Below are 93,196 nucleotides of genomic sequence, written 5' to 3' on the forward strand. Positions count from 1 at the left end.
AAAAAGTCGACTGCCAGGTACCCGTGGTTGACCAGGATATCCAGGTGCCCGGTACCCAGCGGCTCGGTCAGGTGAAAGGTTACAACGATAATGGCAGCAACACCACGCAAAGCATCCAGCACAAGATAGTGCGGCTTGGTATAAAGGTTATTATTATTCATTCTTCCTGGAATATTGGGTTCAGGGGGTTATTATAAATGAATTGACATTACCCGGTATCCGTTCAGCAAGCTCCTGCATGTGAAGCTATTTGCCGGCAGCATATCTGATCCCGGGATCGACCGGTGTTTTTTGTTGCTGCAGGCAAAATCTGCCAACCGTATATAAACAGGCCAAAACCGCGCATCTCTCATCTTCATATATTCGTTTAATGATCGTGTACCAATTGCTGTTCAACAGATCTGCAAACTTAGGTAAATAACCTGTCCGGCTGCACTTATTGATAAATGCCAGTATGGAAATGCTCGGGAAAGTTGATCTCTTTTGATCTATTAAGCCCGGAAGACCCAAAAATCCCGGATAAACGCACCGCGTTTACAACATTGCTTACAACCCAATTAATGTGATTCAATTTCATAATGCGCTCATTTCATCTATGCAGCCCATTTATCCTGATCACTGCCGTCAAAGCCGGACAGATCGGACACTTTTAAAATAGAGGACTGGTAAAATTTTATGAGCAGGTAACGGGAATGCCGGTGCTCCGATACACTCCTGACTTTGCCGAATTGCAAACCCCAACAGCAACGCTGGCAATAGGAAGCACAGGAACATTACAGTTTTTGGGTGGTAATAGCGTCGCTGAACCTTTACAGAACCGCAGTGCCATTATTGAGTTTAGGGTGGAGAACGTTGACTGGGATTATGAGCGATTGGCTGATTTTCTGCAACCATATATCGTTCAGCACCCAACAATAATGCCCTGGGGAAACAAATCGCTTTTATTCAGAGACCCTGATGGTAACCTGGTCAACCTTTTTACACCCGTTATGCCGGAAGCCATTAAAAAGTTTGAAAGCAAAGAATAAATACAAATGTGCCCAATCCCAGATGAACTTATATTATGTAGCCTTGCTATATCGCTTCGTCCCCCTCCTTCTTAATTAATGAAACACATCGCCGGAGCTTGCAGCCCCCCTATCTCACTGCATATCCGCCCGCCCGGTTTGCCATAGACAAGATGGGAAGGGATACGTTGGAGCTACACTTTTGCACCACAGCAGGAAGCTATTGCCCCCATTTTTTTCTCAGCCATTTGCGAACGGGTTCATCATACCATTTCAAACAGGCATACGCCAAAACTATGCTGCCGGTCAGGATCAGCAATGCATAGGGCCAGGCCTGCGCAAGGGTTACCCCCTTATGGTTGCTGATCCAGGCCACATAAAAACACACCACCGGAAAATGCACCAGGTATAGCGGATAAGATATATCACCCAGGAATTTACAGATCCTGCCCTCCGCAGGAGTATGTACCATACCACTGGCCCCCAGGTAAACAATGAGGGGGAAAATAATAATGATACATACGGATTCATACACCCCGTTCATCCAAAGATGCTCAGCACCACCGATGCGGGGCATATATAAGACGAGGGCGATCAGGAGGCTGCACCATAAAAAGGCATGCCTGATACGGGTAGGTTTTGCGATCCTTGAAAGCAACAACCCTGCAAAGAAGGGGTACATGGTACGGGTAATACCCACGCGTACCTGTTCCCCGTTTAGCGTCCAGCCACCGCTGACATCCCCGTTGGTGATAGCCAGATGAGCGAGCGCTACGGCCGCGATCAGCACCAAAACACCCAGCGCTGTTTTTGAGAACTTCCGGATGCCGATGGCGTAAAGGATATTGGCGATATACTCAAAGAACAAGGACCAGCCTACGCTGTTGAGCGGATGCATTTCCTCCCAGCCCCGGATGTCCAGCGATAAGGGCACCGGCAGGATCGTATAGCCGATGAGCATTACCAGCAGCATTTTCCAAAGGGGAATGGTGTGAATAAGCGGCCAGATGGCAGAATCTGTGAAATAAAACCCGATGGCCCCGAGGGTCATTCCCAAAACCACCATCGGCTGAAGCCGTTCGACCCGGCGCTTAAAGAAAGTACCGACAGACATCTGATGCCAGCGGTCATCATAGGCATAACCGATCACAAAACCGGACAACAGGAAGAAAAAGTCGACTGCCAGGTACCCGTGGTTGACCAGGATATCCAGGTGCCCGGTACCCAGCGGCTCGGTCAGGTGAAAGGTTACAACGATAATGGCGGCAACGCCACGCAAACCATCCAATATCGGGTAGTGCGGCTTTGATGAAAGGCTATTATTATTCATGGATCTTTGGATCAGGATCAGGGTTTATTAAAAAGGGTATAATTGATGTTATACCCGTTTCAGAAGGCTCCCACATTGCTGCCGCCGGCGGCAGATGCATCATCAGCCGGTAAGCCTTCACTTTCATTCCGGTGCGCCGGAACATAAACAGGATAAAGTCACCGGAAGTCTCCATCTTCATATGTTCATTCAATGATCGTTTATAAATTGTTATCGGAAGAAGCGGTAAAATTAAGCAAGTGTCTTGTTCAAATGCAACCAAATCGTATCAAAATCCAGACAGATCGTCTCATTTTTACACACAGCCAGGGTTGTATGTTCCGCTGAAACTGCCTGCGCCCTGTAACCTGCACCGGGCGGCGGCAATATATAGCCCCATCCCTTCCCTGTCCTTTAAAACTGCAAAAGATGCAGGCAGTCCGCTTTTTTGTAATCCACCGGAAGCTCCCAAAGCGGGAAGACAATAAAAACAAGCTGTAAATCAATCTAATGCGGCTCATGTTAAAGCCGGTAAATGCGCTGCATTGCAAAATCGGCCGTTCCGGGAACGAAAAAGCCAAAGCAGGCAATCGTAATTATTAAAAGCCGGATTTTTTGAAAACGACGCGCTGGAAAATCATTAAAAAGAATGAGAAAAAAAACAAGACTGACACTTAATTTGCAATAACAGAAAAATGTAATTTGGGGAATGGGAAAACTATCGCTTATACTCATTGCACTCCTTACCGTCTTTACGGGGTGGAGCCAGTCGGCCATGAATAAAGACAGCCTGCTAAAAGTGCTGAAAACAGCAAAGGACGACACGGCCAGGGTATTGCTGTATATCGATATAGGTTATCAGTACGAGCAGGACGACCCGTCAACCGCCGGGCAATATTATCTGATGGCCGGCGAACTGAGCCAACGCCTGCATTACAAAACGGGTACTATTAAATTTTTGACCAACTACACAGGCATCCTGAATGGAAGGGGCGCATACGACAGTGCTTTAGCGCTCAATAAACAATCTTTTCAACTGGCCCGGGAAATACATAACGATCTGTATATCGGAAAAACAGCAGCCAACATCGGCAATAGCTTTAATTATTTAAGTGAGTATGACAGTGCCATTTATTATTATGAAATGGCCGGAAGATACTTTGAAGCAATGGACAACAACTATCTTCTTGCCCGGATGTATGAAATGGAGCAACTCGTTTATCAAAATATGATGCAGTACAAAAAGGCGCTGCAGTATGGCAAAATGGCCGTAAAAGAGTTAAGATCTTCAGGAGATAGCGTTGATTTAAGCAGAAGTCTGCTTAACCTTGCCAACAGCTATCAGAATAACAACTTTATTGATTCGGCATTAAGCTGCTATAAAGAGGCACTAACGATTTCCCGGAAACTAGATTTTATCTCGGGCGAAGCAGCAAGTCTTTTGGGTATCGGCAATATTTATTTTCATCGTTACGATGCAGATGCAATGAAGCCTTACTTTGAAAAAGCACTGGCATTGTCAAAACAATCCGGAGACCCAAACGGAGAAGCAATAGCATCCAGGGGAATGGCGCTGTACCACCTTTTAAAAAAAGAACTGGATAAGGCAAAAGCATTTTGCATCGTTTCTTTAAAATTAACCGATAGTGCCGGTAGCAAATATGACAGGTATGAATCCATGAATACATTATCATCCATCCTTTATGCGCAGGGCAATATTATTGAAGCAGAGAAAGTAAGATACAAAATGCAGCTATTGGAAAACGAAATAAGGGGAAGCGAATTGCAACAGAAAACCATTTCGATTGAAAAGAAATTTGAAACCGAAAAAAAAGAGGCACAAATAAAATTACAGCGGTCGCAACTGCACCAGAAAAACACACTCAACTATATTTTATCCGGCAGCGCAGTAGCCTTATTGCTCATTTCGCTGCTCGCCTACCGCAACTACAGGCACAAACAAAAACTACAACAGGCAAAAATTGATGAACTGGAAACCGAAAAGCAATTAACCGCCACTGAAGCCGTGCTGAAAGGTGAAGAACAGGAACGTACCCGGCTGGCCAAAGACCTGCATGATGGTTTGGGAGGAATGCTCAGTGGCATAAAATATTCTCTAAACAATATGAAAGGGAATTTAATTTTAACGGCCGAAAACGCCCGGGCTTTTGAACGCAGCATTGATATGCTGGACAGCAGCATACAGGAAATGCGCCGCGTGGCACACAATATGATGCCGGAAGTTCTGGTAAAATACGGGCTCAATGTAGCCGTTGGGGAGTTTTGCAGTGAAATAGACCGGAGCGTTGCGCTGCACGTCACTTACCAGCCCATAGGTATGGAGCAGGTCGCAATTGATCAGACCATTGCGGTTACTATTTACCGGATAGTACAGGAACTGGTCAACAATGCCATTAAACATGCCCACGCGCAAAACCTGCTGGTTCAGTTGCAGCCATCCGCATCCGAAAAAATGCTGATGATAACCGTGGAAGATGATGGCAAAGGCTTTGACACTGCTGCACTACCCGCTTCAAAAGGCATAGGATGGAGCAATATCCAAAACCGGGTAGAATTTTTAAAAGGCAAAATCGACGTACATTCCGAACCGGGCAAAGGCACTTCTGTTTTAATAGAAGTCCATATCTGAAATAAGCCCGCGAAGAGGGTTCAATGAAAGTCTGCAAACATCAGCAAACATGAAAGCAAGCGTATTTATCGTAGACGACCACTACATGGTAATAGAAGGCATCCGTTCCTTATTACAGAACGAAGCAGGCATTGACTGGATGGGACATGCCACCAATGCCGCTTCCTGCCTTAGTTTTTTAAAACAGCAGCAACCGGATATTATACTGATGGATGTAAACCTGCCGGATGCCAGCGGCATTGACCTGTGCAAGGAAGTGCGGAAGCAGTACCCTTCTGTTTTTGTATTGGGATTAAGTACCTTTAATCAACAGGCCATCATCCGTAATATGACAGACAATGGTGCATCGGGCTATGTATTAAAAAACGCTACGCGGGAAGAGTTGCTGGAAGCCATCCGGACGGTTGCTTCCGGCAAAACCTATCTCAGTCCGGAAGCAGCATTTACGCTTAAAGACACCGGCAGCAGCACACCGGTTATTACGCGGCGTGAAAAAGAGGTATTACAGTTAATAGCCGCCGGTCTCACCAATACCGAAATATCGGAGCGGCTTTTCATCAGCGTTCCCACCGTAAATACCCACCGTAAAAGCCTGCTTGAAAAATTTGATGCTAAAAATACAGCGATCCTTATTGCAAAAGTCATCCGCCAGGGAATGATATAGCCGCATATGAAAGAATTTTATGCTCCGCGGCTTTTATCCGGAAAAGATCGGGGGCACCGGCTTCAGCTGCCCGCCTATAAAACCCCGGGGAATATGAAGGATAAGAACGGAACCAGCCCGGGGCTGCCCCCAACAATTTTCGACCTTAACCCCCAACCCCGCCATTGACCGGTGATGCGCAAAACGTATACGGATCAAATCTCAAACCTGAAATCAAAACCTCAGCCTTCCAGCTCCATCAGCTTTGTAAAAACGGCTTCATAGTCTTTTTCCAGTCGCTCATTTTCTTTGGCAGCGGATGCATATTCCTGCTCGGCTTTCAAAAACCGGGTCTTGTCTGAATAGATCTGCGGATCCGCCAGGTCTTTTTCCAGTTGCAGCATCAGGGCTTTATTCTTATTCAATGCCTCTTCAGCCTGCTGAAACAATTTTTGCTGGCGCTGGATCTCTTTTTTCAATTCCTTATTAACAGGAGCGTTAACAACCGGTGGCGGGGCGGGTGCTTCCACCGCTGCGGGTTTTGCTTTCTGATGCCCCTGTTTTTCGGTGGCGCCGTTCTTACGCATCCGCTCATTCCAGGCCACCCATTCATCATAAGGGCCCTTAAATTCCTTGATCTTTCCGTCTACGATCTCCCAGATCTTGTTAGCGGCCTTGGATATAAAGTGACGGTCGTGGCTTACCAGGATCAGCGTGCCCTCGTACCGGTTCAGCGCACTGATCAGCAGATCCACACTGTGCATATCCAGGTGGTTGGTAGGCTCATCCAGCATCAGGAAGTTGGCTTTGCTCACAATGGTTTTTGCCAGTGCCACCCGGGCCTTTTCGCCCCCGCTCAGGATCCGGATCTTTTTATCGGTATCATCGCCGCTGAATAAAAAACAGCCCAGCAGCGCCCTTAGCTCCAGGTCGGTCATCTGGCTGCCGCAACCGCGCATTTCGTCCAGTATGGTATTATCAAGGGCCAGCGCTTCCAGCTGATGCTGTGCATAGAAACTTTCATCCACGTTATGTCCCCATTTGCGGTTGCCGGTATAGGGTTCTGCATCGGCAATGATCCGCAGGAGGGTTGACTTTCCCTTGCCATTGGCGCCGATCAGCGCGATCTTATCGCCCCGCTCGATCTCCGCTTTGGCGTTGCTCAGGATCACATTGTCGCCAAAAGCTTTTGAAAGATGATCCAGCTCAACCAATACCCGCCCGGGTACTTTATCAACCCTGAAGTTGATCCGAAGGTCGGGCCGTTCGATTGCCACATCTTCAATACGGTCCAGCTTATCCAGCTTTTTCATAATGCTCTGGGCCATGGCGGCTTTGCTGGCCTTGGCCCTGAAGCGCTCTACCAGCCGTTCATTCTGCCGGATATAGTCCTGCTGGTTCTCATATGCTTTTTGCTGCATCTCGATCCTTACCGCTTTCTCCTTTTCATAAAATTCATAATTGCCATTATACATATGAAGCTCCCGCTGGTAAAGCTCTACGATCTTTGTTACCATACGGTTCAGGAAAAATTTATCGTGGCTTACGATCACCACCGCTCCCTGGTAATGCTGCAGGTATTTCTCCAGCCATTCGATGGAGGGAAGATCGAGGTGGTTCGTAGGCTCATCCAGCAACAGCAGGTCCGGCTTGGCCAGGATCATTTTTGCCAGCAGCACACGCATCCGCCATCCGCCGCTGAACTCCTTGTACGGGCGGTTGAGATCGGAATTGGAAAACCCGAGCCCCTGTAATACCTCCTCCGTCTTATGCTGAATATTGTAGCCACCAAGCAATTCCATTTCATGCAGCTTATCCGTATACTCAAGCAATGTTTTTTCATCGCCGGTACGCTCCAGTTCCTTTCCCAGATCTTCTATTTCTTTTTCGAGCCGGATCACCTTTTCAAAAGCACTCATCGCCACCTGCAGGATAGAATCGTTGGTATCGAAGCTCAGCAGGTCCTGATGCAGGTAGCCAATCGTCGTTTCGCGGCCCCGCTCAACCGTGCCTTCCGAAGGGCTAAACTGGTTAACAAAAAGTTTTAAAAGGGTGGACTTTCCGGTACCATTATAGCCGATAAGCCCAATGCGTTCATTGGGTTGTATATGCCAGGTGGCATCTTTTACGATCACTCTTGCGCCGAATTCAAATGTAACGTTCTGTAAGCCGATTAACATATCTTCTGCTGATTTTATCCTTCAGTTTAAAATAATTGATTGTTTATCAGTATTTTTGTTTTCCTGAAACCTGCAAATTTAGTTAATACAAACGAGTAAATAACATTATAGGTCAGTATGAAAAAGCTTTTAGTAGTCATTGTGGTAGTGATCGCTGCCTTCCTGGTTTATAAATTGATAAAAAAAGACAACCCACCCCGGGAGAAGCCGGTGCCTATTGCCGTAAGCAAGCATAGTGATGTATTCAATCACTCGGTGGATGCCGTACTGGCCAGCTACTATGTAATGGCCGATGGGTTTGTGAACTGGGATACTGCGGCAGTAAGTAAAGCCGCACTGACCCTCCAAACGGCGCTTACTGATTTTAAGGTAGAGGAGCTCAAACAGGACAGTGCTATTTATCAAACGGCCAGGTACCCCCTGGAAATGGCAAAAACGAACACCGGCATTATTGTGAATGCGCGTGACTGGGCAGAAAAAAGACATGCGTTGAACGATCTTTCGGATGCGCTGCGTATGCTGCTGCTGACGGTAAAATATGACCAGGCATTGGTATACTGGCAGGAATGCCCCATGGCCTTTGGCGAAGGGCAGCCGGCCAACTGGCTGAGCGGCAAAAATGAAATTGTTAATCCCTATCTTGGAACCAAAGACCCGAAATATGGGCAAACCATGCTGAATTGCGGCGAAAATAAAATGATCATTGATTTTACCAAACCAGATTCTGCACAGGCAAAATAAATCACTTATATTTGCAGCCCGGATAAAAAAGACTACCCTGTTCCGGGCTCCCGTAGTGGCTGTAAGGGTAGCAAAAAATGACTCCTTAGCTCAGTTGGTAGAGCTACTGACTCTTAATCAGTAGGCCCAGGGTTCGAGTCCCTGAGGGGTCACAGTAAAAGAGCTAATCGCAAGATTAGCTTTTTTATTTAATACTACCTGGATGCAAAAGAAAGGTCGGCCCGGGTTGACCCAATTCCCCGGCAGGATCAAAAAACAAACTAACATATGAGAATTGCGGTATTCGGTGCACACAAAGTTGGCAAAACCACATTGGCTGAAGAACTCCTGGAGCATCTTCCCGGGTATACCCTTGAGCAAGAGCCCTACTATCAACTGGAGTCATCAGGTTATGAATTTTCGGAAAATCCAAACGCAGAGGATTTCATTGCGCAGTTTAATTATTCAGCCAAACTGATTTCCCAAAGCGGAAAGAATGTGCTATTTGACAGATGCGTCATTGACATCTTAGCTTATCTTCATGTCCTTGATCCACACAGAAATATTCAATTCCTCTTTGAAAAAGCACAAACAATAATTGCGGAAATTGATCTTTTTGTGTTTGTTGCTATTGAAGAACCGGATCTGATACCGGGCTACCAGACAGATCGGCCAAAACTCAGAAGCCAGGTTAACGATTTACTCCATGACTGGATTGAGGATTTCGGAATAGAGGTAATTGAGGTGAGCGGTACATTATCGAATCGCAGAGACCAGGTACACTCCTGTATTTCTGCGTAAAATCTGGGCTATTCTCAATCAGAAATGCCAGTTTTTTCAAATTGGTTATAAAGGATTCAAATTCTATACGCTGAAGTCCACAAACAACAATGCCTTCAAATTTATTGATTTTAAAAGCCTTACAATGCCCAGCCTGAAGATATTAACAAGGTCCAATCATCCTCAACTAATAGAGAAGTTATAGTGAGTCCGGGTATCACAAGAACTGATTCATTGCTCTTCAAAAGCTATTACCCGGCCGAAGATACCGGTCGGCCAAAATCTCTGCGCTCCAGCCTCCTCTTTCGTTATCGTTTATTCCATGCAGTTTCCCGAGTACTATTCCCAAGGTTCTCTTTTATAAAAAATCTGCAGTATCCCTGTTGAACGGGAATATTGAAGTCTTGCCTCAAAGACATAATTATAGTTAATGTAATGTATTTACCGATCATTCCAATCACTAATTTAAAAGGGATAAAACGATATTCACCATCCGGCAAAATGGCGCTTTGCCGGATGTTCCGGAGCAATCACATCCGGTATTGTTGTAAAATGTTTCATTATCTCCGTTATTCGTTCTCATTTTGTTCTTACCGGTTTTTTTAAATTTGCAGCATATAAAATGCAGCAACTTCAGAAAATGATAAAAACCTACAATATACCGGCATTTCTTAAATATCTGAACATTAATGCTTCAAACAGTGATACCATTCAGGTTGTTTTTTATGATGAACATCCCGAAAAATTATTGAAATCTATACCGGTTAAAATAGATTTTTATCTGCTGGCCCTGAAAGATAAAATTGAAGTGCAGTCGCCGGTTGAAGAGATGTCTGATTCTTATTTATTCCTGGACAAGCCCGGAAACACTATCGAATGGGATCTGAAAGAACCATTTGAAGGATTCGCCATTTTGATCAGTGAAAAACTGCTGAACAAAGCAGTAAAGGACGTCTCATTTGCGGACTACAACCGTCACGAAGCACTGTTTTTGACAAAAGAAGAAAAGGAAACTTTGTATGATCTATTCAGGAAAGCATTTGCTGAATTTCAAAAGAAAAACTCCGCTACAGAGGTGCTGGTTTCCTATACCTCGCTCATACTTTCCTACACACAGATCTATTACGAACGCCAGTTTGAAGCCCGGAGCAATGTTTACAACAGGGTCGTTGCCGACTTTTACAAACAGCTGGACAATTATCTCAACGAGCCAAACGAAAAGTCAGGGCTGCCTTCCGTCGCCTATTTTGCCGGACAGGCTAATTTATCCACCAACTATTTCGGGGATCTGATCAAACACTTTACAGGCAAGGCTCCCATCGATCATATACACGAAGGGATTATTCAAATAGCTAAAAGCAGGTTGCTGAAAACAAAGCTGTCGGTTGGTGAAATCGCATACAGTTTAGGCTTTGATTACCCGACTTACTTTACGAGGTTCTTTCGTCAAAAAACAGGCATATCGCCGAAGGTGTTCAGGAATCAATCATAAATCAGAAATACATTCTTTCAGCATACAGCCAATGAACTTCGCATCACGGTCCACGCTTGCGGCAATACATCGCAGGCGGTAGTCTTTTTATCCAATGGCACTGAAAAAATCTCTGAGTTTCCCTTTGTCGAGTTTTCCGTTTGTTCTTACACCACTACAAAGATCAAGTCCAAACGGCTGTACAAATTCTATTGCCTGTTTTACATTATCCTTGTTTAGTCCGCCTGCAAGAAATAACGGAATTGAGATTGATTTTCTAATTTCCCTGCTTAAATCCCAATTGTGCGTTCGCCCTGTTCCTCCTAACTCTTTAACCGGTAAATTCGGATTGCCGCTGTCCAAAAGAACGGCATCAACATACTTTGAAATCTCAACAGCTTCTTTTACCGAGTTATCGTCTATAACGTGAATAACCTGTACCAACTTTACATTTGGCAATGCGCTGCGGATTATTCCATATTCTCGTTCCGCTAACGCGTCCACTATTTGAATTGTTGTTGTATTTACCCTTTTATAATGTGCGATTATTTCCAGGGGCTTTGTCTCACTTGTGAGCAGAAAAGATGAAACAGGTGGGGGAACGATCCTTGCGATCTGGTTAATGAGTTCATATCCGATTACACCAGGGCCGCTTGGCATATGACCAACCAAACCTAATGCAGAAGCGCCGTATTCAATTGCAATTCCGGCTTCTTCAACACTACTTATACAGCATATTTTTACTCTTGGCCTCGTCATATAATTATTTTATCCTCAATACCCTCCATCATGAACTCCCAAATATACGAACCATTTCCCTCATACCAGGACAAGAACACACCTGTTTAAAAGATTTAGAGGGTACGGCAAAACTGAAGACCTACTATTTTATTTAACAAGCCGGCCCCAATGGTCCTGTATCTGTAAAAAGTTTCATTTTTAACCTAATCTGTTTTCCTTTACCCCCCTTGCCGGATATAGTTTTGAACTATCAACAATGATACAATTAAAAAGTAATTCAAAATGGAAAAACAGATCAATTTAGCGGGAATGGAGCATCAGCCCACAGCCACAGCAAGAATATCTAAAGAATTATTGGAAACAGCCAAAAAACAAATGGATGTAATTTCGGAAAAAGATTATGCTAAAATCATGGGGATGGTCAACGTCTGTAAAAGGGCATGACGCAGCATCCTTAACAAAACCCCGGACGATTGGCGTAAATAAGCCCGCTTTTTATTAAAATTCAGATGCCATGCGAAAAGAAAGATTTGAAGCTATAACAGATGCGATACTGGCAATCATTGCAACATTAATAGTATTGGAGATCAAATTAGGAGACTTGTCAAATGAAGGTATTCATCGTTTCGTTGTTCAAATACTGATTTACGTAGTCAGCTTTACATATATCGCTATCCTTTGGCTCAATCATCACAATATGTTCCGTTATGTAGAGAAGGCAAATGCAAAGATCATCTGGATCAATTTCTGGCTGCTGTTCAGCACATCCCTGATACCCCTGGCTACTGCAACCGTTAATGAATCATTTTTTAACCACCGGAGCCATGATAACGGGGGCTTCACCGCCTTTCAGAAAACACATATCTAATTGATTTACAGTCAATTTTAGCTATCTTAGTCGCTAAAGACTTCCCGATAAAGTATCCGGGTTTTACTCCAATGGGGCATAGAACAAACTTCAACCCTAGCTGAGGCTAATTTTCTGCTTTATTGTATTCAGGGGTTGACACGCCTTCCTGTTTGATCGTCATTATCATTATATAAACCTATAAGCTTCTGAGCCGGAAACAGCAATGCTGCGCACCCGCAACAGGCGCATTCAGAACGTTTGAGAATTAAGAAATAAAAAACATACCGCTAATTTATTTATATCGGAATTAACTTATATTCGTTGTAATTAAATTTCTTCACTAAAACCCGAATCAAATGAAAAAAGTTCTGGCCATGATTGCCATTGCTGCGTTTGCTTTTGCATTGCCGTCCTGTAAAGGAAAAAGCGACGCAGACATCAAAACAGAAGTAGACGCGAAGTTAGCAGCCAACCCTGATTTTGCACAACTCACTTCTGATGTTAAGGAAGGGGCTGTTACAATTTCCGGTAACGTCAAAGATGATGCTACCAAAACGGCCGTTGATCCTGCCGTAAAAGAAGTAAAAGGTGTAAAATCTGTTGTAAACAATGCTACTGTACCTCCTCCTCCCCCGCCTCCAACCATCAATCCTGACGACCTGTTAAATACAGCCATTAAGGATGCGATCAAGGACCATCCCGGCGTAAAGGCTGAGGTAAAAGAGGGTGTTGTAACACTCACCGGCGACATTAAAAAGGCAGACCTGGCTACTTTAATGCAGAAAGTAAACGCTATTCACCCCAAAAAAGTGGAGCAAAAATTAACCGTAAAATAAAAGGAGGACCTTACTATGGCACTGGAAGAAAAATACAAAGCATTAATTGACGCGGCAAATACCGCCGGAGTTGCTAACCTTGCAGTAAGAGAACAGGATGGCGTTTTATATATTGATGGCGATGCGCCCAGCGGCGCTGTAAAAGACCAGCTCTGGACCATCTATGATCAGATTGACCCCAATTATACCAGCGGGGATCTGATCTTAAACGTTAATGCCAAAGCCGAAGCAGGCTCCAAAGTACGGGTAGCCACCCAGGAAACGGCGCTGAACATCCGCAAAGGACCCGGTACGGATCAGCCAATCGTGGGTAAGGCCCAGAAAGACGAGATCATTACTTTGATCAGCCAGGCAAACGACCAATGGTCTTCCGTTCGTACCGATGACGGTACTGAAGGGTATGCCTACTCTCAATACCTGGAACCTGTAGCATAACAGGATCCCGGGATCTTTTTTTAAACCGTTCCACAATCCGGAACGGTTTTTTTTATGAATTCCCGGGAGAAATAACTTCCGTTAACCACCCGGCTTTCCTACAAAATATGAGCGAAGATCTGCGGGTACCTGCGCCCGCGGTGGCGTCACCGGGAGACTTCCCCCACCAGAAAGATACTTCCGCAAACCAGTACCAGGTCATTGGTATGGGCCTGCGCTTTTGCGGCAACGAGCGCTTCGTTAACATCCGGCCACACGGTTCCCTTAAGCCCCCATGCGGTTGCCTTCAGCATCAATTCAGCAGCAGGCAGGGCACGGGGAAGCTTTGCATTCGTAAAATAATAAACTGCGGTAGAGGGCAACAGCGATAATACCTTGTCCACGTCTTTGTCCTTCACCATTCCCAGTACCAGGTGCAGCTTCCGGTAAGGAGTCAGCTCCAGCTGGCTCAGCACCTGCCGCATCCCGTCCTCATTGTGGGCTACATCCAAAACAATACGTGGGTTCCGGTGTATGGTTTCCCATCGGCCATGCAGGCCGCTTAATCTTTTGGTATGCGCAATACCTTTTGATATGGAAGCTTCATCAAGCGCGATACCACATTGCCGCAACTGCCGGCAGGACTCCAGCACGGTCAGCAGGTTTTTTACCTGGTAGGCGCCCGAAAGCTCCGGCTGGTAACGATAGTGATCCACGGCGGTATCTTTTGACACTTCTGCAACAAGTGCTTCATCCTCATAAAACCAGTTCTCCACATGGAATACCTGGTCTGCAAAACTGATCGGGGCCTGTTGTTCCCTGGCCTTGCGGATAAATACCGGTGCCGTTTCCTCCTGTGTTTCCCCGATGATTACCGGGGTTCCCTCTTTAATAATCCCCGCTTTTTCCACAGCAATTTTGGGCAGCGTATCCCCCAGCAATTGTACATGATCCAACCCGATATTGGTGATCACCGAAAGAAGGGGATGTATAATATTCGTGCTGTCCAGCCGTCCCCCCAGCCCTGTTTCGATCACGGCAAAATCCACTTTCTGCGCCGCAAAATGGTCAAAAGCCAGGGCCACGGTGATCTCAAAAAAACTGGGCTCATATTGTTCAATAACCGGTCGTACTTTTTCAATAAAGTCAACGACCTCCTGTTCACTGATCATGGCTCCATCGACCTTTACCCGCTCCCGGAAGTCGGTAAGATGAGGAGAAGTATACAATCCTGTTTTATAACCCTGGGTCTGCAATACAGAAGCCAGCATATGGCTTACCGACCCCTTGCCGTTAGTTCCTGCTATATGAATAAACCGCGTTTGGGCCTGAGGATCGCCCAAAGCCCTGCAGAGTGCATCAATATTATCAAACCCGTTTTTTATTGCCGATGCCCCTACCCGGCTAAACATCGGAAGCCGGTCATAAATAAAATCGAGGGTTTCCTGGTATGTCATGATTTAAAAACACAAAGATAGGCACCACACCTGCTCAAAAGCCGTTACCGGCAGTTTCACATTATTTAAAAATAGACGGCACTACTTGTAGTATAAATGAAGTCTTTTACCTATTTTCGCAATCCTTAAACAGGCAACCAGGGTGAAGTTCCCGGTTCCGTGACAGTTGTCGGCAGGCACTGCCCGGTAGCAACAAAGAAAGTTCTTTATTTCAAAAGGAAGCTTTTATAGGTTCCATCTTAATATTGCCCGGGTGGCGAAATTGGTAGACGCACCACCTTGAGGTGGTGGCGCTGGTAACTCGGCGTGCTGGTTCGAATCCAGTCTCGGGCACAAAACCCCTCTTTTGAGGGGTTTTTTTATGCCTTGGAATGCAGTACTGACGCGTATTACAGCCCATTTGTCAGATTCTCGTTTCCTTTCAAAACACCTTGGGTTGACATTTTTTTGTTACCCCAACGTACCTGGCGAGTATCATTATATTGAATTTTTCATACCTTGGTTTTGAAAATCCACTAAAAGGAAACAAAACGCAATGAGTGTTACTCTTAGAAAAAGAAAAAATGCTGATGGCACAATAATCGCTGTTTCTGTTATTGTCGGTTCGTTTGCGTAAAGCAATTCCGACACCATTTCCGGAGTTAATTTAATAGCTGCTATTTCTTCAATCTGTGCAAGCTTTCCTGATAGCAATTGGCATGCATGTGTCAACCTGGCGACGTCGCTGTCATATTGGATCTTATTGAACGATACTAAAATTGGCTCCATGTTATATTCTCATTAATTTCATTACTGCATCAAGTTCTTCTTTTGTGGGATCTCCTGCGGCTTGGTGGGGCCTGGGCGCTTATCTCTTTTATAGCCCTTTTCCTCTTGCCCCTCATCGAAAGAATTAATATACTCCCTGGCAGAGAGATACTTACCCTCCTGAGTTTTCACATATTCACGGGATATAAACTGCAAAAGATCCGGCTTTTTATCAGGGTCAGGTAACGCTATACTTGTTAATACTTCACCCAGATTGTATCTAGCCATAAGATTCTATTTTATTGTTTAAAAAGGCAAATCATCCGCCTCAGTGAGCGGAGACGCCGGGCCCCGCATTACCGGGTGTGCAGGTGGTGCAGATGACTGCTTGAAATCGTTGACCGCAATCAGGAGATTGCCAATATTTCCATAAAAATATTTCAACTATTATCCGGCGGCAACCGCACGTAAATAACAGTTTGAATTTTTATAGCAATGAAAAGCCAGGTTCAGAGAAAGGAAAGGGTTTTACGGGGAAATATGTTGCGCCGCAGGTGAGCGATGGTTAATAAATGCAAGCGATACAGCACACCCGTATCACGATTTCGTTAATTATTTTTCGTTTTTGTGAACTTTTAATATCTTTGTGGTCCAATGGTTGTCATTTCAAAAGCAAAATTGATTGAGTTCTACGATGCTGAACACCGGGCAAAGGAACCGCTGCTGAAATGGTATTATGAAGTGCTGAGTTGCGCTTGGAGTGGCTTTGCGGACGTTAAAAGGACTTTTAACAGCGTGGATGCCGTAGGTAACGACCGGTTTGTATTCAATATTGGAGGAAATAAATACCGGCTGGTAGCAATGATCCATTTTAGCAGACGTACCTTGTAGGTCCGGTTTGTGGGCAAGCACAAAGAATATGATGCCATTGACTGTAAAACAATTTGACCATGAGCAAGACAATTACAAAAGCGGAATTTAAAAAGGCGGAGGCCGAAATGGAAAAACTGCTGGCAAAAGCTACTGCAAAGGGCGGCTTTGATGCGCTTACCCCAAAAGAAAGCAAATTGCTGGATGGCTATACAGAAACTGTTCGGGTGTATGAAGAACAGCATTATGTACTTCCGATGCCGGATAGCCTGCAGGGGATTTTACAGCTTAAAATGTACGAAAACCAATTGAAGCAAAAGGACCTGGCAAAAGTACTTAATACCACCAGTACCCAGTTATCCGAGATCATGCACAATAAGCGCAAGCCTACCCTGGCATTTTTAAAGTCGCTGAATCAGAATTTGGGAGTGGATGGCAACCTACTGCTAAAGCTGGCATAATACGCCAAAAATGAGCAAAACTTAAAAATTTGTTCCGCTATTGTTCCTCGCAGCCAGTAAAACATTTATAATAATTTGATAATCAAATAACAAAAGTATTGTGCCAGTCCCGGGCACACAAGAGCGTTGTAAGTTAAGTTAACTACTTACAACCTTCTTGCTTTAACGCGTGCCCGATAATGTTGCAGTCCCTTCTTTTGACATTTTTGCCCGAAAAACGATGCACTGTTGCAGGCATACAGGCCGGAACAATGTTCTTTTCCACTGACCACTTATAAAAATCCATAGTCTGCCCGCTCCCCCGAATCTCTTTAACTAAAAAAGAGTACTTTGCAGCATGCCCGGGCTTTATCTCACCTCTCTTAATTCAGGCAGTAATGGTAACTGTTATTATATCGGCAACGATGAGGAAGCTGTATTGATAGATGCGGGCTTATCCTGCCGGGAAACAGAAAAAAGAATGTCCCGGCTGGGGCTGTCCCTGAAGAAGATAAAAGCAATATTCATATCCCACGAGCATAGCGACCATATCAAAGGTCTCGAGGTACTGTCCCGTAAACACCAGCTCCCCGTATACATTTCTCCTGAAACGCTACGGCATGCGGGTCTTGAACTGGACCCAGGCCTGGTACGGCCGCTATCTGCAGGGACACGCGTTCCTATCGGCGCACTTATCGTCAGTGTATTCCTGAAACATCACGACGCGGCAGACCCGCACAGCTTTACCGTAGAAGATAACCACACCTGTATTGGCGTTTTTACGGACATCGGGAAAGTATGTGACAATATCAGGGCCCATTTTCAAAGATGTCATGCGGCTTTCCTGGAAGCGAACTACGATGAGGTATTGCTCGAGAATGGCCGGTACCCCTATCACCTGAAAAAAAGAATCCGCGGCGACAGGGGCCATTTGTCCAATAAAGACGCCCTCGACCTTTTTCTTTCCTGCCGACCAGTGCATATGAGTCACCTGTTCCTTTCCCATCTCTCTGCAGACAACAACGATCCGGAACTCGTTCATAAGTTGTTTCATGAACAGGGCACAACCACTAATATCATCATCGCATCGCGGCACGAGGAAACACCGGTTTATACCATTTGTGGCAGCGACGTATCTTACCCCGGCATTCCGCCCGCACCCGAACAACTGACATTATTTTGACAAAGCATTGCAACAGCACCAGGCAAATATCCTGCAATTGGCAGAAAAAAGCTTATGGCACCCGCCCACCATTTTGCCTCCATAGCAAGGTAAAAAAACAGGGGTAGAAACCCCCGCTGCTTTACTATTGAAAACCTACTAAATATCAAGCCTCCGCCCAATGAGAGGCTTTTAATTTCTTTATCCTGTACGGTTCAGTATTATTTGATACCGGGAAGAAGGTACTGCCCGCGCTCTTTCCCCGTTCAAGAAGACAATGGGAACTATTATTATTTTCGTACACTTCATTAATTCGGCTGAAGCATATAAAATGATCTAAAAGGCTCTGTAAACAATGGACGCAAAGGTAAACAGATAAAATGGAATCCTATTCTTATTTCGCGTTTTCACCCATCAAATACCCTTTTTTATTTTATTAAATAAACAGATCCATTTGCCGGTTGCCTGTCAGGTTGTAATTTTGATTTTTGAAATGCTGCGATGCGGGCCAATACCTTTATTAAAACAGGGGGTATTAAAGACGAAGCAATAACTATATTGCATTATTTTTTTACCCCATCCTCCGGTCTTTTGAAATGAATACATTTGCAACAGACCTTGTCATCATTACAATGCCTGTTACAGGTATCCTGAGGAATCGCGCGAACAAAACAAAGTATATGAAAAAAATAAGCTTATACCTGTATAACGGGTTAGTATTATTGTTAACAGCAAACCTATTATACGCGCAGACGGAGAAACCCGTGATCCGTTTTGGGCTCATTGCTGACCCCCAGTATGCAGATGCTGATTCCCGTGGTACACGATTCTATCGCAATTCCCTGAAAAAGCTGGAGGATTGCGTAATAACCTTCAACCAGGAGAAATTGCCTTTTATGATTAACCTGGGAGATATCACAGACAGGAACCCCGCCGACCTGGACCCGGTATTACAGGTACTTAAGCAGCTACGCAGCCCGGTTTATACAACGCCCGGCAACCACGATTATACAGGAGTTGCCAGCAATGAAACATTATACAAAAAGCTGAAGATGCCGGCCCCCTACTATTCCTTTAAAAAAGGAAACTGGCGTTTTATAATGTTAAACACCAATGAAATTGCATCATACTCCAATGTGGCCGGCACCTGGAAAGAGCAGGAGCTGAACGTCATGCTGAAAAACATCAACGAACGCCATGGGAAAAATGCGCAGGAATATAACGGAGGTATCAGCAGCCGGCAATTACAATGGCTGAAAGCGTTACTGCAGCGCTCGGAACGCAAGGGAGAAAATGTGCTGATATTCTCTCATCATCCATTTGGCTGCGCTACAGGCTTAACAGCCCTCAACGATAAAGAAGTAATCGCTGTTATTGCTCCTTTCAAATGCGTCAGGGCATTGATCGCCGGCCATCATCATGCAGGAGCTTTTTGCGAGATTGGTACGCTGCCCTGCATTGTGGCCGAGGGAATGGTTGAAACGCCGGATCAGAACTCTTATGGTATTGTGGAATTGTACCCGGATAAACTAATGCTTAAAGGATACGGCAGGATGACCACCCGCACAATCTCTTTTAAGACAATTAAGAACCGGTAAGTGTTCCCCGGTGTTCGTCATAAACCCTCCCTCCGGGGGCTGAACCATGCAATAACCTGGTCCTGCGCTAAGGGCCTTCCGCTGCGGGGAATATTTGTACCAGGAAGACCCCGGTAAATATCCCAAAGTTACAAAAGCCGTTTTATGAGGCATAGCCGTACGATCCGTCACAGATACATCTATTGGCGAATAACCACTGAAACAGTCCCGGCCCTTTACATGCACTGCCATGCCCCTCCCTGCAAGCCCATCCGGTTAACTGCATGTGAACCGCTTTTACTTCTTCAGTGAGTCCCGGATCTCCATCAGCAGCTTATCTGTTGACGATGGTTCAGCCGGCGCCGCCGAAGCTTCTTCCTGTTTCCTCTTCAGGGCATTCATGCCCTTAACCAGCAGGAAAACACAGAATGCAAGCAGGAAAAAGTTGATGGCTACCGTGATAAAGTTTCCATACGCAAGAATTACGGCGTCATTTACTTTCCGCGCATCGGCAAGGGCCGTGCCCGCAGGAACATTTCCTTTAAGCACAACGTACAGATTGCTGAAGTCCGGCTTACCGATAACCGCCGCAACAACCGGCATAATCAGGTCGGCCACAACACTATCAACAATCTTCCCAAACGCGCCGCCAATGATCACACCAACAGCCAAATCCATTACATTGCCCTTAACGGCAAACTCTTTAAATTCTTTAATAAATCCCATAACACTGATTGTTTAAAAACAGATCGATCCTACCGGCCACAGGTCCCGATGCATCAGCGAATTTGGCGAATCGGCCACCGCTAAAGAAAAAGACACAGGGGCCACAGATCAAAATGGTACTGACGAAATTGCGCAGAAGTTACGATAGTACGATCCTCCCGCGGCCCCTCTTGCCGGAAGATTCGCCTTTTCACTTATTAAATACCTTTTTTTATCATTTTATAATTTCAAACAGCAGCATTTAAGTTGTTCCTTTGCATTGATGTGCTTATGGCGCTACTGAGCCTGTTAAAGTTTTCATACCGTTGCCCCCTATGAAATTCATTTATTTTAACTACCATTAAAGAAAGCCAATACTTTTGCCGGATGCCAAAGACCGTTACCAATAAAGAACCCCTTCTGAAGAATTCGCTGAAAGTGTTCTTAAAAAACAGGGGGTACCACACTACCTTATCTGGGCTGGCGAAAGCAAGCGCCCCTTTTTATTACTCCTTCAAAAACAAAGAAGACCTGATGAAAGCAATATTGATCTACGCCCGGCAGCATATAATCTTTCCAGAATAATATGAGTGCAGCGATAAGATCCATTGGGATATATGTGCCGGAGCGGCAGGTCCCGAACCAATACTTTGAAACCATCCCGGACACTTCCGATGAGCGGACCAGCAGCCGAACGGGAACCCTTTGCACCACAGCAAAACCAACCACTATGATAAAAAGAAAATTCCTTACCGGCCTGATGCTCCTTTTTGTTACAACATCCGTTATAAACGGCGCCTGCCAGCCGGCGTCTGCCGGCAAAGCGGACAAAAAGGCAAACGCGCCTGTCATCCGGCCCGGCTTTCAAAAGTATTTTAAAGAATGCCAGGTCAATGGAGCTATTGTTATTTATGACAATGCCAAAGCGCGATGGATCGTTTCTGATACAGTAGCCACAAAAAAAGCAACGCAGCCCGCCTCTACCTTCAAAGTGATCAACCTGCTCATTGCGCTGGAAACCCAAACCATTCCGGATGAAAACTATATCGTTAAATGGCCCGGCTGGACCGATACGGCAAAGTATGGTTACCGCCCGGATATTTACCATGATATTTCAGTAAAAGAAGCGTTTGAAGTTTCTGCAGGCTGGGCTTTTGTTGAGCTGGCAAAGAAGATCGGCCGGGATCGTTATAAGAAGTATCTTACCGCATGCGGGTATGGGAACGGGAACCTTTCTGAAAAGGATGCCGACTTCTGGAACTTTGGTCCTTTCGCTATTTCGCCACAGAACCAGGTCGCTTTTTTAAAGAAGGTCTATGATGGCAATCTTCCTTTTTCAAAGCGCAACCTGGATATCCTGAAAAAAGTAATGGTAACAGATACCCATCCGGGATACACCATCCGTTCCAAAACCGGGTGGACAAGAGACAAGGGCATTAATACCGGCTGGTGGGTCGGGTATATAACCACAAAAGACAATGTTTATTTTTTTGCTACCCGGCTGCTGCAGGACCGGAAAAACAACCGGGCCGATTTTGGCAGTTGCCGGAAGGAAATAACACTGGCTGTATTAAGGGACCTTGCCATTATCCCCTGATTCTAAATTTGTGATAACGGCGCCGACCTTATTCCCGGCAGCCTGCGGGAGCCCGGCTGTCGAAAACAGGGCCGGCTTCCTTTGGCTTACCGTGCAAAATAAAAAGGGTCATTACAGGCCACAGGAACCCATTGCCATTGGTCTGCATTTTTACCGATATACCCGATACCGGGCCATGGAAAATGAAACCAGAGGCACAACCCCAACGGGACAACATATATAAGCCTCAAATACAGCATCCCGGCAGACAAGGCCCGGCTTCTTATTGGGAAACCCAAGGGAAAATATGCAGCAACGCTTATTTACTCCGCCGTTCCCTACTGACCGGGGTTCGCCAGGGCGAATTCCCTGCGGGGGCTATCCTGTTTATATACCTGCTGCCGGGCAGCCATTTGCCGGGCGGGCCGCCGATTTTTTTTAAAAACACTGTAGCGCCCCTGTATTAAAATGTGACAGGGACGCTTATTTTTGTACCCGTAAAAAATACAAACAATCACCGGCCCATCTTAACGACCCAGACCCATCAGCATGAAAGAGCCTCAAGTATTCCAGCACACCTGCACACCTCAAAAAAACCACCAGATCAGTGTAAGGACCATCAAAGAGCTGCTGAACCATATGCCCCGCCAGCTCCACCAGCCACACCGGTCAAATTTTTGCATAATACATCTTTATACGGAAGGCCATGGCATACACCAGGTCGATTTTAAAGACATAGCAGTAAAGCCGGGCCGCATGGTATTTATCTCAAACGGACAGGTGCATAACTTCGACCCGCATGCGGACTATGACGGGTTTGCGCTGATGTTTACAGATGCCTTTTTTAGCCGCGCTGATTTTTACCGGCAGTTCCTGCACAAAAGCGCCATGTATCATGATCCCCTGCAACCCTTCTACTTTGATACGGGAGACCGGTTTGAAGAACTGAGCAGCCTGCTGGGATACATGATGCAGGAGCAAAAACGGCGGGTAGATGAGTTGCAGGAGCTGACCCTCCATAATTACCTTGCCAATATTTTATTCATAGCAGAGAGGAAGTACGGGCCCCTGCAAAGAAAAACGCATTCGCCCGGCGATAATGGCGTTGTAGCGCGGTTTAAGACATTGGTAAATACCCACCTAATGGAGCAATGGCCGGTAAAGCAATACGCCCGGGAACTCAATATTACCCAGCGCACGCTTGAGAACGCTTTTGTAAAGGCCGAAGATACCACTCCGAAGAAATGGTTAACAGAACGAACCATACTGGAGATCAAACGGCATCTTTGCTATGAAGAAGCGCTTCCTATAAAGGGAATATCCGACCGGCTCGGGTTTAAGGAAGTTTCCAACTTTGTTAAATTCTTTAAAACAGAAACGGGCCTTACTCCTGCCGGCTTCCGGAGTTCCTTAAAACAGGTACAGGAATAATTCCTGCAGCACCTTCGTGACCCTATCCTATTATTTCGCAATTTCATAATAAATAAAACAGGAAGGATGGCAGAACTTCATCCTATTTGAGATGTAGCTCAAAAGTAACCTTACAGCGCATTGTCATTCTGACCCGATAGCGATCAAATGTGTCTCTGGGGATTTTGGGTAACCAGGGCATAGAATTGGTACTGTTTCCATATAGAACTGCCAAACCGCTGTTTTTCCCGGGCGGCCATCATAAACCCGCAGGGGGTTGTATCTGATTCACCGCGCGTGAAACGCGGGGTGAATGATCCGGTTCCTGCTTAAACCTCTGCCGGAGGTGACCACTGAGGAACACGGTCCCCGGCGGTATCTAAGAAGTCCTATAAATCGCTCCCAGGACCTTTGTCAGCTGGTCTTCTAAATCTTTGTCGCCGGTATAAATGATCTGTTTCATTGTATCAACCTCTAAATGTAAAAAATGAATGGCTTTGGCTTTGACATTCCCGGGATCACGCAGGAGAAGGAAAGCTGCAGGGATGGCCCTGCTCCTGGCAGCCTTTATTGCCGTTACCACGATCAGCTGCAGCAGGAACAACGAAGCCATCACTGCCGGTGAAGATTACTAGATAAGGGTTGCACAGGTAGATAAGGATGGAGCTACTACCTACTCGAAAATCGTAAAAGTGCTGAAGGATTAGCAATCCTGCAAAATACCTGTATAAAGGATCCTCTGTATCATATATTACCACGCGCCCGGAGGCAAAGCCCTGACCGGCAGGACGTTCTTATGTCTTTTTTTATTTACTTTGCTCCTTATGAAAAACCGGTTTGTATTATTGATGGTCCTTTTGCTTTTAAATAGATCCGCTCCGGCACAGTTTGAGGGATATTACATCGCAAAACCTATTGACGGCAGTAACGAAAAGACGCATTTCATTCTTGAAAAAACGGGGCGCTTCCATATCTTCAGTGAAGACCGGTACCTTGAGGGAACATGGAAAGCCGTTGAACGGAATAAAGCCCGTTTCGTATTCGGGGCAACCGACCCGGTGGATCTTTTTGTATCCGGAGGAAACGGCCATGCCGGGCAGATCTGTTTCCGGGGTTTTGGAAACCGGGAAGCGTTCGTGCGCATCGGGCCGTCCGGAGAATCATTCCGCCCAATTTATAAGGAAGCGCCCCGGTGCGCCTATGAATACTATACCTACATCCCTGTTAACAGGAAAGAATGCCATGAAATAACGATCGCTATAAAGCAGCCCGGCCAGGACAGGAATGCCCCTGCTTTTTTATATACCTACCAGATCCCCGAGACCTATGATGAAATATATGCCGTTGTGAACGACAACACGGTCTCCCGCGAACGTAACCTCAGCATAGAATACCGGGATGGGCACTATAAGATAGGGTCCGTTGAACTGGAAAAGCAGCAGACCGGACCATCATCCCTTACACAGGTGCTCCGGGAGCGGCGGGAGCAATTAAGCAGGCACCAGATCAAAGCCTTCCGGAAGGAGCTGTATATAAAAAAGGGAACGGTGGAAAAGATCCTGCCCGGCAGAAGCCGTAAAACCATCCGGGTGGCCGGCAATCCGGTTATAGAAGTCGTTTGTCCGGATGAAAGCCAGCTGCCGCAATTGACCCTTCCTCCACCCCGGATACAGCCCTGACCCGGCCGTATTGTTCGCCATTTCATTACAATATTTCGCTTTAACCTAAGGCAGTTCCTTAATAAAGCTAAAACAACCCCGGCGCTCTGTTGCTGTTTGCAGCCCCGGGCTGCTGCGGCCTTTTACCCCTGTGAAAAGTAACCTATGAATAGCAATACAGCCCTGTATAAAGCAGACATTTCAGGGGGCCGATCCGGATATCCGGCGCCTCTACTTCGGGAAACGGAGGTTAAAAGAGGAACAAAAATAACCGGGCCTTGCTGCCCCAAACAGCAAAATGCAGCAATAATTCGGCACATAAAATTGAGTTTCATAGCATTAGATCAGAATCAGCTTTTTTACCTGTTTTGAAGTATTTGCAGGATTTTAAAAATATATCAACCCGATATATCTTATTATTAATCGATGTTTTGCTAACTTTATTACGTTATTCTAAATTTCACAACATAACCCATTATCATGGCAACAGCGAAAAAATCTGCTGCAAAGAAAACAGCACCCAAAAAAGCGGCCGCTAAGAAAGCAGCTCCCAAAAAAGCAACAAAAGCTCCTGTAAAAGCGGCCCGCCCTGCGGCCGGGAAAGCAGCCGTAAAAAAGGCAGCTCCCAAAAAAGCAGCCGCAAAAAAAGCAGCACCTAAGAAAGCAGCTCCCAAGAAGAAAAGAAAGATCAATCCTGCCCTGCTGGTGCCCCTTACGCCCAGCGCTGCACTGGCAGCTGTTATTGGCAACAAACCAGCATCCCGCCCGGATATAATTAAAAAAATATGGGCCTATATCAAAAAACAGGGACTGCAGGATACAGCCAATAAAAGGATGATCAACGCCGATGATAAATTAAAAACATTGTTTGGCGGTAAATCACAGGTATCTATGTTCGACCTGGCCAAGATCGTAAGTGCTAATGTAAAATGAGCTATGGCTTAATTGCAAAAAAGGGGAGCAAAGCAGCTCCCCTTTTTTGTTGCAATCATGACGGCAACCAATGAAACAATCAGTAGCCCTGCAGGATACCGGCCCATTGTCCGTATTCATAATCCTGCATCACCAGCCGGATTCCTGCCAGGAAGGCCTGCCGGACCTCTTCCGGTACCCGTACAGATCCGGGGAAATATCCTCCAAACAGCCACACCCCGCCACCGGGCAGGTAGTCGTTTATAATTACCGGTGAAGAAGCCCTTTCAAATGTTACAGATTGTAACGCGCTGCACCCGTTCAACGTGTACTTGCCAATGTACTGCAAAGAAGGCGGAAACGATATTGTCTTTAGCGAGGCTGAAGAGATGACCGCTTCATTGGAAGCATTGGATACGAGCTTCTCCAGCTGGCTGTTTGCTGCAAAAGCAAATTGGATGAGCTGATCACATTGTTCAAAACTGACCGGATCCAGTTGTTTGATCCCGGGAGGCAGGATGATAGAGGTAATGGCAGCAAACTTAAAAGCGCCCGTTCCTATTTTCTCCACGGATTCGGGCAGGATAAATTCTTTAACTGCTTTTCCTGAAGGGAACCCCGGTTTACCCGGCTGGTTTAATCCGTTGGCCAGCACAAACCAATCCGGGATGGTCTTTACCCCTTCAGGGATGACCACTGTCGTTGTTCCCTCCGGGGGCGCACAGGACAGCAGGTTGCCAGCCGCATCAATGTTAAACCACCCCTGGGGTGAAGGTTGCACCCACCGGGCATACAAAGTAAGATCACTGACGATCTTCGTGTTCATATTATAGATATTCGTCAGGCCCTCATCGGCATACCAGCCCACAAAAACATACCCTTCCCGGCCCGGCTTCTGCAATGACAGCGTGCGGCCTTCTATCACATCTACCGGATCGATAGCGCCGCCGCCATTCATCCGGAAGGTTACCCGGTGCAGCGGATAGATCCATTTGGCATACAGCGTCAGGTTCCCCGTAACAGGGGTGTCAAAATTGAAGCTGTCTTTTAACCCTGCATCTGCAAACCATCCTCCGAACTTACCTCCATCCGCAATGATGGGGTCCGGGAACAGCCTGTTTAACGGGATCCGCTCTCCGGACCGGACCTTAACAGGCGCTATATTCATGCCTCCGTTGGATTCGATGCTTACTGTAAATAGCGGGACATCCGACTGCTTTTTGCAATGCGTAAAGCCCATGCAGCAAAGCAATAACATTGAGATCATTTTAAACTGTTGCATACTTGTGTTATATTAGAAATCGTTTTTAATTACATTCCAGATCCTGTCGCTGATATTCTTCATGCCCTTATCGGATGGATGATTGGCCACCCCTTCGTTTTCGAACTGCCCGATGGCGGCATTTGTTTTATCATTGGCAAACAGATCTTCAATAGGCACATGCGGTAAACTATGTGCCTGTGCATATTTCCTGAGCATGGCGTTTACAGGGGTTGGCCAAAAGCCTTCCGCAATAACGATCTTCGTCTTATTGAGCGGCGTAAGCGCTTTCACCAGCTTATCAAAGCTTTCAATAAATCCGGCTTCCATGCCGGCTTCATATTTTACGTTCTCCGATATTTTAATAATCAGCAGGTCTGCATCTTTGTACCTTGCAACCTGCGACAGGTCATAGGTGTTGTAATTGTTTTCATAGGCTGCTATACTTCCCCATACCACTGTTGCACCGGGGGCCTTCTGCTGAATATCTTTCTTAAGCAGGTGTACAAAATCGCATTCCCTGCAGCTTGCCGCCATTCCCCAGTCGTGTAACCAACCAATTTTTTCGCTTGGGGGGTGGGCTACAATGCTGTTGCCCAAGATCACCACGCGTTGTATTTTTCTGTGCCGGCCTACCGCCCCCCGGTCGCTGACGCAGGAAAGGCTTCCTAATAAAAGGAACAGGTATGGCCATATTAAAAACCGTTTTGTTATCATAACTATTTTATTTTTTTTACCACCAGGTGTCCCGGTCGGCTGTTTCAATAGTCCGGGGAAGCCATACCTGGTAACGGTCTTGGGGATCCCAGCTATTTCCGGCCGATCCAAAATCGCAGAATTGAATTTTGCGGAAGAACCCCGGATCATCGTGATAGATACCCGATAGCGCCGTTACCGAAAAGTTCATCCAGGCAAACCCGTTATCGGGTCCGGGGGTCAAAACGACTCTGTTGTCTTTTGAATGTTCAATAGCAACAGAGGCATCTACAAACCCATCGTTAAACCGGCTGTCCCGGGCCAGTACTACCGGGCCTCTTACAAGGGCAACGTGGTTATTGAGCACAACCAACCTGCCTTCCAGTTCCAGCTCCAGTTTTACACGGTCGCCTTTTTTCCAGCTGCGGTTGAGGCGGGCGTAATTCCCCGAAATATCCGGGTTGTTTATTTTTTCCCCGTTTACATAAACAGTGCAGGTCCTGCTCCAACCCGGGATCCGCAGTGCCAGCGTAAACCCGGCGGGTTTTCCGGCATCGATCGCCAGTTCAACGGTTCCCGTTTTCGGGTACCCCGTCCGCACACGGATTCCTATCTTATTCTTTTTATTCAACGCAACTGCTGCATCCAGATCCGTGTAAAGATTTACGGTAACCAGGTCCTTACCAACTGCCAATGCGGCACCTGGCAAAGCCGTAAAACCTCTTGGCCCGTTTGCCTCACAGCAATTCATATCCATACCACATTGCCGTTCTCCCGATCTTCTGAAACCGCCTAAAGAAATATAGGAGGCAATCGCCCGGCCGTCGTTCTTCATGGATGCCTGGAGGGCGTTGTAAGCTGTTTTTTCCAACTCATCCATATAGACAGATTTCCCCGTCAGCTGGTATAGCCGTTCACAAAACTGCATCCAGGTTACGGTAACGCAGGTTTCATTGGATGCAAAAGCCGCCACCGTCTGGTTCTTTGCCCCATGCCAGAAACACTCGTTTGCGCTGGCATTGCCGGCAACCGTTAGTTCCTGTTCCATGATCTGCCTTGCCGTATTTTCGGCCGCGGCCAGGAAACGCTGATCGCCTACGATCTTATAAAGCTCCAGCAGCCCGATGTAGCAGGACATCATCTCATAGGCCTTGCTTCCGTTCTGGGTCCATTGCGCGGCCTTGGGCACCGGCAAAAAACGGGATGCTACCGGCGTATTGTTCAACGCCTTTGAGATAAGCTGCGGGCCTGTTTCCGTTTCCCACTGCCGGACGATGTAGTTGGCAAAATCCAGGTACTTTTGATCGCGTGTATTCCGGTACAGGTAAACAACCGGTTCCAGAACAGAGCCTGCAGCCATGCCCCTGTAATTACCCAAAGTTGCTATATTGGCCCGCCCGGGACCTACCTGGGAAAGCAGGTGATCTGCCATTTTTTTACAGGCTTCCAGGGCTGCCGGATCGCCGGTAATGGCATAATAGGCCTGCAGCCCCAGTAAACTGTATTTGCGCCCCCATACATCCCATTCTGCCAGGTATGATGAAGACCGGTAATTGCCGATGTAGCCATTGGAAAGCTGTGTTTTCATCAATGCTTTGGCCCCCTGCCTGATCTTCCGGAGCAGGGCTTCGCTCCGGTTGTACCGGTACGCTTCACAGGCGCCCAGGGTCCACTTTCCCCAGAATTCGCTCTGCCATTTTGAGGTTTCATTTTTATGCCGGAAAGGTTCTACCAGGTAATCCGGGTCCTGGGACAGGATCCTGTTGGTAATGCATTGGTCGATCCTTTGACCCAGATACCCTTCCAGCCGCAACGATGTTACCTGTGCACTGTCTTTATCACGGGCCTGCCCCGGAATACCGGCCAAAAGACCTGTCACCAGGAATATAGTTCTGATCATTTTCATATTTATACCGGTTTCTATTTCGCTAATACTTTTTTTATGGCATCCAGCCTGGCCGCTCCTTCTTTTTTGGTAGGTGTAAGCCAACTCCCCTCGCCATTCTCATTCCAGGCGTATATGAACAGTAAACCGCCCAGTACTTTTGACCGGTTCTGTTGTGCCCAGTTGACGGCATCCGTCAGATGACCGGCGAGCTTTTGCGGTGTAACACCCGTATACCAATAATCGGAGGCGGGTATGGCCGGGTGATCTTTTGCCCAGGGGCGCATGTCATACCCCGCACCAAGGGTTGGTACATAAGGCAGGTCGGATGCTGCACTTATTTTTGTCCAGACCTTCCGGTCGCCCTGCACCAGGTTCTGATAACCGTTTTCACCTGGCTGCAGCCTACCGTCATCCGCATTGTTATACGTGGTAATAAAATCGAACCCGCTTGCTTTGATCCTGGCGGCGGCCGTGGGATCGGAGGGAATGGTCCTTGCACCAATTAACAGATCCCCCGCCCCCGCAGCCTTTGCCTGCTGCCGGTACCGGGCAAATGCGGCTTTTGTACCTGCTTCGCCTCCCAATCCCTTTATGACCTCATCGGTATTAAAGAAAACAATGATCGGCCTGCCCTCAACTTTTAAATAGTTGGGCTCTTTGAACAACCGGACCGTTCGGTTACAAACCGTTTCCCAATTAGCGGCAGACACGGGATGGCAGGACAAAAGAAAAAAATCCAGCTCGTTCTTATTGGGCGCGCTGAGAAAAAGATCCAGGGCCTTATTCAGGTTATCCATATAAGCGGAGTTGGCCACAAGACTGTTCTCATACCAGCAGAATCCCCAAAATGACAACCCTGCGTCGTGTGCATAGCGGATCTGGTCCTTCATAACGCCGGGAGCATCCTCCCGCCAGCCCCAAACGGGCTCCCGCTCTGCATAGCTGCTCACCAGCGTTGGGCTTATATGGAAGGTGTGACCTGCCGCATCATCCGGAGGAAAGCTCCATCCGCCAAAATACCAGGCCCCTACCCGCACTTTACCCGCATTGTCTTTTACGGGAGGTGCTTTTACCTGCGAATGGGAACAGGACCCGCAAAAAAACAGCATACTGTGTACCAGGAAAAATAGCTTTTTCATAACTTTTTGATTGTTGGCGGTTAGTAACCGGGATTATTGGGTTTCAGGTTAGGATTGGCTATTTCATCTTCTTCCGGCACCGGGCTCCAGATCTTCTGATCGGTAATATTGCTTACCAGCTGGAGCGCCCCGTTCCTGTTCCATACACCAAAAGTGGTAGACAAAGATTTGATCCCGGATTCATACCGGTTAAACCGGACCAGGTCAAATTTCCGTTGCTGCTCAAAGCACAGCTCTCTTGAGCGCTCTTCTAAAAGCTCCGAAACAAAATCCGTTCTGCCGTACAGACTTTGCAGGTCTTCCACTTTGTACCCTGCATTTTTAACCAGCGCCCTGGCCCGGATCTTTTTCAGCACATCGCGGCCTTTTGCATCGCCCTCAAAATGTGCTGTAACTTCCGCTTCCAGCAGGTACAGATCCGCCAGACGCAAAAGAGGATAATACCCTACATAATAATCATCATGTTTAATGGTCGTTTTTACATACCGGAACTTGGTAACACAGTAGTCGCCATCATACGCTTCCCCTCCCGCGCCCACATGCAATTCCTTTGGTATGATATACGTGTTACCATCAATAACCTGGGTTTTTACGTCCCCATCTGCCAGCCCGCCAACCACCCAGTTTCCTCTTGCATCCATATTCCGGTTATAGTTGGAATACACTTCCTGTGTAGGACGGCAGGTGCCCCAGCCCCCTCCTTCGCTGCCCACCGGCAACTGGTAATACATAAGCCCAAACCCGATTCTTTTATTGGGAGAAGGCGCAATAGTGAGCAGGATCTCTTCCTTTTGCTTATCGAGGGAGCCTTCCACGAACAGGCTCCTGTAATCATCTGTAAGTTTAAACGGGCTGTTGGTTTCAATATCCCGGATCAGCTGCCCGGCTTTTGTATACATTTCATCTGCATTTACCCAGCTGAAACTATTCAGGCCAAACCCCAGGGTACCGCCCACATTGTATTTTTTACAGCTGGCCAGGTAGCAATACAATTTTGCCAGGTAGCCGGCGGCGGACCATTTGGATGCCCGGGTAATATCCAGGGGCCTGCCGCCGCTGATGTGCTCATACGCATATTGCAGGTCTGTGATCGCCTGGTTCATGACCCCTTCCAGCTTATCGCGGCTTTTATCCGCAGCATGAGGTACATCGGTATAAACCGGAACACCACCAAAGATCATACCCAGGTACATATAATGCCAGCCTCTTAAAAACCGGGCCTCGGCTTCGATCTCTGCTTTGCGGTCTGCATCCATATCAATACCACCGGTATGGTGCAGCAGTTCATTGGCAGCATAGATCCCCGTATACATTTTTGACCAGATATCCCGGATGTTTTTATTGCTTTTCACAACGGTTCCATTGATGAACTGGTCCATATTGGATTCGGGATCGGGGGTCGAATAGGGATTGCCGACAATTTCATCGGTGCCCACATTCCCGATGAGAAACATACCGCTCCTGTAATTGACAGCATAACTTTCTCCCAATATCCCATAACAACCGGTAAGTGCCACTTCCAGATCGTTAGCATTGCGATAAAAGTTCGTGTTGGAGGTAAAGTCCAGCGGTTTGGAGTCCAGGAATTTTTTACAGCCGGCCAAAACGGTCAGCAGCAGCATCACGCCAAAATAAAATATCTTTTTCATTGCTTGCATTCTTAAAAGTTTATCGTTACACCTACCTTATGCGAAGTAGCTCTCGGGTAGCCAATAATATCAAATCCGGTCAGCAGCGGGCTGCCTGAATCCACCTCCGGGGTATAACCGCTATAGGAGGTTACTGTAAACAGGTTATCGGCCACATAGTAAAACTTACAGCTGTTCACTCCCAGTTTTTTAGCCAGCGTTGGCGAAATAGTATATGAAAGGTGTACATTTTGCAACCTTAAAAAAGTGGCATCCTCCACATAGTAGTCGCTGGGCAGGGCTGCCAGGGAGTTATAATACCCCGGATCGGAATACGCCGGTCTTGTGTTGGTAGGGTTATCCGGTGTCCACCTGTTATTCCAGAAATCCCTGGTTATGTTATAATACTCCCCGGGGAACCCGCCTTCCAGTTCAAACTTTGTGGAGTTAAATATTTTTCCACCCAACGCATATACAAAGAAGAACCCGAATTCAACATTTTTATACTTAAAATTATTCCCGATGCCCCCGTACATTTTAGGATCGCTTCTCCCGATGATCGTTTTATCAGCCTCTGTTATTTTGTTATCGGCCGAGCCATCCAGGTTTTTGAACTTCATGGTTCCAGGGCGCGCTTTTCCCAGGTTACCGGGATCAACGATCCCTTTCTTAAGAACCCAATCCCGCTCCTGCCAGGGTATATCGGGATCATTGGGAGCGCGGACGCCCATTTTATCAACCCATCCGTCAAAATCCTCCATCTGGTAGATACCGTCCATCCGGTAACCATACATAATACCGATTGGCTGCCCTACCATGATGCGGCCAACATCGTTGATCTTGATATAGGAAGAGCTCCATGAATTGGCGCCGATAGGTGCTACCTTTAAACCATTGCCGATATCCACCACCCTGTTCCGGTTGGAACTGAAGGTCAGCGATGAGTTCCATTCAAACCGGCTGCGGGAGATATTCCTGGTGTTCAGCGACAGCTCAATGCCTTTATTATTGATCTTCCCGAGGTTTTGCCACTGGGTCTTAAATCCGGATTGAGAGGGAATGATCGCCTCATAAAGCATATCCGTGGTACGCTTGTCGTACAGGTCAACCGTAACTCCCACCACTCCTCCGAAAACAGAGAGGTCCATCCCCAGGTTGTATTGTGTGGTGGTTTCCCATTTCAGTTCCGGGTTGGGCATGGATGCAGGAATCAGCCCCAGCTGGTCTCCATAAAATGCATTGCCCATGCGGGTCAGGTAGCGGAACTCGGGAATATTGGAATTACCGGTCATCCCATAGCTTAAGCGAAACTTCAGGCTTTCGAGGTTTTTCCAGTTCTTTAAGAAAGGCTCGTCGGATGCGATCCAGGCCAGTGCCGCGGAAGGAAAATACCCCCAGCGGTTGGCTGTTCCAAAGCGGTCGGACCCATCCGCACGGATGCTCGCCGTTAACAGGTACCTGTTAAAGATGCTGTAGTTAACACGCCCCAGGTAAGAGGCCGCCTTCATTAAACCGGCACCCGAAGACGCCTGCTGTATGATGACCCCCTTATCCAGGTCATAGATCCCCGTTGTTTCATCATCAAAATTACTTTTCACAATCACGTTGTTCTCATACCGGCTGCCATTGAGTTCAAAGGCGGTTAAGACATCCAGCTTTGTTTTGTTCTTAAAGGCTACATTGTAACTCAGGCTATTGGTATTGCTCCATCCCATCCAGCTGGCGTTTGATATAGCCGCCCGGCCTTTCAGGTAATATCCCCAGGGCGTTTCCTTTCCATAGAACTCGGCCGTTTTTGAAGGCACGATCGTTCCGCTTATTGTAGAGGCCAGGTAAAGCCCGTTCAGTATCCGGTAGCTCAGGGTGGTGTTGGCCGATACATTGGGAGAAGCAGTGGTCTTATCTACATGCTCCAGGTTGGCTGTGGGCATCTTCCATCCCCCCTGGGTCTGAACCGCAAGCGGGTTCGAAAACACCAGGGGTTTTGAGATCAATGCCGTCTGCAAAATGCCCATATTATTATAACCGTCGCCGGATTGTGCCGCGCCGTTGTATTGTGAATAAGAGGAGGAAAGCCCGAGTGAGAACCGGAACCGGTTCTTGCTGTGGTCCATTTTCAAACGCATATTGTACCGGGAGTAATCATTTTTTTCAAGGATCCCCTGCTCTTTATTATACCCCAGGCTTGCCGAATACTTTGTATAGTTTGTGCCGCCGGTCACGGACAGGTTATGGGCGGTTGAAATGGCAGTCCGGTACATTTCGTCCTGCCAGTTATATTCCGGCAATGCATAAACATCACGGGGCTCCAGTTTGGAGAGATCTCTTTCACCGGCATTTAAAAAGAACAGCCAATCTGTAAAATACCCGAATTCATACCGCTTCCTGTCCGGCATCAACGTCCAGTCCTTCCTGTAATCCAGCCACTCATCCCCATTCAGCATTTCGATGGTCTTTGACCGGTAGGCGATCCCTACATTTCCATCGTAGCTGATAACAGGCTCTCCTGTTTTCCCCTGGCGGGTGGTAACAATGATAACGCCGTTTGCGCCCCTCGACCCGTAGATGGCCGTGGCAGAGGCATCTTTGAGCACATCGATCGAAACGATATCTGCCGGGTTGATCGAGTTGAGCGGGTTGCGTTGCGCACTCTTTCCAAAACGCGAGGATGCGATGGGGGCTTCACTTTCATTGACCTGCACACCATCGATCACAAAAAGCGGGGTGCTGCTTCCTGCCAGGGAATTAGCTCCGCGGATCAGCACTTTGGATCCCGTTCCCGGTTCGCCGGACCCGGTGGTGATCTGTAGCCCTGCTACCCGGCCCTGCATACTGTTGAGGAACGAGCTGCCCTTTGTTTCCTGCAATACATTCTCCTTGATCCCCGCAACAGCTCCCGTCAGGTCTCTTTTTTTAACGGTACCATAGCCGATCACGACCAGGTCTTCCATTTTCCGCTCTGCGCCTTTGAGCTTTATGGCCATCACCTGCTGTCCGGCTACGCTAACTTCAAGGGTCGTATACCCTACATAGGATATCACCAGTACGGCTTCTTTCTCCACGTCTCTTAACTGGAATCTTCCATCCCTGCCGGTTGTCGTCATCCGGGCGGTGTTCTTAACCGCTACCGTGGCGCCATAGAGCGGGGCCTGGGTCTCTTCATCGGTGACCACACCGGTCACCATAATATTGTCCGGCAGGGTTATTCCCGCTTTTGTCTCCGGCAAAGGCGCTCTTTTTTTCAAAACGATCATATTATCAATCAGCTCATAGGACAGGTCTGTCCGGCTAAAGAACACATCAAGTGCTTCCTTTAACGGCACGTTCTTCAGGGATACCGGCGAACGGAAATTCCTGTTAATAACCGCATCCCGGTACACAAATTCCACATTGGCTTTCTGCTCAATGATTTTCAAAAACTCCTTAATTGAAACCTGATCCTTTTCGATCGAGATCTTTTGCGCATTTACAGCGGCAAACAGCTGCAGGGAACCAAACAACATCAATGCAATTGTCATTTTCATAATCAGAACCATTTTCAGCAACAAATGCCGGGCGGCACGATTGCTATAAGCAAGCATTTTCATACATTTGACACATGGGTTTGTTAAAATAATAATTATCGGCTTCGAGATTATAGCAAACGAATCCTACTGCCGGGGGTGTTGGCCCACCTCCGGCTCATTCATTGCAAACAATCTTTTATTTTATACGCTGTTTAAACTATTTCTTTCCTTTTATTACAACAATCCTGTTCCCTTCTAAAAGGAAATGCACTTCCTCCGTTTGCTCCAGTGCATTCAGTATGACATTGGCATTCTTTTTCCTGGATATGGATCCCGAGAAACCGTATTCAGGCACCGGCCCCCGGTATGTTATTGCTACGTTATACCACCTGCTGATACATTCCATAATATGCTGTATCCGTTCATTGGAAAACCGGTAGCGGCCTTCTTTCCAGGCCAGCACCTCGCTCAGATCCGGCTGGTCGATCACTTCCCTGTTACTTTGCTGATCATACCAGTACCGCTGTCCTGGTTTTATAAACCTCTGCTTTGCATCCCGATCAACCCTTACCGATCCGGAGATCAGCGTAGTCTTAACCTGTTCCGGGTGATACGCCTGTATATTAAAAGAAGTACCCAGTACCGTTACATCCAACGCGCCGGTCTTCACTACAAATGGTTGCCGGCTATTGTGCACTACTTCAAAATACCCCTCGCCTTTAAGCTCCACGATCCTTTGCCCTCCTTCAAAATGATCCGGGAATTTCAGCTCCGAAGCAGCATTGAGCCATACCTTGCTGCCATCGGGCAATTGCATCCGGAAGAATCCCCCGGGCGGAACATGAAGGGTATTACAGGCCGCGGTACAGCCTGCATTACCGGTGTTATAAACAAGTATACTATCCTTCAAACGGGCCAGCAGCCGGCCCTCCCTCGAGCGCACCGTATCCGCCTGCCCTTCCAGCGCAACGGATTCTCCGCCCGGTAAGGTCAGATAAGCTGTTCCCCCTGCCGGCCGGATATCCGGCGCTTTTACCATGGGCAGGCCCTGCTCTTTTGAAGGAGTAACACCCGCATTTTCCCAGAGCAGTGCAGCACCGGCAATCAGCAATAGCATTGCGGCAACTCCGGACAGCCAGCGCAGGACCAGGGTCCTCCTTCCTGTTTTCCCCGGTTCCTTTTTTTGAACACCGGCCGCGGCTATCTCCTGTAGTATCCTGCTATATAACCGGTCCCCGATCTCCTGCGCCGGAAGCTGCAGCGGCTCACCCGATTCCACTACCCGGGAAAACCACGCTTCCACAAGCAGCTTTTCCTCTTCGCTACAGGTACCGTTAAGATAACGTTTCAATATGGACGAGGCAATTTCAGGATTCATGATCTGCATTCATATATATAGTCAGGTAAAGGACAGCCAGGGGGTAAATAAAATGATTATTTTTTTTGCCGTCCATTGTTATAATACCCGGCAACACTCCCATAACACCCACAGGGGAATGGCACTACAGGCAAGCGCCTCCTTTATTAGTTTCAGCGCATGCTGGATATGCTTTTTCACCGTTTCCGCCGAAATGTTCAGCAACTCGGCAATCTCCTTATGACTGAGTTGCTGCTGGCGGCTCAGCTGGTACACCTCCTGCATTTTTGGAGGCATTGCATCTACCGTTTTGCCAATCAATACGTTCATTTCCTTTAAACGCAGTGTTAGTTCAGGAGTAAGATGCGCCGATTGAACAGCTGTATCTGCAAACAGGGCAAGAAAATTTCTTTGGGTAATATGCTTTTCTATGTAATTAATAGCTTTGTACCGGACACTGGTCTCCAGGTAGGCAGCAAGTGAGCCCCTGAGGCGGATCTCCCTGCGCCGGTTCCACAGGGAAAGAAATACTTCCTGCAGGATATCCTCCGCATCCTGCTGCTCACCAATAGCTCTGAACGCGGTCGTGTATAATTTTTTCCAATAGCGGTCATAGATGAGCGCAAATGCCTCCTTATTATCCTGAGCGATCAGCTCGATCAGCACGTCGTCCGGGTATGTCTTTTCTCTTAAAAGCATTTAGCAGCCAAAGTAAGCGATAAAGGTACGGGATTCCGGATACAATTTTTTTGTCCCTACGGTACCGGGTGCATTACCTTTTTATCATACGCGGCTTTAGGGTTTAGTTTCAGCCGCCGGGAGCGCCAGGTTAAGGATCGCTGCCCCGCTGGTTATTGACATACATCGTTATTGCGCTCTTTTTTCCAGCGCCTCGCGCGGGGCTATCAGCAATTGCCCGATGGCGGTACCTTTTTTAAAGGACCGGGCCCTCAGCTGGTAGCAGCCCCTGGGAACCAGGATAGGCGTGCCCGTGTAGCGGGCAGCTGTGGTATCCGGGTTGGTATTGTCCAGCGTATAATAAATATCCAGGTTATCAATGTCTGTACCCAGTGAAACCAGGAGCTGTTTTCCAGCATCATGCTTTGCCGTTGCCAGTATATCAAAAGCGGCCCGGGAGTAGTGCACCCCTTCAGCATCCAGCACTTTAAACTGGGGCTCCAGTTTCTCCTGGAAACGGCTCCAGTTTTGTTTATCCTTTGGCGACCAGAATACTTCGGCCAAAGCCAGCGACCGGGGCCAGGTCATGTATTCTGCATGCCGCCCGCCGGGCACCGATTCTGTCCACAGGTTGCCTTGTCCTCCCAGCACCAGAGCTCCGTTTACCCCTTGCGGAACAGGGTCCCACTGGTAGCTCGTTTTTAGCCGCAGCATGCTGTAGGTATCCGGCTCCAGCAGCGGATCTCCCTGGTAAAGATCCAGGTATACATTGTTATTAGGCGTAAGGATCACCTGGTGCCCCTGTTTGGCAGCCTCAATACCGCCCTGTATGCCGCGCCAGCTCATTACAGTAGCATCCGGGGCAAGCCCGCCTTCCAGGATCTCATCCCAGCCTATCAGTTTTTTGCCTTTTTTCTTCAGGATCTTTTCCACCCGTTTTATAAAATAGCTCTGCAGTTCGTGCTCCGTTTTTATTCCCTGTTGCTTCATGAAATCCTGCACTACGGCCGAACGTTGCCAGAATAATTTGGTACACTCATCGCCTCCGATGTGTATATAGGTGCCGGGGAACAGGGCGGCCACTTCTGTAAAGACCTTGTCCAGGAAGCCATATACCCGCTCATCCGCCGGGTTTAAGGTGTTATCTTCAATATTATAAAATTTACTACCGGGGTTTACGGCATATAGATAACCAGTTGCCGACAAATAAGGATATGCCGCAATGGCAGCCAGCGAATGCCCGGGCACATCAATTTCCGGTACAATGGTGATATGCCTTTCAGCAGCATAGGCAATGATCTCCTTTATATCTTCCTGGGTATAATATCCCCCATAGGTAGGTTTTTCACCCGGCTGCGGCGGATCATAGGACCACCACTGGCCTGTCCGGGGCACCCGCCAGGCGCCGATCTCCGTTAAACGGGGCAATGATTTTATTTCGATACGCCAGCCCTGGTCATCTGTTAAATGCCAGTGAAAAATATTGAATTTATAGCGGGCCATGTCATCAATATATTTTTTTACAAACTCCTTCGGGAAAAAATGCCGGCTTACATCCAGCATCAGTCCCCGCCACCGGAACCGGGGATAGTCTGTAATTTCCAGTACCGGCAGCTGGCGGCGATGCTGTGTCTCCAATGCCGATGGAAGCTGAAGCAGCTGCCCGATGGTTTGTAACCCGTAAAACAAGCCGGCTGCTTTGCGTGCTTTAAGCATTACACCATGTTCCGTAATGGAGAGCTGGTATCCTTCATCATGATCCGGCGTTGTAAGCGCCGGGTCCAATACCAGCCGGATGGCCTGTTGCCCGCCGGCAGCGTCCTTCTTTACCGGAAGGCTCAGCCCCGTTATTTCCCGGAGCCATTCCGGAGCATAGCGGTCCAGACCGGTACCTGGCGAAACTGTTAAAGAAGTTTGAGCATCCAATACGAACGTTCCCCTGCCCAGAACCATGGACACCGGTTCGGGTACAATGGCTGGTTTTATTTGTGCTACAGCCTTAGCACAGGACCCCATCCATAATAAAGCCAGCAAGCAAAAGCCGGTTACAGCAGCATTCTTTTTCATATATAAAATCTCCGTTCTGAATTGAAGTTATCAAAGGTACATACTTTAGCTTTCAGACGATAGACTATACCTGCTCCGGGTTTCAGGTTGTAAGTCATTCATACCCGGGAAAAACAAGGGCTATCAATAAAAGACTCCTTTTTATCGGGCGGCTGATTTTTTCCCAGTTTTCAAACCCGGGCAAATGCATCTGGTTGCCGCTTTGATCCGCACCGGTTCACCATAAAAACGATACATCAGCGGCTGGAGCGGGAAGGCGACCTTTTTAAGCCCGTGCCGGGAAAAGGCATCAACACGCTGCAATGCCTCAAAAAGCTGGAGCGGTAACAAGCCCGTAACCTGCAGGCCGCCCCTTTCGGCTATCTGCTCCGGCAGCGGGAATTCCTGCAAAAAATGATGCAGGAAAACTCCGGGTGCTGTTTATCTTCCTCAATGGCGATCTCATGATCTTTTATACACTGCAGGTATGCCCTTCCCCACTTCGGGAAACCCGCTGCACGACATGCAGGGAATAGATCGTATATAGCAGCTGTTACTCTTTTAGCAATGCCGTTATTTTTGTGGCCGCTACTGCTGTTACAGGATCAAACCTGTTGCTGTCCATATAGCTTAAAAGGCTGTGCAGCAGCTGTCTTGCTTCGGGTCGCTTTTCCGAGCCTGTCAGCAGGTCAATACCGCTGATGAGTAATTTCCCTTTGCCGATGGTACACTCTGTTATCAACCCCAGCGGCCTTGCCGTTACCCAATCGTCGATCACTCGTACAATGGGTTTGAGTCCTTTTGAGATCGAGTCCATGATGATGGCATTGGAGTGGCTCATCGCATCCCACCATTGCCAGTTACTATAATACTGTGTTGGAAATTCTTTTAAGGCAGGATGCCGCGGATCACAGAGAATACCCAGTGTATGCGGCGGTTGGTTATGCGTCCATGCCGTGTTCCAGAAAATGCTGGAAAAACCAACGGCTATATTGCCGCCGGCCGCATCTTTCAGTGTGCCCTTTTTCAAACTCAGCAATACCTTGCCCCCGTTTTGCAATACACCTATGGCCGCTGCATCGAGTTGCTGTGTTATATGCACATCGGCGGGCGCTGCGGGCAATACAGAAGGATATACAAAAATATCCCAGGAGTTCCTGTAGCTGCCAGCGCTTACGGTTACGATCAGCCGCGAAGGTGTAAGAACCGATGCCAAAGCCTGCGTAATGGTGCCCAACTGCACCGTGCTGCCTGCAGGGATAGCGGTTGTTTTAAAGTCGCCTTCAAACAGGATACTTCCCGCTTCACCGGCGATCGTCCATTTGATGCGGCTGCCGTTCAATATGCCCGGGCCGAACTGGGCCAACGCCACCGGTACGTTCAGGGTTTCATTGTTCCGGTAGATCATTTTAGGGAACCGGGCCAATGGCACTACGGCATTACAGAAACGGCTGTACTCGGCCCCGGTAACATATCCTTTTTCTTCCCAGAAGGGGTTCAGCACTCCTACAAGAGCCGTTCCCTGGCCGGGAAAATCATGGAGATCCAGCAACTGAAAGCCCGCAAAGCCCGGTGTGCGCAATGCCGCCTCTATATCGGCTTTGTAGCACAGTGTCTGCAGCTTTCCGGATGCCAGCAGGAAGCTATCTGCCAGGTGCAGCATCCCGTTCTTTGCCAGTTGCTCCCGGAATATTTCAAAGTTCTTTGCCTTTAATACACCGGTATACTTTTTTATCTCCTTAAGATCGGGATATACACACCACTGGCCGATCTCATGACTTACCGTAGGCTGTTTCCACGGGGAAATCACCGATGCCCAGTCATAATCGGTCCGTGGCGGCTGACCATTGATGACGCTCTGCAAGCCCTGCCCCCAGCCCTGCACGCGCGGATCAGGAGTGCTGTTATAGTCGCTTTCGGGCGCCACAGGCCACCCGGCCCCGGTGGTATACAGGCGGCGGGGATCTTTCTGCTGCCAGTATTTTACAAAATTGACCAGGTAGTGCTTCATCCCCGGGCCACCGGGCTCATTGCCATATACCATCATCACAAATGAAGGATGATTCCCGTAGCTTTTTACCACGCGGTTGCTTTCTTCATAGATCCAGGTATCGAGGGGATCGCCGCTCCCGATCCTTGAATCCTGGTTGGCCCAGGAAGAACATTCTACCTGCAGGTAAAAACCCAGTTCGTCTGCCGCATCGAACGCTGCTTCCGGCGGCGTCCACGAATGAAAACGGATATGGTTCAACCCGAAAGAACGGGCTTTTTTCAGGATCCGCAACCAGGATGCTTTATCGGTAGGGGGATAACCGGTAAGGGGGAAAATAGCGCACTCCAGTGTGCCCCTTAAAAAAGTGGTGCGCCCGTTAATGGCAAACCGGGTCCCTTTTACCTCAAACGCGCGCATACCAAAGTTAACGTGGCGGACATCCTTACCCGAGGGCGTGCGCAGCGCCAGTTGCATGGTATAAAGATGGGGAGCGAACTCGTCCCAAAGCAGGGGCCGCTGCCCCATGGGATAAACCAGTTCCAGCCGGGTGGTATCCCCGCTGACGGTAACCCGTTTTGTAAGCTGCTTCAGTTTTTCAGCGCCTGCATTTGTAGTTACCGCTAAAGCCTCAAGCGTTACTGCCGTGCTTTTGCCCCCAGCATTGACCAGCACCGTTTTTACGACTACCTCCTTTTTATCAATATCCGGGAAAAGCTGTATATCGTCTATAAAGACCCGGGGCCTTGCCACCAGTTGCAGGCGCCCGGTCATCCCGTTCCAGTTGCTTTGGGTATGATCCGAAATGCTATGCGAGTTCTCCCCTACGTTAAAAGTTTTTACCCGGTTATCTACCCGTATGGTAAGCTGGTGCGTGCCTGGGGTAAGGATCCCGGACAATACCCAGCTATGAGGGGTGCCCAAACTGTTTTGCATCCCTGCTTCTTTGCCATCGATCCACACGGTGGTTTCCCAGTGGCTCCGCTCGATAAAGAGCTCCACTTCTTTTCCGGACCAGGATACCGGGATCGTTACTGTTTTCTGATACCAGGCCGCTCCTTTATAGTATTTTACCGGCTGCAGCCAGAAGGGGATCTTAATATTGCCCGCAACCCGGTAAGGAGCATATTCCGCTTTTTTAAACCAGGATGAATCCGCGATGCCACCGGTCCAGGGAGTATGCAGGTCTACCTCGTTGCCCTTTCCGTTCGTGGTCATAGACCCGGGCAGGATGACCTGGTCTCCCAGTTTACGGCTGAACCATTTTCCGGTAATACCCCGGTCGAGCGAATCGATGGCAAAACGCCACTTACCGGAAAGATCGATCCTGTTATCATTGTTATGCTGTGCATGGACCATCATTGCAAAGAATAACAGCAGCAGGGAAAAAACATACCTAACGTAGCTTCTCATAAATATACTTTTTACTTTTTCAAAATTATAGCAGCGGCAACAGATCGTTGTATTGACAAGAACCTGCAATTACACCCTGCTAAGATGAGGCATCAGCACCGGTTAAAAAATGGAGAAGATCCTGAAAAGAATAGCTTTTATTACGATCCGGCCACGATATTTATGTTCCAGGTTTGAAGTTTAAGGTTGCACGTCAGATCCGGTTTCATACCTGGTACATTTCACGCCCGAATGTTCGCATGCGCGTCAGGCTAATTTTAGGAATTTAGTGGTTAAAGGCCAAAGCTGCAGCGCAGCGTCGCTCTTATTCGCAACGAACACGGGATGGAACAGCGGTGCAGCGCACCGGTACTATAAGCCTCCCCCGAAAAGATTCCCGCCGCGCTGCGGCTACGGGTAAGTCCCTGGAAGTTCTGGTTACCATTATTTGCGGCGCGCTGCGCCTGCTATCAAAAGATCTGGTCTTTTTTGGCCTCCAAAGGCTTATTCATGCTACATTTTATGGCCATAGACCTGTTTTTTATCTTGACGCGCACAGAGCAAACGCATCTGATTTCAGCATTGTTCAGCTCCGGAGGAGCAGCGTGTTTATAGTAATCTGCTGTTTTATCAACCCGGCTCCTGTAGAAGCCGCGTGTTTGTTGGGCCCGAAATTTTACGCGGCTCCTGCAGGAGCCGGGGTTTCCCCTTTAGAGCCTGTTTAAATTTTATTGATGGAATTTATTATGAAGCTATTTTGGAGCGAAACAAGGAAAATTTTGCAGGCATAGCAGGCCACTATGGCGAAAAATTTAACGCAGTTGCAGCCCAAAACAGCCATAATAAAGCCATTGAATGAATTTTAAACAGGCTCTTAATATCCTGCTATAAACACGCGGCACTTACAGTGCCTGAAAATGCTCCTGGTGTGCTCTTTTTACCCAATTTAGATGCGTTTGCCCTGTTGACGCGCATGCGAACGTTCGGGATTCAAATTATTTGAATTACATTGCGATGAATAATTGTCTTATGAAAAGAACCATCATTGCGACTGCCTGGTTTATCGCACTGTCATCTACCCCATCCCGGGCGCAGAACATAGAACGTTATTATGATACGCAATGGAAAGAGACCCAACCGGCCGATGCCCGTTATTATTCCCGTATTCAAAAAACAGATTCAGGGTGGCTTCTTAAGAATTTTTTTATCAGCGAAAAAAGCCTTCAGATGACCGGTCTTTACAGTGATGAACAACAAAAGATCAAAAACGGGGAATTCATTTATTATCACTCCAACGGACGCCCCGAACGTAAAGGGAAGTACATCCATGATAAAAAAGAAGGGATATGGGTGAGTTTTCACCGGAACGGGATGATGGCTGATTCCGCTTTTCATAAGAATGGCCAGGTGCTCGGAGGCCATAAAAGCTGGTCGCCCGAAGGCTATTTAACAGATTCCTCTTTTTTCGGGACGGACGGCAGCGGGTTTAAAATTGCCTGGTTTGACAACGGTTCCGTATCTTCTGCGGGATTATACGGTCCGGGCTACCGGAAAAAAGGGAAATGGAAATATTATCATAAAAAAGGCCAGCCAAGCTCGGAGGAATACTACGAGAACGGCCAACAGACCGGTAAGAAATTTTTTAATGAAGACGGAACCCCAAAGGCCGACAGCACCAACCCCGAAAAACCGGCGGACTTCCCCGGAGGTGTCCAGGCCTGGTACAAATACCTTAAGCACCGGCTCTATTTTCCTCCTCAATACAAGCTGAAGAACGGCGACCGTGCAACAGTGGTCATCAGCTTTATCATTGATGAATCGGGGAAGGTATCCGAAGCATTTGTAAGCGATCCGTTTCATCCGGCTTTTGATGTGATCGCACTCCAGCTGATCCAAAAATCACCCGACTGGGTGCCGGCTACCGATCAGCATAACCGGCATGTAAAAGCCTACAGAACGCAGCCGGTCACCTTCCTGCGCTAGAAAGGAACCTTCCGCTGGTCACCGGCCGGCTTCCATTCACCGGTTTTTATATTCAGCGTCCAGGGTTGCGGCTCCGGCAGCCACAGGCGGCCTTCACCTATTTGCAGCGGCATCCAGAGATAGCGCGAATCCCACTGCGTTTTAGGCTTCCACTGATCTGCCATAAAAATAACCGTAACCGCTTTTGTTCCTTCTACCTTCAGCATCATGGTAGACTGTGACCCGTAGGTATTGGTTTCCGGGGGGGCAATGTCTTTAAATTCCGACCAGGGACCGGCCAGCGTTTTTGCTGTTGCATATTTGTTCGGATTAGGGTTCCAGCCGGTAAGTGCAGAGCCAATAGCATAGTACAGCCCTTTATAATGCACTACGGCACCGCCCTCCAGCGGCGACCGGATAAAGCAGACCTCCTTTACCACATCCAGGTAATCATCCGACAGGCCGGCAATATAAAAACCTTTGGTAGGCCGGCTTTCAAAAATAAGGTACGGTGTGCCATCATCATCAATAAACTGACCGATATCGCGGCTTTCCAGCCCAAGCGGCCGGAAGCTTTTCAGGTACTTAAAGGGCCCCTGCGGTGTTTTGGAAACAGCCACCCCTACCCGGGCGAGCTTGTAACGCGCATCATCCAGGTGAAAATACATGACATAGGTTCTATTCTTCTTGTGATAAAACACTTTCGGGCGCTCCAGCACCCACCGCTGCCCCAGTTGCTCAGGGTCGGAAAGCTTTAATGCATGGCCACGGCTCTTCCAGTGAACCAGGTCTTCCGATTCATAACACCCCACATACCGGTAGCTGGTATCATTATCGGCGCGCCGGGCCTCCCCATACCAATAATATTTTTTTCCCAGCTTAATAATACCGCCGCCATGGGCCTGTATATGTTCGCCCTTATCATCGGACCATACCCCACCGGGGGTGATCACATTTTGTGAAAAAAGCAACGCCGGCACTACAAGCAGGCAAAGCATCGTTATTCTTATCCTGTTCATTTTAAAGACGGTTTTAACCCGATGCGCAAAAATAGGATTAAATGCCGCTAAAACGCAGAAGCACCGGTCTTTTAGCGCAATAGCAAGGGTCCGGCGCGCCGGTACCCCTATTTACCGCCGAAGCACTGTAGAAAAGATAGGAGCTCCTTTTTCATGGGCGGGCAACCCGCCGGAATTTTTGAATCGTATTCCCTAAAATATCACCCACATAAATATTGCCGTCCCGGTCAACAGTCAGATCATGATACCAGGACACAGCCCCCCTGTAGGAACCGCTCCTGCCCAACCGCGTTTGCACGGTGCCCGTTGTATCAAAAATGAAGACATCCGAGCCGCGATGCTTCAGCTTTAAGAAACGGAGGTCATCAACCGCCAGCAACTTTGCGCCCGTGGGATCCATTGCAACGGCGGTCATTGCCCCAAACGAGCGGTCTGCGAACTGTTTCATAAAATGACCCGCAGTATCAAATACCTGTATCCGGTTATTTTCCCGGTCTGCCACGTAAACCTCCCCGTTGCTGCCCAATGCTATTCCGTGCGGTATATCAAACGCGCCCTCCCCCTGGCCCTTCCGGCCCCATTCAAATAAATAATTCCCGGTTGCTGAAAATTTTATCACCCTGCTGTTCCCATAACCATCCGCTACATAAAATGAGCCATCCTTTGCAACAGCAATATCTGTGGGCCTGTCAAAATGCCGGCGGTCATTGCCGGCAACCCGGGCTTCACCAAGCGTCATTAAAAGCTTTCCGTCATGACTGAACTTAAAAACCTGGTTCAATCCGCAATCCGTAACCCAGATATTATCCTGATCATCCACATCCAGGCCATGCGGCATCACAAACAGGTGATCGCCCCAACTACTTAACAGCTCTCCGTTATTCCTGTTGATCACCAAAATGGTTTTATCAGAGATCGGCTCACCGGGCATTGCGCCTGCCAATGGCCACTCCCTTGATCCCCTGTGGAAAACGACCAGGTTCTGAGCGGTATCCATATCCATACCTGTTGGGTTACCCAGCTTCAGCCCCCCCGGCAGGTGCAGCCAGCCCGCTGCCTGCCGGTACTTCGTTATTAAATCGGCGCCACGCCCCTTTTTCTGCGGCTGTAAAACATAGCCGGCCAGTAGCAAGCCTGTTACAGTCAATAAAGCAAGCACCCGTTTCCTGGTCATTTGTGCATATTTTTAGCGATACCCTGCTCCTTCGGAAAAATCAATGGGCAAAACCCTTATGGTTCAACAAGCCCATATGAACATGGTAACAGGAACTTCAGTTGTTTCAGAAACAAAGTTATGCAGCCGGTATTACAAAACGCTCATGAACGCCCGTCCCCTCGGGGCAAACGCATCTAATTTCAGCATTGTTCAGCTCCGGAGGAGCAGCGTATTTATAGCAAATGTGTCTTTTTTATCAACCCGGCTCCTGTAGGAGCCGCGTGTTTCCCCTTCAATATCTTGCTATAAACACGAAGCACTTACAGTACCTGAAAATGCTCCTGGTGTGAAAAGACGGGCAGGTGCTGCAGATCATATCCCCGGCGCAGGTTCCAACCGGCAGCCAGGAGCCTGTTCCGGAAAAAAAATTGCGCAATCATTTAATTGCGTATATATTTGCAATCATATCATTGCATATTATGATTATCAGACGCGACGTGTTCCAGGCAATAGCAGATCCTATCCGGCGGCAGATCATCGACCTGGTAGCTTACCAGCCACTGAACCTGAATGCCATTGCTTCAGAATTTGAGGTAAGCAGACAGGCGGTTTCTGTACATGTCAGGATCCTGACCGAGTGCGGGCTCCTGGTGGTGACACAGAAGGGCCGGGAACGGTACTGTGAAGCGCGCCTGGAGCAGCTAAACGAGGTATCCGACTGGGTGACCCGGTACAAAGCGTTGTGGGAAAGCCGGTTTGCCTCTTTGGACAACTACTTAAAAAATACAAAACCTCAAAAAAAAAGCAATGCAAAAAAAAACGGCCGACGAAAATAGTCCTTCCGGTCCAACAGTAGCAATAACTCATGTTTTTGATGCGGAAAGGGAGCGGGTCTTCCAGGCCTGGACAAACGCGGAACAACTGGTACAGTGGTATGCTCCGGATGGATGTACCATCCACTTTAAAGCCATTGATATCCGGGAAGGGGGGGCTTTTCATTCCTGTATCCGGAACCCGGTGCATGGCAATTGCTGGTGCAAGGGACATTACCTGGAAATAGCCGTTCCTGAACGATTGGTTTTTACACTGGCAGTAACCAATGAAAACGGGGACGACATTACTGCAGAAGCGGCCGGTATGGCGCCCGGCTGGCCGGTTATGACAACGGTAACCGTAACCTTTGAAGCGCTGGGCTCCCAAACCCGGCTCCGGCTCCGGCAAACCGTACAGGCGGCACTTGCGCAAAGGACCGGTGCACTCCCAGGCTGGGTCCTGATGTTTAACCGGCTCAATCAACTGTTATGAAATCAATCATCAACCAATGAAACCGTTCCTGGCCACCCTCCTGCTTTTGCTGTCGGTAACAGCATGGGGGCAAAAAAAGACCCATGTACCCCATTCGCTCCCGGATATAAAAAAAACGCATATGCCATTACAGACAGGCTATTCCCTGGTGAACGGGATAAAAATGTATTACGAGATCTACGGGAAAGGGGCCCCGCTTGTGCTCATCCATGGCGGCGGCTCTACGATACAAACTTCCTTTGGGCGCATTATTCCCCTGCTTGCGCAACACCGGCAACTAATATGCGTTGAGCTGCAGGCCCACGGGCGAACGGGCGACCGGAATACGCCCCTGTCTTTTGAACAGGACGCCGACGATGTAGCGGCATTGCTCCGCAACCTGGGACTGCCAAAGGCCGATATCTTTGGCTTTAGCAACGGGGGCAACACCGCCCTGCAGATCGCCATCCGGCATCCGCGGCTTTGTAACCGCATCATCGCCGGCTCCGTGCTGCTAAAACACAACGGAACCCTGCCGCAATTTTGGGAGTTTATGAAGAACGGTACATTTGACCAGATGCCGCAGGCTTATAAAGATGCCTTTTTAACATTAACCCCGGATCCTTCAAAGCTGCATACCCTCTTTCAAAAATGCAAAGACCGGGTGCTGCACCTCACGGACATCAGCGATGAAGCGCTCCGGTTCATACAGGCCCCGGTGCTACTGGTAAACGGAGATGCTGATGTAGCCACTCCGGAACATGTTATTGCCATATCCCGGCTGATCCCCCATTGCAACCTGGCCATCCTTCCCGGCGGACATGGCGAATACATGGGTGAGATCACGGCTCCCCGGCAAGGGCAAACCCCTTACAGATCCTTTGTATTGCTGATGGAGCGGTTTCTTGATACAGAGAGACAGTAAAAGAGAATGGAACCCTGGTAGAGACTAAACGACTATAGATTTGCAATCCATAGTCGTTTAGTTTTTTCATGTCAATCGTTTTTTGGTTATTGCCTACTCTATTCCCTTTTCGGCTTCCGGGTTGACTATAAAACACTGCTTTTACCTGTTATATCCCATTACCCCGTTACAACTCCAGGTTGTACATGTAGCAAACCGGGTTTAAGGTTTCCATCTCTACCCCCTGTATCACTATAATATAGTTCCCGCTGATGTCCGATGTAAAAAAATCAAAGCTGGTTTTTCCCTCCTCACCGGTATTCAAATTCGGAGCCCAGAACAGCGTGGTACGGATATCCGCCCCAACAGGCGGGTCAACGGAATAATCCGGGTTGTAAAACGGCAGAGGGGAACTGATCTCCGGCAGCAAAAAGCCCGATGGTGGAGGTGGCGGAGCGCCGCCGAAAGATCCTTTAGGCGCCATGGTAAAACGTTGGCCGGCCCCGTTATATATAATTAATGCATTTTCATAACGGTAAACAAGCCCCTTTTTAGGAGCATGACTACGATCCTGTGTGTGCATCGGGCAATTTAGCACAAGGTACTTACACACATAATCCAACCCACCACCATATTGTTCGGTTATCGGTACCTCCCATTTTTTGCCGCTTTTCACTACTACTTCCTGCAAACGGATCTCGTTGTTAAAGATCCTAAAGGTATCAGGACGGTAAACAGCCATTGTACTAAACGGCATCGAAAAATGTAACAACGACCCCGATCTTACCCCCTCATCAAACAACCCCGCATGACTGCCTAATTCTATATCATGATCCTGACGAAAATCCCTGCCCAGTACCAGGTACTTACGATCATTACCACGCGCAAAAAGATCCTCCGGCGGAATACTAAAACGACCTTCCCCATTGACCGGAACTATCCCGGAACCACCACCCGACAGGATCATCAGATCCGATACCTTCGACGCCTTCCGGTGCTTCGCCGTCACCTTCCCATACACCTCCCCCGGCGCTGACAACAGCTGCAGCGTGCCGGACGGACGGTATCCAACTATGGATCCCCACCCATAGCCCTTCCAGCTTTGTGTTATTAAAAACTGATCCAATACACCTCCCTGTTTCGCATCCAACACAATACCCGGTACCTTACGCAGATGATGGTAATAATACCCCTGTGTTATCGTGGGATAATGACCCCGCTCCAATGTTTGCGCCGCTACCACCGCCACTGACAGGTTCGCCTTTATCCCATGGTGATCCTGGTCTGATACCGTAACAGTCGCCTTTACCCGGTGATGTGCCCCAAAACGCACTTTTGCTATCTCAACGTTTACTACTGAGGCGCCTCCCTTTCCCGGATCATGCATAAAATAACGTTCCGCCTCTGCTATACCCCCCGCACCTAATACAGCAAGACTCAGTACCCCCCGGGGCATACTATCTGCCGGCAATACCAACCTTAAAGAATCTCCCGCCGCAACCTGTACTGACCGGCTCCACAAAACTTTATTAAAAGAACGGAGAACCAACTCCACAGAACCCGGCATCCCCACATTAAATATAACCACTGTATCATTGCCCGAAACCCGCAACATATAACCACTGGTAACAGGCTCCCGGGGTAACGCTATTTTACGCATACGGTTATTCTCCGTTACCATCAGAGAGTCCATAACACCCTGCAGGGGAACAAAAGACATCCGGCCCAACCCATTCCCATCGGTCTGAACACTATCCAGGACCTTATTACCCCGCAACAATTTTAATACCGCTGTAACAGGATTTTTATTAGCATCCGTAGCCTCAAATACTACATTGTTTAAAACTCCTGCCACCAATCGCCCTCCTTCCGGAAATACCCGGATCGATGCCTGGTTACCCTCATGCCGGAGGTTCAGCAACAGACGGGCCGGACTCTTCGCTTCCGTTAGGAATACCTCAAACCGCACCGACGCACTATCCGGTAGCCGCGGGTAAGTAAACTGTACCTCCGCTGCTCCCTTTTCATTCGTCTTTATACGACCCGTCTTTACACTGCTATCCCCTACCCATACCGTATACACTCCCGACGCTTTCACCAATGGTCCTTTCTGATCCCTCGCACGGATCCCTATTGTTGTTTTCGCGCCCCGCTCAATAGCATCCCCGTTTGTCGCAAACGCCTCCAGCTCCACCCGCCGCTCTGTATTGGGAACAATCCTTAACGGCATTACAAACGCATCTTCAGGGCTGAAGTTGATCATCAGATCCGTAAACCCATACAAAAAATACGGACCCGCAACCGCCGTATCCGGTAACGGGATCCAGCCATCGGAACGAAGGTCGTATACCGGAAACTGTTTTGCCACAAGCGTTTGCCTCCGGGCATCCACAACCCGCACATACATAACCTCACTCTTATGCGCCGACAGCATATAGGACTTAAACCAGATCGTATCCCCGGGAGCATATACGTTCCGGTCCGCATGCACATAAAGATTGCACGATGGATGCTCTTCCATATAAGAGGCCATCTTTACCGCTACTCCCGGCTGACCATAACTACCCACCGCCGTAAACATCAACAGCACTAAACAAAAAACCTTATGGATAATTTTACACCTCATGCGTACAGTTAAAAAGCACTTTTATATACTTTGAGCGTATCGGATGCCATACGTTGCGAATCATGCTTTATACGTAATGTTGTATAAGCAGCCTCCCGCAATGTTTCCCTCATCAGTCTGCTTCTCACAAGCGACACAATAGCCTCAGCGAATTCCCGTATATCATAAAACCTGGTTTTTGTATCATACTTTCAATTCGCCCCTCTCCTACAATAACCAACCTTAAGTTATTTTCCCGGGAACAGGCTTCCTCAAAAGCATCTATCAAAAAATCAATACCCTTACATTGATCTATTCTACCGGTAAACAGCACAATTTTTTCAAAAGAGGCAAAACCCAATCGGGCTTTAAGGTCCCGCTTTTCCCCGTCTGTACAAACCTGGAACCGGCGATAGTTAAGTCCATTGGGAATAACCGTTATTTTTTTGGGATCCAGGGAATACCGTTCTTCCAGGAAATCCTTCATATATCCTGTTACAGAAATAATAAGGTCTGATAGTTCATACAATCTTTTTTCCTGTGCAAAAAGCTTCGCCGCATGCGCAGTGCCGGGCGGCATATCATTTAACTGATCCCGTCTCTTTTTGTTCCCGGAAAAAAGACTTTGCCAGGCAGCGGGATGTTTGTACCGCAACTTTAACGCTGTTAATATTGATAACCCATCCATAAAATTCACATGGAATATAACCCTGTCAAATTGAAGGATGATTGCTGATAAAGCAGTTACAATAATTGTAGCATACTTTTTTTCGCTATCATCATCCCACTTGTAAGATACCGGAGAAGGCATTTCTATTTGATAAGATGATGATTCCTGCCTTATTGAAAATTCCCGGGAATATCTGCTATGATAATTAATTAAAAACACGGTAACACCAGAGGTTTCTGACAAGCTTTCTGTAAGCGCTCTTATATAGGTACCAATACCGTATTGCATGCCCCTGACTATGAGGCTCCAGAAATAAGCAGACACTTTAAGGTTCCTGTTCCATCACAAACAGAAAGATAACATGAAAAACCGGAGTTTCCCGTTTTTCTATTCATTTTTCGCCTTTTCGGGCCTCGCCGCGGTCTTTTTCGCCTCTATAATCCCCATGCATGAAAGTCTTTTATAGACGAACACCTTTTTAACAGCATACCGGTTCTTCTTTTGTTTCAGTCCCGAACGTTCGCATGCGCGTCAAGTTAAGCAACGAACCCCAAATGGGGTTATGACGGTATAGCCGGTGGTGTAACCGCCGGTTGGTTTACGAGCGGTTTGCATTGAACCCCGACGGGGTTCAACCATGATGTTGATCATGAACCACGCATGAAATGCGTGGCTCATCAATTAAAACCCCTTGCGGGGTTATCATGGCAGCGGCCCCGGGAAAAGCTCCGGTTTGACGGCAGGTTATATATAGAACCTGTACCAATACTATGACATTGTTACCCGCAATCACCTACTGGCCAAAATTAACCTGACGCATAGGCGAAGCTTCGGGATCGGGATTCACATTTTCAAATCACTTCCGGGTCCCCCATGCTTTATTGGGCTCCGGCCCGAGGGCAATATTCATCGTGCCGCCATTGGCAAAACGGCTGAATGGGAATTCAAAACGGTTCCATAGCTTCCCGTTCAGCAATACTGACTGGATATAGGTATCATCAACCCCAGCAGCGGGTACCCTTGTCCGGATCTGAAAGGTTTTGTTATTGGGCAAATGAAAAACGATCTTACTAAATACCGGTGAGGTGATCTCAAGCGAAGGACCCACATCCGCCAGGCCCTGCACATCAAAGAGCCCCAGGGCCATCAGCGCGCTTAATGCGCCCATTTGTCCCTGGTCTTCATCGCCCCGGTATCCGGCAGAAACGGTGGTATCTCCAAAAGTGAGCTCTTTTACCTGCCGTACCCAGTACTGCGTTTTCCAGGGAGCCCCGGCATGGCTGAACAAATGGGCCATATGACATCCCGGCTGGTTATCATAATCGACCCAGGCCCATCCATGCGCCCCGTGCTCCGCTGCAAAGCCGGTGCCTGTAGCGCTTTTGAAACGCGCTTCCAGGTTTTCTATAAATGACGCTGCACCGCCCCTGGCCTGTATAAGCGCTTTGATGTCCTGGGGCACATAGTAGCTGTAGATGGCGGCGTTTGACTCAATAAAGCCAGGGGTAGCAAAACCACCGCTATTGGCTGTTGCTACCGGATCAAAGGGTTTGAGCCAATGCCCCAATGTATCTTTGGGACGCATATAGCCACTGGAGGGGTCGTACACATTGCGCCAGTAGCCGGCCCTTTTCATAAACGGGCCGTATACTTCATTTTTCCCCATGCTCCGGGCCATCTGGGCAATACACCAGTCCTGGTAGGCATACTCAAGGGTCATGGCTGTGCCTCCACGGTGAAACCCATCTCCCCGGGAGCTGATCTCATAAGGTACATATCCATATTGAAGATACCAGTCAATGCCGCCACCGCCGGGTTTATTTCCGGCCTCATACCCGGCCCGGTCCCTTATTCCCCCGGGGAATGCATTTTTATAAGCGCCGGCCAATGCTTCTTCTTTATTGAAGCGGGACTGCCCTGTTTGCATCAGCGCAGCCAGCAAGGGAGTAGTCTGGTCACCTACCATTACATAGCAGAGTGCCCCACCCCAGGATTCCCTGGCCAGAACGCCTGCATTGCGGTAATAGCTGAGAAAGGTTTGCGCCAGGTCGTTGCCATAATCCGGGTATACCATGGACCACAGGATATTCAGGTTCCACTGCGTTCCCCATAGTCCGTCGGCATCCATAAAATGCCAGGCGGGTGCCCCTTTTGATGTGAGCGGTACGTTGCGCACGATCGAAACAGGACCGGTATTATCGATGTACTGTCCATTCACATCCTCGGATATTCTTCTTCCAATCGCAGTATGCATCAGGTCCGTGTAAAACTTTACTTGTTGCTTCCGGGTGCCCCCGCTTACCTCGATCCGCCCGAGGTAGTCATTCCATGCCTGCTTTGCCCTTGCCACCGCTTTTTCAAAATCAGCATCGGGCATTTCCTTATCAAGGTTCATCCGCGCGTTTTCCATACTTACAAAGGAGATGCCCACCTGCAGCAATACCTGTGCTCCTTTTTTAAGGTTGTAATAGCTGGCATATACCCCGGCTTTGCGATCGCTGGTGAGCGTGCCGTTTACGAGCTCCTGTGCTGTTGAATCGGTAGCGGATGCCCCCCAAAAACTGAGCTTATCAAAGGGTTTGCTAAACCGCGCTACAAAATAAACAGTGCAGTTCTTCTTTCGCCTGAAGGTGGGCGCCATCAGTGAATATCCTTCTATTTCCCTATTGCTTTTCTTCCGGGCATAGCCCCATAACATTTTTACCGGGCCCAGCGCGGCCGTAAGGTCCATAATGACATGCGCCTCCTTTGCCGCCGGGAACGTATACCGGTGAAAGCCGGTGCGCTGCGAGGCAGTCAGCTCCGCCGTAATGCCATAGTCTTCCAGCAGGAGCTTATGATAGCCGGGCTTTGCGACTTCCCCCTTATGACTTAACCGGCATTTGGAGGCTTGTAGCCCCTGCAATGCCTTACAGGGCCCCACTACGGGCATAACGGGAATGCCTGCCGTTTGCGTATTATGCACATGACTGAAATTAAGGATATAGGGGTCATTGTACCGGTACCCGGCATTCCACAGATCGCCGTGATGCGTATCCGGGCCCAGCGCTACCATGCCGTAAGGCAGGGAGGCCGCAGCAAAAAAATCGAACCGGGGCTTCACTGTATTTACGAGCGGATTGGCCAGGTCGGCCGGCCGCTGCGCCGATCCGGTTGCCGGTAACAATAGACCAAGATATACCAGGAAGTTCTTTATTTTCATTTTTGTTATTTTGGATCTGTAATGCTGCGAATGTTCTTTCTGTTTTAACCGCGAGGAATACGCGAAGTTCACAACGTTATATGATTCGTTCCTTTGCGGTTCCATTTTAACCGCCCATTTTAACCGCCAGGGGCGCAAGGATTCCGCTAAGTTCGCAACGCTATTTGATACCTCCCTTTGCGGTCATTGCGGAGCCCTGGCGCACATTGCGGTTACCTGTAAAACACGCTTAGCCGTTCTGCTTTAACCGTAGAGGGCTACAGCTTCCAATCTCTGCGAATGCTCGCTTTTACTAGGGCATTGGCTTCCTTATCCTTTACAAACTGCTCGGCAACCGGGTCCCAATGCAGGGGCCGGTTTAGCCAATACGCAATATTGGCAATACAACAAATGCTGCTGGTACGGTGCCCCGTTTCCACATCACAGATGGGTTGCTTATGATTACGGATCCCATCCAGCCAGTCCATATAATGATCATTGCTCTTATATAACTGTGTTTCGTTCGGCCGTATCTGTGCGGTAACGATATTGGCCGGGTCGGTATCAAGATAGCCCCTGCTTACATCCAGCTTTCCTTTTGTGCCTATGAACCGTACGCCAAAACCACGTCCAAAATCGAGGTGCTTCATTACCACATGGTTCGCATATAACATGGTCAGCTGCTGGTACTCCCTGCCATCCGGCGGAAAATAAAGGACGGGGGCACTCCGGTCCATACCCAGTGCCCATTGCGCAATATCGAACATATGCGCGCCCCAGTCGCTCAGGATGCCCCCGCCATACTCTTTATAAAAACGCCAGTTGGGATAGATATCCTTTTCAACAGGAGGCGATAATTCTGCATTGAACGGGCGGTACGGAGCCGGCCCTACCCACAGATCCCAGTTCAGGTTTTTTGGGATGGCCTGTCCCGGCAGGTAATCCGGGATGGCCGCTGTACCTACATTTACATGCACTTCCTTTACATCGCCGATATAGCCGTTGCGCACCAACTCACAGGCATGCCGGAAATTTCCGGAAGAGCGCTGCATGCTTCCCGTTTGAAGAATGATCTTATTCCTCTTTACGGCATTAACCATGGCCCGCCCTTCTTCAACCGAATGCGCCAACGGTTTTTCGCAATACACATGTTTGCCGGCGTTGGCACTCATGATGCTGGCTACCGCATGCCAATGATCGGGCGTGGCAACCACAACAGCATCGATATCCTTACGATGCAACATGTCCCGGAAATCGGCATAACCCGTAAATGTGTGTGCCCCCAATGCAGCCTTGTTCTTTTCGCCGATCCTGGCGGCATTGGTTTTGAAGAGGTCCAGTTTTTGCGAATCCACATCAGCACCCGCAATTATTTTTGCTTTCCCCGAAAAGTATTGTGCCAATAAGCGCGACTGCTTCCCCGTGCCGATAAAACCCAAGGTGATCTGATCGCTGGGTGCGGTAAACCCGCGGCCGCCTCTTACAAAACGCGGTACGATCGTAAATGCCAGAGAGGCTTTTGCCCCGTTTTTCAGGAATTGCCTGCGATTTGGCAGTGCAGCGTTCCCTTGTATGTCTTGTTTCATTTTTATGAATGATTTTAATAATGAACGGCTGACGAAATGAGCGGGAACGCATTATTCCAGTATCATCGACAGGGGCGCCAATGCCTTTAGCGCTACCACTATTTTCCCGGCTTTCACGTTCAGTCGTTCGCCCGTTGGCACCCCTCTTAAGTTCACCAGCCGGGCATGTTTAAAGGAACTCCCCTGGGGCAGTTGAACCACTGCCGGACCCGCAATACCAGCCTGCTCCCATAAACGCAGAAGGGTGCCTTTGTTGCCATCCGGGTCATTGCCAAAGGCGGTTACCAGCACTCCTTTGCGGGAAACGGCCACCCCCTGCTGTATTGCGGGAAGCGTTCCTCCTTTATTTTCAACTAATGCCGCCATTAATGGCAAACGGGCCTCCCATCCATGCACCGTAAGATCTTCCGTTTTGTTTGCCTGCTGCTTTACCGGCCAAAAGCGTACCTGCTCCGACCAGGATCCCTCCTGCCATAACGGAAAATTCGTATTCCACATATTATTATACAGGTTTACAAACACAGAGGGCCGCTTTGGTGTAAAGTTCAGATCCCAGCGCCAAAGCCCGGGTTCATCCAGCGAAACCAGCGGTGCATCCACGGGGCAAAGCGCCATACTGTTATTACTGCCCCATAAAGCAACGCCGGTTGTAACTGCGTTCAGGTAATGATTCGTACCCGGTACAATATCCCTGGCGGGGTTTACCGGGCCTCCCAAACGCCCCAGCATAAACTCCGGATCGTTAACCGCAAAAGGAAAACAAAGCCAGCCGCCCTCCGGATGCTTGTCCGGCGTTTTATCCGCCACCTCCCAGTTTACATCAATATAGGGCATCGCCCTGGGAAAAGTAAACCGGATGCTGTACCGGCCGGCCAGTCCGTTGGTATCATCGGTGGTTAATACAATCTCATCGGATACACCGGAGCTAAAGTGCTGCATTTTCCAGTTGCCCGGCGTTGTAGCGCGATAGGGTTCCTGCAGGGTATCCGGCATCCCCGGCTTGCCGATATCATTTAATGCCCAGCCCCCGGATAAACGGGAATACTTATTAAAAAAACGGTCGTACACTTCCTTTTTGCTGAACCGCTCATGCAGGAACTGGCCCAGCATATATTCGCTATTGGGGTCCTTCAGTTCCCGGCCGGTCTGCTTATCCGTAAGGGAACGGATACCGCCTTTATCCAGGTCAAAGACCGCAATAAAATAAGGTGTTTCAATTTTTGTGGTACCGGATTTCAACGGGATGGCCTTTGTTATCCGGTAAGGAATGGTTTTATACCCGTTGGCCGGCACATCTGCTACGTACAGCTGCTCCCCGTTCACCTGCACCAGCCCGGATCTTTTCCAGGGCAGGGCATTGTATACCAGGACGCTCTTGTCCTTTGTTTTTACCGATGCTGCAAGCTGGTTCAACCGGGCATCCAGCTCCCGGTGCACAATCTGTGAGGCCTGATGGGCATAGGCTTTGTGATCTTCATAAGATTGCAGCCATTTGCGCTTGCTGCCCCTTGCCAGTTTGGTATAGTCCCCATCGGCTGGTACCGGTTCCGCATCCTTTTCTTTGAGCCACTGTTTCCACGCTGCGCCGTATACATAGCGTGGCCCATACTCTGCATTCATTCCCCAGGTATGTTCGCCATACAACAGGCTTTGCTCGTAGGCTTTATCCAACGCGCTGTCAACCGGCGCAGGGTGCAATCCCCATAGCCGCAGCTGCGCGTCCAGTACCTGTAATGCAGGCTCCAGCGGTCTTGCGTTGCGGGCTTCCTTTGAGGCCTGAGGCATCGACATCAGCCCATGGATCCAGGTATCCGGCATATCCCCGCGCACCACCGGCAATTGCGGCTTTTCTGAAAGCACCGCACGGGCAAAATCATCGAGGGTACCGAAATGTATCTTTACGCCCGGCATTTTTTCTTCATACTGTTTGCGCCATTTCGCTACTTCTGCAGGAGTGGGCGGGCCATGATTATCGCCCGTCATGATCATAGAAAGGTAGTTGCGGCAGGGCCAGTCGGCCGGAGGAAAAAGGCTGCTGCCATAATCAATATTATAAGCGCAGAGGATCCTGGACCCATCCGGCCCCTGCCACCAGAAAAGCTGTGGTACCCGCGGATACTGACTGGCGGGGTTTACGCCGATGTGCAGGAATTTGATGCCTGCATGCTCCAGCAGCGTGGGCCATATCCAGCTGTGCGAGGGCACATCGGTCATTTTGCCGGCAATGGGAAGAGGAAGCTTATAAGTACGGCTTACGCGGGCCGCATAGTTCAGGCCCCGTACAAGGTCTTCCAGTTCCTGCGACTCTGTATGCATCGAAAACGGCAATGCATGGGCCGACAGGCGTCCTTCCCTTATGGCCTGCTCTATACGCTGTTTCCGTGCAGGATCCTGCTGCGGACCCAGGATCTGTGCCCAAAGCGGCCATCCCGGCACCGTCCACACAAAACGCTGCGCTGCGGGCAGCTTACTGTTTTCATCTACGATCTTCAATGCATTATCCATCATCTCCGTACGATACCGGTGAAATACATTGGCGGCCTGGTCTGTAAAGCCCAGGTCAAAATGCGTTTTTACAACGATCCATATATCGGTCACCTGCTGCCCGGCAGGTTTTGTCTGCGCGCTTACCAGCAGGGGCATCCCTGCTGCCAGTACTAATAAAAGCCGGAAAAAAAGGCGGCAATATCTAATCTTCATACGTATATTCTTTTTTAAACCCTGGTAAAATAAAATTGGTGGCCATGTCGTTTATGGCTCCAGCTGCTTTAGCGCAAACGCATAGGCGCCCAGGGCAATGGCCCGGCTGGTGCCTGTCTTTGTTAATGCTACTCCTGATTTTTTTGTACACTGGTACAGGGCCTGTTTGCCGGTGCCCGGCACGGCCACCATTTTTACATCGTCTTTTAAAAATGCAGCCCGGTCACCGGCGTCTTCCAGGTTATGCACCTGCATGGGCAAACGCGGTACCGGCACCCCGTTGAACGAGGAACGTGCACTGTTCATCTCCGCCATCAGAGCCGGTAAAATAAATTCGTGGGCATGGGCCAGGCCACCGCCTATTACCACCAATCCGTCGATGGTGTTTAGCATTTCCGCAATCGTAAACCCGGCCGCCCGGCCCAATTCGTGGAAGGTATCAAGGGCTGCATCCCGGTTTCCGGCCCGGGAGCCTTTCGCAATTTCATAAATATCCTTCGGGCTAAAATGATCTGTGGCACCAGACCGCTCTGCATACGAACGCTGCACCGCGGCCACCCCCACACCGGCCTCCGCTATCACCCGGCGATCCTTCCTGCCAGCCGCACACCAGATCTCGCCGCCGCAGCCATTATCACCCGTTAACAGGGTACCGTTGATGACTACCCCGGACCCAAACCCGGTACCCAGCGTAAGGGCTACCAGGTTTTTATATTGCCGCGTGCTTCCCGCATGCCTCAGTTCTGCATTCAGCGCGGGCAGCAATCCTGCCAGGGCCTCTCCATAGGCAAAAAGATTGCCATCGTTATTGATGAACACCGGCATCCGGAACTGCGCTTCCAGGAAGGGGCCCAACGCAACGCCTCCTCTAAAGGAAGGAAAATTCGGCAGGTCGCCAATGATGCCCCGTTCATAATCCGCCGGCCCGGGAAATGCAAAACTAATGGCTGCGGGCTGCGTCTCCAACCCGGCCATGACCCTTGTAAAACCGGCAACGATCACCGAAAGGCAGTTTTCCAGGTCAACCGTATCCGCAGGCAGTGTAAGCGGCACAATGATCTCACGATTGCCCTGCATGGCGCCAAACACAAAATTGGTGCCCCCTGCATCCAGTGTCAATACGACTCTTTGATCTTCTTCAAACATCGATATTCCTTTTTTCATGCTTCTTTTATACAGGCTTTCATCGTTACACAGGTTGCCCCCGGCCCTGCACCGTATGGCCGGACCGAATAGGCGGTTACTGCTGCGGGAATGATAAATGTTTCGGCATAATGCACTACCAGCGGCTCAAATTCGTGTTGCAATCCTTCTACAATGACCGCATCCCCTTCTACCAGGTTCAATACATTTACGGAGCCGTTTGTATAATGTACCACGGCTGTCTGGAACGTATGCCGGAACGTTTCGATAAACTGCGATTCATGCAGGCCCGTGCGTTCCTGTACCCATCCTTTACCGGCCTGTACTACCTCAAACCGGTTGATAAGCTCCCGCGCTGCGAAACCAGCATCGGCCTCAGCGTTGATCACTTCCCTGCCCCGGCTGATATTGATGGGCCTTGGCAGCCCGTCCAGGCCGAGGCGGTCCCAGTCCCATAGCTTAAAAGTATACAAAAAAGGGGTAGCGCTGATCTCCAGTACCATCGCATCCTTACCGGAACAATGTACCGTGCCGGCAGGTATCAAAAAATGATCGTGTTTTTTTGCGGGGATCTTATTTACATACCGGTCTGCATCAAAAGGCCGGCCGGATCCGCTTTGCGCCGCATCCAGCTCCTGCAGCATCTGCCCGGGGTCTGCGCCGGTCTTCATTCCCAGGTATACAAATGCATCTTCTTTGGCATCCAGCAGGTAATAACTTTCATCCTGTGTATATGCTATCCCGAAATGCTCTTGTGCAAATGCCCGGGTCGGGTGCACCTGCAGGCTCAGGTTTCCCCCGTCCATGGTATCGAGGAAGTCAAAGCGGATGGGGAACTCTTTTCCAAAACGGGCCAGTACCCGTTCTCCAAGCAGCGCCTTACTTTGTATAAAAACCAGGTTGATGGCGGGCGTTTCAAACAGCGTTTCATTGATGCAAAACAACAGGCTGTTCTCCTCCGGCACACAATCAAAACACCATCCATAATTTACCGCATCGGGGTCCAGGCCGAAGGCCTCCTTCATCCACTGACCGCCCCAGGGTGCGGGATCAAAAAACGGCACTACCCTAAAAGGGCTGCCCGCTGCCTTTGCCATCCCCGATAAAAATGTATTCCTGTCGATCAGGACCGGGGCTCCTGCGTTTGTGGTATCCAGCCAGTAGTGCACCTTATCATACAGGGTCTGCTTATGCTGGTCAAGCACCTTCCAGTCATTAAACAGCCCCCGCTTATACTGGGTGGCAAAGGGTTTATCGCCATCGCTGACACCCAGCCCCTGTACGGTCTTTTTCCGCATACGCTGCTGCAGCTCCCAACGCGGCATATCTGCATAAATGACCAGATCCCCCTCCACAACGGCGCCGGCACCGCAACCCAATACCAGCACAGTCCCCTCATGACGGGTGATCTGTTCCCTTGCCACCTGCAGTTTTTCCGTATCAAAATAATCGGCTATGCGCAGCTTTGTCATATACCCAAACAGGGGATCATCTGTTACAAAGGGTTTTGTCATGGCCAGGATGGCATCCTCATCCCTGAACAGGTGCGGGGTTAATACCAGCAGGCTATGCGGCAGCGTTTTTAACTGTGTAAGCAGCTCCTCATAGCAGATACCGGTATAGCAATCTACCACCACTATTTTTCCAGACCCGGGATCTTTTCTGATCCTGTTTAAAATGGCATCCCAGCCTTCAAATGCCTGTCCGCTTACCCGGATGCAGGGCTTTTTGTCGTAATTCCTTTTACTCATCACTTACTCCGTCATTTTATATTATGTTCATAGCTATACACGATGTCCTCCGGCGGGCTTTTATTCCCTGCATGCCGGGGGCAGTGCCTGTATGCCCCAGCTTTTATTGGGTTTAGGGCCCATCCACAGTTCTAACCGCCCCCCGTTGCCAAACTGGCGGAAAGGGAACCAGAAGGTATGCAACGGTTGCTGATTCAGGCGGGCTCTTTGGATATAGCCGTTCTTTTCACTGTTCTGATAACAAACAATCTGAAACAGGCGGCCTTTGTAATAAGCCGGGTTGAGTTGTATGGCCACTTCGTCAAACACCGGTGCCGTAATTTCCAGCACCGGCTCCCGGGCCTCATTGCCCATAATATCAAAGAGCCCGATGGCCATGAGGGCGCTTACAGCTCCCATCTGGCCCTCGTCCTCATCATGCCCGCCATAACCGTTATCCGGTGTGGTGCCGCTGTAGTTTTGCTTTTGAACCCGCCTTACCCAATACTGGGTGAGCCAGGGCTTTCCTCCATAGCTGAACAAATGGGCATTGGAGCAGCCCGGCTGGTTGGCATAGCTTACATACCCACCGCCATACTCCGCCACAAAATCCTGCGGAGCCGCTTTTTCAAAAGCATACTGTAACCGGTTACAAAAACTATCTTTTCCTCCCATAAGGCTTATCAGTTTGGGAATATCATGCGAAAGTCCCCAGGTTCCCTGCCAGGCATTGGCTTCTACCCAGCCACTCCCGGAGAGCGGATCCGTATGGGCAAAGTTCCCTTTCCGGTCTTTGGGGAAGAGGAACCGCCGGCCGGCGTCAAAACTGTTCACCCATCCGGAGGCCCTTTTGCTGAAATAAGCATGGTCTTCTTTTCTGCCGAGCTTTGCCGCCATTTGGGCAGTGCCCCAATCCTGGAATGCAGCTTCCACTGTAATGCCTGCATTGGACGGCCACCACCCATGCGCCGCGTAAAAGGCTACATCGGCAGCGCCATGTTCTCCGCCTCCCAGCATGCCTCCGGGCATCTGGTTTTGCTTTATGACCTCAAAAGCCGTATTGGCATCCGCTTTTTTCAGCAGTCCCCTCATATAGGTGCTTACGATAAAACTGGCCGCCGGATCCCCCGTCATGATAAAGGTATACCCCCCGGCCAGCGGCCCCCGTGGAAGCAGCCTGCCGTTTTTGGCATACTCCAGCAGGCAGGCGGAAAAATCATCCATCAGCTCCGGCCAGGCCAGCCCCCATAAAATATTAATATTCCATTGCGTTAACCAAAACGCGTCTGATAAATACATATTGAATCGCGGGCGGCCATTGCCGTCTTTGGGAACCGTTTTTATTTTGAATGCAGCTTCATTATGCCCTCCCAGAAAACCTTTCTGACCTGTAAATTCGGTCCTGTCCGGATAGTCGCCGTTTACATCGCTGATCTTCTGCCGGCCCAGCAGCACATGCCACAGGTCCGTATAAAATTTACTGCGCTGCGCCGCCGTTCCACCTTTTACAGCGATCTTTCCCAGGTACCGGTTCCAGGTATCCCGGGCCCGGGCCCTAATTGCATCAAAGTCCAGGTTCCCGCATTCAGTATTTAAATTGTTCCGGGCATTCTGCACGGAGGTATAAGAAAGCGCGATCTTCATCTCAAGCTGATCGCCTGCTTCCATTTTATAAGCAGCAGCCAGTTTTAATCCATCTCCTGCAGCATCGCTGATGCCGGACCGGAAGCCGGTACTCCCCTGCCAGGCATCCAGCGACCGGCAGGGCTTATTGAACCGGATCACAAAAAAAACGGGAACAACACCCGGGCCACCCCACAGCCGGTCTACCGTATTAAAGGAACCTTCAATTTCCGTATTGCTCACTTTTTTGATGCGGGCATCCTTCATAGAGGAACAATTCTTTACGGTTGCGCTCATATCCATAATGACGCGGGCGTCCGCTTGTTGTGTGTACCGGAACCGGTATATATTTACCCGGTCGGTTGCCGTTTGCTCCGCCCATATCTTATGCTTTTGCAACAGCACGCGGTGGTAACCGGGCTGCACGATCTCGTCATCATGACTAAAGGCCGACTTCCATGCCTCCCGTCCGCCGGAGGGGTCATCGCCGGTGGTGGCCGGCATTATTTCTATACCGGAGATCATCCATGTATGGATCTGCTGAAACCCGAGGATCTCGCGGTCATTGTAGTTATAGCCGCCGCCCCATTGATGCTTGTTCCGGGTGAGCGGTGCAGAGGTTGCCAATCCAAAGGGCAGGCTGCCGGTGATAAAAAACTCGTACCGCCCTCTTGTTGTTTCTATATAGGGGTTGACCAGCGAAACATAATCCGGCGCCCCTTCAAAAGCGTTGTACACTTCTATTTCTGAAAAGCCCAGATCTTTCCCGGTACCATCGGTAACCTCCAGCCGGATCCACTTTATTTTTTTGGGGGGAAATTGCACGGCCAGGCCGGTACCATCTGCGGGCAGCTGGTTTATCCGCTTTACAGAGCCATCGCTGAAATGAATTTTAACACCGGCAATATTATCATTCAGATTGGGACGGTCAAACAAAACGATCCGGTCGATCCATTGTTCCCGGTCCCAGTCGAGCCGGATCCAGGGGAACTTTACATACCCCCAAAAAGCAGTATCGCCTTTGCAGGCCCATTCGCCGCGTCCGTTTACACCAATGACCCCGTCCTGTACCTGCTGCGCCTCAAAGAAGGCCCCGGCATTACTGGATGCGGTCACCGTTGCCAGCGGTGCTATATTATGAGGGCCGGCAGCTGCTTTTTTTACAACTGCGGCCGATAGTAACAGGACCAGTAAAAAATGTATGCGCATTGCTGATAACTGAGTTTGTATTCCTTTTTATGACATCCCGGCTGCTATAAAGCAACTGCCCGGCCATCCAGGTACCGTTGTTTTAATAGTTGCATTACCCAGGCATTTACAGCCCATTGATCGGCAATCGGTTTTTGCAGCCCGGGTATATACACCATATAGGGATGGGGTCCAAACTCCGGCGTAATGGTTATGGTTTCGCCGGCAGCCTGTTTGCGGCGAACGAGCTGGTCCCACCAGTTTAAATGCGCTTCCAGCGCATGGCTCCATTCCCCCACCCGGGGGTCCGGTACCTGCGGGCCCTGGCTGTATCCCACCCTTGCATGCAGATGCCCTGCTTTTTCAATGGCCAGCTGTACGGCTTCCGGCTGGTCCTCCAGGAAAGTTTCTGCCACGCAAACCCAGTGAGAGAGGTCCATTGTTATAGTAAGATCCGGCAGCTTTCTTAAATACTCAGCCCCAATATGCGCACAAAACAGGGCCTTATTCCGGTGCGTTTCATGCACCACGGCGGTTCCTGTTTTCTGGGCAAAGCGGGCCGCTACATCGATCAGCTGCCGGTTTTGTTCAAAGCTGAAAATATCCCGGCCCGTCTGGGCATTGATCTTGACCACGGGGTATGCTTCTATTTTCCGGAACCAGGCTTCGTAAAGGGCTTTGTGCCTTGAGAAACCCGCTTCGCCCGTATCATAGCATTGGGCAATCATCTTCATCCCGTATCTTTCGGCAAGCTGCCATACCCGGTCCAGCTCTTTTTCATTCGCCTGGTTGCCGATGCCCACTTCTGCCCCGTCGTATCCTTCGGCCCGGGCCTTCTCAAAAAACAATTCCCAATCCAGGTCTTCGGAGCCCCATCTCGGGCAAAAAAACTGTAGTTCCATCGTTCTTATCAATTGGTTTTATAGATGTTCTTTAATCAGCAAACAGGTTCTCGATATCCTCTAATGACCGTCCCCGGGTTTCTTTGACCTTTACCATCATGTACACAAAAGCCACGGCACATAACACCGCATAACAAGCCATTGTAACGGCCGTACCCAGGTGCTGTGTCATGATCGGGAATGTAAGCGTTACTGCAAAATCAGCCAGCCAAAGCGCCAGCGTAGCAATGGACAAAGCACGGCTCCGGATACGGTTGGGAAAAATCTCGGCAAGATATACCCATACCACGGCTCCCAGGGTAGCGCCAAACGAAGCCACATAGAGAAACATAAAAATGAGAACCAGGTAGTGCTCAAAATAGTTGAAATAAAAACAAAGCCCAACCCCTGTCATGGACAGGCCCATCAGCAGGCAGCCCGTAACCAGTAATTTTTTTCGTCCTACCTTGTCCACCAGCCCGATGGCTATAAACGTGGCAATGATGTTGACCACCCCGATCCCGATGGTCTGCATCAGGGAGGAGGCATTGTCGCCACCGGTTTCCTTAAAGATGGTTGGGGCATAGTATATGATCGCATTGATACCGGTGACCTGCTGAAACACGGCCACGATGATGCCCACAAACAGCACTGTTCTATAGGGCCTTCTGAAAAGCTGCCGGATCGTAACCGCATTATCGTTACGAAAGCTGTCTTCGATCCGGATCATTTCCTCGTCGGGCACCGGCGCACCGGATATTTTCTGAAGGATCTCCTTCCCTGCATCATACCTTCCCTTCATAATCAACCAGCGGGGTGTTTCCGGTACCAGCAACAGCAATCCAAAGAATAATGCGGCGGGGACGGCCTGCGAAGCAAACATCCACCGCCAGGCATCGGGCCCCGTTTCGCTGAAGCAATAATTCGTAAAATAGGCGGCCAGGATCCCGAAAACGATCGCCAGCTGGTAACAGGCCACGAGGCGTCCCCGCAGCCGGGCCGGCGCTATTTCGGCAATATACATGGGCGACACCATTGCAGCGGCTCCCACACCCAGTCCGCCTACAAGCCGGAACAGGATAAACAGGTATAATTGGCTGGCCAGACCAGCCCCGATGCCCGAAACGGCGAAAAGGAGCGCACAAATGATCAGACCTGCGCGCCGGCCGTACCGGTCTGCCATATTGCCGGCCAGCATAGCCCCTACGGCGCACCCGATCAATATGGAGCTTACGGACCACCCCAGTATATATTCATCCATATGAAAATAAGATTTTATGTAGGGGATGGCTCCGGAAATAATGGCCGTATCAAACCCGAATAATAACCCGCCAAGCGCGGCTACAAAACTTGTCAGTGCTATAAATTTTTTATCTGCCATATTGGTATTTTCAGTGACCCTTTACTACCGGGTCTGTTTAAATTTTATTTCATTACCAACCCGCCGCTCATCTTCCGCTGATCAAAATGCGTGCGGATCTTCGCCGGTTGTTTCCTGCATTTATGAACGCGAACGGCTTTCGCGTGAGAAAATGCAGTCCTCTTTACCGGGTCAAAAGCTATTCCAGCATAAAGCCCGCGGGCCCAAATCCCCTGATCGTACTGCTCCATTTGCCGTTGGTGATCTTTACCGGTTTGCCGGTAGGCTGGCCGCGAAGGTTTACCGGCCTGGCCCGGGTAAAACGGGTATGCGCCGGCAGGGTGATGGTGATGGTACCGGTTTTACCGGTCATTTCCCATAAGCGCAGCAAGGTGCCCTTAGCGCCGTCCGGATCTTCTCCAAATGCAGTAACCAATACCCCTTTCCGGGATAGCTGCAAGCCGCTTTGTACCGGGGGCAGTATCCCATTGCTGTTACCGGTACCGGCCAGCTCCAACGGATACCGGGCTTCCAGTGCGGGCACCGGCATGATCGCTTCACCGGGCACCGTTTTATCAAAGGTCCAGATCCTAACCCGGGAGCTCCAGGTTCCGGGATACCAGTACCGGTAATTGGTGTTCCATTGATTGTTGTACAAATTGATATAGACCACCGGTTTTTTGGGTACAAAATCCGGTGAAAATTTCCAGCAGCCGGGCCTGTCCAGGCTGATCAGCGGATGATCGACGGGACAAACAGCAATACCCCTCCCCATGGCATCCGTAAGGGTAACCCCCTGACTAACCGAATAGATATCCCTGTTAGCCCCTTCCTGGATACCTGTTGCGGGGTCCATGATACCCAACGGACGGTACACCTTAAAAACAGGATCTTTTATATTGAACGGAAGGGCCAGCCAGTCGGCCTCCGGCCAGTTGTCTTTTGCTTTATCTAAAATGGTGATCTCAAGATCGATATAAGGCTGATCATCAAAAAGCGTTACCACAAGGCGTGAGGCCGGTAAATGCCGGGCTCTGTCTGCCGGCATTTCCAGCACAGCCGTTTGCTTCAATGCTTCTGCCCTGATGTTCAGCCTGCCGCCGGCCGGGGATGCCATCCGGTACGGGACTTCTTTTCCGGAGATCATTCCGGGCTTATAGAGGCCGGGATGCATCCAGTCTGCTGCGCGGTTCTGCTGATACGCTTTTACATAGTTCAGGGTTTGCTCATAGGTAAAGCGTTCATTCAAATATTGCCCGGTTTGGGTACCGGATACCGTTGCCGCCCAATCGTGCCCGGTGCGTTTGTCCACCAGCGATTGGATCCCCCCCCTGTCCTTATCCAGGATGATCTTATAAAACCGGTTCTCTATGCTATTACCGGGCAGGGACTTTGCCACCGTTCCGGCCGGAGCGGGAACCGTTGTATAGCCACCGGCCGGAATGTTCTTTACAAAAACGGCCTGGTCTCCCAGGTTTACGATACCGCTCCGTTCCCAGGGCAGGGGATTGTAAACGATGAGGCCGTTTGCGTTGCCCTTTACAGCGCCTGCCAGTTGTTTCAGGTTTTCCTGCCGGATATTGCCGGCAATATTCCAGGCGCCGCGGACATAATCCGTTTTGTCTTCCCAGGAAGCTTCGAGGTCTGCATAGCCAGCCGGCGGCAATTTCTTAAATGCATCCCCGTAATGATCCACGGATGCCGCCCCGCCCCAGGTATGCTCTGCATACAGCGCCATCAGTTCATAGGCCCGGGCGATGGAGTCTTTAACAGAGGGCGCCGGTAGTCCCCAGCCCTTCAGCTGGGTATTTAACAATTCATCTGCGGCCAGGAGTGGTGCGGCCTGCCTTGCCATCTTTACCCCACCGGGATCGCACATAATACCGTGCACCCAGGTATCGGGCATTTCGTTCCGGACAACCGGCAGGCTGGGCGGATCGGACAAAATAGCTTTTGCAAAATCATCCATCGACCCTATCCGTATCTTTACACCCGGCAGCTTTCGCTTGGCTTCTTCAAAAAGCGCTTTTACATCTTCCGCTTTGGGTGGACCGGTATTGTCGAGGGTTACAAAGATCGCCGGCCAGATCTTATAAGGCCAATCGGCCGGGGGTATCAATCCCTGCCCCACAAAATGTTCACCTCCCCCCCATTTTGAAGACCAGCCTGGCCCGGATGCCGTGCCATAGGTACTGGAATAAAAGGTCAGCAGCCGGGACCCATCGGGACCCTCCCACCAAAAAAGCCCGGGCGTTTTTACAAAACCGCTGGGCCAGTTGCACCCGATATGTAAAAACTTTACCCCGGCATGATGCAGCACTGTTGCCAGTTCACCCGCATGAGAAGGCATATCGGTAACTTTTGCTGATACCGGGAGCGGCAGACGGTACTGTTTTGAAAGCCGGGTTGCAAAGCCCAGCCCCCGGGTTAATACCTCCGGTTCGCAAACATCCGTCTCAATGGTAAATGGAAGGGCATGGGTAATGAACCGCCCCTGGCTAAAGGCACTGTCCAGTTTTTTCCTCCGCTCTTCCGTTTGCCCCGGCCAGGGCTCCATCACCTTCGACATTACCCAGCCCGGAGCCGTCCACCGGAATTGCTGCTCCGCTGGCAGGGACCGGGATGCGTCCATAATCCTGAGCGCGTTGTCGATCATTTCCGTCCGGTAATACTGCACCACATCTTTTACCCGGTGTGTATACCCGATATCGAAATGCGTTTTAAAAACAACAATGATCTCTTTAACAGGGGAACGGGGTCCTTTAAGACCATTCGTGTGCGCCGGCGCTGTTTGGGCTGTTCCGGCTTTAACAATCCCTGTAAGACCGATCATCAATGACAGGATCGCCGTTCCGTATTTACTCATTGTAGTTTTTTTTAAAAATCAATACCCGGTTTATTGCCTGTGGCTTCCGGCACAGGGGATCATGCATACAGCTTTAACGGGTCTGCTTTGGGAACCCCGCCGACCGCCGCGGGCAACTCCTTATCGCCCTCGAATAAAAGCGGGAAGAACCGGCTGTCTAAAATTTGATCCTGCGGCATTTCCGGAAAGCTATGCAAGGCATCCAGCCGCTCATAGTTAGCCGTGTTGCCTGCGGTACGGGCATCCATGGCATTGAGCACAACGGCCCTCCTGGGCCGGTCGGATACATTAGCATAAGAGCCGTGCATCATCAGCGGATGGTGAAAACTGGCATAGCCACGGGGCAGCTCATTAGCTACTTTATTGTCAAATGCCTCCAGCTGCCCGGCATCCAGCACCGCGCGCACGGCATCCATATCACCGGCCAGGCCCGTAATGGGCAGCAGCCCCCATTTATGGCTGCCCGGCACATAATACAGGCAGCCGTTTTCTTTGGTTGCATCATCCAGACCGATCCAGCAGGTAATATGGTGCATGGGTTTGGTAAAGGTCCAGTAGGAATAATCCTGGTGCCAGGCAACCACGCCGCCATGTTTTGCGGGCTTGCAGAACAGCTGGTCGTGAAACATCCGGAACGAACTTCCCAGTAACTGGTAGGCCGCCATGCGGAAGGCGGGCGACCAGATCAGGTCATGAAAACCCGGGGTTACCCGCCAGCCGCCGATAGCATGGAACAAAACCTGGTCCGGGTTTTCCGACTCATTGCTTTCATAATGATAGAACAGCTGTTTTTCTTCCGCTGAAATCGATTGCATTTTTGTCAGTTCGGTATTTAATACATCCACCTGAGCTTCCGTCAGCACCCGGATACCGGAAATAAATCCATCCCGCTCAAACCGGCGCACCTGCTCCTCACCCAGGATATAGGGCTGCCATTCCTCTGCCGTTTGGGGCTGCTCAAAAAGATCCGTAATGGGGCTTCCATATGCTGCAAGATCTGTTACTGCTGAATTGTATGTCGTATTCATCTTTATTTTTTTAACATCGATCGCTGTTCACCGTAATGCTTTTATGCTGTTCTTATCTTTTAACCGCGTTAATGACCCGGGCGCTATCCTGCTGCAGCCGGTATAAGCGTTATTGCAACAGGGTGCCAGGATCCGTTTTATTTTTTATACTTTATCAATGGGTTATCAGCAGTGAGGGTATAAGCGGTACTTTTGGCAGTCCATTAAACGGCCCCTCCCTTTCTTTTTTCCCCGCGTAAATCTCTGTCCTGTTTAAAATTCATTCAATGGCTTTATTATGGCTGTTTTGGGCTGCAACTGCGTTAAATTTTTCGCCATAGTGGCCTACTATGCCTGCAAAATTTTCCTTGTTTCGCTCCAAATAGCTTCATAATAAATTCCATCAATAAAATTTAAACAGGCTCTAAGGCCAGCCGATCGTTCTTTGCAATTTATACCCCGCATCCAGGAGTTAAAGCTACACCTATGTATGTACAAAGTATTCCACTTTCTTTTGAAAAAACTAAACTATTTTACGAACACCGTCCCGGAGGAGTTTACAGGTGGCACCCTTGTTAGGATGCAGAGTGCCCGGGAGCGTCATCATGGCGTAGCCGGCTCCGGGTACAGCCGTGTAAACACGGGCTCCCGGCAATAAACCGTTCCGGTCAACATACTCGCCGGGGCAATGATGCTTCAGCAGCGATCCCCGTTACCGGTAATAGGCACTATAACTTTTTTCCCGTTCCCGGATGATCCCCCGGAATGCGTTGATCTCATCACCGGACATTTTTGATTTCCGGATCCAGTCCCCGGACCCATATACCCCGGCCTTTTTATAATCGAAGGGCCGGAAATGGATCTTCCGCGCTGTTTTCAGACTTTTAAAAGAAAAGTCCCCGTGAAGCGGGTCTTTAAATAAGGGATCGGCAAACAGCGCGCCCTTATCTTTATGCTGGCGCCAGCTGGAAAATGGCTGCGTCATAAACAAAGGGGCGGCTGCATTCATACTCCAGTAACAGTTCTCTTCCATGAGGATGTTTCCCTTATCCCAGGGACCATGAAACATTGTTCCATGATCCATTAAAATGATGTTATTGGTAAATGAAAAAGAGCGATGCGGCTCCACGCGCGTAAAATCGAGCTGCTGTAAATGTCCGAAGGCAAAAATATTATTCCGGACGGTATTGTTGCGCCCATAGTGCTGGTGAAAACCGCCGCTTTTACAGGCGTATACGAGGTTATCCTCCAGCAAAATATCGGAGCTACCCTCGTCCGTATATAATCCCCACCCACCATAATCATAGGCGTATACATCATGGATCACATTGTTATGGATATGGGTTCCCGGGGACTCGGCCAGGGTATAGACCGCTCCCATATCGGACAGTTCTCCCCAGCCGATATGATGAATCTCATTATACGCCACTTCATTGTTTACCGAAGGATTTTTCAGCGCCTTATCGTTGGCATATTGCAGGCGGCCCTGCGCATCCAGGTAAGTGGTATACTGTTTGGTGACCGTATATCCCCACATCCATCCCAGCGAAATACCCGTGTACCTTGAGTCGGCGATCACATTATGCAGGATGCGGTTATTGGCGGCATTGAACACGACAATCCCTACGGCATTGGGAAACAGCATGCCGATATGCCTGATGATGTTATTTTCGATCAGCAGCCGCTCTGTCAAAGGTGTGCCCTCCGCAGGCAGCCCCGTTTCGCCGATCTTGATGCCACCGCCGCCGGCGTCATAGATAAAGCTATGGGTAATGGTGCTGTTCTTAACCGCCCGCCTCAGCCAGAAGGCATAGTTGCCGGTATGCATTACCTCGCAGTTCTCAAATACAATATTTTCCGCCCAGTCCACCCGGATGGCAGCATCAATTTCAGCTGCCGCCTGCATGGGATCATTTCCGCCTGCGGGCATCCGGTCTGCAGCATGGGCAAAGCTTATATTCCTGAAAATCTTATCCTTTACCAAATGGCCGGCGGTTCCGGTTATGGTAACCAATTGTGTCAGCGCAGGTGCATACGCTTCGGCGGTCTCCATTTTTTCTCCTTCCCGGGGTATATAATACAAATAACCTGTACGACCCAGGAACCACTCGCCCGGTGCGGTCAGGGCCGCTTTATAGTTCTCCAGGATAAAGCGGCTCCCCTTTTGCAAAGGGTTCCACGATGCCATTCCCGTTCCTCCGGTAAACAAACGGCCGGAATCACGATCCAGAAATACAACCGGCTTACGGGTATAATCCCATTTATGATAAAAGCCGGCTACAATCTCCGGGTCCTCGGGATCCGGTTTACGGAGCGTATGGAGATTTGCCGGACGGGTAAAGATCACCTGGGTGGCATATTCCGGAACCCTCCCGGTGCCCCGGTGTTGAATGCTTTCCTTAGCACTATCCACAAAGAACCAGCCGGTATCCGGCGTACGTGCCCTGGTTGCCCGCACGCCGTTCACGTATAATTGTTCAAACCGGAACCCATAGCGGACCACTTCCGGTACCTTACATCTCCACCATCCTTCCTTTGTACGCTCCCAGCCCGCAATGGAAATGCCCCCACTCAATAAGGGTTTATGATCCGGGTCCCCTTCTATCACGATCCGGTGCTGATCCTTTTCCGATATATGAACGGGCTCTTTTAATAAGTAAGTGCCGGGGCCAACATTAATATGAACCGTATCTTCTGAAGTAATCGTCCGGGCCCGTAGCAGGGCTTCAGCCACAGATCCCAGCGGCGCCTGCCGGGTACCTGTGCCACTGCTGCTGCCGTTTACCGCAACATACAGGGTATCCTGTCCGTAACCGTGTACCTGCAGGAACAAAATGCTGCACAGTACCATTTGTTTTATCTTCATCCTTAAAGTTATCGATCTGTTTGATATAGGCTGATAAATCTTTTTGTGACACAGCATGAATGTAAAAGCTTTTTATGAGAGGGCCACAGATCATCTTCCGGCCATCAGCAGGAAAGATCAGTTCATTACAATAATCTCTTCGGTTACACGATAAGCGCCTTCTGTACCATACCCATATCTTACTTTATAGGTTTTGGTAACCGGATCGTAAGTATTGTTGCAGGAGGCAGACCCCGTCCAGGCAGCCGTATAGGGAGCGGGCAGCCCTGCAGTAAACATCATATAGGGGGCGCCGGCGGCCCCCGGGGCTTCGGTAACCGTTAAGCTGTTATCCGGGTTCACGGTTATCAGGGCCTTATAACCGCTGCCTCCCAGGTCGGCAACATCTATGATCAGCCCGTTGGCGCCACCGGGGATCAGCGTTTTTGTTGCGCTCAGTGCCCTGGGGCTGCTTGGGTGATACAGATAGCCCGTTGTAACCGCCGAATAGGTTGCTTTAGCCAGGTCTACCGTTCCGGGAGCTACGGAAAACAGGTCATACGCATTGTTTTCCGGCGCATATAAAGAGCGATAGGTAATGGCAGTGCCTAATTGATAGCTGGGGATATTCGTTACGGATTGCGAGGGCACCCGCAGCGTTTGAGCGGCCCCGGCTGCGTCTGTATAGTAGATCTCGATAAACCGCTCGTCTGTTAATGCCGCCCCCCAGTTAATGGTGGCACGCTGATAAGCACTGAGCTGAACGGAGCTTACAGACCTGTTGGCCCTGGGCACCGTGCTCAGGTAGTTGTCGCCGTACACATTCCCGGATACGTTGCTGACCACCGATTGATCGCCCTTGCTGTTGTAGGTATACACTTCAAAGTTATTGGACCCTTCGTTCAGGTTCTTATCAATAATAACATTTACGGTATCCCCATCGTTTCTTACCACGGCGGTTTCTAAAGAATCGGCCCTGCTGTTCCAGTAGGTCTTTATTTTTGTTATGGAAGGGTCCGGCCCCAGCACCACTCTTAACCGCACCCGTTTATTCCCCGTCTGTGCAATAATGTTACTGGCCTTCCCGGGGTAAGAGATCTCCCCGTCTTTGGTGAACTTTTTATAATCATCTTCTTTTGTGCAGGAACTGATACAGAGCCCTGCGGCAAAAAGAAAAGGACAGATCAAATATGTTATCTTTTTCATAATCTCATTAATTATTCATTCTAATAAATCAATTACTGCGTATTCCCCCACATCGCAATTTCAAAGATCTGCACATAGGTTCCGGCCGACCAGTTGCTGAGGGTCTTAAACCGGATATAACGCACTTTGGGCGCTGTTACCGGCATCGTAATGGTTTCTCCTGCAACGGCGGCGTCGTTATCTGCTGTAGATAATTTTCCGTTCGGCAGGCCCGAGGGTTTGATCTGCTCATGTGTCGTCAGCAAGGTCCATCCGTTAAAGCTGCCATCCGGGGCGGGGCTATTGGAACCCCATATCTCCACTACCCTCGGGCTGTGCAGGTCATAATAAAAACCCGGCCGCATCCACCAGGACATCCGGCTTATTTTAGCCGTCACCCCCATGTCATAGGTAAACCACTTGGGCATGGTGCCACCATCGCCGGTATGATAATAGGTGCCGGTTATATTACCATCAAAAAGCCCCGCTACGGATCCGCCGTAGCCTAAAGAGGCATCTGTAGGCAGCACCAAAGCTTTCATCCTGGTACGATCCAGCTTTTCTTCAAATATGGGCGTAAGGGATACGTTTAAGGTATCGGAAATATTGCCCCAGCGGTCCCGCACGTAGATGCCGAAGTTGGTTTCCACGGCTTTCAGATCCCTTGTGATAAAGGTTCCTTCCTTCAGGGTTGTGTAATTGGTATTAATGGCCGTAAGATCGCCCAGTTCATCGGGCGCCAGCACTACCATAGCGATATCCGCTTCGGTGGCATTTTCAAAGCTCACATCAATGCCGCCAAAATTAGCTACGGCCTGCAGGCTGTTGCGGATGGTCTTATAGGGTGGTGTTAACGGGTTAACGGTAACCGATGCCGGCTGCGATTCATTTCCGCCCTTGTCTACCGCGTATAATTTTACTTCGTAGGGATCGGTATCTGCAAAGCCGACAACCGTTATTGTATTGTTGTAGTAGCTCACTTTTGCTTCTCTTTCCAATCCCTGTTTTGTTTTGTACACGGCTTTTACATAAAGCACATCCCCATCCGGGGGAAGGTTGTACTTTATAGTGGCGGCCCCGCTGAGATTGGTTACACTTAGCCCGGTAACCGGGCCGGGCGCTACCCCGTCATTGACTACAGGCGCTATGTCGGCCTGCCTGCAGGCCTGCATTACCAGGACCGCAAGCAGCCCGATGCACCATCTGTTTATCATTCGTTTCATCTGTTTATTTTTTATTATTTTTTATAATTGCTGCGCAGCAAAGGAGCAGCCCGCCTTACCAGCCGGGGTTTTGGACGAGGTTGGTGTTCACCTGTAAATTGCTTTCCTTTATGGGCCAGAAATAATCCCTTGGGCTTACAAAAGTCTGGTTAAACAACAGGAGCCTCGTATTGTAGTCGGCAAAGGTTTTGGTGCCCACATTCCAGCCATATACCGGCGCGTTCATCAGGTTGGCTGCTTTTTTCCACCTTCTCAGATCCCAGAAACGGCTGCCTTCAAATGCCATTTCGATCAGCCGCTCCTGGTGTATGATCTCCCGTAAACCTGCCTGGCTGGAATACTTGCCGGGGTTGGTGGAGAAATTCGTCCAGGCGCTTTCTACGGTTGGCAAACCGGCCCGCTCCCTGATGCGGTTGAGGTAGGTTAACGGGGTTGCCTGGTCGCCGCTTTCGTTCAGGGCTTCTGCATAAAGCAGGTACAGATCGCCCAGCCGCATTACCGGCCAGGGATAACTTTCCGTGGTGGTACCGCCGTTAGGCCCAACAACCAGGTTCCAGTTGATCAGCTTCTTTGTATAATATCCGCTTATGGAATAATAAAGGTTCTGTTTTTTCCCGGATACCTGCTCTAATTTGCTCTGGATATTGACCGGGGGTTTCTGGTTGCTTTGCATATACATTTTTGAACCGTCGAATGCCATATCTGCATAAAAACGGGGTTCTCTTTCAAAATGCAGTCCTACCGTCTGGTAACCATTCTGCATGGCCGAATCCCGGGCGGTGATGGTCTTCAGCACAAACCGGTTTTCATAATCCCAGGTTTTGTCCTCATTGATGGGTACCCCGTTTTTGGTATAAAACAGCTCTGCCATTTTGAGGGTAGGCGCCAGCTGCCCCCTTAACCCGTTATCGAACTGCGGGGCTGCAAATAAATTCGGACAGGCGGTCATCTGGAGGTACCTGGTCGAAGCCGTAAGTCCGAATATTAATTCCTTATTCCATTTTTCGCATACGGCATTCCGGATACTCATTTCTATTTTCGTGGCGCTATCGGCTACCTGTAGGCCGCCGGGTATAAATTGATATAACCCCGCTCCTGCGGCTTCCGCGGCATCAATAGCGGCTTTGCAGGCTGCTGCAGCCCGCTGCCATTTGGTTCCATCATAAACCGGGTTAAACAAGGCTTTTCCATCTTTATTTTTCAGGCTGCTGAAATCGGGGTTGCCGTTAAACAACGGGCTGGCGGCCGTTACCAGCAGCCGGGCTTTGATAGCCAGCGCTGCCGGTTTGGTAACGCGGCCCAGCTCGGTGCTCAGGCTCGTGATCTTATCCGGCAGGCCCGTTCCCTCTCCTGCTGCGGCTTCATCCAGTAAATTGGAGATATAGCTGACCACGGAGTCAACCGGCTGGCGGAATACTTTTACTTCGGCCGGGCTGGCATTAATGGGCAGGTTCTTATCCACGATGGGGATGGGGCCGTACATCCGGAAAAGGTACCAGTGCAGGTATGCTTTCAGGAACTTCACTTCCGCAATCCAGCGATCCTTTTCATAAGGTTGCAGATCGATCGGCTTATCAATATTTTCCAGGAAAATATTGCAGTTGCGGATGCCCTGCCACAGGGATTTGCCACCACCGGAACCGTCCCAGTAATTCATGGCCGGGTTCACTTTACTCTGAAGTCCCTGCGCAATGTTGAACGGCTCCAGGGAAGTGTAATCCGTGGTCTGCACCGGCGAGTACACCCAAAACTCGTCCCCGGTATTCATGCCGGGATTAAAGTCGGGGCTGGCATCATTGGGCAGCGCGCTGTAACAGGTAAACAGGTATTTTTCTGCTTCATTGCGATTGGCAAAAGCATTATCAAGCGTGGGCACATTGTCCGGTACAATGTCGAGGAACGCTTTTCTACAGGATGGCATAACCAGCGTTATGACCAGGGCCGATAAAATAAGGCATGTATTAATAAATGTTTTCATCCGTATATTTTTTATTGCTAAGTTTGGCCGCTCTGAAACCTGGGAGGAACCTGCCTATGATACAATTTTCATTTCTTAATATGAGCATAATGAAAACCTGATCAGGAACGTTTCATCGCGTTTTCTTAATTAAAATTTAGAATTGGACATTAACCCCGAAATTGTATACCCTCTGGAGCGGGTAGCCCAAGCCATTCCCCCCCTGTTCAGGATCCCACAATTTGAAGCTGCTTTTCACAAACAGGTTGGTACCGCTGGCATAGATCCGGATGGAACCGATGCCCCATCGCGTTACGGATCTCCCTGAGAGATTATAGCCCAGCTCCACGCTTTTTAATCTTAAAAAAGAGCCGTTGCGCATCCACCAGTTAGAGGTTTGTGTATTGTTGGCATTAACGGTGGAACTCAGGCGCGGCCAGAAGGCCCGCATGTCCCGGTTGTCTTCAGACCAGTAGCTATCGGCAATGACCTGCAAAAGCCCGTTCTGGTTTGCTCCATTGAGCGCAAAGGGCGTAATGGCGGAAGGGTCGATCCAGAAGGAAGAACGGGCCGAGCCCTGGAAGAACCCGCTGATGTCGAATTTTTTGTACCCGGTAGATACCCCAAAACCGTATACGATCTCGGGTGAAGTGGGTAACCCCAGGGGAACAATATCGAGTGAGCTGATGATGCCATCTCCATTCACATCCCGGTACTTGATATCGCCTCCCCTTACGGGTTCCAGGCCGGTACCAAAAGCCTGGCGCGGCGAGTTTCTTACCTCTTCGTCATCCACAAATAACCGTTCGGCTATATAACCATAGTTTTGACCAAGCGAGTTACCCACATGAGAGAGATAGGTTAGGTTACCAAAGTCCGGCTCTTCATTCACCAGCAGTTTACTGGTGGCATAGGTAAAGGTTCCCCTTCCTGATATCCACAGGTCACCAAATGTCCTGTTATAATCCAGGGAAACATCGATCCCCTTTGATTCCGCCTCGCCCACATTGGCCTGGATATCGGCAGCCAGTCCCATGGTAGTGGGGATAAAGCTCCTTTTCATTAAAATATTGCTCCGGTGCTGCCTGTAAACATCCACTACAAGGTTTAAACTTTTTAACACGGTCAGGTCCATCCCGATGTTGGTGGTCTTTGATTTTTCCCAGGTAATATTTTCATTGGGATACCTGGTAATGGAAACACCCGGGCGGGAGTAGGAATAATCGGTCCCAAAGCCTCCCAGGTTACCGCCATTCAGGTTCACATTGGCCATATAGAAGAACCGGTCTGCCGGGTTCCCGATCTGGTCGTTACCCACCAGGCCATAGGTGGCCCTGAGCTTCAGCCTGGAAACAGCGGACCGCAGCGGCTCAAAAAATTGCTCGTTGGATACATTCCATGCTACCCCCACGGAAGGAAAAAAGCCATACCGGTTGTTTTTGGCAAACCGCTCGGAGCCGTTGTACCCGAAGTTGGTTTCAAAAAGATACCGGTTGTCATACCCATAGGTAAACCGGCCCGAAAGCCCCTGGTTCCGGGCCGGAAGGGCGGCCTGGAGGTCGTCGGCATTTGCTGTTAAATAGTTACGTAATATGGTAACCAGGAGCCCGCCTATGGCATGTTTTTCATGAAAGGTCCGGTTGTAGTTTACCGCCGCCTCCATATAAGTGGTGGTATTGGCCTTTCGGATCCCCGGCTGATAGTTCAGGTATTCTGTAGGAGGCGGGGTTTGCTGCTCATTCAGCAGCACCAGGTTGTAATGCTCCCCTTTTGAATCGGTTGGGGTTGCCCCGTAAAAGAAAGGATTAAATCTCCTGCTCAGGTCAAAATAGGAATACCGTTGTGTGTACCCCATCACCCGGGCAGAAAGCCCCTTCGTTATAAAATCAAAGTCCTGCTTTACTTCAATCTGCACATTGAGCGTAGAGGTATTGTATTGCTGGAAGCCGGCGACCATATTGGCATACGGGTTATTATAGAAAACATTCCCGCTGCCTATGAGGGCATTGCCGAATAACGGGTGCTTTACCAGCGGTAATGCCGATGCCGGGTATACTGCAGGAAACAGTACCGGGTTGGAGGACAGCGCCTGGCTGAAGATGCCGGCCCCGCCGCCGATAGGCCCCTGGTAATCGTCAAAAGTGCCTGAAGTTCTTACAATCCCTTCGGTAGTGGGTGTTAATTTAATATTGACATTGGAGCGTACCTGGTAGCTCTTTAATTTGATATTATTGTCGTACCTGTTGAGGGCGTCATTTTTCAGGACCCCGTTATCGATGTTAAAAGTACCTGCTATATAATACCGTGCTACTTTGCCCCCGCCGGCCAGGTTCATGTTAAACCGCTGGTTCATCGTATAATCCTTTATCAATATCCCCATCCAGTCGTTATTGGGATACAGCATCGGGTTCCAGCCTGCGGCCGTACGGTCGATCTTTGTTTGGGAATAAGGTTGCGGTGCGGATTTGGAGCCCGGGGGCGTCCGGGTGAGCACCGCTTCGTTGGCAAGCTTCATGTAGGTGATATTGTCTGCCAGCTTAAAATTCTGCGTATTGGAAGAAACCGAATTTTCGAACCTGAAGTTTACCTTTATCTTGCTTTCGGTACCGGATTTGGTGGTCAGCAGAATAACGCCGTTGGCTCCCCGCGCTCCATATAAGGAGGAGGCCGCCGCATCCTTCAGCACAGAAAAGCCTGCAATATCATCCGGCTGCATCCGCGCCAGGTCTGTAGGTGTAGACTCCATACCGTCGATCAGTATTAACGGATCAATTTTTCCCGCACCAAAAGAAGTAATACCCCGTATAAAGAACGAAGCATTGTCGGCACCCGGCTCGCCGCTTCGCTGGTAAGAGATCATCCCGGCTATGCGTCCCGCCAGCATGGTGGTCAGGTTGCTGGTGGGCCCCTTTATTTCTTTGGGGTTGACTGTTGTTATAGAGCTGACCATGCTTTCCTTTTTCTGCTGCCCGTAGGCGACCACCACCACTTCATCCATCTTCTGCTTTTCCAGGTCTTCCTCCAGGACAACGTCCAGGTTGCGGGCGTTTCCTATGGCCACTGTCTTTGACCGGTATCCAACGGCAGAAACTATTAAAGAATCGCTTTCGGAAGCCACTTCGATCATAAACGCGCCGTTTTTATCCGTGGAAACCCCTCCGGCGCTTCCTTTGACCGATACAGAGGCCCCGTTAACAGGCTCATTCCGGGTATTGGTAACATTGCCCTTTAATACCCATGAAAATGCCGGCAGGTGCCGGGAGGCAGCGCCGCCGTCTGCCGGTGGCCGCAGGGGCGCCGCCCGGCTTTGAAATACGATAATAAAAAGACCAGCAGTGAACAAGCCTGCAGCAAGCAATCGCCTGAAAAAGGGACAGTATCCTGCACCCCCCAGGCAACAAGAAATAAATCTCATAATTTTACAAGAGTTAACGTGAAGTAATAGCACATTCCGAATCATTATTTCATGTATCCGCGGGGAATGCTGGAACCATTTCCCGCTTTTTTCATTTTAGCCGGTTTCTGTATACATTTAATTTTTGGTTTAATCGATATGACAAATGGAACAACTCTATCTCCTGTTAACCGGATGGTTCCTCAACTACCGGGGACCGGATCTGTTTCAGAACACAGTGTGGTCTGCGGACCTGGTGTGCCGGGTCCGATTGTACAAACAAAGTAACAAAGTTCCGGACCCCGGGTAGCGCAGCCGGCATTCCAACACCTGTACTATTTTACTAACAAAAGTTTTATCCTTCTAACAAACAAATAACGCTGCTTACGCAGCAACCGGGGCATCATCGTGGAGACATTCTTAACCGGGGGCCCTCCCTGGAAGCGGCGCAAAGCGCCATCCACCTTCGCTTCAAGCAGACACAAAGCAAGCCGACGCCGGTTAAAGCGGACCCGGGTTCTTAAAGTGAAAAATACATTTTATACTTTTCTTCCACATTCATTCCCCGTTCCGGTCTATGGCCAATCGATCGTTTTTTGCAATCATTATACCCGGCATCCAATAATTAAAGCTACATATATGTATGTACAAAGTATTCCACTTTTTTCTTAAAAAACTAAACTATTTTAAGATAAATTAACAAGACACAGCAATACAGATCTTTGGAATATACGGTAGAAACCTTCCGGAACGCCGGGCTTCAGCGGCCTTTGCTCCCGGAGTTCAAAATACCCGGAAGCGTTCAGGCACCATCGGTCCTGCCTGTTTGTAACAACTTCACCATCGAAAAACCGGCCTCTTAAGAACCGCGCAAATACGGGGCTCCCAACGGAGCCCGGACCCGAACGATCAACCCTTTCTATAAACACGATGTTCCTACGGAGCAATTACGCAAACTACCGGGGTTCCGGCGCAATTCCGGTGTTACCGATACCGCATGTTTACAGCACCATGATCACCGGGATACAGGATCCATCAAAGCCCGGCAAACACAGGGCTCCCTACGGGGCCCGGACCCGAACGATCAACCTTTTCTATAAGCACGATGTTCCTACGGAGCAATTACGCAAAACGATTCGGGTAGTGTTCCGGTGCCATCTATGTGGCCTGTTTATCGCCTCATCATTATTGAGAAACCGGCTCTGTGAGGTGTCATATATCGATATCCGGCCGGAAAGGTCCGGGGAAATGTTAAATAGCCCCCGCAGCTTCACGGTAAAATGCAGAAGCAGGGTTGGCTAAAAACCGGCAAGGTTGCAAAGTGCCTTTTCTAAAAGGAAGAAGCCTTTTTTATTTACATCCTTCATTCAATATTTTACAGGAATAATAGGTAAGGGTTATATATGGAACAATTGGCTATAAAAGCCCGATGTCGTTTCCTTCAGCATCCGGCCCTTTTTATGAAAGGAACATTCATACGCCAAAGGACTTTAGTTCTTAGAGCCTGTTTAAAATTCATTCAATGGCTTTATTATGGCCGTTTTGGGCTGCAACTGCGTTAAATTTTTCGCCATAGTGGCCTACTATGCCTGCAAAATTTTCCTTGTTTCGCTCCAAAATAGCTTCATAATAAATTCCATCAATAAAATTTAAACAGGCTCTTAGAAGAGGACCGCTGCTTTTTATCGTCTGCCCTGAAAGGACGGCATTCGATGAACCGCGTGTGAACTGCAGGGTTCATCACCGGACTGCCCGTTGAACCCGGGGGAAATTCAATACCTCTTTATAGCAAACGGGCCGGCGTTACACTGACGGCTATTAAAGGATCCCCTTGGGGGTTGAGCCCAATGAATTTTCCGGGTCCTCCTTAAGGAAACGACATTGATAAAAAATTACGGATTTATCCCTTGCGAAGTTTTAAATGCCCGTTTGCCACCACTCCTTCATACCTTTTACCGCCGGGACCGGCCAGCCGGAACTGTACATCCCATTCCGCCGGCCAGGCGGGCAGCAGGGTCACTTTATCATCTTCATACTGCAGCAGCATGCGCTGGAGCGCCGTTACCGCCACCGAGCCATGGCATTGATCCGGCGTCCAGTCATAGTTGGGGCCCCAGAATGCGGGGAACCGCATTTCTTTATTCCATTTTGAAAAGCTTTCCACCACCATGGCTTTTGCCTCCTGTGTAAGCCCCAGGCAGGCCGCCTGTATGGAATTTTGCTGCCAGCCTCCGTTTTCCCTGTGCGTTCGGGCATTAAAGGACCGGATGGCCAGGTCCAGCCCGGGTTTGCCCACGGCATAGGCCCGGTAGGGGAAAACAGCATAGAGCTCCGGATTTTCAATATTGGCCTTATTGCTATAGATCTGTGCCGGCGCCAGCAGGGTATCGGCGCCTTTTAAACGCAGCGGCACCTCCGGAAGTGCCTTTATAAGCGCTGTCCAGGTTTGTTTTTGTTTGGCTGATGGAAAGGGCAGTTGCAATAATTTTTCTGCCACCACGCGGATACCTACGATCTCCGGCAGCGGGTTCACGGCTGTATGAAAGGTTTCCAGCGACATGGCCGGGTCAAACAGGATCTTTCCGTCCGGCCCTTTTTTCCAGTGCTGCGCATAAAACGTCAGGATCTGCGATGCAAAGGGCAGCAGGGTATCTTTTGCAAAAGCGCTGCTTTTGGTGAACCGGTAATAGTCTGCCATCATCAGCGCCAGCTCCAGGCCGCTTTGCCAGTAATAACGGATATAGGGGTTTTTAACATACCCATCCGGCAGGCTGTCTCTTTTACATCCATAATCCCCATCGGCATAAGTACCCCAGAAGTTCATCGTTTCCGGGAAAAAGGCACCTTCATGGCCATAGTACTTCCTGGTGGCCGCCATGCGCAGGGGCAACGCATCCATATACATCTTAAACAAGGGTGCAAAAAGATCAAAGTCCCCGGACTCCAGCATACTCCAGTAGGGCAGCCGGGTGTTCTGCCACCAGTAACAACCGCCCCATAAACGGAAGTCGGCATCAAGATCCTTTTGCGGCCCGCCGGTTTCGTAGGTATCCACGGTAAAGATGCTGCCGTTAAACTTAATGGGCGATCCGCCCCTCCCGCTGCAGGCATTCATAAAGCGCTGTAAGAGGTATCCCCGCGAAACCATAAAGGCCTGCGCTTGCTCTGCACTGTCTTTTGCGGTGATATAGATATAGGAACGGTTCCAGAAATTTTTCCACCACTGCTGATGGGCAAGCACTCTCTTCTGAACCGGGATGGCTTCAATAACAGCTGCCTGCTGCTTTACCTGCCGCACCCAGGCATTTGCTGCCCCCTGCCGGGCAGCAGGGTAAACAGCAATCGAAAACTGCCGGGCAGCGCTGGTACTTACCAGGGTGGTATCATCCTGGTTTTTTAGGCCCCTGCCCCGGATGAGCAGGCCAAAGTTATTATGCAGCAGCGGATCGGGCCGGTACCTGTCAAAATCATCCAGCGCCTGTATCTGCAGGTTCCCCCTCCAGATGGAATAGGGATTGCGATGATAGGCTATAATGCTTTTTTGGTCATGAGCCAGCACCAGATCCGGCTCCTGGCTGATGGCAACCGGGCAATCCTTCGACACCTGCCGTTCTCCCATACCCCAAACAGAGCCTGTTTCTGCACCCATGATCGGGCGCGTTCCCTTCCGCCAGTTTTCATAAGCCACTTTCACATTAACAGGGACCCTGCTTTTTATTTCCGTTTGAATAACCGGGTTATTGGCATCGATCCAGAGTTTTACCTTCGTCAATCCGTAATCGATCGCGATGGCACCCTCCTCCAGTTTCAGTTCCTGTACAAATCTGCCTTCCTCCAGCGGGTTGGGTGTTATGGACACCCGTACCCGGCCCAGCTTTAGCAGCCGGCCTATCTCGCTCCAGGCATCCGTTTTGGAGCTGTAAAAAACAAGATCGCCATTGGCCTCCACCCATACATTGGCGCCAATATCGCCATTGCCGATGGGCATGGACCCCTTTGAATTCATACCGGGATTGGTCCACCGGATATTATACCGGCTTACCCTGTTCTGCTGCGCAAAGCCAGCCTGTACCAATGGCAGGTACAGGAAAATAAAAAGAATTATTCTGTTCATCATTTCAAATACCGTTTTGGATGCAATCAATATCCGCTATCATAGCTTTAGCTTTTGCCGGCCGCTGCCCGCTATCTCAAAAGGACCTGGAGCAGGGCTGGCTGTCTTTCTTTTTTTGCCGTGGAAATCGGTATCGATTTTTAAAGGGCTGCCATCCGTATTTTCAAACGGAAGATCGGGAACCAGGGCCTTATTCAGGCTGCCGGTGGTGACCCATTTTCTTTTCTGCTGCTGCCATTGTTTATTCCAGGTTATTTCCAGGTACCGGTCGGGCCCTTCGCCTGTTAACCTTACAGCAGCATCAAAACTGGTATCCAATATGGCATTCTGTTCGGTGGCTGCCTGTGCGTTGTATTTTTTCATTGCTTCTTTTCCCTGCGCCGTCATTTCGCCCAGCCGTTTACTGCCCTGCACCGCACGTGCAGGCACAGATCCCTTCGTATACACATTTCCCTCAAATACTACAGGCAACAGGGCCTTGCTGTACTGGCCGGCGTTTGCGCCGCTTACAAAAAGATTATTCACAAACTGCACATCACCGCCGGGGTTATCATGCAGGGCTTTTACAAATGTAGTATGTGGCAGGTGATAGGGCGTAAGCCGGCTATCGTAGGACACTACCTCCATATTGCCGCTGAAAAGATTATGCACAAAGGCTGCACCGCTGGAGTTCATCAAAAGACTTTTCTTCGACAGCATTACATTATTGCTGACCAGCATGGGGCCATGATCTACTTCCAGGAACAGGTCGATACCATTGTCGTAAAACAGGTTATTCTTTACCTGTGCTCCCTGCGCCATCCAATCGAGCCAAACGCCCATATTGGTGCGGTAGATCCGGTTACCGCGGATCTGCACATCCACGGCCCCATGAAATTTGATGCCCGCCATTTCAGCTCCGGTAAACAGTCTTTTAACATGGATATCATGAATATCGTTGTGCTCAATAATACTGAAAGCACAGCCCATAGAACCAACAATACCGGTTTGCTCACAGTGGGCCACTTCATTGTTCCGCACGAGGTGACCGCCAATGGTTCCTTTGTTCCAGCCAAAGGCCAGGGCCCGGTTGATGGTGCCCACATAGCCTTCGGCAGATTCGGTTTGGTTATTATCGTGCCCATCGCCATATTTTCCTAAAGCAATGCCCACGCATTTTGAGTACTGCACTTTGTTGTGCTCAATGATCCAGCCCCGGCTCCAGTGCGTGCCGATGAGGCCCTGCTGCTCTGCTGTCGGAGGCGCCCAGTTGGTGGCAGCCTGCTCCAGGGTAAAACCGCTTACAGTGATATAATTAATGAACGGCTTATCCGGGTAAAAAACCATGGGCCGCACATTGATCTCTACCATTTTTTTATTGGGGTCTGCATTTTTAAACTGCGCCCGGATGGTGGTAGTCGTGCTGTCTACCTCTGCCCACCACAGGAGGTCCTTTCCATCGGCCGGCTGCATGACTTCTTCGGCCTTTGCAGCTTCCATCAGCCATTGACCGTCCAGGTATACCGCCCCCCGGTGATATTTCCGGTCCCTGGGTGTGGGAGTAAACCAATCGCCGCTGATCTGTTCTTTATAAGGGTTGAAGGCTCCAAAAAAGCTGTTGGGCAGCCGCGCTTCCCAGGTATCGTTCTGCAGCTGCTTCCAGTTTTTGACCAACTCCGATCCCTTGATGCTCACCTGCTCCCCTTTTGCTGCCCGGTATACGATCCGCTCCTGGTCTGAATTACCGCCACGGGGCGGAGTGATCTGCTCGCGGTATACACCGGCATGCACGGTAATGATATCGCCGGGCAGGGCTTTGGCCGCAGCCGCCATAATGGTTTTGAAGGGCTGGGCAGCGCTGCCGTTGTTAGCATCGCTGCCTCTCTGTGCTACGTGCAATTCCCGGCCCGCGCGCCGGGATACCTGGGCCGGTGCCAGCAGTGAACTCATCGAAAAAAGTAAAAGAAATAATTGCTTCATTCAGTACCTGTTTTTATGAACTATTTAGTTGGGCCGGTATTACCGTAATGCCCGGGTCGTCATGTATGGATATGGCCTTACTACTGCATGCACCGTGCCCGGTTATTTTCTGCAATCATTTTACCCGGCATGTAATTCTCATCAGGACGGATCCACTTTGATCTTTAATACCTCCGGCCGCAGGTAGGGAATATTCGCATCGGCCGTCCCCTTCCACGCATAGGGATCGCTGCCTGCCACCATAATAATATCCCTCAGGTCTTCCGTTGGCGGCAGTTTGCCGTCCTGGTCCCAGGGCAACATCGATTCTGCACTCATATAGTGATTAACCAGCGCCGTGCGGAAGCAATCACCGGTCTTATTGGCCCGTGAGCTGTGCAGGGTATAACCGTTAAAGAAAACAACAGACCCTGCTTTTACCTCAACCGGTATGGCCTGTTCTCCGAGCGCTTCCACATCCACGGTGTCCACATCCGCATATTCGATGCCATTGTAAGGTACCCGGCACATCATATAACCGGGCCGCCCGGGAATGATCCACAGGCAGCCGTTTTCGATGGTGGCATCATCAATAGCGATCCAGGCTCCCGTCAGGGAGCGGTCCCTTGTGGGTATATAATATTCATCCTGGTGCCAGCTTTGCCCTTTTTTACCCGGAGCTTTAACAAAAAGCATCGATTGCATGCATTTTACGTTGGGGCTGATGATGGCCGTTAATATCTTTACAATTCCCGGGTGCTGCAGGAAGCCGGAAATAACGGGAGAAAGCTTGTGCGGAAAATGGATGGCTATATACTTTTTCAGCACTTCGCTGTCCGGCTCCCCCGGGGCCACAGGCATTAACCCCTCTACTGCGCCCCGTTCGCCCCGGAAGATAGCAGCCGTCTCTGCTTTGAGCGCTTCAATTTCGCGGGGGCTGATCAGTCCCGGTGCCACCAGGTAACCCTGCCGGTTATAAAAATCAATCTGCTGCTGTTGCAGCTCTCCGTTCTCTACAGAAACATCTGCATTCATAATGCTTCGTTTTTTATGATTACCGAATAACAATCCTCATCGCTTTCTCAACGCACGGACGTTCTATATATAGCTCAGACGCTCCCCGGGTATGCACAGAACGCCAGGGAACCTGAACAACTGGCAAGCCGTTGTTGCCATCCTATTGCTTTAGGAAACACCCTTGATTCAACCCTGTTCTTTCCCCGGGCCATTTATGGGCGTATGCCTCATCAGCCCGGTATGTGCCTGCCCCTCCCGGGAATAGCTGCTTTCCTGCCGCAACCGTTACGCCCTGCGATCAATCGTTAAAGCTACACGCTGCCCCGCAGAAGGGCTTCCACTTTTTTTTGAAAAAACTAAACTATTTTCATAGCCTGATATAAAAGATCTTTATATATTGCGTAATATAATTGACATCCAAAAGATCCCGCATGAGACCGTTGATCCAGAAATTACCTCTTAACGAAAGCAGCAGCTTTATTGCCCAAACGTTTCGCACCCCCGAGTTCGAGGTGGGCTGGCATCAGCACATCGAGTATGAACTGATCCTTTTTACGGAAGGCTCCGGGTTAAGTCTTATCGGCAATCATGTGGGGCAATTTGAAACCGGGGATATCTATTTCCTGGGGAGCAATGTGCCCCACACGTTCCGGAAACGTGACCCCGACCTGGTTACCAGTGCAGTTGTGGTCCAATTCCGCAGGGACTTCTGGGGCCAGGACCTGCTACAGCTTCCTGAAGCCAGGAAGATCCGGCAACTGCTGGAAACCAGTATGCAGGGATTAAAATTACAGGGGCAGCTGCGTAACAAAATGCAAACCCCGATAAAGGAGCTTGAAAAAGCAACCGGGTTCCGGCGGGTTATTGCGCTGTGCCATTGCCTGGAACTGATGGCGGCAAACCCGGAATGGACAACCGTAAATACACAGGAGCTCCGGATCAATGAAGATGAACGCATCAGCCGCATATTCCAGTTCACTATCGACAACTTCAGGGACCCTATTACCCTGCAGGACGTAGCCGAGATAGCGTGTATGAGCGTGCCCCATTTTTGCAGCTTCTTTAAACGGTGCACACAAAAGACGTATGTCGATTTTTTAAACACCGTCCGCACCGGTTATGCCTGCTCCCTCCTGACGGAAACCCAAAAACCCGTCCTGGATATTTGCTTTGAAAGCGGCTACAATACCATCGCCAATTTTCACAAACAGTTTTTAAAGACCCAGAAATTAACCCCGCTTCAATACCGGAAAGCTTTTGCACCGGAGGTGATCCGCCAGGGAAGAAATATCGGGATCGAAGCATGAGGGGTTTCCCCGGCAACTAGTAAAAGCTTTAGTTTTTGGCAACCAGTCCTGACCGCTGCCAGGGGCTGGCATTTGGGAATGTGAACATGCGGCCTGGGCACCGGGTATAGAAAACAGGTCCGGCCGGTATCAATAGCCGATAGTCCATCAATATCCTTTCCTTAATCCCGTCCCGTTTATGAAAGGGAAGTTCAGACGCAAAAGGATGCTATTGCCTGGAAGCGGTTCCGTTCTTTTATCGCCCCCCCTGAAAGGGGCATCTGATAAACCGCGCGTGCAACGCGTGGTTCATCAGATCAATCCCCTGCGGGGAATATGAGCATGTAGGAATGTGATCATAAGATTGAACACCGGGTATAAACAGGTCAGACGTTGAATCCTTGTCCTGACCGGAATTGCATGCCCGGCATCCCCCAATTGGCCTATGGCCGGATAGCCGGTCGTGCAACCGCCGGTTCGGTTACAACCGTTTGCATTGAACCCCGCCGGGGCTCAACCCGGATTACGATCATGTAGGAATGTGATCATAAGATTGAACACCGGGCAAAAACAGGTCAGACGTTGAATCCTTGTCCTGACCGGAATTGCATGCCCGGCATCCCCCAATTGGCCTATGGCCGGATAGCCGGTCGTGCAACCGCCGGTTCGGTTATAACCGGCCTGCATTGAACCCCGCCGGGGTTCAACCCGGATTGTGGTCATGAACCACGTGCTGCACGCGCGGCTCATCGGATCAATCCCCTGCGGGGAATATGAGCATGTGGGAATGTGAACATAAAGATCGAGCACCGGGCAAAAACAGGTCAGACGTTGCATCCTTGTCCTGACCGGAATTGCATGCCCGGCATCCCCCAATTGGCCTATGGCCGGATAGCCGTCGTGCAACCGCCGGTTCGGTTATAACCGGCCTGCATTGAACCCCGCCGGGGTTCAACCCGGATTACGATCAGGAACCACGCGTTGCACGCGCGGTTCATCGGATCAATCCCCTGCGGGGAATACGAGCATGTAGGAATGTGATCATAAGATTGAACACCGGGTATAAAAAACGATTCCAGCGTTAAACGTTACCCCCGTCCCGAAGCTTCGCATAAGTGCCTAGCTAAGGAATACAATCCTGCAGAACCATACGGTTCCATTACTCCCCCGGATCCCAACAATCACTGCTCCATAGGGAGCAACGTGTTTATAGCAATGTTTTATTATCTGGATTAGGCTCCGTAGGGAGCCCCGTGGTTACACGACATCCCGCAAGGAGCCAACGGCACCTGGATCCTGACACACAGGCTTTACCACCCGGGGCTGAAAAGCGGTTTAAAACGATGCCCAACCGCAACACAGCGGTCCGTTCCATACAGCCACCCAGCTTAGCCAGACCGGTACCCGTTTACCGGAACGATCCGGTTTGCAGCAGGCAGACCGGCTTCTTTTTGAACATAAGCCGTTTTGATCACCGGAACGATAAGTGGATCCGGCGGATCTTCCGGGCGGCCAGCAGGTACTTCACCCGGAAGTACTGCCTGTTTCTGCAACTGGGCCTTATGGGTTTCAAGCTCCAGTATCAACAGCGATATTTCCTCCAGACCGGCTTCCACACACCGAAGCCGCCACTCTTTTTCTACCACCCACTGCGGATGAAGCTTCTTTTCCCGGGC

General features: G+C 49.5%; 66 protein-coding genes and 2 tRNA genes. 28 read left to right on the forward strand and 40 right to left on the reverse strand.

The features are described from left to right. Positions 1 to 662: 662 nt before the first annotated feature. A complete protein-coding gene (locus BLS44_RS18795) occupies positions 663 to 1,028 on the forward strand; it encodes a VOC family protein (protein WP_090391779.1) in 366 nt (121 codons plus the stop codon). A 199-nt stretch (positions 1,029 to 1,227) separates the two neighbouring features. Here BLS44_RS18795 and BLS44_RS18800 read toward each other — a convergent pair whose 3' ends face one another. Continuing rightward, positions 1,228 to 2,337 (reverse strand): acyltransferase family protein, encoded by a 1,110-nt coding sequence (locus BLS44_RS18800; RefSeq protein WP_090391780.1) that lies wholly within the window; start codon positions 2,335 to 2,337, stop codon positions 1,228 to 1,230. Positions 2,338 to 3,025: 688 nt separating this feature from the next. On the opposite strand from BLS44_RS18800, the gene BLS44_RS18810 reads away from it, so the two are divergent. Together BLS44_RS18810 and BLS44_RS18815 are read left to right on the forward strand one after the other, a co-directional pair. Continuing rightward, a complete protein-coding gene (locus BLS44_RS18810; protein ID WP_090391782.1) occupies positions 3,026 to 4,966 on the forward strand; it encodes a sensor histidine kinase in 1,941 nt (646 codons plus the stop codon). A 49-nt stretch (positions 4,967 to 5,015) separates the two neighbouring features. Next, entirely contained in the window at positions 5,016 to 5,630 is a 615-nt protein-coding gene (locus BLS44_RS18815) for a response regulator (protein ID WP_090391783.1), read from the forward strand. A gap of 221 nt (positions 5,631 to 5,851) precedes the next feature. On the opposite strand, the gene BLS44_RS18820 is transcribed toward BLS44_RS18815, so the two are convergent. Continuing rightward, the gene (locus BLS44_RS18820; RefSeq protein ID WP_090391784.1) at positions 5,852 to 7,789 is read right to left on the reverse strand and encodes an ABC-F family ATP-binding cassette domain-containing protein; all 1,938 of its coding nucleotides are present in this window, start codon (positions 7,787 to 7,789) and stop codon (positions 5,852 to 5,854) included. A gap of 117 nt (positions 7,790 to 7,906) precedes the next feature. Between BLS44_RS18820 and BLS44_RS18825 the strand changes: the two genes are divergently transcribed. The 4 genes from BLS44_RS18825 to BLS44_RS18840 all read left to right on the forward strand — a co-directional run bounded on the left by BLS44_RS18825 (position 7,907) and on the right by BLS44_RS18840 (position 10,781). Further along, the gene (locus tag BLS44_RS18825; RefSeq protein WP_090391785.1) at positions 7,907 to 8,530 is read left to right on the forward strand and encodes a DUF3347 domain-containing protein; all 624 of its coding nucleotides are present in this window, start codon (positions 7,907 to 7,909) and stop codon (positions 8,528 to 8,530) included. Positions 8,531 to 8,609: 79 nt separating this feature from the next. Then, a tRNA-Lys gene (locus BLS44_RS18830) sits at positions 8,610 to 8,682 on the forward strand. 115 nt (positions 8,683 to 8,797) lie between these two features. Beyond that, positions 8,798 to 9,310 (forward strand): ATP/GTP-binding protein, encoded by a 513-nt coding sequence (locus BLS44_RS18835; protein WP_090391786.1) that lies wholly within the window; start codon positions 8,798 to 8,800, stop codon positions 9,308 to 9,310. A gap of 601 nt (positions 9,311 to 9,911) precedes the next feature. Continuing rightward, positions 9,912 to 10,781, forward strand: coding sequence for a helix-turn-helix domain-containing protein (locus BLS44_RS18840; protein ID WP_218127783.1), 870 nt, complete (start codon positions 9,912 to 9,914; stop codon positions 10,779 to 10,781). 87 nt (positions 10,782 to 10,868) lie between these two features. On the opposite strand, the gene BLS44_RS18845 is transcribed toward BLS44_RS18840, so the two are convergent. Next, on the reverse strand, positions 10,869 to 11,519 hold the full coding sequence (locus BLS44_RS18845) for a phosphoribosylanthranilate isomerase (protein ID WP_090391787.1): 651 nt from the start codon (positions 11,517 to 11,519) through the stop codon (positions 10,869 to 10,871). Positions 11,520 to 11,783: 264 nt separating this feature from the next. Here BLS44_RS18845 and BLS44_RS26320 point away from each other — a divergent pair, with 264 nt between their 5' ends. From BLS44_RS26320 to BLS44_RS18860, 4 genes are all read left to right on the forward strand, one after another. Beyond that, positions 11,784 to 11,945: a hypothetical protein gene (locus tag BLS44_RS26320; RefSeq protein WP_176954476.1), complete on the forward strand. Its 162-nt coding sequence runs from the start codon at positions 11,784 to 11,786 to the stop codon at positions 11,943 to 11,945. Between the two features lie 70 nt (positions 11,946 to 12,015). Continuing rightward, positions 12,016 to 12,369: a TMEM175 family protein gene (locus BLS44_RS18850; RefSeq protein WP_090391788.1), complete on the forward strand. Its 354-nt coding sequence runs from the start codon at positions 12,016 to 12,018 to the stop codon at positions 12,367 to 12,369. Between the two features lie 338 nt (positions 12,370 to 12,707). Further along, positions 12,708 to 13,187, forward strand: coding sequence for a BON domain-containing protein (locus tag BLS44_RS18855; RefSeq protein WP_090391789.1), 480 nt, complete (start codon positions 12,708 to 12,710; stop codon positions 13,185 to 13,187). Positions 13,188 to 13,202: 15 nt separating this feature from the next. Then, entirely contained in the window at positions 13,203 to 13,622 is a 420-nt protein-coding gene (locus tag BLS44_RS18860) for an SH3 domain-containing protein (RefSeq protein WP_090391790.1), read from the forward strand. A 146-nt stretch (positions 13,623 to 13,768) separates the two neighbouring features. Here BLS44_RS18860 and BLS44_RS18865 read toward each other — a convergent pair whose 3' ends face one another. Next, a complete protein-coding gene (locus tag BLS44_RS18865; protein WP_090391791.1) occupies positions 13,769 to 15,058 on the reverse strand; it encodes a bifunctional folylpolyglutamate synthase/dihydrofolate synthase in 1,290 nt (429 codons plus the stop codon). Between the two features lie 247 nt (positions 15,059 to 15,305). On the opposite strand from BLS44_RS18865, the gene BLS44_RS18870 reads away from it, so the two are divergent. Then, positions 15,306 to 15,391 (forward strand) — tRNA-Leu (locus BLS44_RS18870). A 144-nt stretch (positions 15,392 to 15,535) separates the two neighbouring features. Here BLS44_RS18870 and BLS44_RS18875 read toward each other — a convergent pair. Both BLS44_RS18875 and BLS44_RS18880 read right to left on the reverse strand, forming a co-directional pair. Continuing rightward, complete coding sequence (locus BLS44_RS18875) at positions 15,536 to 15,826, reverse strand: hypothetical protein (RefSeq protein WP_090391792.1); 291 nt, start codon at positions 15,824 to 15,826, stop codon at positions 15,536 to 15,538. Between the two features lie 21 nt (positions 15,827 to 15,847). After that, positions 15,848 to 16,093, reverse strand: a complete 246-nt coding sequence (locus tag BLS44_RS18880) for a hypothetical protein (protein ID WP_090391793.1) — start codon at positions 16,091 to 16,093, stop codon at positions 15,848 to 15,850. 366 nt (positions 16,094 to 16,459) lie between these two features. Between BLS44_RS18880 and BLS44_RS18885 the strand changes: the two genes are divergently transcribed. From BLS44_RS18885 to BLS44_RS18900, 4 genes are all read left to right on the forward strand, one after another. Further along, positions 16,460 to 16,696, forward strand: coding sequence for a type II toxin-antitoxin system HigB family toxin (locus BLS44_RS18885; RefSeq protein WP_090391794.1), 237 nt, complete (start codon positions 16,460 to 16,462; stop codon positions 16,694 to 16,696). 59 nt (positions 16,697 to 16,755) lie between these two features. Then, positions 16,756 to 17,136 carry a helix-turn-helix domain-containing protein gene (locus tag BLS44_RS18890; protein WP_090391795.1) on the forward strand — a complete coding sequence of 127 codons (381 nt, stop codon included), beginning with the start codon at positions 16,756 to 16,758 and terminating at the stop codon, positions 17,134 to 17,136. 337 nt (positions 17,137 to 17,473) lie between these two features. Continuing rightward, positions 17,474 to 18,298, forward strand: coding sequence for an MBL fold metallo-hydrolase (locus BLS44_RS18895; RefSeq protein WP_090391796.1), 825 nt, complete (start codon positions 17,474 to 17,476; stop codon positions 18,296 to 18,298). Between the two features lie 659 nt (positions 18,299 to 18,957). After that, positions 18,958 to 19,875, forward strand: coding sequence for a metallophosphoesterase (locus tag BLS44_RS18900; RefSeq protein ID WP_090391848.1), 918 nt, complete (start codon positions 18,958 to 18,960; stop codon positions 19,873 to 19,875). A 276-nt stretch (positions 19,876 to 20,151) separates the two neighbouring features. On the opposite strand, the gene mscL is transcribed toward BLS44_RS18900, so the two are convergent. Continuing rightward, positions 20,152 to 20,580, reverse strand: a complete 429-nt coding sequence (gene mscL, locus BLS44_RS18905) for a large conductance mechanosensitive channel protein MscL (protein WP_090391797.1) — start codon at positions 20,578 to 20,580, stop codon at positions 20,152 to 20,154. A 366-nt stretch (positions 20,581 to 20,946) separates the two neighbouring features. Between mscL and BLS44_RS18910 the strand changes: the two genes are divergently transcribed. The 6 genes from BLS44_RS18910 to BLS44_RS18945 all read left to right on the forward strand — a co-directional run bounded on the left by BLS44_RS18910 (position 20,947) and on the right by BLS44_RS18945 (position 26,136). Further along, a complete protein-coding gene (locus BLS44_RS18910) occupies positions 20,947 to 21,144 on the forward strand; it encodes a TetR/AcrR family transcriptional regulator (protein WP_090391798.1) in 198 nt (65 codons plus the stop codon). A 1-nt stretch (position 21,145) separates the two neighbouring features. Beyond that, the gene (locus tag BLS44_RS18915; protein WP_245729278.1) at positions 21,146 to 22,156 is read left to right on the forward strand and encodes a penicillin-binding transpeptidase domain-containing protein; all 1,011 of its coding nucleotides are present in this window, start codon (positions 21,146 to 21,148) and stop codon (positions 22,154 to 22,156) included. A gap of 528 nt (positions 22,157 to 22,684) precedes the next feature. After that, a complete protein-coding gene (locus tag BLS44_RS18925) occupies positions 22,685 to 23,566 on the forward strand; it encodes an AraC family transcriptional regulator (protein WP_090391800.1) in 882 nt (293 codons plus the stop codon). Positions 23,567 to 24,042: 476 nt separating this feature from the next. After that, a complete protein-coding gene (locus BLS44_RS26640) occupies positions 24,043 to 24,180 on the forward strand; it encodes a hypothetical protein (RefSeq protein ID WP_176954477.1) in 138 nt (45 codons plus the stop codon). A 189-nt stretch (positions 24,181 to 24,369) separates the two neighbouring features. Next, positions 24,370 to 25,224, forward strand: coding sequence for a hypothetical protein (locus BLS44_RS18935; RefSeq protein ID WP_090391802.1), 855 nt, complete (start codon positions 24,370 to 24,372; stop codon positions 25,222 to 25,224). Positions 25,225 to 25,683: 459 nt separating this feature from the next. Further along, positions 25,684 to 26,136 carry an SWIB/MDM2 domain-containing protein gene (locus tag BLS44_RS18945; protein WP_090391804.1) on the forward strand — a complete coding sequence of 151 codons (453 nt, stop codon included), beginning with the start codon at positions 25,684 to 25,686 and terminating at the stop codon, positions 26,134 to 26,136. 79 nt (positions 26,137 to 26,215) lie between these two features. Here BLS44_RS18945 and BLS44_RS18950 read toward each other — a convergent pair whose 3' ends face one another. From BLS44_RS18950 to BLS44_RS19000, 10 genes are all read right to left on the reverse strand, one after another. Beyond that, the gene (locus BLS44_RS18950) at positions 26,216 to 27,397 is read right to left on the reverse strand and encodes an InlB B-repeat-containing protein (RefSeq protein ID WP_090391805.1); all 1,182 of its coding nucleotides are present in this window, start codon (positions 27,395 to 27,397) and stop codon (positions 26,216 to 26,218) included. A gap of 12 nt (positions 27,398 to 27,409) precedes the next feature. Then, positions 27,410 to 28,093 (reverse strand): SGNH/GDSL hydrolase family protein, encoded by a 684-nt coding sequence (locus BLS44_RS18955; protein ID WP_090391806.1) that lies wholly within the window; start codon positions 28,091 to 28,093, stop codon positions 27,410 to 27,412. A gap of 16 nt (positions 28,094 to 28,109) precedes the next feature. Beyond that, entirely contained in the window at positions 28,110 to 29,972 is a 1,863-nt protein-coding gene (locus tag BLS44_RS18960) for a beta-L-arabinofuranosidase domain-containing protein (RefSeq protein WP_176954478.1), read from the reverse strand. 20 nt (positions 29,973 to 29,992) lie between these two features. Next, positions 29,993 to 31,099: a glycoside hydrolase family 99-like domain-containing protein gene (locus BLS44_RS18965; RefSeq protein ID WP_090391808.1), complete on the reverse strand. Its 1,107-nt coding sequence runs from the start codon at positions 31,097 to 31,099 to the stop codon at positions 29,993 to 29,995. 20 nt (positions 31,100 to 31,119) lie between these two features. Then, a complete protein-coding gene (locus tag BLS44_RS18970; protein WP_176954479.1) occupies positions 31,120 to 32,748 on the reverse strand; it encodes a RagB/SusD family nutrient uptake outer membrane protein in 1,629 nt (542 codons plus the stop codon). Positions 32,749 to 32,759: 11 nt separating this feature from the next. Next, complete coding sequence (locus BLS44_RS18975) at positions 32,760 to 36,251, reverse strand: TonB-dependent receptor (protein WP_176954480.1); 3,492 nt, start codon at positions 36,249 to 36,251, stop codon at positions 32,760 to 32,762. Between the two features lie 199 nt (positions 36,252 to 36,450). Beyond that, positions 36,451 to 37,611, reverse strand: a complete 1,161-nt coding sequence (locus BLS44_RS18980) for a FecR family protein (RefSeq protein ID WP_176954481.1) — start codon at positions 37,609 to 37,611, stop codon at positions 36,451 to 36,453. 78 nt (positions 37,612 to 37,689) lie between these two features. Further along, entirely contained in the window at positions 37,690 to 38,289 is a 600-nt protein-coding gene (locus BLS44_RS18985) for an RNA polymerase sigma factor (RefSeq protein WP_090391812.1), read from the reverse strand. 168 nt (positions 38,290 to 38,457) lie between these two features. Then, the gene (locus BLS44_RS18990; RefSeq protein WP_245729280.1) at positions 38,458 to 40,335 is read right to left on the reverse strand and encodes a beta-N-acetylhexosaminidase; all 1,878 of its coding nucleotides are present in this window, start codon (positions 40,333 to 40,335) and stop codon (positions 38,458 to 38,460) included. 532 nt (positions 40,336 to 40,867) lie between these two features. Further along, positions 40,868 to 43,717, reverse strand: a complete 2,850-nt coding sequence (locus BLS44_RS19000) for a glycoside hydrolase family 2 TIM barrel-domain containing protein (protein WP_090391851.1) — start codon at positions 43,715 to 43,717, stop codon at positions 40,868 to 40,870. 1,008 nt (positions 43,718 to 44,725) lie between these two features. Here BLS44_RS19000 and BLS44_RS19010 point away from each other — a divergent pair. After that, entirely contained in the window at positions 44,726 to 45,679 is a 954-nt protein-coding gene (locus tag BLS44_RS19010; RefSeq protein WP_176954482.1) for an energy transducer TonB, read from the forward strand. Here the strand turns inward: BLS44_RS19010 and BLS44_RS19015 are convergent. Together BLS44_RS19015 and BLS44_RS19020 are read right to left on the reverse strand one after the other, a co-directional pair. Next, on the reverse strand, positions 45,676 to 46,677 hold the full coding sequence (locus BLS44_RS19015; RefSeq protein ID WP_090391816.1) for a family 43 glycosylhydrolase: 1,002 nt from the start codon (positions 46,675 to 46,677) through the stop codon (positions 45,676 to 45,678). The two genes, BLS44_RS19010 and BLS44_RS19015, sit on opposite strands and share 4 nt — an antisense overlap. A gap of 151 nt (positions 46,678 to 46,828) precedes the next feature. After that, positions 46,829 to 47,851 carry a peptidyl-alpha-hydroxyglycine alpha-amidating lyase family protein gene (locus tag BLS44_RS19020; RefSeq protein ID WP_090391817.1) on the reverse strand — a complete coding sequence of 341 codons (1,023 nt, stop codon included), beginning with the start codon at positions 47,849 to 47,851 and terminating at the stop codon, positions 46,829 to 46,831. Positions 47,852 to 48,312: 461 nt separating this feature from the next. Here BLS44_RS19020 and BLS44_RS19030 point away from each other — a divergent pair, with 461 nt between their 5' ends. Genes BLS44_RS19030 through BLS44_RS19040 form a run of 3 tightly spaced genes read left to right on the forward strand, consistent with a single transcriptional unit; the run spans position 48,313 to position 50,042 of the window. Then, positions 48,313 to 48,669: an ArsR/SmtB family transcription factor gene (locus tag BLS44_RS19030; protein WP_090391819.1), complete on the forward strand. Its 357-nt coding sequence runs from the start codon at positions 48,313 to 48,315 to the stop codon at positions 48,667 to 48,669. After that, the gene (locus tag BLS44_RS19035; RefSeq protein WP_090391820.1) at positions 48,641 to 49,138 is read left to right on the forward strand and encodes an SRPBCC family protein; all 498 of its coding nucleotides are present in this window, start codon (positions 48,641 to 48,643) and stop codon (positions 49,136 to 49,138) included. The genes BLS44_RS19030 and BLS44_RS19035 overlap by 29 nt, the downstream gene beginning before the upstream one ends. A 16-nt stretch (positions 49,139 to 49,154) precedes the next feature. Further along, positions 49,155 to 50,042 carry an alpha/beta fold hydrolase gene (locus BLS44_RS19040; RefSeq protein WP_090391821.1) on the forward strand — a complete coding sequence of 296 codons (888 nt, stop codon included), beginning with the start codon at positions 49,155 to 49,157 and terminating at the stop codon, positions 50,040 to 50,042. A gap of 166 nt (positions 50,043 to 50,208) precedes the next feature. On the opposite strand, the gene BLS44_RS19045 is transcribed toward BLS44_RS19040, so the two are convergent. From BLS44_RS19045 to BLS44_RS19100, 12 genes are all read right to left on the reverse strand, one after another. Beyond that, positions 50,209 to 52,647: an alpha-2-macroglobulin family protein gene (locus BLS44_RS19045; protein ID WP_143019848.1), complete on the reverse strand. Its 2,439-nt coding sequence runs from the start codon at positions 52,645 to 52,647 to the stop codon at positions 50,209 to 50,211. A gap of 124 nt (positions 52,648 to 52,771) precedes the next feature. Further along, positions 52,772 to 53,584, reverse strand: coding sequence for a glycosyltransferase (locus BLS44_RS19050; protein ID WP_090391823.1), 813 nt, complete (start codon positions 53,582 to 53,584; stop codon positions 52,772 to 52,774). A gap of 568 nt (positions 53,585 to 54,152) precedes the next feature. Further along, complete coding sequence (locus tag BLS44_RS19055) at positions 54,153 to 56,498, reverse strand: GH92 family glycosyl hydrolase (RefSeq protein WP_176954483.1); 2,346 nt, start codon at positions 56,496 to 56,498, stop codon at positions 54,153 to 54,155. Positions 56,499 to 56,755: 257 nt separating this feature from the next. Then, the gene (locus BLS44_RS19060) at positions 56,756 to 58,063 is read right to left on the reverse strand and encodes a Gfo/Idh/MocA family protein (RefSeq protein WP_090391825.1); all 1,308 of its coding nucleotides are present in this window, start codon (positions 58,061 to 58,063) and stop codon (positions 56,756 to 56,758) included. Positions 58,064 to 58,114: 51 nt separating this feature from the next. Next, complete coding sequence (locus tag BLS44_RS19065; protein ID WP_090391826.1) at positions 58,115 to 60,763, reverse strand: glycoside hydrolase family 38 N-terminal domain-containing protein; 2,649 nt, start codon at positions 60,761 to 60,763, stop codon at positions 58,115 to 58,117. A 51-nt stretch (positions 60,764 to 60,814) separates the two neighbouring features. Continuing rightward, complete coding sequence (locus BLS44_RS19070) at positions 60,815 to 61,927, reverse strand: ROK family protein (RefSeq protein WP_218127784.1); 1,113 nt, start codon at positions 61,925 to 61,927, stop codon at positions 60,815 to 60,817. Then, complete coding sequence (locus tag BLS44_RS19075; RefSeq protein ID WP_090391827.1) at positions 61,924 to 63,657, reverse strand: class I mannose-6-phosphate isomerase; 1,734 nt, start codon at positions 63,655 to 63,657, stop codon at positions 61,924 to 61,926. The genes BLS44_RS19070 and BLS44_RS19075 overlap by 4 nt, the downstream gene beginning before the upstream one ends. 60 nt (positions 63,658 to 63,717) lie before the next feature. Further along, entirely contained in the window at positions 63,718 to 66,468 is a 2,751-nt protein-coding gene (locus BLS44_RS19080) for a GH92 family glycosyl hydrolase (RefSeq protein WP_090391828.1), read from the reverse strand. A gap of 44 nt (positions 66,469 to 66,512) precedes the next feature. Next, on the reverse strand, positions 66,513 to 67,349 hold the full coding sequence (locus BLS44_RS19085; protein WP_090391829.1) for a sugar phosphate isomerase/epimerase family protein: 837 nt from the start codon (positions 67,347 to 67,349) through the stop codon (positions 66,513 to 66,515). Positions 67,350 to 67,380: 31 nt separating this feature from the next. Beyond that, on the reverse strand, positions 67,381 to 68,709 hold the full coding sequence (locus tag BLS44_RS19090; RefSeq protein WP_090391830.1) for a sugar porter family MFS transporter: 1,329 nt from the start codon (positions 68,707 to 68,709) through the stop codon (positions 67,381 to 67,383). Between the two features lie 178 nt (positions 68,710 to 68,887). After that, positions 68,888 to 71,554: a hypothetical protein gene (locus BLS44_RS19095; RefSeq protein ID WP_090391831.1), complete on the reverse strand. Its 2,667-nt coding sequence runs from the start codon at positions 71,552 to 71,554 to the stop codon at positions 68,888 to 68,890. Between the two features lie 59 nt (positions 71,555 to 71,613). Next, positions 71,614 to 72,582: a phytanoyl-CoA dioxygenase family protein gene (locus BLS44_RS19100; RefSeq protein ID WP_090391832.1), complete on the reverse strand. Its 969-nt coding sequence runs from the start codon at positions 72,580 to 72,582 to the stop codon at positions 71,614 to 71,616. A 469-nt stretch (positions 72,583 to 73,051) separates the two neighbouring features. Here BLS44_RS19100 and BLS44_RS26645 point away from each other — a divergent pair, with 469 nt between their 5' ends. After that, positions 73,052 to 73,219 (forward strand): hypothetical protein, encoded by a 168-nt coding sequence (locus BLS44_RS26645; RefSeq protein ID WP_176954484.1) that lies wholly within the window; start codon positions 73,052 to 73,054, stop codon positions 73,217 to 73,219. A gap of 54 nt (positions 73,220 to 73,273) precedes the next feature. Here BLS44_RS26645 and BLS44_RS19105 read toward each other — a convergent pair whose 3' ends face one another. The 8 genes from BLS44_RS19105 to BLS44_RS19145 all read right to left on the reverse strand — a co-directional run bounded on the left by BLS44_RS19105 (position 73,274) and on the right by BLS44_RS19145 (position 90,252). Further along, positions 73,274 to 75,427: a right-handed parallel beta-helix repeat-containing protein gene (locus BLS44_RS19105; protein ID WP_218127785.1), complete on the reverse strand. Its 2,154-nt coding sequence runs from the start codon at positions 75,425 to 75,427 to the stop codon at positions 73,274 to 73,276. A gap of 117 nt (positions 75,428 to 75,544) precedes the next feature. Then, positions 75,545 to 76,612: a DUF4998 domain-containing protein gene (locus BLS44_RS19110; RefSeq protein WP_090391833.1), complete on the reverse strand. Its 1,068-nt coding sequence runs from the start codon at positions 76,610 to 76,612 to the stop codon at positions 75,545 to 75,547. 32 nt (positions 76,613 to 76,644) lie between these two features. Continuing rightward, positions 76,645 to 77,814, reverse strand: a complete 1,170-nt coding sequence (locus BLS44_RS19115; protein ID WP_090391834.1) for a DUF5000 domain-containing lipoprotein — start codon at positions 77,812 to 77,814, stop codon at positions 76,645 to 76,647. 55 nt (positions 77,815 to 77,869) lie between these two features. Beyond that, complete coding sequence (locus BLS44_RS19120) at positions 77,870 to 79,792, reverse strand: RagB/SusD family nutrient uptake outer membrane protein (protein WP_090391835.1); 1,923 nt, start codon at positions 79,790 to 79,792, stop codon at positions 77,870 to 77,872. A gap of 136 nt (positions 79,793 to 79,928) precedes the next feature. After that, entirely contained in the window at positions 79,929 to 83,186 is a 3,258-nt protein-coding gene (locus BLS44_RS19125; RefSeq protein WP_090391836.1) for a SusC/RagA family TonB-linked outer membrane protein, read from the reverse strand. A 1,879-nt stretch (positions 83,187 to 85,065) separates the two neighbouring features. Next, complete coding sequence (locus BLS44_RS19135; protein WP_090391838.1) at positions 85,066 to 87,282, reverse strand: DUF5703 domain-containing protein; 2,217 nt, start codon at positions 87,280 to 87,282, stop codon at positions 85,066 to 85,068. Positions 87,283 to 87,318: 36 nt separating this feature from the next. Continuing rightward, positions 87,319 to 89,238, reverse strand: coding sequence for a right-handed parallel beta-helix repeat-containing protein (locus BLS44_RS19140; RefSeq protein ID WP_090391839.1), 1,920 nt, complete (start codon positions 89,236 to 89,238; stop codon positions 87,319 to 87,321). Between the two features lie 141 nt (positions 89,239 to 89,379). Further along, complete coding sequence (locus tag BLS44_RS19145; RefSeq protein ID WP_090391840.1) at positions 89,380 to 90,252, reverse strand: phytanoyl-CoA dioxygenase family protein; 873 nt, start codon at positions 90,250 to 90,252, stop codon at positions 89,380 to 89,382. A gap of 413 nt (positions 90,253 to 90,665) precedes the next feature. Here BLS44_RS19145 and BLS44_RS19150 point away from each other — a divergent pair, with 413 nt between their 5' ends. Further along, positions 90,666 to 91,541, forward strand: coding sequence for an AraC family transcriptional regulator (locus BLS44_RS19150; RefSeq protein ID WP_090391841.1), 876 nt, complete (start codon positions 90,666 to 90,668; stop codon positions 91,539 to 91,541). 1,367 nt (positions 91,542 to 92,908) lie between these two features. Here BLS44_RS19150 and BLS44_RS26650 read toward each other — a convergent pair. Then, positions 92,909 to 93,196 (reverse strand): hypothetical protein (locus tag BLS44_RS26650; protein ID WP_176954485.1); only part of this gene is annotated, 288 nt, incomplete at its 5' end.

It is taken from the genome of Niabella drilacis (assembly GCF_900101395.1).
Taxonomy (GTDB): domain Bacteria; phylum Bacteroidota; class Bacteroidia; order Chitinophagales; family Chitinophagaceae; genus Niabella; species Niabella drilacis.

What these genes read in the sequence shown, in the direction of transcription:
- BLS44_RS18800 (WP_090391780.1), bottom strand. Translation starts at nt 2,337, where the DNA reads ATGAATAATAATAGCCTTTCATCAAAGCCGCACTACCCGATATTGGAT.
- BLS44_RS18810 (WP_090391782.1), top strand. Translation starts at nt 3,026, where the DNA reads ATGGGAAAACTATCGCTTATACTCATTGCACTCCTTACCGTCTTTACG.
- BLS44_RS18815 (WP_090391783.1), top strand. Translation starts at nt 5,016, where the DNA reads ATGAAAGCAAGCGTATTTATCGTAGACGACCACTACATGGTAATAGAA.
- BLS44_RS18820 (WP_090391784.1), bottom strand. Translation starts at nt 7,789, where the DNA reads ATGTTAATCGGCTTACAGAACGTTACATTTGAATTCGGCGCAAGAGTG.
- BLS44_RS18825 (WP_090391785.1), top strand. Translation starts at nt 7,907, where the DNA reads ATGAAAAAGCTTTTAGTAGTCATTGTGGTAGTGATCGCTGCCTTCCTG.
- BLS44_RS18835 (WP_090391786.1), top strand. Translation starts at nt 8,798, where the DNA reads ATGAGAATTGCGGTATTCGGTGCACACAAAGTTGGCAAAACCACATTG.
- BLS44_RS18840 (WP_218127783.1), top strand. Translation starts at nt 9,912, where the DNA reads ATGCAGCAACTTCAGAAAATGATAAAAACCTACAATATACCGGCATTT.
- BLS44_RS18845 (WP_090391787.1), bottom strand. Translation starts at nt 11,519, where the DNA reads ATGACGAGGCCAAGAGTAAAAATATGCTGTATAAGTAGTGTTGAAGAA.
- BLS44_RS26320 (WP_176954476.1), top strand. Translation starts at nt 11,784, where the DNA reads ATGGAAAAACAGATCAATTTAGCGGGAATGGAGCATCAGCCCACAGCC.
- BLS44_RS18850 (WP_090391788.1), top strand. Translation starts at nt 12,016, where the DNA reads ATGCGAAAAGAAAGATTTGAAGCTATAACAGATGCGATACTGGCAATC.
- BLS44_RS18855 (WP_090391789.1), top strand. Translation starts at nt 12,708, where the DNA reads ATGAAAAAAGTTCTGGCCATGATTGCCATTGCTGCGTTTGCTTTTGCA.
- BLS44_RS18860 (WP_090391790.1), top strand. Translation starts at nt 13,203, where the DNA reads ATGGCACTGGAAGAAAAATACAAAGCATTAATTGACGCGGCAAATACC.
- BLS44_RS18865 (WP_090391791.1), bottom strand. Translation starts at nt 15,058, where the DNA reads ATGACATACCAGGAAACCCTCGATTTTATTTATGACCGGCTTCCGATG.
- BLS44_RS18875 (WP_090391792.1), bottom strand. Translation starts at nt 15,826, where the DNA reads ATGGAGCCAATTTTAGTATCGTTCAATAAGATCCAATATGACAGCGAC.
- BLS44_RS18880 (WP_090391793.1), bottom strand. Translation starts at nt 16,093, where the DNA reads ATGGCTAGATACAATCTGGGTGAAGTATTAACAAGTATAGCGTTACCT.
- BLS44_RS18885 (WP_090391794.1), top strand. Translation starts at nt 16,460, where the DNA reads ATGGTTGTCATTTCAAAAGCAAAATTGATTGAGTTCTACGATGCTGAA.
- BLS44_RS18890 (WP_090391795.1), top strand. Translation starts at nt 16,756, where the DNA reads ATGAGCAAGACAATTACAAAAGCGGAATTTAAAAAGGCGGAGGCCGAA.
- BLS44_RS18895 (WP_090391796.1), top strand. Translation starts at nt 17,474, where the DNA reads ATGCCCGGGCTTTATCTCACCTCTCTTAATTCAGGCAGTAATGGTAAC.
- BLS44_RS18900 (WP_090391848.1), top strand. Translation starts at nt 18,958, where the DNA reads ATGAAAAAAATAAGCTTATACCTGTATAACGGGTTAGTATTATTGTTA.
- mscL (WP_090391797.1), bottom strand. Translation starts at nt 20,580, where the DNA reads ATGGGATTTATTAAAGAATTTAAAGAGTTTGCCGTTAAGGGCAATGTA.
- BLS44_RS18910 (WP_090391798.1), top strand. Translation starts at nt 20,947, where the DNA reads ATGCCAAAGACCGTTACCAATAAAGAACCCCTTCTGAAGAATTCGCTG.
- BLS44_RS18915 (WP_245729278.1), top strand. Translation starts at nt 21,146, where the DNA reads ATGAGTGCAGCGATAAGATCCATTGGGATATATGTGCCGGAGCGGCAG.
- BLS44_RS18925 (WP_090391800.1), top strand. Translation starts at nt 22,685, where the DNA reads ATGAAAGAGCCTCAAGTATTCCAGCACACCTGCACACCTCAAAAAAAC.
- BLS44_RS18935 (WP_090391802.1), top strand. Translation starts at nt 24,370, where the DNA reads ATGAAAAACCGGTTTGTATTATTGATGGTCCTTTTGCTTTTAAATAGA.
- BLS44_RS18945 (WP_090391804.1), top strand. Translation starts at nt 25,684, where the DNA reads ATGGCAACAGCGAAAAAATCTGCTGCAAAGAAAACAGCACCCAAAAAA.
- BLS44_RS18950 (WP_090391805.1), bottom strand. Translation starts at nt 27,397, where the DNA reads ATGCAACAGTTTAAAATGATCTCAATGTTATTGCTTTGCTGCATGGGC.
- BLS44_RS18955 (WP_090391806.1), bottom strand. Translation starts at nt 28,093, where the DNA reads ATGATAACAAAACGGTTTTTAATATGGCCATACCTGTTCCTTTTATTA.
- BLS44_RS18960 (WP_176954478.1), bottom strand. Translation starts at nt 29,972, where the DNA reads ATGATCAGAACTATATTCCTGGTGACAGGTCTTTTGGCCGGTATTCCG.
- BLS44_RS18965 (WP_090391808.1), bottom strand. Translation starts at nt 31,099, where the DNA reads ATGAAAAAGCTATTTTTCCTGGTACACAGTATGCTGTTTTTTTGCGGG.
- BLS44_RS18970 (WP_176954479.1), bottom strand. Translation starts at nt 32,748, where the DNA reads ATGAAAAAGATATTTTATTTTGGCGTGATGCTGCTGCTGACCGTTTTG.
- BLS44_RS18975 (WP_176954480.1), bottom strand. Translation starts at nt 36,251, where the DNA reads ATGAAAATGACAATTGCATTGATGTTGTTTGGTTCCCTGCAGCTGTTT.
- BLS44_RS18980 (WP_176954481.1), bottom strand. Translation starts at nt 37,611, where the DNA reads ATGAATCCTGAAATTGCCTCGTCCATATTGAAACGTTATCTTAACGGT.
- BLS44_RS18985 (WP_090391812.1), bottom strand. Translation starts at nt 38,289, where the DNA reads ATGCTTTTAAGAGAAAAGACATACCCGGACGACGTGCTGATCGAGCTG.
- BLS44_RS18990 (WP_245729280.1), bottom strand. Translation starts at nt 40,335, where the DNA reads ATGAAAAAGAATGCTGCTGTAACCGGCTTTTGCTTGCTGGCTTTATTA.
- BLS44_RS19000 (WP_090391851.1), bottom strand. Translation starts at nt 43,717, where the DNA reads ATGAGAAGCTACGTTAGGTATGTTTTTTCCCTGCTGCTGTTATTCTTT.
- BLS44_RS19010 (WP_176954482.1), top strand. Translation starts at nt 44,726, where the DNA reads ATGAAAAGAACCATCATTGCGACTGCCTGGTTTATCGCACTGTCATCT.
- BLS44_RS19015 (WP_090391816.1), bottom strand. Translation starts at nt 46,677, where the DNA reads ATGAACAGGATAAGAATAACGATGCTTTGCCTGCTTGTAGTGCCGGCG.
- BLS44_RS19020 (WP_090391817.1), bottom strand. Translation starts at nt 47,851, where the DNA reads ATGACCAGGAAACGGGTGCTTGCTTTATTGACTGTAACAGGCTTGCTA.
- BLS44_RS19030 (WP_090391819.1), top strand. Translation starts at nt 48,313, where the DNA reads ATGATTATCAGACGCGACGTGTTCCAGGCAATAGCAGATCCTATCCGG.
- BLS44_RS19035 (WP_090391820.1), top strand. Translation starts at nt 48,641, where the DNA reads ATGCAAAAAAAAACGGCCGACGAAAATAGTCCTTCCGGTCCAACAGTA.
- BLS44_RS19040 (WP_090391821.1), top strand. Translation starts at nt 49,155, where the DNA reads ATGAAACCGTTCCTGGCCACCCTCCTGCTTTTGCTGTCGGTAACAGCA.
- BLS44_RS19045 (WP_143019848.1), bottom strand. Translation starts at nt 52,647, where the DNA reads ATGAGGTGTAAAATTATCCATAAGGTTTTTTGTTTAGTGCTGTTGATG.
- BLS44_RS19050 (WP_090391823.1), bottom strand. Translation starts at nt 53,584, where the DNA reads ATGCAATACGGTATTGGTACCTATATAAGAGCGCTTACAGAAAGCTTG.
- BLS44_RS19055 (WP_176954483.1), bottom strand. Translation starts at nt 56,498, where the DNA reads ATGAAAATAAAGAACTTCCTGGTATATCTTGGTCTATTGTTACCGGCA.
- BLS44_RS19060 (WP_090391825.1), bottom strand. Translation starts at nt 58,063, where the DNA reads ATGAAACAAGACATACAAGGGAACGCTGCACTGCCAAATCGCAGGCAA.
- BLS44_RS19065 (WP_090391826.1), bottom strand. Translation starts at nt 60,763, where the DNA reads ATGAAGATTAGATATTGCCGCCTTTTTTTCCGGCTTTTATTAGTACTG.
- BLS44_RS19070 (WP_218127784.1), bottom strand. Translation starts at nt 61,927, where the DNA reads ATGAAAAAAGGAATATCGATGTTTGAAGAAGATCAAAGAGTCGTATTG.
- BLS44_RS19075 (WP_090391827.1), bottom strand. Translation starts at nt 63,657, where the DNA reads ATGAGTAAAAGGAATTACGACAAAAAGCCCTGCATCCGGGTAAGCGGA.
- BLS44_RS19080 (WP_090391828.1), bottom strand. Translation starts at nt 66,468, where the DNA reads ATGCGCATACATTTTTTACTGGTCCTGTTACTATCGGCCGCAGTTGTA.
- BLS44_RS19085 (WP_090391829.1), bottom strand. Translation starts at nt 67,349, where the DNA reads ATGGAACTACAGTTTTTTTGCCCGAGATGGGGCTCCGAAGACCTGGAT.
- BLS44_RS19090 (WP_090391830.1), bottom strand. Translation starts at nt 68,709, where the DNA reads ATGGCAGATAAAAAATTTATAGCACTGACAAGTTTTGTAGCCGCGCTT.
- BLS44_RS19095 (WP_090391831.1), bottom strand. Translation starts at nt 71,554, where the DNA reads ATGAGTAAATACGGAACGGCGATCCTGTCATTGATGATCGGTCTTACA.
- BLS44_RS19100 (WP_090391832.1), bottom strand. Translation starts at nt 72,582, where the DNA reads ATGAATACGACATACAATTCAGCAGTAACAGATCTTGCAGCATATGGA.
- BLS44_RS26645 (WP_176954484.1), top strand. Translation starts at nt 73,052, where the DNA reads ATGTACAAAGTATTCCACTTTCTTTTGAAAAAACTAAACTATTTTACG.
- BLS44_RS19105 (WP_218127785.1), bottom strand. Translation starts at nt 75,427, where the DNA reads ATGAAGATAAAACAAATGGTACTGTGCAGCATTTTGTTCCTGCAGGTA.
- BLS44_RS19110 (WP_090391833.1), bottom strand. Translation starts at nt 76,612, where the DNA reads ATGAAAAAGATAACATATTTGATCTGTCCTTTTCTTTTTGCCGCAGGG.
- BLS44_RS19115 (WP_090391834.1), bottom strand. Translation starts at nt 77,814, where the DNA reads ATGAAACGAATGATAAACAGATGGTGCATCGGGCTGCTTGCGGTCCTG.
- BLS44_RS19120 (WP_090391835.1), bottom strand. Translation starts at nt 79,792, where the DNA reads ATGAAAACATTTATTAATACATGCCTTATTTTATCGGCCCTGGTCATA.
- BLS44_RS19125 (WP_090391836.1), bottom strand. Translation starts at nt 83,186, where the DNA reads ATGAGATTTATTTCTTGTTGCCTGGGGGGTGCAGGATACTGTCCCTTT.
- BLS44_RS19135 (WP_090391838.1), bottom strand. Translation starts at nt 87,282, where the DNA reads ATGATGAACAGAATAATTCTTTTTATTTTCCTGTACCTGCCATTGGTA.
- BLS44_RS19140 (WP_090391839.1), bottom strand. Translation starts at nt 89,238, where the DNA reads ATGAAGCAATTATTTCTTTTACTTTTTTCGATGAGTTCACTGCTGGCA.
- BLS44_RS19145 (WP_090391840.1), bottom strand. Translation starts at nt 90,252, where the DNA reads ATGAATGCAGATGTTTCTGTAGAGAACGGAGAGCTGCAACAGCAGCAG.
- BLS44_RS19150 (WP_090391841.1), top strand. Translation starts at nt 90,666, where the DNA reads ATGAGACCGTTGATCCAGAAATTACCTCTTAACGAAAGCAGCAGCTTT.